The organism is Akkermansia sp. N21116 (assembly GCF_029854705.2).
Lineage (GTDB): Bacteria > Verrucomicrobiota > Verrucomicrobiia > Verrucomicrobiales > Akkermansiaceae > Akkermansia.
The window spans coordinates 2,536,628-2,651,970 of sequence record NZ_CP139035.1 but is presented as its reverse complement, the minus strand read 5'-3'; the positions used below and the strand labels follow the sequence as shown (position 1 = coordinate 2,651,970).

Annotated in this window: 93 protein-coding genes, 2 tRNA genes and 2 rRNA genes (2 of these 97 running past the window's edge); 44 read left to right on the top strand and 53 right to left on the bottom strand. The window is 50.1% G+C overall.

Translation table 11 applies throughout. From position 1 onward, the window contains the following. From QET93_RS10125 to QET93_RS10105, 5 genes are all read left to right on the top strand, one after another. A 23S ribosomal RNA gene (locus tag QET93_RS10125) occupies positions 1–1,279 on the top strand (it extends 1,559 nt beyond the left edge of the window). Positions 1,280–1,544: 265 nt separating this feature from the next. Next, positions 1,545–1,660, top strand: a 5S ribosomal RNA gene (rrf, locus tag QET93_RS10120). Positions 1,661–1,768: 108 nt separating this feature from the next. After that, the gene (locus tag QET93_RS10115) at positions 1,769–2,851 is read left to right on the top strand and encodes an SPFH domain-containing protein (RefSeq protein ID WP_280132308.1); all 1,083 of its coding nucleotides are present in this window, start codon (positions 1,769–1,771) and stop codon (positions 2,849–2,851) included. 15 nt (positions 2,852–2,866) lie between these two features. Continuing rightward, entirely contained in the window at positions 2,867–3,604 is a 738-nt protein-coding gene (locus QET93_RS10110; RefSeq protein WP_280132307.1) for a hypothetical protein, read from the top strand. A 21-nt stretch (positions 3,605–3,625) separates the two neighbouring features. Beyond that, a complete protein-coding gene (locus QET93_RS10105; protein WP_280132306.1) occupies positions 3,626–4,024 on the top strand; it encodes a TM2 domain-containing protein in 399 nt (132 codons plus the stop codon). A gap of 157 nt (positions 4,025–4,181) precedes the next feature. Here QET93_RS10105 and QET93_RS10100 read toward each other — a convergent pair whose 3' ends face one another. The 7 genes from QET93_RS10100 to QET93_RS10070 form a co-directional block, all read right to left on the bottom strand. Then, complete coding sequence (locus QET93_RS10100; protein ID WP_280125977.1) at positions 4,182–6,857, bottom strand: ATP-dependent Clp protease ATP-binding subunit; 2,676 nt, start codon at positions 6,855–6,857, stop codon at positions 4,182–4,184. An 18-nt stretch (positions 6,858–6,875) separates the two neighbouring features. Further along, positions 6,876–8,006, bottom strand: coding sequence for an ATP--guanido phosphotransferase (locus tag QET93_RS10095; protein ID WP_280125976.1), 1,131 nt, complete (start codon positions 8,004–8,006; stop codon positions 6,876–6,878). Next, positions 7,999–8,472, bottom strand: coding sequence for a UvrB/UvrC motif-containing protein (locus tag QET93_RS10090; protein ID WP_280132305.1), 474 nt, complete (start codon positions 8,470–8,472; stop codon positions 7,999–8,001). Before QET93_RS10090 ends, QET93_RS10095 begins: the two co-directional genes overlap by 8 nt. Positions 8,473–8,605: 133 nt before the next feature. Beyond that, positions 8,606–9,463, bottom strand: a complete 858-nt coding sequence (locus QET93_RS10085) for a metal ABC transporter permease (protein ID WP_280132304.1) — start codon at positions 9,461–9,463, stop codon at positions 8,606–8,608. A gap of 29 nt (positions 9,464–9,492) precedes the next feature. After that, positions 9,493–10,257, bottom strand: a complete 765-nt coding sequence (locus tag QET93_RS10080; protein ID WP_280132303.1) for a metal ABC transporter ATP-binding protein — start codon at positions 10,255–10,257, stop codon at positions 9,493–9,495. Then, positions 10,254–10,616, bottom strand: coding sequence for a hypothetical protein (locus QET93_RS10075; protein WP_280132302.1), 363 nt, complete (start codon positions 10,614–10,616; stop codon positions 10,254–10,256). The genes QET93_RS10080 and QET93_RS10075 overlap by 4 nt, the downstream gene beginning before the upstream one ends. Before the next feature lie 99 nt (positions 10,617–10,715). Beyond that, positions 10,716–11,639 carry a metal ABC transporter substrate-binding protein gene (locus QET93_RS10070; protein WP_280125971.1) on the bottom strand — a complete coding sequence of 308 codons (924 nt, stop codon included), beginning with the start codon at positions 11,637–11,639 and terminating at the stop codon, positions 10,716–10,718. A 228-nt stretch (positions 11,640–11,867) separates the two neighbouring features. On the opposite strand from QET93_RS10070, the gene QET93_RS10065 reads away from it, so the two are divergent. Continuing rightward, positions 11,868–12,761, top strand: coding sequence for a glycosyltransferase family 25 protein (locus tag QET93_RS10065; RefSeq protein WP_280125970.1), 894 nt, complete (start codon positions 11,868–11,870; stop codon positions 12,759–12,761). 114 nt (positions 12,762–12,875) lie between these two features. Next, a complete protein-coding gene (murJ, locus tag QET93_RS10060) occupies positions 12,876–14,498 on the top strand; it encodes a murein biosynthesis integral membrane protein MurJ (protein WP_280132301.1) in 1,623 nt (540 codons plus the stop codon). Positions 14,499–14,583: 85 nt separating this feature from the next. Here the strand turns inward: murJ and QET93_RS10055 are convergent, their stop codons facing one another. The 5 genes from QET93_RS10055 to rpsT all read right to left on the bottom strand — a co-directional run bounded on the left by QET93_RS10055 (position 14,584) and on the right by rpsT (position 17,180). Next, entirely contained in the window at positions 14,584–15,003 is a 420-nt protein-coding gene (locus QET93_RS10055; RefSeq protein WP_280132300.1) for a SufE family protein, read from the bottom strand. Between the two features lie 19 nt (positions 15,004–15,022). After that, positions 15,023–15,943 (bottom strand): ornithine carbamoyltransferase, encoded by a 921-nt coding sequence (gene argF / locus QET93_RS10050; protein WP_280125967.1) that lies wholly within the window; start codon positions 15,941–15,943, stop codon positions 15,023–15,025. An 86-nt stretch (positions 15,944–16,029) separates the two neighbouring features. Next, positions 16,030–16,593 carry an NUDIX hydrolase gene (locus QET93_RS10045; protein WP_280125966.1) on the bottom strand — a complete coding sequence of 188 codons (564 nt, stop codon included), beginning with the start codon at positions 16,591–16,593 and terminating at the stop codon, positions 16,030–16,032. A gap of 21 nt (positions 16,594–16,614) precedes the next feature. Next, positions 16,615–16,836: a hypothetical protein gene (locus QET93_RS10040; RefSeq protein WP_280125965.1), complete on the bottom strand. Its 222-nt coding sequence runs from the start codon at positions 16,834–16,836 to the stop codon at positions 16,615–16,617. Positions 16,837–16,916: 80 nt separating this feature from the next. Beyond that, positions 16,917–17,180, bottom strand: coding sequence for a 30S ribosomal protein S20 (rpsT, locus tag QET93_RS10035; protein WP_280125964.1), 264 nt, complete (start codon positions 17,178–17,180; stop codon positions 16,917–16,919). A gap of 228 nt (positions 17,181–17,408) precedes the next feature. Between rpsT and QET93_RS10030 the strand changes: the two genes are divergently transcribed. After that, the gene (locus tag QET93_RS10030; RefSeq protein WP_280132299.1) at positions 17,409–18,029 is read left to right on the top strand and encodes a beta-phosphoglucomutase family hydrolase; all 621 of its coding nucleotides are present in this window, start codon (positions 17,409–17,411) and stop codon (positions 18,027–18,029) included. A gap of 75 nt (positions 18,030–18,104) precedes the next feature. On the opposite strand, the gene QET93_RS10025 is transcribed toward QET93_RS10030, so the two are convergent. From QET93_RS10025 to QET93_RS10015, 3 genes are all read right to left on the bottom strand, one after another. After that, the gene (locus tag QET93_RS10025; protein WP_280132298.1) at positions 18,105–20,225 is read right to left on the bottom strand and encodes a TIM-barrel domain-containing protein; all 2,121 of its coding nucleotides are present in this window, start codon (positions 20,223–20,225) and stop codon (positions 18,105–18,107) included. A 259-nt stretch (positions 20,226–20,484) separates the two neighbouring features. After that, positions 20,485–22,665, bottom strand: a complete 2,181-nt coding sequence (locus tag QET93_RS10020) for a hypothetical protein (RefSeq protein WP_280132297.1) — start codon at positions 22,663–22,665, stop codon at positions 20,485–20,487. A gap of 95 nt (positions 22,666–22,760) precedes the next feature. Next, entirely contained in the window at positions 22,761–24,233 is a 1,473-nt protein-coding gene (locus QET93_RS10015) for a hypothetical protein (RefSeq protein ID WP_322189970.1), read from the bottom strand. A 306-nt stretch (positions 24,234–24,539) separates the two neighbouring features. Between QET93_RS10015 and QET93_RS10010 the strand changes: the two genes are divergently transcribed. From QET93_RS10010 to QET93_RS09990, 5 genes are all read left to right on the top strand, one after another. Beyond that, entirely contained in the window at positions 24,540–28,085 is a 3,546-nt protein-coding gene (locus tag QET93_RS10010; RefSeq protein ID WP_280132295.1) for an adenosylcobalamin-dependent ribonucleoside-diphosphate reductase, read from the top strand. Between the two features lie 196 nt (positions 28,086–28,281). After that, positions 28,282–29,241: a hypothetical protein gene (locus QET93_RS10005; RefSeq protein ID WP_280125959.1), complete on the top strand. Its 960-nt coding sequence runs from the start codon at positions 28,282–28,284 to the stop codon at positions 29,239–29,241. Positions 29,242–29,268: 27 nt separating this feature from the next. Continuing rightward, on the top strand, positions 29,269–30,495 hold the full coding sequence (locus QET93_RS10000) for a hypothetical protein (RefSeq protein WP_280132294.1): 1,227 nt from the start codon (positions 29,269–29,271) through the stop codon (positions 30,493–30,495). Positions 30,496–30,531: 36 nt separating this feature from the next. Further along, a complete protein-coding gene (gene ybaK, locus QET93_RS09995) occupies positions 30,532–31,065 on the top strand; it encodes a Cys-tRNA(Pro) deacylase (RefSeq protein ID WP_280132293.1) in 534 nt (177 codons plus the stop codon). Between the two features lie 204 nt (positions 31,066–31,269). Further along, on the top strand, positions 31,270–32,535 hold the full coding sequence (locus QET93_RS09990) for an ankyrin repeat domain-containing protein (protein WP_280125956.1): 1,266 nt from the start codon (positions 31,270–31,272) through the stop codon (positions 32,533–32,535). A gap of 415 nt (positions 32,536–32,950) precedes the next feature. Here QET93_RS09990 and htpG read toward each other — a convergent pair whose 3' ends face one another. Next, positions 32,951–34,798 carry a molecular chaperone HtpG gene (gene htpG / locus QET93_RS09985; RefSeq protein WP_280132291.1) on the bottom strand — a complete coding sequence of 616 codons (1,848 nt, stop codon included), beginning with the start codon at positions 34,796–34,798 and terminating at the stop codon, positions 32,951–32,953. 182 nt (positions 34,799–34,980) lie between these two features. Between htpG and QET93_RS09980 the strand changes: the two genes are divergently transcribed. The 5 genes from QET93_RS09980 (at position 34,981) to QET93_RS09960 (ending at position 37,902) form a co-directional block, all read left to right on the top strand. Continuing rightward, positions 34,981–35,454: a universal stress protein gene (locus QET93_RS09980; RefSeq protein ID WP_280125954.1), complete on the top strand. Its 474-nt coding sequence runs from the start codon at positions 34,981–34,983 to the stop codon at positions 35,452–35,454. Positions 35,455–35,461: 7 nt separating this feature from the next. Then, the gene (locus QET93_RS09975) at positions 35,462–36,277 is read left to right on the top strand and encodes a TIGR00282 family metallophosphoesterase (RefSeq protein ID WP_280132290.1); all 816 of its coding nucleotides are present in this window, start codon (positions 35,462–35,464) and stop codon (positions 36,275–36,277) included. Beyond that, positions 36,274–37,167, top strand: coding sequence for a tRNA threonylcarbamoyladenosine dehydratase (locus QET93_RS09970; RefSeq protein ID WP_280132289.1), 894 nt, complete (start codon positions 36,274–36,276; stop codon positions 37,165–37,167). The genes QET93_RS09975 and QET93_RS09970 overlap by 4 nt, the downstream gene beginning before the upstream one ends. After that, on the top strand, positions 37,164–37,742 hold the full coding sequence (locus tag QET93_RS09965; protein ID WP_322189969.1) for a hypothetical protein: 579 nt from the start codon (positions 37,164–37,166) through the stop codon (positions 37,740–37,742). The genes QET93_RS09970 and QET93_RS09965 overlap by 4 nt, the downstream gene beginning before the upstream one ends. A gap of 74 nt (positions 37,743–37,816) precedes the next feature. Beyond that, a tRNA-Leu gene (locus tag QET93_RS09960) sits at positions 37,817–37,902 on the top strand. A gap of 985 nt (positions 37,903–38,887) precedes the next feature. Here QET93_RS09960 and QET93_RS13250 read toward each other — a convergent pair. From QET93_RS13250 to QET93_RS09945, 4 genes are all read right to left on the bottom strand, one after another. Continuing rightward, positions 38,888–39,112 carry a GtrA family protein gene (locus QET93_RS13250; RefSeq protein WP_345786082.1) on the bottom strand — a complete coding sequence of 75 codons (225 nt, stop codon included), beginning with the start codon at positions 39,110–39,112 and terminating at the stop codon, positions 38,888–38,890. Between the two features lie 131 nt (positions 39,113–39,243). Beyond that, positions 39,244–42,648, bottom strand: a complete 3,405-nt coding sequence (locus tag QET93_RS09955) for a glycosyltransferase (RefSeq protein ID WP_322189968.1) — start codon at positions 42,646–42,648, stop codon at positions 39,244–39,246. Positions 42,649–42,732: 84 nt separating this feature from the next. Continuing rightward, entirely contained in the window at positions 42,733–43,674 is a 942-nt protein-coding gene (locus QET93_RS09950; RefSeq protein WP_280132286.1) for a glycosyltransferase, read from the bottom strand. Positions 43,675–43,702: 28 nt separating this feature from the next. Continuing rightward, a complete protein-coding gene (locus tag QET93_RS09945; protein ID WP_280132285.1) occupies positions 43,703–45,940 on the bottom strand; it encodes a glycosyltransferase in 2,238 nt (745 codons plus the stop codon). 817 nt (positions 45,941–46,757) lie between these two features. Here QET93_RS09945 and QET93_RS09940 point away from each other — a divergent pair. Genes QET93_RS09940 through QET93_RS09915 form a run of 6 tightly spaced genes read left to right on the top strand, consistent with a single transcriptional unit; the run spans position 46,758 to position 54,154 of the window. After that, the gene (locus QET93_RS09940) at positions 46,758–47,726 is read left to right on the top strand and encodes a glycosyltransferase family 8 protein (protein WP_280132284.1); all 969 of its coding nucleotides are present in this window, start codon (positions 46,758–46,760) and stop codon (positions 47,724–47,726) included. After that, the gene (locus QET93_RS09935) at positions 47,701–48,714 is read left to right on the top strand and encodes a glycosyltransferase (protein WP_322189967.1); all 1,014 of its coding nucleotides are present in this window, start codon (positions 47,701–47,703) and stop codon (positions 48,712–48,714) included. Before QET93_RS09940 ends, QET93_RS09935 begins: the two co-directional genes overlap by 26 nt. A gap of 11 nt (positions 48,715–48,725) precedes the next feature. Beyond that, a complete protein-coding gene (locus tag QET93_RS09930) occupies positions 48,726–49,832 on the top strand; it encodes a glycosyltransferase (RefSeq protein WP_280132282.1) in 1,107 nt (368 codons plus the stop codon). Continuing rightward, positions 49,819–51,969 carry a glycosyltransferase gene (locus QET93_RS09925; protein WP_280132281.1) on the top strand — a complete coding sequence of 717 codons (2,151 nt, stop codon included), beginning with the start codon at positions 49,819–49,821 and terminating at the stop codon, positions 51,967–51,969. The genes QET93_RS09930 and QET93_RS09925 overlap by 14 nt, the downstream gene beginning before the upstream one ends. Further along, positions 51,966–52,925, top strand: a complete 960-nt coding sequence (locus QET93_RS09920; protein ID WP_280132280.1) for a glycosyltransferase family 2 protein — start codon at positions 51,966–51,968, stop codon at positions 52,923–52,925. The genes QET93_RS09925 and QET93_RS09920 overlap by 4 nt, the downstream gene beginning before the upstream one ends. Beyond that, positions 52,922–54,154 carry a polysaccharide pyruvyl transferase family protein gene (locus QET93_RS09915; RefSeq protein WP_280132279.1) on the top strand — a complete coding sequence of 411 codons (1,233 nt, stop codon included), beginning with the start codon at positions 52,922–52,924 and terminating at the stop codon, positions 54,152–54,154. The genes QET93_RS09920 and QET93_RS09915 overlap by 4 nt, the downstream gene beginning before the upstream one ends. A gap of 403 nt (positions 54,155–54,557) precedes the next feature. Here the strand turns inward: QET93_RS09915 and QET93_RS09910 are convergent, their stop codons facing one another. After that, positions 54,558–55,892, bottom strand: a complete 1,335-nt coding sequence (locus QET93_RS09910) for an AAA family ATPase (protein ID WP_280132278.1) — start codon at positions 55,890–55,892, stop codon at positions 54,558–54,560. A gap of 309 nt (positions 55,893–56,201) precedes the next feature. Here QET93_RS09910 and nrfD point away from each other — a divergent pair, with 309 nt between their 5' ends. Beyond that, the gene (nrfD, locus tag QET93_RS09905) at positions 56,202–58,229 is read left to right on the top strand and encodes an NrfD/PsrC family molybdoenzyme membrane anchor subunit (protein ID WP_280132277.1); all 2,028 of its coding nucleotides are present in this window, start codon (positions 56,202–56,204) and stop codon (positions 58,227–58,229) included. Further along, a complete protein-coding gene (locus tag QET93_RS09900) occupies positions 58,226–58,915 on the top strand; it encodes a cytochrome c (RefSeq protein WP_322189966.1) in 690 nt (229 codons plus the stop codon). The genes nrfD and QET93_RS09900 overlap by 4 nt, the downstream gene beginning before the upstream one ends. A 118-nt stretch (positions 58,916–59,033) precedes the next feature. On the opposite strand, the gene QET93_RS09895 is transcribed toward QET93_RS09900, so the two are convergent. After that, positions 59,034–59,642, bottom strand: a complete 609-nt coding sequence (locus QET93_RS09895) for a hypothetical protein (RefSeq protein ID WP_280132275.1) — start codon at positions 59,640–59,642, stop codon at positions 59,034–59,036. Here QET93_RS09895 and QET93_RS09890 point away from each other — a divergent pair. Both QET93_RS09890 and QET93_RS09885 read left to right on the top strand, forming a co-directional pair. Continuing rightward, complete coding sequence (locus QET93_RS09890; RefSeq protein ID WP_280132274.1) at positions 59,641–60,189, top strand: hypothetical protein; 549 nt, start codon at positions 59,641–59,643, stop codon at positions 60,187–60,189. The genes QET93_RS09895 and QET93_RS09890 overlap by 2 nt on opposite strands. Beyond that, complete coding sequence (locus QET93_RS09885) at positions 60,186–62,627, top strand: c-type cytochrome (RefSeq protein WP_280132273.1); 2,442 nt, start codon at positions 60,186–60,188, stop codon at positions 62,625–62,627. The genes QET93_RS09890 and QET93_RS09885 overlap by 4 nt, the downstream gene beginning before the upstream one ends. Positions 62,628–62,670: 43 nt before the next feature. On the opposite strand, the gene QET93_RS09880 is transcribed toward QET93_RS09885, so the two are convergent. Then, positions 62,671–63,843 (bottom strand): serpin family protein, encoded by a 1,173-nt coding sequence (locus tag QET93_RS09880; RefSeq protein ID WP_280125935.1) that lies wholly within the window; start codon positions 63,841–63,843, stop codon positions 62,671–62,673. Positions 63,844–63,923: 80 nt separating this feature from the next. After that, positions 63,924–65,306: a serpin family protein gene (locus QET93_RS09875; RefSeq protein WP_280132272.1), complete on the bottom strand. Its 1,383-nt coding sequence runs from the start codon at positions 65,304–65,306 to the stop codon at positions 63,924–63,926. Positions 65,307–65,515: 209 nt separating this feature from the next. On the opposite strand from QET93_RS09875, the gene QET93_RS09870 reads away from it, so the two are divergent. Further along, on the top strand, positions 65,516–66,421 hold the full coding sequence (locus QET93_RS09870) for a metallophosphoesterase (protein WP_280132271.1): 906 nt from the start codon (positions 65,516–65,518) through the stop codon (positions 66,419–66,421). Between the two features lie 33 nt (positions 66,422–66,454). Here the strand turns inward: QET93_RS09870 and QET93_RS09865 are convergent, their stop codons facing one another. Together QET93_RS09865 and QET93_RS09860 are read right to left on the bottom strand one after the other, a co-directional pair. Further along, entirely contained in the window at positions 66,455–67,831 is a 1,377-nt protein-coding gene (locus QET93_RS09865; protein WP_280132270.1) for a hypothetical protein, read from the bottom strand. A gap of 175 nt (positions 67,832–68,006) precedes the next feature. Continuing rightward, positions 68,007–69,314 carry a hypothetical protein gene (locus QET93_RS09860; protein ID WP_280132269.1) on the bottom strand — a complete coding sequence of 436 codons (1,308 nt, stop codon included), beginning with the start codon at positions 69,312–69,314 and terminating at the stop codon, positions 68,007–68,009. 160 nt (positions 69,315–69,474) lie between these two features. Between QET93_RS09860 and QET93_RS09855 the strand changes: the two genes are divergently transcribed. After that, complete coding sequence (locus tag QET93_RS09855; protein WP_280132268.1) at positions 69,475–69,957, top strand: pyridoxamine 5'-phosphate oxidase family protein; 483 nt, start codon at positions 69,475–69,477, stop codon at positions 69,955–69,957. Between the two features lie 69 nt (positions 69,958–70,026). Here QET93_RS09855 and gdhA read toward each other — a convergent pair whose 3' ends face one another. Both gdhA and QET93_RS09845 read right to left on the bottom strand, forming a co-directional pair. Further along, on the bottom strand, positions 70,027–71,382 hold the full coding sequence (gene gdhA / locus QET93_RS09850) for an NADP-specific glutamate dehydrogenase (RefSeq protein ID WP_280132267.1): 1,356 nt from the start codon (positions 71,380–71,382) through the stop codon (positions 70,027–70,029). 308 nt (positions 71,383–71,690) lie between these two features. After that, complete coding sequence (locus QET93_RS09845) at positions 71,691–72,716, bottom strand: transposase (protein ID WP_322189965.1); 1,026 nt, start codon at positions 72,714–72,716, stop codon at positions 71,691–71,693. Between the two features lie 423 nt (positions 72,717–73,139). On the opposite strand from QET93_RS09845, the gene QET93_RS09840 reads away from it, so the two are divergent. Beyond that, a complete protein-coding gene (locus tag QET93_RS09840) occupies positions 73,140–74,381 on the top strand; it encodes a 6-phosphofructokinase (protein WP_280125927.1) in 1,242 nt (413 codons plus the stop codon). 95 nt (positions 74,382–74,476) lie between these two features. Here the strand turns inward: QET93_RS09840 and QET93_RS09835 are convergent, their stop codons facing one another. Further along, positions 74,477–74,983 (bottom strand): hypothetical protein, encoded by a 507-nt coding sequence (locus tag QET93_RS09835; RefSeq protein WP_280125926.1) that lies wholly within the window; start codon positions 74,981–74,983, stop codon positions 74,477–74,479. Positions 74,984–75,368: 385 nt separating this feature from the next. Here QET93_RS09835 and QET93_RS09830 point away from each other — a divergent pair, with 385 nt between their 5' ends. Further along, positions 75,369–75,917: an MmcQ/YjbR family DNA-binding protein gene (locus QET93_RS09830; protein WP_280132265.1), complete on the top strand. Its 549-nt coding sequence runs from the start codon at positions 75,369–75,371 to the stop codon at positions 75,915–75,917. Between the two features lie 97 nt (positions 75,918–76,014). Here the strand turns inward: QET93_RS09830 and QET93_RS09825 are convergent, their stop codons facing one another. From QET93_RS09825 to QET93_RS09785, 9 genes are all read right to left on the bottom strand, one after another. Further along, positions 76,015–76,494 (bottom strand): hypothetical protein, encoded by a 480-nt coding sequence (locus QET93_RS09825; RefSeq protein ID WP_280132264.1) that lies wholly within the window; start codon positions 76,492–76,494, stop codon positions 76,015–76,017. A gap of 169 nt (positions 76,495–76,663) precedes the next feature. Then, a complete protein-coding gene (locus QET93_RS09820; protein ID WP_280132263.1) occupies positions 76,664–80,452 on the bottom strand; it encodes a glycoside hydrolase family 2 TIM barrel-domain containing protein in 3,789 nt (1,262 codons plus the stop codon). Positions 80,453–80,706: 254 nt separating this feature from the next. Further along, positions 80,707–81,732, bottom strand: a complete 1,026-nt coding sequence (locus tag QET93_RS09815; protein ID WP_280132262.1) for a hypothetical protein — start codon at positions 81,730–81,732, stop codon at positions 80,707–80,709. Between the two features lie 235 nt (positions 81,733–81,967). Further along, positions 81,968–82,042: transfer RNA gene (locus tag QET93_RS09810), tRNA-Gly, on the bottom strand. Positions 82,043–82,114: 72 nt separating this feature from the next. Continuing rightward, entirely contained in the window at positions 82,115–84,100 is a 1,986-nt protein-coding gene (locus tag QET93_RS09805) for a heavy metal translocating P-type ATPase (RefSeq protein WP_280132261.1), read from the bottom strand. Positions 84,101–84,127: 27 nt separating this feature from the next. Next, the gene (locus QET93_RS09800; protein ID WP_280132260.1) at positions 84,128–84,478 is read right to left on the bottom strand and encodes a metalloregulator ArsR/SmtB family transcription factor; all 351 of its coding nucleotides are present in this window, start codon (positions 84,476–84,478) and stop codon (positions 84,128–84,130) included. 341 nt (positions 84,479–84,819) lie between these two features. Next, positions 84,820–85,956 (bottom strand): DNA-processing protein DprA, encoded by a 1,137-nt coding sequence (gene dprA / locus QET93_RS09795; protein ID WP_280132259.1) that lies wholly within the window; start codon positions 85,954–85,956, stop codon positions 84,820–84,822. Positions 85,957–85,973: 17 nt separating this feature from the next. Beyond that, positions 85,974–87,074, bottom strand: a complete 1,101-nt coding sequence (locus tag QET93_RS09790; protein ID WP_280132258.1) for a glycosyltransferase — start codon at positions 87,072–87,074, stop codon at positions 85,974–85,976. Next, a complete protein-coding gene (locus QET93_RS09785; protein ID WP_280132257.1) occupies positions 87,071–87,991 on the bottom strand; it encodes a mitochondrial fission ELM1 family protein in 921 nt (306 codons plus the stop codon). The genes QET93_RS09790 and QET93_RS09785 overlap by 4 nt, the downstream gene beginning before the upstream one ends. A gap of 216 nt (positions 87,992–88,207) precedes the next feature. Here QET93_RS09785 and ffh point away from each other — a divergent pair, with 216 nt between their 5' ends. Further along, complete coding sequence (gene ffh / locus QET93_RS09780; RefSeq protein WP_280126001.1) at positions 88,208–89,662, top strand: signal recognition particle protein; 1,455 nt, start codon at positions 88,208–88,210, stop codon at positions 89,660–89,662. A gap of 73 nt (positions 89,663–89,735) precedes the next feature. Here ffh and QET93_RS09775 read toward each other — a convergent pair whose 3' ends face one another. Genes QET93_RS09775 through cobT form a run of 4 tightly spaced genes read right to left on the bottom strand, consistent with a single transcriptional unit; the run spans position 89,736 to position 92,908 of the window. Continuing rightward, positions 89,736–90,323, bottom strand: a complete 588-nt coding sequence (locus QET93_RS09775; protein ID WP_280126002.1) for a bifunctional adenosylcobinamide kinase/adenosylcobinamide-phosphate guanylyltransferase — start codon at positions 90,321–90,323, stop codon at positions 89,736–89,738. Beyond that, a complete protein-coding gene (gene cbiR / locus QET93_RS09770; RefSeq protein WP_280132256.1) occupies positions 90,256–91,152 on the bottom strand; it encodes a cobamide remodeling phosphodiesterase CbiR in 897 nt (298 codons plus the stop codon). Before cbiR ends, QET93_RS09775 begins: the two co-directional genes overlap by 68 nt. After that, entirely contained in the window at positions 91,116–91,850 is a 735-nt protein-coding gene (gene cobS / locus QET93_RS09765) for an adenosylcobinamide-GDP ribazoletransferase (protein WP_280126004.1), read from the bottom strand. The genes cbiR and cobS overlap by 37 nt, the downstream gene beginning before the upstream one ends. 23 nt (positions 91,851–91,873) lie before the next feature. Next, entirely contained in the window at positions 91,874–92,908 is a 1,035-nt protein-coding gene (gene cobT, locus QET93_RS09760) for a nicotinate-nucleotide--dimethylbenzimidazole phosphoribosyltransferase (RefSeq protein WP_322189964.1), read from the bottom strand. 122 nt (positions 92,909–93,030) lie between these two features. Between cobT and zupT the strand changes: the two genes are divergently transcribed. Next, the gene (gene zupT / locus QET93_RS09755) at positions 93,031–93,864 is read left to right on the top strand and encodes a zinc transporter ZupT (RefSeq protein WP_280126006.1); all 834 of its coding nucleotides are present in this window, start codon (positions 93,031–93,033) and stop codon (positions 93,862–93,864) included. 16 nt (positions 93,865–93,880) lie between these two features. On the opposite strand, the gene QET93_RS09750 is transcribed toward zupT, so the two are convergent. Continuing rightward, on the bottom strand, positions 93,881–95,878 hold the full coding sequence (locus QET93_RS09750) for an ABC-F family ATP-binding cassette domain-containing protein (protein ID WP_280126007.1): 1,998 nt from the start codon (positions 95,876–95,878) through the stop codon (positions 93,881–93,883). 122 nt (positions 95,879–96,000) lie between these two features. Here QET93_RS09750 and QET93_RS09745 point away from each other — a divergent pair, with 122 nt between their 5' ends. Beyond that, entirely contained in the window at positions 96,001–96,663 is a 663-nt protein-coding gene (locus QET93_RS09745; protein ID WP_280132253.1) for a hypothetical protein, read from the top strand. Between the two features lie 109 nt (positions 96,664–96,772). Here the strand turns inward: QET93_RS09745 and QET93_RS09740 are convergent, their stop codons facing one another. Beyond that, positions 96,773–97,276 carry a peptidylprolyl isomerase gene (locus QET93_RS09740; RefSeq protein ID WP_280132252.1) on the bottom strand — a complete coding sequence of 168 codons (504 nt, stop codon included), beginning with the start codon at positions 97,274–97,276 and terminating at the stop codon, positions 96,773–96,775. 105 nt (positions 97,277–97,381) lie between these two features. Between QET93_RS09740 and QET93_RS09735 the strand changes: the two genes are divergently transcribed. From QET93_RS09735 to QET93_RS09715, 5 genes are all read left to right on the top strand, one after another. Beyond that, a complete protein-coding gene (locus QET93_RS09735) occupies positions 97,382–98,167 on the top strand; it encodes an Hsp33 family molecular chaperone HslO (RefSeq protein WP_280132251.1) in 786 nt (261 codons plus the stop codon). 503 nt (positions 98,168–98,670) lie between these two features. Next, a complete protein-coding gene (locus QET93_RS09730) occupies positions 98,671–99,078 on the top strand; it encodes a hypothetical protein (protein ID WP_280126011.1) in 408 nt (135 codons plus the stop codon). Further along, entirely contained in the window at positions 99,066–100,181 is a 1,116-nt protein-coding gene (locus tag QET93_RS09725) for a hypothetical protein (RefSeq protein ID WP_280132250.1), read from the top strand. Before QET93_RS09730 ends, QET93_RS09725 begins: the two co-directional genes overlap by 13 nt. A 38-nt stretch (positions 100,182–100,219) precedes the next feature. Further along, complete coding sequence (locus QET93_RS09720; protein ID WP_280126013.1) at positions 100,220–101,188, top strand: GDSL-type esterase/lipase family protein; 969 nt, start codon at positions 100,220–100,222, stop codon at positions 101,186–101,188. Positions 101,189–101,241: 53 nt separating this feature from the next. Further along, entirely contained in the window at positions 101,242–102,282 is a 1,041-nt protein-coding gene (locus QET93_RS09715; RefSeq protein WP_280126014.1) for a nucleoid-associated protein, read from the top strand. Between the two features lie 120 nt (positions 102,283–102,402). On the opposite strand, the gene QET93_RS09710 is transcribed toward QET93_RS09715, so the two are convergent. The 4 genes from QET93_RS09710 to QET93_RS09695 form a co-directional block, all read right to left on the bottom strand. Further along, positions 102,403–103,239, bottom strand: coding sequence for an NAD(P)-dependent oxidoreductase (locus QET93_RS09710; protein ID WP_280126015.1), 837 nt, complete (start codon positions 103,237–103,239; stop codon positions 102,403–102,405). A gap of 65 nt (positions 103,240–103,304) precedes the next feature. Then, complete coding sequence (locus QET93_RS09705; RefSeq protein ID WP_280126016.1) at positions 103,305–105,995, bottom strand: tetratricopeptide repeat protein; 2,691 nt, start codon at positions 105,993–105,995, stop codon at positions 103,305–103,307. A 98-nt stretch (positions 105,996–106,093) separates the two neighbouring features. Beyond that, positions 106,094–106,522 (bottom strand): DciA family protein, encoded by a 429-nt coding sequence (locus QET93_RS09700; protein ID WP_280126017.1) that lies wholly within the window; start codon positions 106,520–106,522, stop codon positions 106,094–106,096. Positions 106,523–106,602: 80 nt separating this feature from the next. Continuing rightward, positions 106,603–106,836 (bottom strand): ferredoxin, encoded by a 234-nt coding sequence (locus tag QET93_RS09695; protein WP_280126018.1) that lies wholly within the window; start codon positions 106,834–106,836, stop codon positions 106,603–106,605. A 147-nt stretch (positions 106,837–106,983) separates the two neighbouring features. On the opposite strand from QET93_RS09695, the gene lnt reads away from it, so the two are divergent. Next, positions 106,984–108,906, top strand: a complete 1,923-nt coding sequence (gene lnt, locus QET93_RS09690; RefSeq protein ID WP_280132249.1) for an apolipoprotein N-acyltransferase — start codon at positions 106,984–106,986, stop codon at positions 108,904–108,906. A gap of 214 nt (positions 108,907–109,120) precedes the next feature. Here lnt and rplT read toward each other — a convergent pair whose 3' ends face one another. The 3 genes from rplT to QET93_RS09675 all read right to left on the bottom strand — a co-directional run bounded on the left by rplT (position 109,121) and on the right by QET93_RS09675 (position 112,105). Continuing rightward, positions 109,121–109,504, bottom strand: a complete 384-nt coding sequence (gene rplT / locus QET93_RS09685; protein ID WP_280126020.1) for a 50S ribosomal protein L20 — start codon at positions 109,502–109,504, stop codon at positions 109,121–109,123. A gap of 154 nt (positions 109,505–109,658) precedes the next feature. Further along, a complete protein-coding gene (rpmI, locus tag QET93_RS09680; RefSeq protein WP_280126021.1) occupies positions 109,659–109,868 on the bottom strand; it encodes a 50S ribosomal protein L35 in 210 nt (69 codons plus the stop codon). Positions 109,869–109,966: 98 nt separating this feature from the next. After that, on the bottom strand, positions 109,967–112,105 hold the full coding sequence (locus QET93_RS09675) for an excinuclease ABC subunit UvrB (RefSeq protein ID WP_280126022.1): 2,139 nt from the start codon (positions 112,103–112,105) through the stop codon (positions 109,967–109,969). A 96-nt stretch (positions 112,106–112,201) separates the two neighbouring features. On the opposite strand from QET93_RS09675, the gene QET93_RS09670 reads away from it, so the two are divergent. The 3 genes from QET93_RS09670 (at position 112,202) to QET93_RS09660 (ending at position 113,468) form a co-directional block, all read left to right on the top strand. Beyond that, entirely contained in the window at positions 112,202–112,579 is a 378-nt protein-coding gene (locus QET93_RS09670) for a hypothetical protein (protein WP_280126023.1), read from the top strand. 145 nt (positions 112,580–112,724) lie between these two features. Further along, positions 112,725–112,982 carry a hypothetical protein gene (locus QET93_RS09665; protein WP_280126024.1) on the top strand — a complete coding sequence of 86 codons (258 nt, stop codon included), beginning with the start codon at positions 112,725–112,727 and terminating at the stop codon, positions 112,980–112,982. 87 nt (positions 112,983–113,069) lie between these two features. Continuing rightward, entirely contained in the window at positions 113,070–113,468 is a 399-nt protein-coding gene (locus tag QET93_RS09660; RefSeq protein WP_280126025.1) for a hypothetical protein, read from the top strand. A gap of 48 nt (positions 113,469–113,516) precedes the next feature. Here QET93_RS09660 and QET93_RS09655 read toward each other — a convergent pair whose 3' ends face one another. Further along, complete coding sequence (locus QET93_RS09655; protein WP_280126026.1) at positions 113,517–115,022, bottom strand: MATE family efflux transporter; 1,506 nt, start codon at positions 115,020–115,022, stop codon at positions 113,517–113,519. Continuing rightward, positions 115,019–115,343 carry the 3' end of a ubiquinone/menaquinone biosynthesis methyltransferase gene (locus QET93_RS09650; RefSeq protein ID WP_280132247.1) on the bottom strand. It continues 347 nt past the right edge of the window, so only the last 325 of its 672 coding nucleotides appear in the window; its start codon lies beyond the right edge, outside the window; it ends in the stop codon at positions 115,019–115,021. The genes QET93_RS09655 and QET93_RS09650 overlap by 4 nt, the downstream gene beginning before the upstream one ends.

The following is a 115,343-nucleotide window of genomic DNA, read 5'->3' as shown; positions in this document are numbered from 1 at the left end:
TATGCTAAGGAACCCGTACCGCAAACCGACACAGGTGGGTGGGTAGAATATACCAAGGCGCAAGAGTGAACTCTGGTTAAGGAACTCGGCAAATTAGCCCCGTAACTTCGGAAGAAGGGGTGCCTGCAGAGATGCAGGCCGCAGAGAAATGGCCCAACCGACTGTTTATCAAAAACACAGCACTCTGCAAAGACGCAAGTCGAAGTATAGGGTGTGACACGTGACCAATGCCGAAAGATTAAGGCAAGGTGTTAGCCGCAAGGCGAAGCTCTGAACCCAAGTCCCGGTGAATGTCGGCCGTAACTATAACGGTCCTAAGGTAGCGAAATTCCTTGTCGGGTAAGTTCCGACCTGCACGAATCGTGAAACGAGTTGGGCACTGTCTCAACCAGACGCTCAGTGAAATTGTAGTGGCGGTGAAGATGCCGCCTACCCGCAGAAGGACGGAAAGACCCTATAGACCTTAACTGTAAGCTGTCATTGTTTCTTCGGTCTCAATGCTCAGAGTAAGTGGGAGACGTTGAAGCCGGCCTTTAGGGGCCGGAAGAGTCATCAATGAGACACCACCCTTTGAGACTGGAGAATCTAACGCTGAGCCGTGAAACCGGCCAGGGGACCGTGTCAGCCGGTCAGTTTTACTGGGGCGGTATCCTCCCAAAGAGTAACGGAGGAGCGCGAAGGTTGGTTCAGCGCGGTTGGCAACCGCGTGACGAGTGCATGGGCATAAACCAGCCTAACTGTGAGACCGACAAGTCGATCAGATGCGAAAGCAGGCCCAAGTGATCCGGCGGTAGAAAGTGGAATTGCCGTCGCTCAACGGATAAAAGGTACCTTAGGGATAACAGGCTGATCACGCCCAAGAGTTCATATCGACGGCGTGGTTTGGCACCTCGATGTCGGCTCGTCGCATCCTGGGGCTGGAGAAGGTCCCAAGGGTCCGGCTGTTCGCCGGTTAAAGCGGCACGCGAGCTGGGTTCAGAACGTCGCGAGACAGTTCGGTCCTCTATCCTCTGTGGGCGTTGGAAAATTGAGGGGTTCAGACCTTAGTACGAGAGGACCGGGTCTGACGCACCACTGGTGCACCGGTTGTATTGTCAAATGCACGGCCGGGTAGCTAAGTGCGGAAGGAATAAGCGCTGAAAGCATCTAAGCGCCAAGTCCCTCCCAAGATGAATTTTTCCCCATAGGAACGTGGAAGACGACCACGTCGATAGGTCGCAGGTGGAAGCGCAGCAATGTGTTGAGCCGAGCGATACTAAACTCCGAAAGACTTGATTCCTCCCTTTTAGGAAAGGGAGCAATCCTCATGTGAAGGTATTGTGAAGAAGCCTTGCATGGTATGAAAGAGTGGAAAGTAAGACCCATAACAGCAGAAACACCCCGCCACGCGGATGTCAGGCTTCGAGCCCGGCTTCCTCCCCTTTTTCCCTTGCCTCCGCGTCCAAAACAGAAGAAGATCAATCCCCATCATCCCCCCCGAGAGACCCCCGGGCAGGCAGAACGGACACCCCCCTCCCCAGAAAACGGGAGCCTCCGCCCTGAAGCCCGGTGATCTTAGCCCAGTGGTCCCACCCGGTCCCGTTCCGAACCCGGCAGTGAAACGCTGGCGCGCCGATGGTAGTGAGAGTATAGCTCTTGTGAGAGTAGGTCGTCGCCGGGATTGATTATGAAGCCCCGCCTTGTCACCATGCAAGGCGGGGCTTCTCTGTTTATACTCAAACCCCGATTTCTGGAAAGAATGTATGCTTCTTCTTGACTCTGGAAGGAAATGATGGAAGATCATATTAATCGTATGTCCATAATTGATGTTGTTAAATGGGACGCTTCTCCAAATGTATTAGCTTGGAAGTATCCATCCTCTGAATTGAGTACGTGGACGCAATTGATTGTGTCAGAATCCCAAGAAGCGATTTTGTTGAAGGAGGGGCAGTTTGTAGGGCCTTTTGCTCCGGGACGTCATACGCTGAGTTCCGAGAATTATCCGATCCTTGCGACAATTTATAAGATTCCTTTTGGGCGCTCTCCTTTTACGGCTGAGGTGTGGTTTGTCCAAAAGGTGTATACGCTTGACGTGAAGTGGGGAACGGTAACTCCTATTCAGATTGAAGATCCCAAATACAATCTCATGCTGCCTGTTTCGGCTTTTGGGCAATATGGATTGCAAATTGAGAATAGCAGGATGTTTTTGTCTAAGTTGGTGGGAACGTTACCTGCTTTTACGGTGAAGACGATACAGTCCCATTTTAAGGGAATTATCATGACTTTGGTGAAGGATACGATTGCAAAGTATCTTTTGGAGAAGCATGTGTCGATTCTGCAGATATCCGCACGACTGAGTGAGTTGTCGGATTATATCGAAGGTGTTCTGGTTGAGATGCTCGCTGAATACGGGGTTAAGGTATGCAATTTCTGTGTGGAATCTGTTTCGACGGATGACAGCGATCCTGCCGTGGCGAGGTTGAAACGCGCTTTGGCTGAACGTGCCGAGATGAATATTATCGGTTTTAACTATCACGAAAAACGTTCGTTTGATGTGATGGAGACTGCTGTTGGCAATGAAGGGGCTGGTGGTGTTCAGTCCAGTGTTCTCGGCGCAGGAATGGGTATGGCTTTGGGGATGGGATTAGGACAGACGGTAGGGGATCAGGCATCTAGACTTTCTCCCCGGATTGATACTGGTGCCGGGATGCGAGTCTGTTCCAAATGTGGAGCGACCAATCAATCCGATGCCAGATTTTGTTGCAATTGCGGTCAGATGCTGGTCTTGCCGAAACAGTTTTGTCCCGGTTGCGGGATGGAAGTGCCACCCGATGCCAGGTTTTGTACACATTGTGGTAATTCTATTGTTTAATTTTCTTCCTTTTTTATGATTACGACAATTATACTTGCTGTGCTGGCATTGGCCCTGACTTGGTTTGTAGGGTCTTTTCTTATTATGCCGGCTGTGATGGTATCAACGATGGTGCCTGTTGTCTGGTTATCCATTGTTTTTCTCATGGTGGCGGAAGCCGTTTTTTTTATGCTGGCCGGGATTTACGTGAGTAATCGTAAGAGGGCGGAAAATCCGGTTTCCATGGCGCTATTGGCGGCTCCTATGGTTTATCTTCTGGTGAGTTTGGGGCTGGTTCCCTTGGCGTTTATTATGCCGGGGACGACCCTTCTACTTTCCATTCACCTTGTGTGCCTGTTTTTCTTGATTGCCGTGACGCTGTTGTTAATGCGGGCTTTTACCCGGAGTGCTGCCGATGCGGCTACTCGGGGAGTGGGCAGATCCAGGATCAGTAGCATGGCGGGTGAATTGATGGATTGTGCTGTCAATTTGAAGCGAGCCGGGACCCCGGATGTGAGTCTTTTAGTAGGAAAGTTGGAAAAGCTTTCCGATCAGATGAAATATGCCATGGAGAGTTCCGGTTCTCCGGAATGTAATGAATGTGATCGCGATCTTGACATTTTAATACGCGATATGCATACTATTATTAACGTGTTAGCAGAATCTCCATCTCGTCCGGATTTATCGGAAGAAACGGTTGGATTGTCTGATCTGGCATTACGTTTTGAGAGAATTCTTTTGAAACGGGAACGAATTATTAAAGAAAAACTTTAATCCAACACTACCTGTAATCATATGAAATGCGAATATTGTAATAATGCTATTCCGGCCGGTGTGGCCAAGTGCCCATCCTGCGGAGCTCCTGCTCCCGAGCAGGTAGTTGCCGAATCGGCTCCTACTCCAACTCAAATGCCAGCTTCCGGGCAACCTCAGATTGTCATCCAAGTTCAGCAACCTCAGCAGGTGATGCCTACGACGTTACCCAAAAGCCGGACGGCTTATGTGGTGCTTGCCATTTTCCTGGGATGTTTCGGTATCCATAATTTTTATGCGGGTTATACGGGGCGCGCCATTACGCAGTTGGTGATTACTCTGTTGATCGGCTGGTTTGGCTTTGCATTCTTCATCTGGATATGGGCTATTATTGAGGCCATTGTCGTGAAGCAGGATGCCAAGGGGGTTCCTTTCTCCTGATTTGATTTAAAAAAATGTTTTTTGAGCTTCGGAGTCGGGAAATACCCGCTTCCGAAGCTTTTGTTTTATGTAGGAAAAGAAAAATCCCCTCTCTGCCAAAAGGACGACAGAGAGGGGATGTAAGTGGAGAGGGTGGGATCACGTCCCGGCAGGCGGGTTATTGATCGTCCTGTTTTTTGCGTTTGGGGGATTTCCGGGGAGTGGGAACATCCTGTGCGCTATCATCGGTATGTTCCGATTGTTTTTTCCGGCTTTTTTTAGTTTTAACGGGTTGCTCCGTGGAGGATGGCAGGGAGAGCTGGAGTTCGTCCAATGGGATGTCGGGAACGAATTTTACAGTTTTCCCATCCTCATTGACGATGGCTTTGACTCTCATGCCCGGGGCAACCTCATTGCGGAGAAGTGCTTCTGCGAGCGGATCTTCCAGCAGGCGTTCAATGGCGCGGCGCATGGGGCGTGCCCCATACTGGGGATCGTACCCCTGCTTGATGATGAGGGACATGGCATCCGGCGAAAGGCTCAGGGATATGTTTTTTTGATGGAGGCGTTCGATTAGTTTGTTGGCTTCCAGCCCTACGATGCGTTCCAGATCCTTTTGTTCCAGCATGCGGAAGATGATGAGCTCATCGAACCGGTTGAGAAATTCAGGGCGGAAGTGCTTACGGGATTCTTCCAGAATTTTCTCCTTCATAGACTCGTAGTCTGCTTCTTCGGAAGCTATGGCTCCGAAGCCCATCGTACCCTGTCGCTTGATGGAGGAAGCTCCGACGTTTGACGTAAGGATGATGATGGTATTACGGAAGTTGACTTTACGTCCCAAAGAGTCGGTGACCATGCCTTCTTCCAGAATCTGGAGGAGGAGGTTCATGACGTCGGGGTGGGCTTTTTCCACTTCGTCGAAAAGGATGACGGAGTAGGGACGGCGGCGCACGGATTCCGTGAGCTGGCCCCCTTCTTCATGACCGACGTAGCCGGGAGGCGAGCCGATGAGGCGGGAGGTGGTGTGTTTTTCCATGTACTCGCTCATGTCTACCTGGATCAGCGCATCGGCGGTTCCGAACATGATTTCGGCAAGGTTGCGGGCGAGGTAGGTTTTACCGACGCCGGTCGGGCCAAGGAAGAGGAAGGAACCGATGGGGCGACGCGGATCTTTGATGTCTGCACGGCTTCGCCGCAAAGCGCGGGAAACGGCAGAAGCGGCTTCGTCCTGACCGATAACTTTGCTTTTGAGTTCTTCTTCCATGCGGAGGAGCTTTTCGGTTTCCTTTTCTTCCATGCGGGAGAGGGGGATGCCGGTCCACTTGGAGAGGACGATCATGATGTCTTCTTCTGTGACGGGGACGTATTTCGTGTCGTAATCGTTTCTCCATTGAACGAGAGTTTCTTCCAGAAGACGCTGGCTCTTTTTCTCGTTGTCCCGGAGTTGGGCGGCGAGTTCGAAGTTTTGCTCGATGATGGCATTCTGTTTGTCTTCCCTGAGTTTGTTGATTTTCTCTTCAAGAGTGGTGAATTCAGGGGGACGAGTCATTTGAGAGACGCGTTTGCGGGCTCCGGCTTCGTCCAGGATGTCGATAGCTTTGTCGGGCAGGAATCTCCCAGTCAGATACCGATGGGAGAGCTTGGCTGCTGTGCTGATGGCATCGTCTGTGTATCGGACTTTGTGGTGGTCTTCGTATTTGCTCTGGATGCCATGGAGGATCTTGATGGTATCTTCGACGGAAGGCTCGCCGACCTGGACTTGCTGGAACCGACGTTCGAGTGCCGCATCTTTTTCGATGTGTTTGCGGTATTCGTTCAGGGTTGTTGCGCCGATTGCCTGGAGTTCTCCTCGGGATAATGCGGGTTTGATGATGTTGGATGCGTCCATGGCGCCTTCTGCGGATCCGGCACCGACGATGGTGTGGAGTTCATCAATGAAGAGGATGATGTTGCCGTCCCGGCGGATTTCGTCCATGATGGCCTTGATCCTTTCTTCGAATTGTCCGCGATATTTGGTGCCGGCTACCATGAGGGCCAGGTCAAGTGTGATGACCTTTTTTTGCATGAGTAATTCGGGGACTTTGCCGGCGGCTATTTCCTGGGCGAGTCCTTCGACGATGGCCGTTTTGCCAACGCCGGCTTCTCCGAGGAGAACGGGGTTGTTTTTGTTGCGGCGGCAGAGGATTTGGATGACGCGTTCAATTTCCGCCGAACGACCGATGACCGGGTCGAGCAAGCCATCTCTTGCCAGTTGGGTCATATCTCTTCCGAATGCTTGCAAGGCGGTCATTTTACCACGCATCCCTTTCGGAGAAGGAGGCAGTCCTCCGCCGTCCGCCTCTGCTTGGCGGGATTCGTCCTCATCTTCATAGAGGGATTCGTCATCATCGGGAGGGTTGACTTCATCCATATCCCGGAATTTGGGGGAGAGTTCTTCGAGGATTTCCCGCCGTGCCTGGTCGAGGTCCAATCCCGTGTTGCGGAGGATTTGTGCCGCCAGTCCTCCTCCGTCCCGGAGAAGTCCGAGGAGGAGGTGTTCCGTACCGACATAGGAGTGGTTGAGTTCCTGGGCCTCTTTGTTGGCTAGGCTGAGGACTCTTTTGACTCTCGGAGTGTAGGGGATGTTTCCTTCGGTGCGCGGTTCCGTTCCGGTGGTGATTTGGGCTTCGATTTGGCCGATGATGCTGGTGATGTCCATCCCCATACGTTCAAGAACGGAGACAGCAACGCCCTGGCCTATTTTGAGGATGCCGAGGAGGAGGTGTTCTGTTCCGATGTAGTTGTGGTTGAAACGATCGGATTCACGCCTTGCCAGTGCAAGGACTTGCTGGGCACGAGGTGTAAAATTGTTCATGGGTCTTGAAGAAAATATTTAGTGGTTGAAATTGGGTTCCGGTATGTTTTTGAAGTGTTCCCGGATGGTGTCTGCCCGTTCTTTTCCGGCCAGGAAGGCGAGTTGTTCTTTATCCATTTCCGGAGGTAGCTGGCCGCCGAGGGCTTGTTGGATATGTGCTGCCTGGATGCGGAGAACGAGCAAGTAAAGGGATTTTGGATCATCGTTGGCAATGACGCCCAGAGAGATCCCCATGCGTATCATGGAGATGTGTTCCAGAGCTTCTCGTGTGGAAATCAGACGGGCGAATTTGAGGATTCCGTAGGATTTACCGATACGGTCTTTGATGGCGATGGGGTTGTCCCGGTAAACTTTTTCGCGGGCATTGGTTTCCTGGACGGAAAGAGCCGAGATGACGTTCTTGATTTTGTCGAGGATGGTGTTTTCGTTATCTTTGACGTTGCTGATGTTGGAAAATTGGAAGATATTGCCTGTGGTGTCGGTACCTTCTCCGTAGATGCCGCGGACGGTGATATTGAGTTTCTCCGCCGCTTTGAAAACCTGATCCATGTAGCCGGAGAGAACCATGCCGGGCAGGTGAACCATAACGGAAGCTCGCATGCCGGTACCGAGATTGGTGGGACAGGCCGTGAGGTAGCCTAGTCCGGCAAGGCTGGCGTAAGGTAGTTGTTCTCCGAGGAGGTGATCGATTTGGCGGATATGCTCCCATGCCTTGCGGATTTGGAGCCCGGGCATGATGCATTGGAGGCGGAGATGGTCTTCTTCGTTGAGGAGGATGCTGACGGATTGATTGCGCGAGATGGAGATTCCGCACCCTTCCGAGCGGGCGGCGAGTTCGCGCGAAATGAGGTGGCGTTCGACGAGGAGTTGTTTTTGCAGTTGGTCGAGATCTGAAAGTTCGGCGTTGAATCCAGTTTGTTGTTCATCCAATCTGGAGACGATCGGCATAATTTGGGAAAGGATTTCGATACGCTGTTTTTTCCTGGCCCATCCGGGGAAGGGAAGGTCTTTGAGGTTGCGGGCTAAACGGATGCGGGATGTCAGGACGATATCCTGATTTTTATGGGATGATACCATCCAGGAGGCGGGGCGTTTGATCAGCTGGTCAAAGGTCATTGTGGAACCCAGGGGGCGGCGTTGCTTAGTCATTGGATGATTTGAGGGCGTTGATAGCGTCTCTCAATTTAGCGGCTTCTTCGTAGTTTTCTTCTTTGATGGCTTTCTGCATTTGTTCTTTGAGCATGGATAGATCCATGTGTTCCTGGGCTGCTTTACTGGCATGTATGGGGGTGTTGCCCGACTGTGACGTAGATACCGTGTCCAGAGGCGAAATGTCGAGGAGGGGCAGGATTTCTTCCATGAATACATTGTAGCAATTGCTGCAGCCGAGACGTCCGATGCGTTTGAAATCGTCTAGGCTGAAGTCGCAAACGGGACATCTTGTCAAGGGTTGCCCGGACAAGGTTGCCGTGACGGCTGCTTGCAGTTGTTGTGCCAGGTTCTGCTGGACTGACGAGGTTTTTGGGGAAAGTGCCGGAAAGAGTTTTTCTGCCAGGTCAAATGCGGAAGGATCCAGGATTCCGCGGTCTTTGGCACAATTCTTGCATAGAGCCATTTCCGTGGTTAGACCATTCAGGATCCGTGTCACAAATACCGAAGCAGGAGCTGAACATATTTCGCACTTTTTCACGCTTTTTAGAATACGCCCGAGGGTCAGTTCTCGCTAGATGGGTGCGTGTCATCGATTGTCATGCAGAGGGAATTTTGCGGTGTCGGAAGAGAAGACCGGCTTTTGGTGAAAAAAGGTAGGCACCTAGGAAGAAAACCCCAAGGACGAGGATGATTGTGGCACCCAGGTGCCACCCTAGTGGGAATGAAAGGAGAAAGGCCAGAAGGGAGCCGGAGGCTCCGATGATGCCTCCTCCCCAGAAAAGCAGGGCCGGCTTGTCGGTAAACAGTCTCATAGTGGCAGCCGGTCCGACGAGGAGTCCTAACGTCAGGAAGGCGCCGACAGCCTGAAGGGAGGATACGAGGACAAGGATGATTAAGGCGAAGACGCCGTAACTGAACAGGCGGGTCGGTATGCCTAGTGTGGCCGCCATGCCTGGATCGAACAGGTAAATGAGCAGTGGTCGCTTGAAGGCAACGATGAGCAGGACGCAGAGAGCGCTGATGGCATAGGCTATCCAGAGATCGGTGTTGGAAAGGCTCATGATGGAGCCGAAGAGCCAGTCATCTATCTTTTGTTGAAGACCGAGGCGGACGAGGATGATGTAGCCGGCGGCAAAGGCAGTGGTGTGGATGATGGAGAGGGCGGTGTCATGACTGATTCTGGATGTACGGGAGACGAAGAGAGAACCCAGTCCGACGAGCAGGGCCGCGATGACGGCTCCGGCCAGGATGCTCCAGCGCAGGAGCCCGAAAATGAGGATGGCAACGGCAATTCCCGGCAATAGGGCGCAGGAAAGAGTCCCAATTTGCAGAGCGGATTTTCTCAGGACGACCAGGCCGCTGGCGAAGCCGTTGGCAAAACCGATCATGATGCACGCGACGAGCGAGCGTTGAGCAAGCGGTTCCTGAATGAATTGGAAGAAGGAATTGTCCATGTGGAAGGCGAGGCGGTGCGGGGGGCTTATTACGTCTGGTTGCGGTAGACGGATTGGATGTGTTCCTCTGTGAGGACATCGTCGGCGGGACCGTAGAAACGCACGGTTTGGTTGAGGAGCAGGATGGCGTCGAAGAGGGCTGCTGCGGTATTGAGGTCGTGGTGGGAGGCGAGGATGAGACGACCTTCCCTGGCCAGAGTATGCAGGAGTTTACCCAGAGAATGACTGGCGGGGGAGTCCAGTCCGGTGAAGGGTTCGTCCAGAAGGAGGACGTGGGCTTCCTGGGCGAGGGCGCGTGCGAGAAAGACTCGTTGTTGCTGGCCTCCGGAAAGTTCTCCGATTTGCCTGTCGGCTAGTTCGGTCAGTTCCATGGCGGCGAGCGATTTTTCCACGATATCCTGGTCGTGCCGCTGGAATTTCTTCCAGAATCCGAGTGCGGGGTAACGCCCCATCTCGACAAGTGCGCGAACAGTCAGGGGAAAACTCCAGTCAACTTCCGAGCGTTGGGGTAGGTAGGCGATTTCCCCCCGGGTGGCATGAAGAGGGGTATTGTTCCAAAGAATTTCCCCTTGCGTTGGACGGAGGAGGCCGGCAATGGCCTTGAGGAGGGTTGATTTGCCGGCACCGTTGGGACCCATGAAGGCGATGGTATGACCGCATGTGGCGGAGAAGGAAACATCGTCAAGAGCCAGAACGGCGCCGTAGGAGGCGCTGATGTGCCGGACATCAAGCTTATGAGAACAGGGATGTGATTGTCCGGCACCCCAACAGACATGGTCGTGCGAATGGGTCATGATGAGGGCCAGGAGAAGGTGTAGAGGTCATTAAGGTGCTGCCCGACTGACCAACGTGTTTCCGTCCGGGAATCGCGTCGTTCGGGTTCTAGAATCAGGGTGATCGGAGTGTCGGGCGTATTTTCCGGCCAAGAGGCTTCTACTTTGAGACGCACTGTTCCGGAAGCCGGAATGGGAAGGCTGACGTCGTGTTCGCTGACTAGTTGGACAGGTGATTTTCGTTCCAGCAGGATCCTGTCTCCGGAACGGATAACGATGGATGACGGGGTATGGGCGCAACGGACTGTGAGGTAGGCGGGGATACCGGGGAATGATGGGACGGACTCGTGCAATTCCTGTTGGTTGGGGGTGGCAGGCATGGTTAGGATGTAAAGTGGTACGCCGGCTAGGAGGACTCCTGCCAAGGTAAGGAATAATTGTCGTAGGGGGGATCCTCGCATATCGGATACTTGGGCGTACTAGCGGCTCAGAGCCTGTTTGATGGTCGAGACATTTTTCCGGAACATATCTTCGAAGGTGGGTGTTTCCGGAGAAAGTCCGTCCGTGATCAGTGGTTGTGCCAACGGGATGTTGAGACTCTGGGCGATATTTATCAGGGATTTGGGGTTGGAACCATATTCGGGGAAGATGGCTTTGGCATGGCGGTTTCTCAGTTCTTGAAGGATTTTACCGAACCTGGCAGGGTTGCCTTCATCCTCGCGGCTGATACCTTGGATAGGCAGTTCGGTAAAACAGTATTCCTTACAGAAATGCCCCATGGCGGAATGCCCGGTAACAAGCAGACGCTGAGTGTCCGGGATATCAGCCAATTCGACGCGGGCCCAGGCATCAAGGGTATCCAATTCCTTGTTCCATTGTTCGAGAGCTGCTTTGTAGGCTCCGGCATTATCCGGATCTTCCCGGGAGAAGAGTGAGCAGAGTGCGCGCGCGGCTCGCTTTATGTTGGACGGTGTGTGCCACCAGTGCGGATCGACCGAGCCGTGGGAGTGGTGGTCATCCACTCCTTCGGCATGGGTATGTTCTCCGTCGGCGGATGGTACGTCGGGAATATAGGCTCCCATATCGATGATGACAACTTTGCCGCGAGGGGATGAAACGGAGTCTGCCAGTCCACTGAGATAGGGTTCCATGTTTTTACCGGAAGCGAGGATGAATTTTGCACCGGCAGCCTGTGCGATCACATCCGGAGTGGGTTCGAATGCGTGCAGATTGCCATTGGCTTTCAAAAGATTGACAACTTTAACATGTTCTCCTCCAATTTTTTCCGCCATTTCGCCAAGAAACGGGTGGAGTGCCGCTACCTGGAGGGGTGGGACGGCACCAGATTCCATCAGGATGCCTGTGACAAGAAAGAGGACGACTATGGACAGAAAGCTCTTCATTGCCTTATTATTGAGCGTTGCTCATGGTCTCTTGCAAGCGGAATTACGTGCATGCCGAGATAAAGGGGGAAGGCTCCATTTTTCGACTTCCTTTCGATGGAAGTAGCTCGGATCCGATAATCTTGCCCTAATGTGGATACAGCAGGGAAAAAGACTTGCTTGCAACAATCCGCCTCACATATACTCTCAGCGAGTAAGTCCTTTCGTCACGCGACTGGATTCTTGTGCATGAAAAAATTCCTCAATTCATTTTCCGCCATTTATGTGATCAATCTGGATCACAGGGTGGATCGTTGGTTGAGTTTTAAGGAAAATTGGAGGGATATTCTTGATTTCTCCAAAGTAAAGCGCATGTCTGCCGTCTATGGCATTGAACTGCCTGGTTATGGCGAAGGTCCGTGGTTTTCCGAATATACGGAAGGACGCGAGCGCGACTGGGCCGGTGTGGCGGGGTGCCTTATGTCCCACAAGCGCGTGATCGAAGATGCATCCGCGCATGGGTATGAACGCATCTTGGTGCTAGAGGACGATGCCATTCCGAGCAAGTATTTTGAGGCGACGGAAAAGGCTTCAGACGATGTCTTATCCAGATATTTGAGGATGAATACGAGCTGGGGGCTTTGCTACCTGGGGTACAATGCCAAGCTGGAACGTGGGGTGAGAAAGCTGAATATGGGGTCCGACCTGCTCTATCCGGAGAATAATGTAGAACTCTGGAAAGTACCGGGAGCCTTGACTCTGCATGCGGTTATTGTAAGCCGCAGGGCTTTCGGGACGATTCTGGAGGCTTTGCCCGATGAATCGGAGGTGTGGTCGTGGATTGCCCGTTACCGTGCCGTCGATACGTGGATTAAGAATTTCTTTACGTTGAAGAGCGGTTTGGATGTTTTGGTAATGGCTCCCCAAATCGTGATTCAGACAGAGTCCATGTCCGATATCCTCAACCGCATGTCAACCAACTTCGTCAAGGATTTGACGGCACGCCCGAAGGAGGTGTCACCCGTGATGTACTGGCTGGCTGAGTGGGGACCGGGATTGTTTAGACGGTTGCTGAGTGATCTTGGGCGGTTTGGCAAGTTCATCCGATACAGTCGCAGGGGGTTCCCCGGGAAAAAGAAGTGAATCCGGACTGATTGATGCGGTGGTCTGTCTATTACCGATACACAGGAGGGATTCTGTTTTTTCAATGTGATTGACGGAAATGTTGTGAGGCTTCGGAGTTGACGTCCCGGCGGCATGCGTGGCAGTATCTGCGCAACTTCCGCCCGCTTCATGTCTCTTGCCCGTAATTCGCTGATTGCTTCCGCTTGTATTTTTCTGTGCCGCATGACGGGGATGGCTCGCGAGGCCGTTTATAACGGACTGTTCGGGTTGGGTGGGCCGCTGGATGCTTTTAATACTGCTTTTCGGCTTCCCAATTTGTTGAGAGACCTGTTTGCCGAAGGAGCCTTGTCCCAGGCATATACGAGTGTTGCCTCCAAGGTGAAGAAAGCGGATGGAGACTCCGTGCTCTGGGAATTGACGTCCAAGGTGGCTACCCAGCTTTCTTCCATGATGGTAGCCATTGTGACGCTGGGGATTGTGTTTGCAGGGCCTTTGATGGGATCCCTGTACCATGGAAGTACGGAAGGTTCCGATATGGATATGGCGATCGGATTGTGTCGGTTGATGTGGCCGTTCATTGCGTTTGCCTCTCTGTCTGCTCTGGTGATGGGGGCTTTGAATGTTGTGGGTGTGTTTGGATTGCCGATGCTGGCCTCGGCGGCATTCAATGTGGTGTCTATTATGGTGGGGTTTGCAATCGGTTATTGGATTGATCCTACCTTCGGCCTTGATGGGAAGGCTTTGTACGGGTTTGCGATCGGCGTGACGTTGGGCGGTGTAGCCCAATGGCTGGTACAAGTACCGCGCCTGAGACGCGAAGGATTCCGTTGGAAATTGAATTTCAATTGGAAAGATAAGAATCTGTACAAGATTTGGGGATTGATGCTTCCATCGGTCATGGCGTCCGGCGTGACCCAGTTCAATGTGTACATCAATACTGGATTTGCTTTGGAATTGAAGGCTGGATCGGTGTCGGCACTGTCGACGGCTTTCAAGTTGTGGCAGCTACCGGTGGGGTTGTTTGGTGTAGCGACCGGGATGGTTGTCCTTCCGGCGGTGTCCCGGTTGATCGGTGATGAAGATGGGAAGGGAAAGGTGGCGGAACATGTGGCGACAGCTCTCCGCTTGGTTGCACTGTTTGCCGTTCCCAGCGTAGTTGTTCTCGCGATTCTTGGTGAAAATGCCGTTTCCGTGGTTTACCAGTGGGCATGGGGTCACTTTGGGGAGGCAGATGTCATACGAACTGGAGATGTCCTGGTTGCCTATGCCTGGGGATTGCTTGGCTATGCAGGGACCAAGGTGGTGCAACCGGTGTTTCTGGCTCTGGAAAAACGCTGGGTTCCCCTTATGGCGGCTCTGGTAGCTTTGTCATTGAGCTATAGTTGCAACTACACGTTTGTCCGTATCTTGCACAAGGATGCTTCGTGGTTGGCTTTGACGACATCGGTGATCACGACGTTCAACTTTCTGTTTTATTTCTTGTACCTCCGCAGGCAATTGGGGGGGATATGCGGTGGCGTGTTGTTCTCGGGACTGATTAGGATTGTTTTTGCCGGTGTTTTGCTGGCTGTGTGGTGTTGGGCGGCAAAAACGTTCTTCATGCAGGACTTTTTGGAATGGGGGCATATATTCCGTATCTTCACGTTGTCCCTTGTTTGCGGCGGGGGAGCTCTCCTTTATCTTGCGGCGGTCTGGGTGTTGAAATTGCCGGAGTTTGAGCAATTCCGCGACAAGTTCATGAAGAATAAATCATAACAGGCGGTTGTTGGTAGCAAATAAATACCCCGGCTTCCCTTGTTGGGGGAACCGGGGCGGGTGTGGAATCAATGATTGTGGTGTCTCAGGAGCCGGAGGCGATGCGTGCCGCTGCCTGTTTGATTTGACCGGCCATGGAGTTGAGAGCGTTTGCTCGCGTGGGGGCGAGGTGGTCTTTAAGACCTGTTTGGTCGAGTTTGCTCATGTCGGCCTTGATAACTTCTTCTGCAGGGAGACCGGATAAGAGGCGTACGAACAGGGCAATGAGGCCTTTGGTGATGAGGGAGTCGCTGTCAGCTGCCAGAATGAGCTTGCCGTCCCGGCTTTCCGTGTGGAGCCATACGCGCGATTGGCATCCCTTGATGAGAATGTCGTCGGTTTTAAGGGCTTCCGGAAGGGGAGGGAGTTGTTTTCCCAGGCCGATGATGTATTCGTAACGTTCGGTCCAGTCCTGGAAAAGATCCAGTTCGTCAAGGAGTTCCTGTAATCGTTCTTCGTATCCCATGGCTAATGGTATTTGAGGATTATTGACCGTAGCAGTTGCGTGCCAGGGTGGACAGGACAGCCTTTTGGGCATGAAGTCTGTTTTCCGCTTCTCGGAAGATGGCGTCGGCGTTATGTTCCAGTACTTCCTCTGTGATTTCCATACCTCGGTAGGCAGGGAGGCAGTGAAGGACGGTAGCATCCGGGGCCGCGGCGTTCAGGAGAGTATCGTTGACCTGGTAGGGAAGGAAATGTTTTTCCTTGGTACCGTGTTCGGATTCCTGTCCCATAGAGATCCAAGTGTCAGTGTTGATGACGGTAGCGCCGCGGACGGCTTCTTCGGCATCGGTGGTGTAAATGATGTTGTCGCAGTTCAGCCTTGCCCGGTATTCTGCGGAGGGCAGATAGGCTTCCGGGCCACCGAGGGCGAGAGTGAAGCCGAGTCTTTTGGCTGCCCACATCCAGGAGCGTCCCATGTTGTTGTCGGCATCGCCCATGAACGCGATTTTCATGTTCTTCCAGGAAGCTTTGCCGTAGATTTCTTCGATGGTTAGAAGGTCGGCTAGAATCTGGCAGGGGTGTTCGTCGTCCGTCAAGGCATTAATGGTCGGGATACCGGAGTATTTGGCGAATTCGACCACTTCGTTTTGTCCGTAGGTACGGATAGCTACGCCGTGGATCATGCGACCGAGGACGCGGGCGGTGTCTTTGACGGGTTCTCCGCGGCCTAGTTGGATGTCGTGAACGGAAAGGAACATCGGCCTGCCTCCGAGTTCGCTGATGCCGACTTCGAAGGAGACACGGGTGCGCGTGGAGGATTTAGAGAAAATCAATCCCCAGCTCTGTCCCTTGAGTGGATGTTCCGCATGGTGGCCGCGTTCGGCTTTGAGCTTGTGTCCCAGAGCCAGGAGATCCGTGATTTCTTCAGCCTGGAGTTGTTCGATGGAAAGGAGGTTGTTCATAACGGGAAAATTTGTTGGAGAAAAGGGAAAACTAGGCTTTGGAACCCATGATGAAAAGGATTTATTAGGACATGGAAAGACCTGCCTCAGGCTTTTCCGGGAAACAGGGCCATGTATTTCCACAGAGGGGCGATATGGAGAGCCTGGATGATGCCGCCTCTTGTCATGATGTCGAGAAGCTCGGTTTTTGTCAGAATCTGGACAGAGATGTCCTCTGTATCCTCCAGGCATGGTTCTCCAAGTCGTTCTACATCGCGTGCAATGAAGCAGTGCGTGTAATTGGTATGGGTACCGGGGTTGGCGGAGAGTGTCATGAAGTGTTCCCATGTTCCGCCTCCGTAACCGGTTTCTTCAAGCAGTTCCCTTCGGGCGGACTCCATGGGGGAACCGTCCTCCGGTTCCGTGACGCCAGCGCAAAGTTCGTAGTCGACGCGGGCGAGTGCGTGGCGGTATTGCTTTTCCATGACAAAGCGTCTGTCGCGTGTGATAGCGATCACGTTGACCCAGTCGGGATATTCCAGGATATGGTAGGATGGGATTTCTTTGCCGTTGGGGAGGAGTACATCTTCTTCCCGGACGGTAAACCATGGTTCCCGGTGGATGTAGGCACTCCGCAGAACCTTCCATTTTTTAAGATTATCCTGCTTCATGGGGAACTTGGTAGGGGAAGCTTAAAAATCAATGTCGTCCGGAGTGACGGAACGTTGCTCCCGCGAAGCGAGAAGGATGGCCTGTTCGACGACATATTCGTCTTGTGTCTCGAACCGGTAAGCATTGCAATTCGGACAGAGAGCCGTTTGTTGAGAAACGATGGAACCACAACCTTCACATACTTTGAAGGAGGAGGGATCATTGATGATGAGCGTCGCCATCTCTTTCCTAGATTGCTGCATGGGATCAGGGTAACAAAACAAGCCGACCTGCGTAAACAGGCCGGCTTGTCATGAAAAGGACGGAAAACCGAATGAAGAACTTAGGCGATTTTGGCGATTGCCTTGGCTGCCTTACTCTTGTAGTTTGCAGCGCGATTGGCCGGAACCTTGCCGGTCTTGGCGGCTTTGTCGACGGCAGAGGAGAATTCGCTGTAGGCAACGGCTGCAGCGGCCTTGTCAGCTTGTTCGATGGCAGAGGCAATCTTCTTGCGGAGGGTCTTCAGACGTGAATGAGCAGCACGGTTTCTGGCGGTGCGGGTCTTCGTCTGACGGATGCGTTTCAGTGCGGATTTAATATTAGCCATGTGAAAAAAAGGATGTGTCGGTTTTCGTTCCGAGTGCGGTCGATTCTAGTGAGGGGATTCTCAATGTCAAGTATCGGATGAGTAAAATATTTGGGAAAAAACATTTTTCTCTCCTTCTCTTCGTTTTATATTGTTCGGATAGATGAGGCGTGGTTTACTGGCGGTAGGTTGGGAATAAGTCTGTTTCCGGGCTTTACGATCAGGGTTGAGTCCTTATGATGCCTTCCCATGAAGCGAGTCCACTTGCCTGAAAAGCAGTATGCAGGATATATTTTTGATCTGGATGGAACCCTTGTTGACAGTATGCCCCTGCATTACAAGGCATGGAGGATGGCTCTCCACAAGGCTGGCGCTCCTTACGAAGCATTCCTGCCGAGGGAGTTTTACGCCTGCGGCGGCAAGTCTGCCTGCGATGTTGTGAAATTCATCAATAGCAAGTATGGCGTCGAGATGGATGCTGAGGCGGTGTCGGAAGACAAGAGGGCGATTTATTTGGATCTGTTGGCGAACGAAGGTGTGGTGCCTATTGTGGAGACGGTTGATTTCGTCCGTTCTCTGGGAGCCAATGCTCCGGTTGCTATTGCGACGGGGAGTATGATGGCTGGTGCCAGTATGACGTTGAAGAGTGCGGGAATTGATGATTTGTTTTCCCTGGTGGTGACGCCTGAAGATGTGGAGCATGGAAAGCCAGCGCCGGACATGTTCCTTCTTGCGGCTGAGAAATTGGGGGTCAAATCTGCCGATTGTGTGGTTTTTGAGGATGCGGAACCGGGAATTCTAGCGGCTAATGCAGCCGGGATGGATTGCATCGTGGTGGAGACGCCAGAGGAGTATTTCGAGCAGGTGTGATACATTTTTGCTCTGCGTACGGAAGACTGGTCGTGTCTCCGTACGCATCATTTTCCAATGACGGATGGGAATGTCTTATTTCTCTTGGCTCATGGTGGAGAATTGTTTGACTGTGCCGAAGAGTGATGGACCATCAGCCTTGATGACTTTTTCTTCCAAGATCGGGGCTTGTCCCTCTTTGTTTGTGACGGTGAACCGCCTGATTTTGAATTGCCCCTGTTCGTAGTCGAAACTGGTGCCATCGTCTTCGTAAAGTTCGGCGGAACCGTCCGTTCTTCCGTAGTAACGGATTTCCAGGGGAGCATTCAGTGCTTCCCGGGCGTTAGCGACGGGATGTGCGAGCATGGGGATGACGGCACCTTCCTTGACAAAGAGCGGCACTTTGCCATCATTGTCAACAGTGATGCTTGTATTGCCTTGCCAGGCTTTGCCTGTGTAGAAGTCATACCAGGTACCAGCGGGGAGGTAAACGGTGCGCCTCTGGGATTGTTTTTCGTAGAATGGGGCAACCATGATGTCGGGCCCCATCATGTATTGATCGTTTCTTTCAACGATTTGGGATGTGGCATACGGGTTGTCCCGTGCATCCAGCTTTCCTGCGACGATCTTTTCCTGGGATTTGAAGCCGGCTTCCAGTAACATGGCGCGGAAGGGCGGGATCCCCTTGCGATTGTATTCCGAGAACGCGGTGTAAAGGTAGGGCAGCAGGCGCATTCTGAGTTCGATCAGTTCCCGAATCTGGTTTTCTACTTCTGGATAAGACCATGGTTTGGTACCATCAGCCCAGGCATTGAGCTGTGCCAGCGGAGAGAAGATGGCAGTCTGCATGCGGCAGAGCCATTCTTGCGAGTTGGCGGCGGAGCGGATTTCCGGGCACCAGAGGACACCGCACAAGCTGGCGGATGAGATACCATTGATGAATTGTCCGTGGGAGTAGGCATCGCTATAGATGGTATTGGAATATCCAGAGGCACCACCGTTGGATGAGCGAATTTGTCCGTAGGATCTTGTGTTGTTTTTACGGAACAGATCCTGCTGGTAGGTTTTCTGGAGGGTGAGTCCGTAGATTTGCCTCATGACGCTGCCTCCTAGCCCGGATGGAAATTGGGCATGGTCTGGCCACAGCCATTGGTCGAAACCGTCCACTTCATCCGTTTTGTACCCGGAGACACCGATGTCGAGATGAGCTTTTTTATGTTGATCGGTAATGATTTTGCGTGACTCTGGCAGGGTGTAATCCGGGACGATGCCCAGCCATACCGTATGTGTGCCCGACAGGGGAAGCATGGAGGAGTAGAGCTTGGCTTCCGGTGAAATGTAGGGGTTTTCCCACAGGTTGATGTGGATGCCCTGGTTGAGCATGTTTTCCGTGAAACGGGCGGGGTTGGGGAAGCGTTTGGGTTGCCATTCGAAGGTACAGGGGTAGGACTTGGTCATCCAGCCTGGTTCCAGTCCAATGACATCAAGAGGGATGTTCTTGTCGTGGAATTGTGCGACTTCCTTTTCTGTTTCTTCTGCGGTGAACTGGGCGGGGACACGGTGCCAGAAACCAAGCCCCCAGAGGGGGGGCAAGGCTCCTCCTCCGTTGAAGAGGTTGTATTTTGCGACGATGTCCTGAAGTGTTTCACCTGCAAAGACGATGATTTCCACTCCTTGGGCGTAGGTTTGTATCTCGACGGCATCTCCGATGGGCTGGGCATCCCATCCGTGGGCTGGTTTTTCATCCGGGGGGGGGTTGCGGTCAACTGGTGTTGGGATGAATGGCGCATCTTTGCGATTGCCGACCTGTGAATAGACTTTGAGAGGTCGAGCGGTGTTGATGTAGATGCCATATCCACGGCTGGAGAGGTAGAACGGAACGGGCGCGTGGGTCTGTCCTTTGCCATTTCCCCAGTGATCTACACGCAGATCCATGACGCGGTTCTTTTTTTTGATACCGTCAAGCTGGAGGCCAAAACCGAAGATGTCTTCGTGTGGTGGGGCCGGGATGCGAATGCCGATACTGTGGTCGGCTCCGATGGTGTAACGGATGTCTCCTGGGGCGAAGGGAAATTCCTGCCTGGGATAGGCTTCCAGCTCCTTTATTCGTGGAGCACGGTCGGCGAGTCTGCTGTAGCTGATTTCCTTTTCCGGGGTTCCAATGCGTATTCTCCAGACTCCCGGGGCAATGTTAACGGCTTCTGGTGCTTCCGTCATTGTAGCAAGTGATTGGGGGAGGGAAGGTGGCTGGGGTGGTTCTTCTGCAGAAACTGTGTGATTGTTTATGATTCCGCTGGTGAGGAGCACAGCCAGGAAAGGGGAAATACCGGAGAGATGAACCATAGTTTTTTATACGATGAAAGAGGGATGGGGCTTTCAAGAAGTCTTGATTATTTCAACGATCAAAGAAAAAACTCCGGCAGAACGAGGTGCTCTGCCGGAGTTTTTGATGAGATGTGAGGAGGAAGAAAGTCGTTTACTGGTTCAGTTTGTTTTGCCAGTAGGCGGCTTTTTCTTCTTCGCTCATGCCTTTGCGTTCCTTTTGGAGGTTTTTACGGTTGGCAATCAGCTTACGGATGTTTTTGGCCCGTTCGGAGACTTTGGGATCGGTATCTTTTATGAATTGGTCCAGAATGTCTTTGACATAAGGATATTCTTCAATGGCGATTGACACGGTGGCGAGAATCATCATTTTTGCATCCTGGGCTGCCTGGGCAAGTTTTTTGTCGTCGGGGGCGGCGGCGGCTTGGGCTGAGAGGTCGTTAATGCGGTCTATTTCCGGTTGGAAGAGCGCTTTACCTTCTTCGTTGCTGCGTTGTCCGAGCCTGTTTCCAAGGACGCTGGATATGGAATTCCTGATTTCGCGCACAGTGGATTCCCGTTCCAGATCCGGATCTTTCCATGTCATGAATTCACGGAGGAGAGGGATGGCATCGTCGCTGACACAACTCTTCATGGCGCGGATCGCCGTGATTTTGTTGATGAGGGGACTGTTCTTGACGGTGTCCCTGAAGAATGAAATAGCCATAGGTTTGCCGGTTAGGGCGAGGGCCTGGTAGGCAATGTTTAATCGTTTGGCTTCTGTATCTTTGGGGGCAGAATTGGCTGCTTTGACGATTTCTTCAGCGATGAGGGATTTACCGGCATCGTCAGCTTTGTCCGCCATGGAAGGGATGGCAGTGGCAAGAGCATCGACGATATGTGAATCGGTAACTTTGGTGTCGGGATTGAACAGAAGTTTTAACAGAGGGGTAATACTGTTGGGGTCAAGGCCAAGACGCATTTCACGCAGTACGGTGGCTTCCAGTTCCTTCTGATTGGCAGCGGCGAGTTTGCGCTGAAGGAGCCAGAGATGCTGCAAGACTTTGGGGTTTTTCGACGAGGCCAGGATGGAGGTAAACATCGAAATCTGTGTCTTGGTATACTTCTTCGGGTTATTGGTGATATCCGTAATCGTTTTTAAAGCAATCTTGGGATCCAGCTGGCCCATGACGGAGAGCAGATGGATGGCAGCCTTGGCTCCTGTCGGGTCTTTTGTTCCGCGTATGTGGTCAAGAAGGAAGTCCGCATCCTTGGCATTGGGGGTGACTTTTGTTTTGAATGTTGCCGCATCGTATTTCAGGATATCTCCTCCTTTGTCTGCGCCAAGGGAAGAGGATTCCTTCCCGAGTTCGACACCAATTTTTTGCAATTCGGTATATCTGGCGTTGGCCTTCCGTATTGCTTCGTCTCTTCCGGAAACATAGTAATAGGCGGCTCCGCAACCGATGGCGGCGATGCAGACGGCTATGATGCCGAATTTGATCGGCTTTTTGCTCATGATGGATTCCGGTTGGGGGGCGGAAGAAGAGGCGTCCGGAGATTGCGGGATGCCTGCAGTTGGCGGGATGGAACCACCGCTAAGAGATGGACTGGCAGGGGTGCCGGGAAGCGGAGAAGAAGTCGCTACTGGTTTTGGCGTGATGGCCGGCGATGGTGAAGGTGCGGCAGAAACGAGCGAAGCTGGAGTAGCCAGTTTCAAGCGTGGTGCTGTGCCAGGTGAGGACTCCGGTGCTGGTGCGGGGGCTGCAGACACAGAGGGAGACAGACTGGTAGCCGTGGCCTGGGCTGCAATAAGAGCTTCCTGGGCGGCTTTCAATTGTTCCAGTGCATGTTTGACTTTGGCATCCAGTTCTTCAGCTTGGGGGGCTTCCCCTTGATAGTACGGAGGCTGAGCTTCTTCTGCAGTTTGTGCCGCGGCGAGTTTTTCCTGTTCGTCACGTATAGCCTGTTCGTAGGCGGTGCGTTCAGCAGCCGCCCGTTCAATTTCCAGACGCTCTTCTTCAGCTTGTGCTGCGGCGATTTGTTCTGCTTCCAGGCGTTTTTGTGCCGCCTGTTCTGCGTCGAGACGTTCGCGTTCTGCCTGTTCGGCGGCCTGGCGGGCGAGTTCTTCCTGTTGGAGACGGAGTTGTTCTTCTGCCAGCAAGGCTTGTTCTTCGGTTATCTGGGCTTGTCCTCCCGGGGTGAGTAACTTGCCTTGCGATGCTGCCTGTGCCGCTGTAGCGGGGGAAAACAATTTGGGGCGTACTTCGGATTGGCCTCCTGCTGGAACTCCGGTGATGAGGGTTCGTTTTTTCAAAAGAGGAGGATTGGGCTGTGAGTCGGGCTGGTCACTCATAGGAAAAATTGTCTGCTAAGAATAAAAAAAGTTTATGAAAAAGAGGGCTTGTCGGCAATCAAAGAATGTGGAGATATGGGAAATACAATGGGATATTATTTGACGAGGGGGATGGCTCCTGTGAGGAAGGTATCCTCGGAATTGGCTCCCTGGGTTATTTTTTCCAGAATAATTTTGACGGATTTAACCGATCCCTTGAAGTAGGGCGGGATGACGAGTTGTTCATTCCAATCGTCGCGCAGAGTTGCTTTGAATTCGTATTGCCCGTCGTTGAGAATGACTCTAATACTATGGGGCCTGTTATACAGGGAATAGGCGATGGCGGGGTGGCGTCTTGCTTCAGTATCGCCGTTGCGACCAAGGCGGACGGGAGAGATCCCCGGTTGGATGAGCAGTCCTTCCAATTTTTGCGGAGTAGGGAATGTGATGAGAATGAACTGTGATTCTCCATCGCCTTCCGCTCCTTCAGCCCAGAATCCTTGACTACCCTCCCGCAGGTTGTCTGGGGAACAGGCATTGCCGAACGGATCGGCCCCAGCTGAGGATGATGTTTCAATTTTGTAATCTCCAGGGATGCGAATCGGGGTGTTGTTCAGTTTCAGTGAAGTACGTTTTTCATTTGCATTTTCGCGAAAACTCAGACGAGGTCCGAATTCCAGGGCAAGGGTATCGGTCGGGGGCTGTCCGGCCTGCGGAGTGAAATCCCATTTCATGACGCCTTTTTCGGAGCGTGTAACAGCATTTTTGTCCTGCGGAGAGATGAGATTCAGGGAATCGGGGAGCATTTCCTCCGAAAAGATAAGGATTTCTCCGTGCTGGATGGGGGCGGACCAGGTACGGATGGCATTGAGATCCATCTGGAAGAGCAGAGGATTCTGAATGATTTGTGCGCCATCTTGATGAGGCAGATACTGGCGTGTTTGGCGATAGGGAACGGTGAAATGGATCGTGAGGGTATTAGGCCCTTGTTTCAGTTTGGGGGAAAACGTCAGCCAATGCGTGATATCGCTGACTTGTTGCAGAGATGGTGCCTGGTATTGAGGATGCCTACCTTCGACCTGCTTCCATTCTTCGGCCAGCTGATTGACTCCGACACTGATGTCTCCCAGCGATTTGGAGAAAGGAACGCGGTGGATGGGCAACGGGGACGATGCATTGGCTTCGGCATCGGGCAGTTTGTACTGGAAGGGAATGCCCATAGGCAGTTTCTTGCCGGCTTGTTGAGCGTCACAGGTGAGAGTACATGTATAGATGACGAGCACTTCGTGCTGGCGGACGGCCAGATCGATATGGACGGAGTCGAGGCTGACTCCGTCCATGGCACTGAGGTTCATGGGCATGGGAATTCCGGGAATGGGTGCCGGGAAAGTTGCCGTGTATTCCGCCTTCGCCTGGTTCTGCTGGGGCGCTTCTTGCGTTTGAGATGGCTTGTCTGTGGGAATGGGGGCTTCTCCGCAGACGGGAAACGAGCCGGACAGTAAAAGCCCGGCGGTCAACATGCAATGAAGGGAGAACGGCAATTTCATGGATTCCCATGATGATGAACTGGCATTTTTCTTCAAGCTCATTTCCCGCCTTAACTCCTTCCGGCTTTCTCTTGGATGTGATGAAAAAAATTCATCCCATGGATTGATCTCCCTCGTCGGAAAACGTTGAGACTTCTTGATAATATACTATATATTGTGGTGCGACAAAAGGAGTCACGCAATATTTTTCTTTTCCTCTCCATGAAGATTCGATAGAAGAAGCCACTACTGCAATCCGGAAACCGGTTGCCATCCCCCCCTTCGGCCATGAAAGATTCTGATAACGAACAGCTATCCTTTTTGCCTAATCAATCTCAACCTTCACCTACTCCAAAAGAGCCTACAGAAATGAGTACCCCTCCTTCCGCACCAACGACAACTGTGCTGAAATTGCGCAATGGGCAGGAAATCGTCCTTCCTCCACGTAAAGATCTACTGGGCGGCCTGAAATTTACCAGGAGATTTTCCTCTCCTTCGGTGTTCCCCTACGATGAAGTGATTTGGGAACGTCGCGATGTCCGTATCATGGACTGGAAAACGGGCAAGCCTATTTATGAACGCCTGGGGGTGGAAGCTCCTGCCCATTGGGATGACAACGCCGTCAAAATTACGGCTGACAAATACTTGTTCGGCAGTGTTCCCGGTACTCCCGAGTATGAGGAAAGTTTCCGCAACGTGTTTGACCGTGTGGCCAATACTTATACGGTGTGGGGGTGGGAAGAAGGCTATTTTGCCGATCTGGAAGACGCCGAAGTGTTTAATGAAGAACTGAAAGCTATGCTTATCAAGCAGATTTGGGCTCCGAACTCTCCGGTCTGGTTTAATATCGGGCATTGGGAACAGTGGCGCTGGGGACGTCCGGATCTTCGCGACTCTTACTCCGGTCATGGCAATAAGTCTTATCATACCAAGGGATCGAAGGAAAACCTTCAGACCTATACCCTGCAGTCGACTTACGAATATCCGCAATGTTCCGCATGCTTCCTGACGGAAGTGGGAGACAGTATGGAGGATATTCTGGAACACCTGACGACGGAAGGCCGTATTTTTGCGTCCGGTTCCGGTGTCGGCATCAATATTTCGTCTCTGCGTTCTTCCCGCGAGCCTATCAGCGGCAAGGGGCGTTCGTCCGGTCCTATTTCCTTTGATCGTGGATGGGACAGAATGGCCGGAGCTATCAAGTCCGGGGGGAAAACGCGCCGTGCCGCCCGCATGGTGCTGATGTTCAGCGATCATCCTGATATCTTCGATTTCATCAATGTGAAGAACCGTCAGGAAGATGTCGCCAAGGTTATTCTTCGTGAACACAATGTCCATGTGGAACTCAAGCGCCTGGCTGAAACCAAGCTTATTGCCGGTACCCCTGCGGAAAAGACGGCTGCCCGCGTGATTCTATCTTTGCCGTTGACGACGGATGAGAGTTTCGATCCGCACATGGACGCCTTGTTGTATGGGGAAACCCTCTCCAACCAGAATGCCAACCATTCCGTTTCCCTGAAGGGCGACTTCTGGCAGGCTCATGCCAGTAACGGCAATACCTATACCCGTTGGGTGACGAATCCCTCCCGCATCGAACAAACCTTTCGTGCCCAGGAACTTCTGGAATCCATGGCTAAGTCTATTTGGGAAAACGGTGAACCCGGCGTACATAACAATGACGTGATCAATCTTTGGAATCCCGTCAAATCCATTGGAGACATCACAACCTCCAATCCCTGTTCCGAGTACGTTTTCCTCAACAATACGAGTTGCAACCTCTCATCGTTCAATGCCTACCGCTTCCTTCGCAAGGAACATGGCTCCGTTTCTTTTGATGCGGACTCTCTCGTGCATGCTGCCCGTCTGGCTATGGTCTGTGCCGACTTGAATGTAGAGCGCGGCGGATTCCCGATTCCAGAAATCGCGCAGGGTACTTACCGTTTCCGCACGACTGGTATCGGATATGCCAATGTGGGAGGAGCCCTGATGGCTATCGGTGTACCTTACGATTCCGACGAAGGCCGCTGGATTGCTTCCCAATTGTGTAGTCTGTTGACCGCAGCCTGCTGGACTGCCTCCGCGGAAATGGGAGCCGAGTTGGGTTCTTATATCGAATACCCGGAAAGCAAGAATGACCTGAAGGCTGTTCTCCGCCTGCACCGCGCTACCCAGCAGCTTGCTTCTTCCATCACCGGGATCAAAACGGACAAGGATGCAGAAAAGATTATCTCCGGCATTATGGATAAGGCAGACGGTCCGTTGCCTGAAGCACAAGGACTGAATGCCGCTTACGCCCTCAATGCCTATTTACGCAGTTTCAAGGCTCCTTCCCGCATGAATGCAGACCGTGTGGCTTGTGCCCGGGAACTGCAGGAAAAGGCTTCCGAACTTTGGGATAAGGTCGTTAAGGCCAAGGTCTACCGCAATTCCTTCGTGTCTGTGATGGCTCCTACCGGGACGATTTCAGCTCCGCTGGGGTGTTACGATGAAGGAACGACATCCATTGAGCCGGACTACACTCTCGTCAAATGGAAGCAGCTTGCAGGAGGCGGTTCCCTCAAAATGTTCAATCGCCTTGCTTTGGAAGGTCTCCGGACATTGGGATATGACGAAAGTTATGTTGTTGAAGCCTCTTTTGAAGTTGCCGGTATCGATGGCCTGCTCAGTGCCTGCGGCGGTCGTATGGACGATGTCGTTTCCCAGCTGATCCTGGATCCCTGTGGCGATGAAGCCGGTCCGGTACGTGCCGCATGGCGTCGTCTGTTGAAGGGTTCCGAAACCCGTACCGAAATTTTGGAGAAGGTGACCTACATCACCAATCCTTCCAACATGCCCGTGTTGTCAGCCGATGAGCTTATCATTGTCAACGGCGCTGCGCACATTGAATCCATCCCGTGGCTCCAAAAGTCGGATCTGGCCGTATTTGACTGTGCTGCGACCAATGGAAACGGCGTGCGCGCCATAGCCCCCTCCGGTCATGTCTTGATGCTCGGGGCTTTGCAGCCGTTTATTTCGGGGGCTTGCTCCAAGACGGTCAATATGCCTGTGAGCGCTACGGAAAAGGACATTTACGATTCCCTCGTCTTGTCTCACGACCTGGGAGTCAAGTGCATCGCCATTTTCCGAGCCGGTTCCAAGGCTAATGCCGTTTATGTGGTGGATACCCCGGAAACGCGCCGCTTTAAAGCCGACCACATTTGGAAGCAGCTGGTCGACGGAGGCCAGGAAGCTATTGATGAAATTATTGCCGAAGCCTCCAAGCCACGCCAGAGGAAACTTCCCGGTCGTCGCTTGGGACAGACCGTCAAGTTCTCTGTGGGAGGACAGTTGACCGGTTACCTTACGGTCGGAGTTTACACCGACGGTACTTGCGGTGAAGTATTCGGACGTTTGGGGCAGGTTGGTTCCTTTGCCTCCGGGATGTTTGAAGCTTACTGCAAACTTCTTTCTACTGCTCTTCAATTCGGAGTACCGTTGAAGGAAGTGGTCAAGGGGTTCCGCAATTATTCGTTTGAACCGTCCGGTTTTTGCCGCGTCGGGGATGATACGGATGGGGATACCTGTACGGAGATCCGTTCCTGTGCTTCTGTCGTGGACTTGATTGCCAAGATCCTCGCATGGCTCTTCCCGGAAAGCCATGGATATCGGTTACGCGACGTTTTTGCCATTTCCAGTGAAAGCATTCTGATGCATACGCTGGATGCCGCTCAGGTGACTGCTCTGCCTCCGCGTATGATATCAGCCCCGGCTTCCACGGCTCCTGCTCCGGAGGAAGAAAACCGGAATGCTGCCATTGACTCCGGTCTGAACGGTGCCGCCATCTGCCCGCAGTGCCACTCGCTTTCCTATGTGCAGGATGGCAAATGCAAGGTGTGCCGCTCTTGTGGATACAAGGATGGCGGTTGTGGGGAATAACCCTTGCATGTTGGTTTTTTACCATTCAGGGAGGCCGTTTGAGGACGGTCTCCTTTTTTATTATCAAGTATGGTCCGTTCTTTGGAAGACAACGCCTTGAGGCTCCGAGACACAAATGATGGGCTTCTTTTTTCTTGAACTGAACCGAACGATTCATGTACGTTAAAACCATCATATACTACCTTTCAGACAAATTGTGAAACCTGCAATCGATATACGCAACGATGATTGGCCGGAGGCCATTTGGGATGTGTCCGGTATCTTCGCCAATGACCGGGAGCTGATCTATTTCCACGACTACTTTCTCAATCATTTCGGATTAAAACCCTTTTCCCTGGTTCATGGATCTCCGTTGTCAACATGGAACAGCGGTCGCGTCCTGCCGCATTTGCTCCGTTCCGGGGAAGAACTGGAACTCTGTATCAAATCGTGGCAGGAACGTAAGGTTGCCATGGATTTGACATTTTCCAATCCGTTCCTGACCGAGGAGAATTTGAAAGAGGCATTGGGTAACTCCCTTCTGGAAGTAGCCGAACGCGTCAATCCGACAGGGGAGAACGGAGTGATCATGTCATCTGATCTCCTTTATCAGTACATCAAAAAGCGTTATCCCAAAGTCAAAACCGTTTCTTCCATTCTGAAGGTAACTATGGAAAAAGGTGGGGGAAATCTCGACTATTACAAGCGCTTGGCCGACCTCTACGACAAGGTGATGCTGCACCCCAATGATAACGACAACTACGAGTTGCTTGAAAAATTGGAGGACAAAAACAAATACGAGATAATCGTCAACGAGAACTGTGCCCGCCAGTGCGCCATCAGGCATAAGCACTATGAATCTCTTTCCAAAATGGCACTGAACTTTTTGGGGCATACGGATAATTTCGATGACTTGCGCAATAAGAACGCATGCGCCAAAATCGATGTCCTTCTGGGAACCTCTTCCCAATGCACGACCCAGTTAAGCCGCGAAGAGATGAAAACGTTGTACGACATGGGATTCCGCCGCTTCAAAATACAGGGACGCGGCCTTGGCAATGCCGGTGGGGAGATCATGGATCTGCTGCGGTTGATCTTGAAAAAGGATGACGGTTCCCCCGTATCGACAGATGCTATCATCATCCGGTTTCTGGAATCCATGCGCGAAATCATTTAATCATCATATCGAGAGGAAGCAATAAACATGAAGGAAACATCTCTTCCCTCCGAAGAAGGCAAAGGCAAATCCGCCCCTAAGGGCAAAGCGAAGATGGCCCGTTCATCTCAAACCGGCAAACAGGCAAGTGCTGCCCAGGTAAATCCGGCAACTCAAAACACGAAGAAAGGCCCTGGCAAAAAAACGGTGGCGCCTTCTGTTGACAAACCCCAGAACAGGCCTGTCAGAAAGCCGTCTGTGAAAGCCAAACCGGAATCCCTGCAATATCTGTTCCGTTCGGACATGCCGCTGGCTGACTGGAACATCGGCGGTGTATTCCGGTGGGACAAGCTTTGTATGGGGGTACTGGGCACTCTCATGCTCTTGAAAACGCCGGAAGTAAAATTACCGGAATTCAGCGGATGCCCTCCCTGTTTATGGGCACTTAACTGGTTTACCCCGGAGCCTCTTATGGCTCCCAACAAAATCAGAGCTACCATCGAAGCCTACGTGAAGGAAAAAGTGGGTGTCTTCCTGTACTTCGACAATCCGTTCCTGACGCCGGCGGATATGCGCGATACCTTGTGCAACGGCATGATCAATCTTCTTGCCGAATGTAATCCCCATCGCCTCAATGGCGTTTATGTGGCTTCCCCGCTTTTGGCAAAACACGTACGGGCCAATTTCCCGGGACTCCGCATTCGCCTGGCCGCGAATTTCCATATTAAGGAAAAGTTCCGTACGGCCCAATGGTACAATAACCTCTCCATGCGTTATGACCGTGTTGCTTTGGATCCCCGGGATGGAATCAATACGGAATTGCTTTCCAAATTGCGCGATAAAAAGAAATTCGAAATCACGGTCAACGATACATGGTTGGATTCAAGCCAGGTACGCCGGAAGCATCTGGAGCTTCTTGGAAAAATTCTCCGAGAACCTTTGAATGTTGACTATAAGCTTGAACGACAGAAATACTTGCAGGATGCCGGCATCCTGGATCCGAAAGTCCCGTTAGGTTCGCGACCTCTGACCTTGACCGTAGGGGAGGTGAAAGCCATGTACGACCAAGGATTTCGTCATTTCCGCCTTCAGGCGGAAAGTTTGAGCTGCGAACTGACATTGGCTCATTTTGCCGTCAAACACTTTTTGACGGACGAACCGGGAACGGAACACAAAAAAGCCGTTTTGTTGACAACTCTTCTTATTCAGCGTGATCCTACTGTTCCCTCGCTTCCGACAAGCATGAAAAACTACGTGATCCGCCATTATGAATAAATAAGGCGGTAAGCGTTGGAATGGGTGATTGACACCATGCCTAAAAACAAGGATAAGGAGATCAAAACCAATGTGATGCGCATCCTGGACGGATGGAGTGTCGACTATCGGTATTACACGTATGAATGCGGAGAATTCATTGATGCTCTTCATACGGCACGTTCTCTCAATCAACCTCCGGAAAAACTCTACAAGACTCTCGTAACGGAAGGTGCTCCCCGACAATACTATGTTTTTGTCATCCCGATTGCCATGGAACTGGATCTGAAGAAAGCAGCCCGAGTTGTCGGTACCAAATCGCTTGCCATGATTCCCGTCAAAGACATCAACTTCGTGACTGGGTATATCCGGGGAGGTTGTACGTCAATCGGAATGAAAAAGAAGTATCCCACAGTGATCGATTCTTCGGCAAATCATCGTAAGTCGATTATTGTTAGCGGTGGACGGATCGGTTTGCAGATTGAACTTGCTCCGGAAGATTTGCTCCGTGTTACCAGTGCTCAATTTGCCGACGTTGTCGCTGGAACAATCAGTGTGGGAGAGATGGAAAAATCGCAATCCGGGGAGTGACGATTTTTTTTACAGCATGACAAATCATCTGCAATTGTGTATAATGATTTGAAAATTAGGTGTTAATAAATTGTTTTTCTAAAGGTTTTTGGAAAAAAGTTAAGTGCTGTAATGGAAAAAGCTGGAAAAATTCAAAAGAAGTTGGGATATTGCTGACCTCAGCAAGGAAACATACCCGACGATACGCCGATGAAAAAAGACGATATGCCCCAAGAAGAGAATGATTCTATCTTCATGTTCGATCCCGATAAAGATTGGACGGATGAACCGACCCAGGAGGACGAAGGAGAAATGACGGAGCTGGGTGCCGCATGCCTTTTCTATTCCATAGATGAGATCCGGCAGTTGCTTGACCAAGGAGAAGATGTCGATGGACGAGATCCCGAGGGATTCACTCCTTTGATGCTTATGTGCGAAGAAGGAGATGAAGAGAACTGTGAAGAAGTTGTACGCCTCTTACTCGAGCGCGGCGCCAAGGTTAATGTCCGCAGTAAAGAAGGCACTACACCTTTGATGTTGGCTTGTCGGAGTGCTCGGAGGGGTATCGTTCGTCTTCTTCTGGATCAAGGAGCCATTTTCGAGGCTCGTGACGATAGCGGTTTTACTGCGCTGATGTATGCCTGTATAGGCGGAGACGTCGAGATTGTTCGCATGCTTCTCAAGCAGGGGGCAGATCTGAATGATCGTGAAGACGAAGGTGTTACTCCTCTGATGTGCGCCAGCATTTCTGAAAACATGGAAATGATCGATTTTCTCCTCGACCTGGATGCCGATGTGAATGAAACGGAACAGGAAGGCGGTAGAGTTTTGTTGACTGCCTGCAGGCTGGGCAATGTGGAGCTTATCCAAAGATTTTTGGATGCGGGGGCGGATATTGATATTCGGAATGTTGATGGATTGACTCCTTTGATGATGGCCTGCAAGAGCAAGAATATAGACGCCGTCCGCCTGGTCCTCGGTTTGGGAGTAGACGTAGATGCTGCCGATAACAATGGCGTCACTTCCTTAATGATGGCTTGTTCTCTGAGCGCCGCGAATATTGTGCATGCCCTTTGCGATTGTGGCGCAGACTGGAAGATCCGTGACAAACGCAAACGATCTGTCCTGATGTATGCCAGTGAAGGCGGTAGCCATGCCATCGTGAAATACTTGGTTGATCAAGGGGCGGAAGTCAATGATTCCGATGTCGATGGGGACACCGCCTTAATGTATTCCTGTAATCAGGGTTTCGTTGGAGTAACCCGTGTTTTGGTTTCCCGAGGTGCCGAATTGAACGTCAAGAACATTGAAGGAATGACTCCTTTGATGTTTGCTTGTGAAGAAGGCAACCGTGAAACGGTCCAATTGCTTATTTCCCATGGTGCTGATGCCGCTGCACAGGATATTGCTGGTGATACCGCAGCTGTCTATGCTGAAAGATTCGGTCACCCCGAACTTATCAAACTCCTTTCTCCCAAAAAGAAAAAGTAAACGGCTTCCTCTTCTCTTAAGGAAATTTGTTTTCTTTTTCCATACTTCCTTACAAATAGAATAGACATTCCGCCCCTGTTTTTCAATTTTCCTTCGCCGGAAGTTGAGAAACAGGGGTTGTTTTTATAAGGTGGAGTTTAATTTAAGCGAACTATTTTCTACTTCGAAAGATATCACAATTTCTCGATTTGAAAGAATCCAATTGGCTTCGAGTTAGCTCTTACCAATTATCTATTATGTTTTCCGAGCCTGCCTAGGTTTCTACGTTTCCCTTTATTTCGTCGTCGTATGTAGAGCCTCCAATCCAAGAACGGAATGAAGTTTTCAAGTAATCCGAATTAAAAATAGGCTGCATCCAAAAATGGATGCAGCCTGTGTATGATAAATGAATGGAACTCTTTGTTATGAGGAGGATTTAGTCCTTCTTGTTCAAAAGGAGTTTCTCGAGGAGTGCTTGGGAAGACTGCGCCATGTCTGCAGGATTGGTGAGCATACCGGCGCGGAGCAGGGCTGTGTTGGTGATTTGGTCTGCAACAAGCTTGGCCAGATCGGGATCTTCCGTACGGAGGGTTGCGAGACGGTGGACAAGGTCGTTTTTCGGGTTGAGCTCAATCTGCGGATGGGATTCCGGAACCTCCTGTCCCATGGCTTTCATGTATTCCCGCAGTTCATTGTTCATATCGTCGGCGCCATGGAGAGCGACGGCGGCACCGGAGACGAGGCGTTTGCCGAACGTGATTTTACCGAATTTACCCTCGTAGAGTTTTTCCAGCCATTCCTGAAGGGAACTTGCTTCGTTTTCAGGCAGATCTCCTTCCGTCGAGGTTGTGCCACTGTCAGGAAGAGTAACATCGGAACGGTCAATGGCTTTGAGGGGTTTGCCGTCGATGCTGGACAGGGAATCCAGAACGAATTGGTCGCCGTGGTCGGTGAAGAAAGCGACTTCGAACCCGTGAGCCTTGAAAGCTTCGAGATAGGGGCTGGCTTCGATCATTCCACGGGATTCTCCGGTGAGGACGTAAATATCCTTCTGGTCCTCCTTCATGCGGGAGACGTATTCTTCAAACGAGGTTGTTTTTCCGGGTTCGGTGAAAGTGGATTCGAAACGCAGGAGTTTCCCGAGAGTTTCTTTGTAAGCCCAGGCAGTGACTACTCCTTCCTTCATGAACCGGGAGAATTTGGAGTAGAAGTCGCTATAGGTATCGGGGTGGTCTTTGGCAAGTTTTTCCAGGTGTTTGAGGAAACGCTTGGTGAGGATGTCGTTGATTTTGCGAATCAGGGAATTATCCTGGAGCATTTCGCGAGAAATGTTCAAGGGGAGGTCTTCGCTGTCCACGACACCGTGGAGGAAGCGGAGCCACTCGGGCAGCAACCCCTCCGGCTTGGAGTCGATAAGTACGCGTCGGCAATACAAGGCGACATTGGGCTCAACGCGTCCGAAACCGAAGCTTTCCGGATTTTCCTTGGGAATGAAGAGCAAGGCATTCAGGGCGATGGGGGCATCGGCGCTGAAATGCATGTAGGAGAGGGGTTTCTCATCGGTGTGGGCAATGAATTGGAAGAATTCGTCGTACTCCTCGGGTTTGATGTCGGACTTGGACTTGGTCCAGATGGCCTGGACGGTGTTAAGACGTTCCCCTTTGAACTCGATGGGGAAGGGGACAAAGTTGGAATATCGGGTGAGGATTTCGCGGACTCGGTATTCTTTAGCGAAATCGGCATATTCCTCTTTGAGGTGGATGACGATCCGAGTGCCGCGGTCGACATTTTCAGCGGTGTCGATGGTATATCCTTCGCGTCCGTCGCTGGTCCAGACGAGGCCTTCTCCCTGGGGATGCCAGGTACGCGTGTAGACTTCCACCTTGTCGGCAACCATGAAAGAACTGTAGAACCCGACACCGAACTGGCCGATAAGGTCGGCATTGCCTTCGGCGTTCTTCAGGGCTTCGAGGAATTTTTTGGTACCGGAGTGGGCGATGGTGCCGAGATTTTCGACAAGGTCGTCGCGAGTCATGCCAATCCCGGTGTCGGCGATAGTGATGGTACGTTTTTCTTCATCAGTAGTGACGGAGATATCCAGAGCTTTGTCCGGTTGGTAGATTTCCTCGTTCTTGAGCTGGACGAGACGAAGTTTTTCCAGTGCATCGGATGAGTTGGATACCAGCTCGCGGATGAAGATTTCACGGTCGCTGTAAAGAGCATGGATGACGATGTCCAGCAACTGCCGGACTTCTGCCTGGAATGTATGTGTTGAAGTACTCATGTGTGTCTGGAGAAATATGAATGGTAATTGAGACATTAATGCCAGGGAAAAGTCTCAAAAGTGAAGACCTATATTGCGTCATAAGCAGGTAGGAGACGGGAAATGATGAAAAATAACGTTTTCTTCTGAATTGAGAACATTTTCTTGATGCAAAGTATGGATCGTGATGATAATGTGGTGACATGAAAAAAGTACTTGTTGCCATTGATTTTTCGGATGCCTCTGACCAGGTGGTGGAAAAACTCGCCCATTTGGTTTGCTCGCAGGAAAACACGATCGTATATTTGCTCCATATCCTGGAACCCAGTATTTGCTATGAAGTGACGGGAGTGCTGCCGGACGATATCCCGTATCCTGTTCTTGATACGGAGGAACGTACCGTGATTCGTTTGAGTGCTTCGAAATACCTTCACACCTATGCGGAAAAACTTCATCAGCTCTCCGGTGTCCAGGTGGAAGAAATTATCAGTGACGAATTTGAGGTGGGTGAATCCATCATCCATTACGCCCAGGAACATGAGATGGATCTAATCGTCCTCGGTAAACATGGTCGTGGTTTCTTGGAAAGCGTTCTGGTGGGCAGCGTCGCCACATCCGTTGTCAGGAATTCCCCCTTGCCCGTGCTGGTGATTCCCGTCGCCAAAAAGAAGAAATAATCCGTTCATGCTTACAATCCTGTTTGTTGGGGATATCGTCGGGGAACCCGGACGCAAGGCCTTCATGCATATGTTGCCGGAACTTAAGCATGAATTTGGCGTGGATGTAACGATTGCCAACGCTGAAAACGCTGCTGCCGGTCGTGGACTGACTCCCAAGCTGGCTCAAGAACTTTTGTCGGCCGGTGCCGATGTATTGACTACCGGGGACCATGTTTGGGATCAGCCCGAATTAGCTCCTTGGCTCCAGTTGGGGGATGCGAAAGTTCTACGTCCTCTCAACTATCCTGAAGGTACGCCCGGAAACGGTAGCATCGTTCTGGATACGCCGAAGGGCAGGGTAGCCGTCATGCAACTTCAAGGGAGGTCTTTCATCCAGCCTCCACTGGAGAATCCTTTCCAACTGGGGGAATCGGAAGCCATTCGCCTGCGTGAGGAAGAAAAAGCGAACATTATCTTCGTAGATATACACGCGGAAACAACTAGTGAAAAAGTCTCTACCGGTTACAACCTGGACGGACTGGTCTCTGCCGTCATAGGAACCCATACCCATGTCCAGACAGCAGACGAAATCATTTTGGAACAGGGGACGGCTTACCTGACGGATGCCGGCATGTGCGGCCCTTCCATCGGTGTCTTAGGGAGGGAAAGGGAATCCATTATCAAGAGATTCCGCACTTCCATGCCGGCCAAGTTTCCCGTCGCCGGATGGCCTGTGCGCCTTTGCGGAGCAGTCATTCGCGTAGATGAACAGACAGGAAAAGCCTTGGATATCGTACGCATCCAGAGAATGGTAGAAAAATCCGACCTGCATGCCTCATGACAACACCAGTGGATTGTTTCGGCGGGATCGGCCGTCTGTATGGCACCCCTGCCTATGATTACTTTCGTCAAGCCAGAGTTGCCGTTATCGGGATTGGCGGGGTAGGTTCCTGGGTAGCAGAAGCATTGGCACGCAGTGCCGTGGGTACCATCATCCTGATGGATATGGACGATATCTGCGTGACCAACACCAATCGCCAACTGCATGCTCTGCATTCCACCTACGGCACAATGAAAGTAGATGCCATGGCTGACCGTATTCTTGATATCTGCCCACAGACCGAAGTTGTGCGGATGGCTTGTTTTTACACGGAAAAGAATGCAAAACTTCTTTGGGAGGAACACCCTGACATTGTCGTAGATGCCATTGATTCCATGGCATCCAAATCTCACCTTATTGCTTCCTGCTATCGTCAAGGCATACCTGTCGTCACATGTGGTGGAGCCGGAGGGCGCCGGGATGTTTCCATGATCCGTGTCGATGATATCGCTCGGACGGAAGGGGACCCGCTGCTGTCCCGCCTTCGCAGAATTCTCAAACATGAATACGGAATGCCATTTCATGAAAAGAAACGCAAGCTGGGCATTCCCTGTGTTTTTTCAGTGGAAAAGCCTGTTTATCCCACCTGCGATGGAGGTACCTCCTGCCAGAGAGACCCCGGATTCCATAGTCGTATGGCTTGCGATGCAGGTTTCGGCTCCGTTTCCCACATTACGGGGACATTCGGACTTATGGCGGCCGGGGAAGCCTTGCGACTGTTAGAAAAGCAATCCAGGAAACACGGATCATCGGTAGAAGAGGCATCTCCATCGCATGGCGATCCGGATTCCTCTGACATTGAAGTTCCCGGGAACTCCAATTATTGTAGCAAAACTTCCGACGGAGAATGAAAGACTTAGGACATCTTCTTCCCTTGACTCCGTCTGCAACACGTATCATACCCGTCCCGTCCATGAAAAAACTGCTCCTCTTTACCCTCTCCTTGGCCTGCTTCCCTTTGACGCAGTGTAATACCATGTTGAAAGACCAGCAAGCTATTGCCTTGCGAGAACAAGCCATTTCCGCCGAACCTAAAGGCAATTATTACATTGGCCGTCGCTATCATGTTCCGGCAACTCGTTTTTGGGGTTATTTACGTAAGCCCGGTTCTTCTTGGCGAGATGCCCAACTCGTCATCATGGACGAAAGTGTCAAACTGGTTCCCGACCGTTATCCGGAAGTCGGTTCCTCTCCCTCCTTTGCCTTCGACGACAACTACGAATACCGCATTTATGGCCGTTACACCGGAAAAACAGCCTACGAACCTAATTCCAATCTCAAACTCCCTGTTTTCAGACTGACCGGCTACGAACTGATCGACAAAAATCCCGGCTGGCTTTTCAAACCATCAGAACGTCGTTCTGATGAAGCAGTTAGCCTCCGTCCCATCATCATGCCACCTCCTCTCTCCTCAGAAACTCGCTAATTTTTTTCAAAAAGAGCTTGCAAAAATAGGCTAGAGAAGATATAAATCTTTCCGCCGACTGGCGACACCCAAGTGCTCGGGTGGCGGAATTGGTAGACGCGCTAGACTAAGGATCTAGTGGTGATAAACCGTAGGGGTTCGAGCCCCCTCTCGAGTACCAACTGATAAGCCCCTTAATTCGAAAGAATTAAGGGGCTTTCCTTTATCAAAATATCGAGCTCTCCAATTTAGAGTCATTATCAAAAATCGGCACGAATTCGCAAAATTCGGAACACGTTTGGTAGCCATTGGTAGCCGAAATCGCTTTCCAAAAGACTCGTTTACAGCGGTATGTGAAGCTTTGAATTTTGAAGAAACATTTTTGCAGGGCATTTCACATACATTTCCGTTATTTTCCTGTTTTTGAAGACTTCTTTCCGGGATTGACGAGATTCAGGACATGACCTGTCGTCGAAATGTGCTACAAAGGGGCGATGCCCAAACCTTCCGTCATACGATGCGTGCTTGACGAACAACGCAAGGCCCAAAAGAGGAAAACGATCTACCGTGTTTCCATACCGGCTGAGTTGTCGGAAACAGGCAAGAGACAAAATCGTTATTTCACGACACAGAGGGAAGGCAATGCCTTTGCTGCTCAACTGAGGACAAGAAGAAATGCGGGAAGGCAACAGCGTATTTCAGATTTCTGCATCTGAAGCGCAGTTGTTAAGGGAAGCACAGCATATTCTGGAACCTTATGGCCTTGATGTCTTTGTGGTTATCAAGGAGCTCGCACCGCTTTTGGAACAGATCGGAAATCAGACGTCTTGTTCGGATGGGGATGGAGCAGGAAAAGAGAGACAGTAAATCCATTCCTTTTTGTGACGCTGTATCAAAGTTGCTGGAAGTAAAACAACACGTCCAAAAACGCAGGGAAAGCACGCTTTTCCAAATACGCTACATAACGGGACGCATCGGCAAATGCTATCCGGATTTTACTGTGTCGCTCCTTTTCCTGCTGACGATGGAAGACTGCCGGAAGATATTTGGCAGGACCTTCTGTACAAGTTAATCTTCATACCGTCGTGCAACAACCTGTGATAGGGAAGGAGAGGGGAATTTCTTTGCGGCTTATTCTGTACATTTCCCCTTCAGAGCGATGCGAACTAGAATAAAGTTGACCGGACATACATAAACAGCGGGGCCAGTGACTGACTGACTCCAATCCAGAGAAATACATTGAGCAACACTATGTGCAGACCATAGTTCACCAAATGGCTTCCGATAACCCCGATTCCCTTCTTGACGTCTGGTTTTGTTTTGAATGTGAAGTAATTTGACAGGTAATAATTCATCACAAAACTTAGCTCATACGCTACATTCACATTCATCCACAGGGCCAGCAACAAATACAACCCATAGTGGACGCCCGTAGCTAGAACGCCTACCAAAAAAACGTACGCCCTCTCCTCCGAAACACTGTTTGAGTTGCTCCAGAGTCGTTGGTAAATTGGCCCTAGACTTAGAATTTAAACAAGTACGAGTTCCTGAATTTGCGCCTGGCTTTCGGAAAGATGATGAATTTGGAAAGGAGGCGGACAATTTTGTTAAGCTTTCTGACTCGCTTCGAATTTTTCCATTCTAAAAATAATTCATTCTCCTCAAGGAACTCTTGCAAGTAGTCCGTCCATTCCTGAGGATTGTTCACAGACAATTTTTTATGGTTCAAGAATCGCAGGACAAGTTCTTGTTGCAAGGTTTCATTACTATCGAGGATTTTTTTGAGAATATCCTGAAATTGATCGATCTGCAATACTATGTCTTGGTGTTCGTTCAACCATTCCACACAGATTTGATCTTTTTCACGATTGACGCTCTCTTCCAGGAGCCGTTCCAGATGACTTACCCACCAAAGTTTTCCTCGGCCATGTGCATGCGCATAATCGATGATGTCCTTATAATGGTGTTTTATTTTTATAATCTGCCCGGCTACAGAATCGATCATCTCCGGAGTGAGTGCAGGCATGCAGGGTAGGGTAAAACCGCATGCAAGGAAGTTCAGATTCGTTCTCAGGCACTTTTCACATTTGCCGCAATTGCGCTGGATATGGGATTCTTGAGATAAAACATTTTCCCAACATACGCGGAGATGGTGGGTTGCCAATTCCCATTTCGATACAAGAGCCGCTTTTTCTGTTCTTCCATATTCCAACCCATCCAGGTGGACATTGAAAGTATCCGATGAAAATAGAGGATCGGTAATTGGATTACTTCCCCAGATATTGACGAATGAGTCGATATAATTTCTGGAACCGCCAACTAACAAGTTGGGATACAACGGTGCAAGGAAGGAGCCCAAACCGGCAATACAGGCAATGTGTGTGAATGCCCCCCATTCCTGCCCAGAGACGACATGCTGTATTGGAAAATTACGGAAATTGCTCTTAATTGAATGCAATTGATCAATTCCAAGATCTTTGAGCATCATCAAGGAATTTTGCCATGATTCCTGTAAAAAATCCTGTTTGTTCAAGGGGATGTCAGCACCTTCGATCATCAGCCCCGCTTGAATGGATAGATTATTGTTTCCAACCATTCCCTTCCGGTGGCGGTAACAGGAAAAACAGGCATCCAAACCACCGGAAAAACAGACTAACGCTTTCTTTGAAGATTGAATGACAGCATCGTCATTGTAAATATTTTCGGGAATTATGGTGATTGGAGAACAGATCCCAGGAGAAGTATTGCACCAGAATCCGACCATTTTCTCGATATTTTTCAGGAGAGATTTGCTAACGGTTCCCTTGATATGAAATTTTCCTCCATAGGACATCATGTGGAAAACCAGCATGCGAATCCATGGATCGCTTTTTGGCTCAATCTGGTCGATGTGTTCGACGCCGGATATTTCTGCATGCACAAGGAAATTCCCCTGCGGAGAAATAAACCGCGCTCCAACCATGAAATGGTTGCTATCGGTTTGCAAAGGTTTGAGAGGGACAATGGCCCGGTCATAGTCAAATGCCGTAGGATTCATATCCTGCCAGAAAGGGAAGTCGTCCGGATCTTTCAGGAAGTGAACATGAGGATATTTTGAGAAGGAAAGCTCAAAGGTATTGGAAAGTTTGCCATAGCTGTTGTCCAACATGTAGACTTCCTTATTCATTAAGAATGATCCGATGGCACCATGCAAGCGATCGGATAAAACAATATCTGCCTGGTTAATAAGAGAAAGAAATAGTTTTACATACTTTCTATTGATTTCCGGATTTTCACAATCATCGCTATGCAAGGCGGATAGGTCAAAGGTATTGAATCCCTTGTAAATTTCTTTGTCGGCCCCCAATGTTCCTTCGCGATCACTGCGGAGCAGGAGAAGTATTTTTTTCCCATTGGGAAGAGTAATGAGAGAATCTTCTAATCGTTGTCTGAAACATAATTCCTCAAATGTGGGATCCGATGGATTTTTATCGAGAAATTCTTTTGCATTCATCGATAGAGCGATATCGTCGGAAACCAGGAAGCGGGCTCGATAATTCCTTGATTTGCAATAAGAAAAGCTCGTCCAATCTCTGCAGAAGACGGTAAATCGTTCATCAAAGACCGCAAGGAGTTGCTCGCAATTATGTACACTTTGTGGAAGAACAAGGCAGTTTTTGATCCTGGGGTCAGAAAAGATTTCAATGAACCATGGCTGGCAATTCCAGTCCGGAATGAATGCTCCCCCTCCTCCATAAACCATATTGTAGGAGGTAACACCATGATCTAAAGATTTGTATTCCTTTGGAGAGAGTCCCGAACGGGAAAATAATTCCTGTGTGGCTACGGCAATAAGGGCATCACCGACGTTGCCAGGATTTGGTTTGTAATAAAAAGAATCCCATTCGGCAAGTAGATCCGTGATCTCGGATGCTGTTCGATAATAGGACTGCATCAACTCATGGGCACTATCGGAACATTTCATGAGATCAATGAATTCCCGGATACCGGGATTCAGTGCGCTAAAGAAATCGTTGTCCTTGCAATAGGATAGGAGTTCAAGAAATGTTTTCTTCACAATAGTAAAAGATCGTTTCTTATTTTCCAGAGGGGTATCCCAAAAAACCCAGTATAACTGTTCAATCAGGCAATGGGAAAGACAACTGCGTTTCAGAGATTCATCCTGGATTGTCCGGAAAATAAATTCTGCCTGGAGTAGAATAATCTGGCAGAGAGAATCAAAATGCATTGCTCTTGCCCGAGTAATCGATGCTTTGTGCTGCCTGTAATAATAAAAACTTTCTTTCCGTAATCCGATTCGTTGGGCTTGAAACAATGCTTTTCGGAAAAAGAGATTGTCTTCAAAATATAAATCGATCGGGAAACGCAGGTGACAACGTTCTATGAATTCCCGATTCCATAGTGTCGTACATGCCATGACCGGAAGTTTCCACAAAGCATTCCAATCTGATGAAAAATCGTTGTAAGTGAAGCATTTGTCGTTGAGATGCCCAGGAATAATTGCAGAGTAATCCGTATAGGTATAAAATTGTGTGTCCTGAGTTTCTTCAAAGTACAGGTTTGCCTGGAACATGAGCATATCGACTTGATCGGCATTCGCTTGTTCCCATAAACATTCAAATGCATTTAATTTCAGCCAGTCGTCCGAATCGACAAATACCACATATTTTCCCTGGGCAATGTCCAGGGCATTGTTGCGGGAAGCGCTTAATCCCTGGTTCGATTGATTAATGATGGTGATCCGCGAATCTTGCGAAGCATATTCCTGAAGAATAACTGCACTTTTGTCTGAAGAACCGTCATTGATACAAATGATCTCCAGATCGTGTAATGTCTGATTGACTATACTATCCAGACACTGACGTAGATATCGTTCCGTATTATAGACGGGAACAATGACCGATATTTTTGGAGATGATTGATTCATAAATTGAAAAGGGAAAAGATGAATTTGATAGATGGTAAAAATTAAACTGGTCTGTGAATTGTCTATTGAGAAAATTTGAATATATTACTTGGCATTTTTTATTAATTTTCTATACATTATGTAGCGCCGCAATTTGTTTCCAATAAGACGAATACATTTCTTTCTATTCAAATCCACAAGTTCGTTTTGGAAAGATTCCCACAGCACTTTCTTGTCTCTTTCCTCGGATCGTAGAATCAGATTGAATTGTTGTTTAAGGATATTGGGAAAAATATTCCGAAGAATGAATTTGAATTCTTTCGATCCGAAACATTCGTTGTAAATATAATTCAATCCAATATGGTAATCTTGAATTTTCCGAGGAGTAACATTTGTTTGTGTAATTGATGAGGGATTATAGGTATAATTATATAGTTTTGTTTGCAGAATGATGGTTGTGGGCTGGCTTTTCAATAGACAGACAATATATGGATAATCTTCAAAGTATATACCTGGAATAAATTTCCTGTTCTTAATTATTGAACTTCGGAATAGTTTTCCCCATGCCGTAAAAGAGATACTCCATTTCCCTTTTTTATTACAAAAAAAGAGTGGTTTATTCGTTAGTTTATAGGGAGTGTCTTTCGAATTGTCAATTTGTGAAATATCTTTATAAAGGTGATCAATTCGGACATATGAGAACGATACTACATCGGCGGTATGCCGCTCTGCCAATGCGTGCGTAATTTCAAGTGTTCGAGTATGAATAGAATCGTCTGAATCAACAAAAAGGACATATTTTCCGGATGCGGCTTCCAATCCGTTATTTCTTGCTTCTGAAAGTCCTGCATTGTTCTGTGCAATGATTTTAACCCTGTTGTCGTTTTTAGCATATTTTGCAAGAATGTCAGCGCTTTCGTCGGTAGAACCATCGTCTACACAAATTACTTCGAAGCCGGAAAATGTTTGTCCAAGAATAGAATCAAGACAATTTGAAAGATATTTTCCAGTGTTGAAAACTGGGACAATGATAGAAATTTCGGGCATGAATATAATGTTGTAGGTATCGTCCTTGTTACAATTTTCCGCTGTTGGATAAGGCTATGATTTCCGTAAGGTTGGCATATGTTTTTCCATCGATTTCATTTTTAAAGCGATCAATTCCAATATTCCTTAAAATAGATGCTGTAATATGGCTGAGAGCTAATTTATTGTCGCTTGATGACAAATCATCTACAAGGGATATGATATTATAGGATAATTTGAAGAATTCATCGGCATATTCATGAATTATGTGATATTTTTCCAGATGGTTGTATATATCAATAATAATAAATAATCTGTCGTGGATATATGATTGTTGAGAAACCATGGAATTTCCGGTTATAGAGCCTGTTCTTCTGTAATAATTATAAAATTTTTCATTTATGAAATAAACACTTTTGGCGAGCGTAAAATATTTCCAGAAAAATGAATTGTCTTCGAAGGCCAGACCTTCTGGAAAGCGAAGATGATATTGGTCAATGATGGATTTTTTGAATATCTTGTTCCAGGCGACTACATTGCAGGAGGCTAGTACTGATTTATCGATCTTCTGAAATTTAGTCTTATCAATAGCAAAGAATTGATCATCACTATTTTTGATAAAGAGGAAATCTGGATCGTATTTGACATCAACTCCACAGACGGAAACGTCTGCACCGCTTTCTTGCATGAACTTCATCATGGTTTCATACATGTTAGATGCGACAGTGTCGTCTGAATCGACAAAAGCGACATACGGAGCTCTGGCTGCCAGGATTCCAGTGTTTCTTGCCGCAGACAGACCTTTGTTCTTGTCATGATAGATGATTTTGATGTTCGGATGCGTAAGTGCGTATTCTTCAAGAATCTTCCGGGAATTATCCGTAGATACATCTTCAACACAAATGATTTCTATGGAGCCAAGAGTTTGATCAGCAAGGCTTTCAAGGCATGGAACAAGGTAGTTTTCAACGTTGTAGACAGGGACGATTACTGAAAGAATGGGAGGAGGTTCTTCTGTCGTGGAGTCGGGAATATGCTGGGAAGGAATATCGTCTGGAATAATAGAAGCGATAAAAGTATCAAGCATGGCCAGGAATTGCGATTTGTACTCTTCTTTGAAGGAAGAGGAAAGCAGTCCGAGCTTCTGTAAATTGATATGAATTGTATCCTTTAAAAGAATGAATAATGTTTTTTGTGAAAAACATTGATCTTTTGCATAGTATAGCAGTTTCTTCGAAATATCAATTTGGTCTAAAATTTTCTTTTTATACATGGCATCTTCCTTTCTGGGAGATGCTGAAATACCGGCAAATGTATTGTAGTAATACTTGGGGGAATCTTCGTCCAAAAGAACAATCTTGTTTGCATGATAAAATGCGCACAGATTGAAAAACTGATCCTCTCCAACAAGACCTTCGGCAAAGGATATGTCATTGTGATGGAGCAGCAGTTCTCTTTTATACAAATGTTTGCATGCTCCGGTGTTTGAATTTTTGTAGAGAAGGTTAATCTTTTCGCTTTCTCCTATGTATTCGCTTTTTTCTATTTTGCAATATTCGTACCATGTTGCAAGGCGTATCATTCCTGTTTTATCCCGAACAAAAACTTTTGCCGATGTAATGTCGGCATTCGTTGTTGTGGCGGATAGATAAAGTTTTTCTATATAGTTGAAATCGATAAAGTCGTCTGAATCAATGAAAATGAGATAGTCTCCATGCGATTCACGGATACCAAGATTTCTGGCGATTCCCTGTCCTTGATTTTTCTCCTGTCTGAGTATTTTTACACGGGAATCAATTTCAGCAATTTCCGATATAATCTGAAATGAACGGTCGGAAGAACAGTCGTCGATACATATGACTTCGATGTTTTTAAATGTTTGATTGAGAACTGTAGCGAGGCAATAACCAATATATTGCTCGACATTGTAGACAGGGATGATGATGGATACTTGCTTCTGATATTCATCAGGTAAATAGGAAACGAGATGATCCTTTATTCTTCTGAGAAGATCGGCATGGCTCCTTTTCAGTTCTTCTTCAAATACGTTGTTATCTTGCAGTTCATAAAAATCGTAGTAATTCGACGTTTTTTCTTCGTCTGAATCTGGAGAAGTACAGGGTGAAATCTGTATATATAATGGCTTATTGAGATTCCTCCTCCATTTGCGTCGATATTTTGCGATTGGAATTAAAAACAGTAATGACTTTAAAATTTTTCTTCCTGTCGGGAGTTTTTGTTTCTCTTTGAAAAATATTTGATTATTTTTGTCCGATTCTTGTTTCATTATGATCTAAATAACTTTAGAAGGAGATAATATACTTTCCCAATTTATGAAAATAAGTTGTTGGCAATCGTAGAACTGAGCAGGCGTTTTTGTCGACAAATTCTAGTTTCAAATAAAGGAAATCGCAACAGACTGTGGAATGGGGTGAATTCATGCCGAACGGTAATTGTCCACCAGATAGAGAACTCTCGAAAAGACACTCTCTTGCTCAAAGATATCTCAATGTCCATCATTTTACGCCACCTGTCCAATAATGAGCATAATATTGTTTCATGACTCGTGATGTACTCTTCATCACGAATAGTGCATATGTGAAACAAGTAAGTCATTCAATTCGAAAAGGTAACAACAATACATAGCTTCTCTGGATGAGTATCAGAGAAGAGATGGTGTGAATCTAACGAATAAAAAAACCGCCAGCAAGCCTAAAATCAGCATGATTTCTCATTCGTATAATTTTCTTATTATCTACGAATTATGAAAAAATCATAGGGGATACCTGGCGGAGTAAGGATTCTCTCACATGGAATTTTGTCACCAAATTGCCCTGGTTGCTTTCTCCGACTACCCTAAATTTTTCTTGCATGATTTTTTCAGAATGCCTGATTCTCTTTTCCCTCTTCTTTATGAAAACTTTGCAAAGTTTATGAGAAAAAGCATACTAAAAATTTAGCAACTAGATAAATACTGAGTATAATTGTATTAATATTAACATATTAGAGATATTAATGGCGGTTTTTTTATCCGCTAAATTCAGACTAACCCTCCGCAACGGGAATTTCCGAGGAGGTGGATTTCTACTCTATTTTCTGTTTGAATGACGAATTGTTTACCCATATGCGTCTTGTGTGACGAAGGATATGCCATGCATCTTGGTGCCATGTTGTGTTCCCTGATGTGTAATTGCCGTGAGACCACCGAGATTGAGGTACACATTCTAGGGGATGGAATTTCGAATAACACACGCTCAAGAATCGAGGGAATTCCGCATTTACATCCCTCATTTCAAATTGTCTGGCACGATATAACACATTTATTAACAACGATAGTTCACGGTAATCAAGATTGGCCTGCTTCATTATACAAGCGTCTCATGGTTGCTTCCATCCTCAAGGAACTCGACCGTGTCCTTCTCCTTGATGCAGACACGATTATTCTGAAAGACCCAATCGACTTGTTTCAACAGGATCTTGGGGAAGGATGGCTGGGTGGGATTCTTGATCCCTTGGGCAGGAGAAACAATATCCGCCTTGGGATTTCCCCAGAGATGCCGTATGTCAATTTCGGTGTTTTGCTCTTGGATCTCAATGCTTGGAGAAAACATAATGTCGAAGCACTTTTGCTGGAAACCTTACACAATGGACCAAGTTTCAAGTACATGGATCAGGATGTGTTAAATCTGACCCTGCATCGCCACATCGTAACCTTTGCTCCTCATTGGAATTCGCAGTTCCTGAATGATCGCTACACTCCCAAATCCAGGGATGACTTCAAGAACCCTTCAATCATCCACTATGTCACCAAGGAAAAGCCTTGGATAACTCTATCAGCAATCCCCCGAAAAGAATACTACATTCGCTACGTCCTCATGTCCCCTTGGGGGCATGAATGGAAAGAGAAGGTCAAGCGCGAAAGAAGAACCCTTTCTCCTTGGCTGTATCGCCTTCGTCATTTTTTCAAAGAAGGCTTCCAAATCCACATAAAACATGGCGAATACTATGTGAAATTTGCTGGGATTAAATTGATGAGAAGTGTGAGTAATGAAAATTATGGACAATATGAATGATATCCCCTGCGTATCTGTTATAATACCCATTTTTAATTCTGATAAATATCTTAATAGATGTTTACAGAGTATTGTTAATCAGACAATTATAAATATAGAAATAATCTGTATAGATGATGGATCAACAGATCAATCATCTATAATTTTAAAAGAATGGGCGGAAAGAGATTCTAGGATAATGTCTCTAAAAAATGAAAATTACGGGCAATCAAGGGCAAGGAATGCTGGTATAAATCTTGCAAGAGGAAAATATATAGCATTTATAGACTCAGATGATTATATAAATACAAATATGCTTGAAGAGATGTATAATAATGCAGAAAAATATAATAGTGATTGTGTTGTATGCGGTTTTAATTTAATATATGAAGATAAGAAAAAAATTAATAGGAAAGCAATTCGGTGGGGTAAATCTAAAGAATTCTCGGTAGAAACAATTTCATGCAAAACGATTGCAAAACTGAGAACAAATGTATTAGATAAAATTTATAAGAGAAGTGTTATTGTTGATAATTTAATACGATTCAATGAAGATATAATGTTTAATGAGGATGGTATTTTTGTTTGGGAATTTGTTACAAATATTAAAAATATAGTATTTCTCGACAAAGATCTCTATAATTATGTGCAAAGGGAAGGTTCTATTATGGATACTATATATTCTTCAAATGGAAGATTAATTCTTCAACTTATAGATTCGTGGTATGAAATTGATAAAATAATTCGTAAGAAAAGAGAAAATTCTATATTCATTCGAAGCTTCATGGAATCGGTATCTTATTCTGCAAAACATTTTGGGCGATTTATTTGCCCTGAACTACAAGATGAATGGAATTTTCGTGTAATGAATTTTATAAATGACATGAAGAATGAGCATGGAAATTTATTTTTAAATATATCAAATGATTATGAAGTCTCTAAGAAGGTATCAGAATTAAAGCGATTTTCAATAGGAAGTATTTTCCGCTATATTTTCAAACATAAATAATTATTATTGATGTGACTCCAAAAGTTTCTATTATTGTGCCTGTATACAATTCTCAAAATTATATTGAGAATTGTATTAATAGCATCACTAAACAGAACTGGCCTAATTTAGAAATAATATGTATCAATGATGGCTCTAATGATTTGTCAGGTTTTATTCTAGACGATATGGCATTAAGAGATAGTAGAATTATTATTGTTTCACAAGAGAATCAAGGGTTAAGTGTTGCTCGAAATGTAGGATTGTCATATTCAAGTGGAAAATATGTATTATTTGTAGATTCTGATGATTGGTTGAGTGATGATGCACTTAGTAATTTAATTCATCAAATCGATGATGATAATTTGGATATGTTATTGTTTTCATCAAATTTATATGACGATGATTCAAAAATAATGAGAAAATATGATTATACAGATTATGATTATTTCTTCCCGAAAGATATTCCGTATAAATTATTCAATTTTGATGATATTATTCTTCATAAAAATCTTTTATGGCGTTTACCAGTTGTTGTTTGGGCATGTGTGTGGAAACGAAAATTTATTGTAGATAATAATTTAAGATTTCACAATGGTGTATTTTTTGAAGACAATTTATTTTTCAGAATGGGCGTTTTGAATGCTTCTAGGATAGGAATTAATAATAATTGTTATTATTGTTATCGAAGTCACAAATCTTCTTTTAGTAAAAAAGTAAATTCTAACTTTAAGGATCAGTGTATGATAAGAAAATTGGAATGCGATTACATAAGCAAATTTAAAAATTCTGATTTACTTATCGACTATATTGCGCACGAAGGTCTTCCTAGAGTTATTGAACATTTTTTCCTTATGGATATTCCATCTAGACAGAATGAATATAGATATTTTAAAAGAACATTAGAATATTTTTTTGATAGACATATTTCTTTTTATAAGATTAAAATGTATTTATCAGAGTATACGAAAATAATTGTTCTATCTGTATTTTGTGAGAATTGTTTTTTCCTTTTTGCGAGGAGATTTTTTTATATATACGTTTCAAAATTAAAAGGTACTGAAAAGGCATTGAAGAAAGCCGGAAATATAGAATATATGAACTTATTATCTAAGTGTAAAAATAATGAATCAAACTAATTTGGAAATAATAAATATTGCATTTACTATAAGCGATGATTATATTAAGCATTGTTGTAATTGCATTCTTTCAATATTGGAAAACAATAAAAATAATTTTTTTAAATTTTATGTAATTTCGGACGATCTTACGGATTGTTCGAAAAATATGGTTGATTTAAGTCTTTGTAATTACAATAATTTCGAAATAGAATATTTAAAATTTGAAAAAAATATTAATGAATTTCCAATTACGTTGAGTCACATAAGCATACATACCTATTATAGACTTTTTTTGGCATCGTTATTAGAAGATATTGATCGTGTTTTATATTTAGACAGTGATATTATTGTTAATGGACCATTATTGGAACTTTGGAAGATAGATTTAAATTTATTCTATTGCGCCGGCAGTGAAGATTTATTCATCAAAAAAATAAATTACAAAAAAGAAATTGGTTTTGAGGATGATGATATTTATATTAATGCTGGTGTATTGTTATTAAATTTAAGAAAAATTAGAAATGAAGATGTCGAGTGTCTGTTTTTTAAGAACATTTCAAATTTTGGATCTAAAATTAAATTTCAAGATCAGGATATATTAAATATAACATTTAGAGGTAAGGTTCATATTGTTTCGGAAAAATATAATTTTTGTAACGAAAATGCACAGAAAACAAGTATCGATTTTTCTCCTATCATTATTCATTATACGAGTTACTACAAGCCTTGGAAATATAGAGAAGGTGATTTTAATTCGTTGAATTTTCTGTACTATAAATATTTAAATAAGACGTATTGGAAAAAAGAAGTTTTTCAATATAAAAAACATAGAATTATACACTGTATGAAATCGATTAGAAAAAATGTGTCTAAAAAGTTTCGTAAAATTTGGCTTTCCGCTTTTAGAATCAAGTTTGAAAAAAGAAACTCTCGTGTGAGAATGTTTTTTGTACCATTCTATTCTAGAAAGCGAGAAAATAATAATGTAATAACAAGAATTCTAGGAGTTAAAGTAAATGTTGAAAACAGAGAGAAAATAAGAGTTGCTTTAATTGTTGATGAATTTTTTGGAGCTGCAGGGACTGCGTTTGGTGGTTATGGATTTCTCGCAAGAAATTTAATTGCAAAATATCTTCCATGTGAAGAAATAGAATTGGAAGTTGTTTTGAATGAAAATAAAAAAATTAGAAAAGTAAAGAAATTTGTTATTGATAATGGAATAAATGTTTATATTCTTCCTTCAGGTAAAAAAGCAAAAGACTTTTTCTTTAAAAAAGATTATGATATATATTTATCTATTGAAATGACAACTGATATTCTCAAATATGATGACGATCCCAAAAATCATCTTATTTGTTGGATTCAAGATCCTCGTCCTTGGTCTGATTGGCAGGAACTTCAAACAGTTCAAATATTTCCTGAACCATGCTATTGGAATTCTAGTATCTATGATCTTGTTAGCTATTGGTATTATACCAATCGAGTTACATTTGTATCTCAAGGATATTTCCTTAATGATAAAGCGAAAATATTATATAGATTGCCAAAGGATGCGATAATTAAATATATGCCAAATCCAATTGATGCGAATAATGTATGGCAAGAAAAAGAGGATAGTGTTATTTTTGTCGGTAGAATTGAGTCTGTCAAAAGAGGATGGTTGTTTTGTGAAATCGCAAAACTAATTCCGGATCTTAAATTTTATATGGTCGGTCAAGCCTTTCGTGATAAAGAAAAGAACCAAAATATTATGGATAAGTATAGTTCTATTCCAAATTTACATTTTCTTGGACATTTGGAAGGGGGGGATAAATATAAATATTTAAGCAAGTCTAAAATACTTGTTAATACATCAATTCATGAAGCTCTTCCAATTACTTTTTTGGAGGCATTAAGTTGTGGGACTTTGCTTGTTAGTTGTCAGAATCCTGAAGATTTGACACAGAAATTTGGAAATTATATTGGACCAGTAATGGGAGATGGGTTTGATAGTGTCCCACTATTTGTTAATGCTATTCGTGATCTATTGTCTGATTCTGTTAGATATAATAGAATGTCAATGGATGCAGTGAATTATATTAATAACGTGCATTCTGTTGACGAATTTCAGAAAAATATGCGAAATTTAATTATTGAATCTGTGAAAAATGTATGAATAATTATTTGATTTCTGTTATTGTTCCTGTCTATAATGTTGAGTTATATATAAGAGAATGTCTTGATTCAATTATTAATCAAGAATTGTATGATATTGAGATAATAATTGTAAATGATTGCTCGGAGGATTCCTCAGCTGTCATTGCCGAGGAGTATGCTGCAAAAGACTCTAGAATTAAGGTGATTCATCACGATGTAAGAAAAGGACTTGGAGCAGCCCGTAATACTGGTATTGCAAACGCATCTGGTGAATATTTGGGATTTGTCGATAGTGATGATTTTATTGATAAACGTTGCTATAAATTGCTGTATACTAGAGCAAAAGAGCTAAATGCAGATGTTGTAAGTGGACAGTTACAGGCATTTGATGATACGGGGAAAAAGGATGTCTGGCCAAATTATGTAAAACATTTTAATTCATTGTTTTCATGTGATGAATATATGGATGAAATATTTGGCTTATTTTATGTTTGTGCTTGGTGTCGAATATATAGGAGATTATATTTTTTAAAATATATTGTTTGTTATGATGAATCTGTGTTGTATGAAGATGTTTTTCCTTATTTTAAGTGCTATTTGAATTCTGATCGATTGACGGCAATTCCAGATACTATTTATTTTTGGAGACAACGCAGTTCTTCCTTATCAAAAAGGACACCATCAGTAACTTCTATAGAATCGTATTGTGATAATATTTTTCATTATATAAATGATAATTTTAGTAATATTGATAAAATATTTTTCATTAAATTTTTTATTCGCCAATTCTATTGGTATCCTGTTGATTACTCGTTGAAAATTTTATTTAGAAAAAAAATAAAGGAGTATGGGATTAATGATGATGATTTTCTTTCGTTGGATTCATATTTATTATCTAGAGCAATTAATTTAAGTAAAATTAGTATTTGTGATTTATTTCGCGTTGTTGCAAAAAAAATATTTAGTAAGATATGATTTTTTTTAAAGTTGAAAAACATGGTGTGTTTGATGTTTATAATATTTTTGGCATTAGATTTTTCCATATAAATAAAGTAAGATTTAATAAATATATAAATATAATTGACGGATTTTCTAGTGATATTTGTTTATTGAAACGCAGTATGCTGTATTATAAATCGAATTATAAAAATAATATTTCAAATATTTATGATAAATGTGACGCATTTAGAAAAGATTTAGATAGTTTGTCTTTGAATAATGATTTTGTTATTGATTATATTAATGGTTTTAATGTTTTCAATATAAATAAATATCCAATCAATTGTGACTATAGTGTAATAAAGAATGGATTGTTAGTTTATGATTACAGAGGTGATGATTCATATTATAATCCGGGGGGGAGAGTAAATTTGGGGGATTATATACAGTCAATTGCAACACGACAGTTTTTACCTAAGGTAGATAAATTTATTTCAAGGGATGAAATTTCTACATATAATGATGAACCTATAAAATTAATTATGAATTCTTGGTGGTGGTGTTGTTCCGGGATAAATGATATCCCGGAACAAATTACTCCATTATTTATATCATATCATCTCGATAATCCTGAAAATATATCTCCATCTATTATTTCTTATTTGAAAAAATATGAACCCATCGGGTGCAGAGATATGTTTACGGTCAGGGCTCTTACATCCTATGGCATAATTGCATATTTTTCTGCTTGTATGACACTTACGTTAGGCAACAAGTATAAAAAAAATAATTCCGATGAATCTAAAATACTTGTTTGTGATTACGATGTTACTGAAAATAATTGTTTAAATGATTTTTTAAAAAAACATCTTAAAGATGCATATAATTTAGATGAATTTGAAACTTGTACAAATGTTTGTCTAAGTGATACGACAACACATAATGATCGCTTTTATTTAGCAAATGAACTTCTTGAACGATATTCATCTGCTAAACTTGTTATAACATCAAGATTACATTGTGCGTTGCCATGTTTAAGTATTGGCATACCAGTTATACTTATGATCTCAAAGTATGATGCAAAAAGATATGATGGTTTAATTGATTTTATTAACTATGTAACTACTAATGAACAAGGTAATATTCTTTCTGTAATTAAACGCCAAAATGTGACAGGGGAAGTTGTAAATGATGAAAAATATACAAAATATAAATATTTTTTAAGTAATGCTGCTTCTAAATTTATGAATGATGATTTTAGTTAAATTGTATTGATTTATTTACATATTCTTGTTATATTTAGGTGCTAAATTGAGGTGTGATTGCTACTGAGTAGTATCCCCCGTAAAGATTATTTTGGGCTTAGCTGAGGTGGGGGAATTCGGTAGGTTACGAAAGCTTCTATGGAGACGAATAGTTCGGATCGTACTTTTGGCACGGGCAGAACTGGTTTTATCGGGGCTGCTCTGGTGAGGATGATTGTCCGGAAGTCTTCCGTATGAGGTACTGAATTTCGACAAGTTGACGTATGCGGGGAATTTGTCTTCTCTTCGCGAGGTGGAGGGTGATGGACCTTATCGTTTTGTGCAGGGGAATGACTTGATGCTGCGATATAGATGACTGAATATCAGTAGATTTATCCAATATTGATTCCGTAAGTGAAGACGTTTAATTTTCCTCGTTCGGAGTAAGTCCGGCTATATACCCTGGCATGTTCCAGAGAAGTGGGAGGGGGATGTTGAGGAGTCCTTCGTCGTGTTGAAGATTGGTGAGGGCTGTTCTGATGGCAAGAGGTGGGGCGTATTGATCACGGTAGATTTTCAGGCTTTTGGCACGGATATTTCCACCTGCTTTGACTTCCAGAGGGATGATGTGACTATCCAGCGAGATGACGAAGTCCACTTCTGCCGTGTTTCCGGATGTCCAGTAGTCCGGAGGGCTGTTCAGGGGAAGTGTTGAGAGTTGCTGGAGAACGTATTGCTCCGTCAGTGAACCTTTGAATTCTTCAAACATGGAACTGCCCTGAATGAGGATATCGGCGGGAAGACCACTCATGATCCTGAGGAGGCCGATGTCGAGAAGGAAGATTTTGAAGGCTTTAGGGTCTTCGTAGAATTTGAGGGGAAATGCCGGTTTGGTGAGCCGCCGAACGATGCGGATCAGGCCACTGTCTTTCAACCACAGCAAAGCATCTTCATATTCCCGGGCACGAGCTCCTTGCCGGATGGCTCCGTAGATGAATTTTGTGTTTTCCCGTGCCAGTTGCATCGGAATGCTGTCCCAAAGCATACGGATTTTCGGGACTGTGCTGGCGGGGGCATGTTTGGAGAAATCTTGTACGTAGGAGTTGAGAATGTTGTTGAGGATGGTATTTACCTCGGCTATGTCTTTTTCCCGCACCCAGGAGTCGACGGCGGCGGGCATGCCGCCTATGAGCATGTATTGCTTCAAGTAGTCTATGAGAGGCTCCAGCAGGACTTGGGGAAGGGGAGCTATCTGAGGCTGTTGGCGCAGGGAATTCAGCCAGTTTTCCTTGCCCATGGCCATGAGGAATTCTTCAAAATCTAGGGGTTCCATGTTGAGGAAGTCCACTTTCCCCACAGGGAAGGATGTCGCCCGATTCAGGGCTATGTCCAGAAATGAACCGGCGCAGCATATGGAGTATTCCGGGGCGTTTTCGGCAAAGTATTTGAGTGAGGTGATGGCGCGGGGGATTTCTTGAATTTCGTCGAAGATGATCAATGTTGTTTCCGGATCAATTTTCATCCCGTAGAGGATGGATAGGGTGTCCAGAATACGTTGGGGGTCAATGCTCCCTTCGAAGAGTTCCTGGAGATTGGGGGTATTCTCGAAATTGACGTAGAGGGTGTTCCGGTAGCACTCCCTCCCAAATTCTTTGAGAAGCCATGTTTTGCCGGTCTGGCGGGCTCCGGTGAGAATCAGAGGAAGGCGTCTGGACTTGGTTTTCCAACGTTTGAGATCATCGAACAACTTTCTTTTCATGGCGGAAAAACGGATTGATTCTCTTTATTTCTATGAAAAATGTGGGTGATTGTCACGTTTTATCTATGAAAAATGTGATGTATTATCACAATATTCCTATGAAAAACGTTGTTTTGAGGTTTGGATAAGTGGGGGAGGAGAGATTGAGGTTGGTGGGAAGGGGCTTCAATTTTGGATTCTGCTGGAGTTGATGGCTGGGTTTGTGTGTGAATTGGAGGGGAATGACGGAGATGAGGCACGGGGGGGAGGCTTTTGCTGATTGACGGGCGAGGTGTGGCATGTACTCTTTGATTCATTATTGTCACCGTGATGATGAACGAGCACTCTGACGACCCAGTTGTCCCCACAAACGATCATGCGGCCGTGCGCCGGATGGTCGAGGCCGTCGTGGCATCGGTGGAAGCACGGACGGGGCTTTTGTGGCGGTGTTTGTTTGCTTTGGCTGTGGTGGCGGCAGTCTGGGGACTGGGCTGGAGCGCCTGGCGCATCGGTGCGGAAGGTGTCGGGGTGCTTGGGGTGACGAATGATGTGCCGTGGGGGCTGGATATCGTGCATTTTGTGTTTTGGATCGGCCTGGGGCATGCCGGGACGTTGATTTCCGCGGTGCTTTTGCTGACGGGGCAGCATTGGCGGAGTCCGATTGCACGGGGGGCGGAGTTGATGACTTTGTGCGCTGTGGTGTGCGCGGCGATTTTCCCGGTGGTGCATGTGGGGCGTATCTGGATGGCGTGGATGGTGTCTCCCTTGCCGGAGGTGTCGGGTGTGTGGCCGGATTTGTCGTCGCCTCTGGTGTGGGATGTGCTGGCGGTGAGTACGTATTTTTCCTTGTCGGTTTTGTATTGGGGGATGGGGCTGGTGCCCGATTGTGCGGTCTTGAGGGATCGTTGTTCGTCGCCATGGAGGCGGAGGCTCTACGGTGTGCTGTCGCTGGGGTGGAACGGTTCCGGGAGGCAATGGGCTGTTTATGAACGGTGCAGTGTGCTGCTGGCCGTGGTGTTGACTCCTCTCGTGGTGTCGGTGCATTCGGTGGTGAGTTTTGATTTTGCGGTGACGCAGGTGCATGGATGGCATGAGACGATGTTTCCTCCGTATTTTGTGGCGGGTGCGATTTTGAGCGGTATGGCGATGGTTCAGTTGATTTTGCTGACGGTGCGCAAGTTGTCTCCGGCAGCTGTGGGGGGGCATATTACGCCGCGTGTGGTGGGGATGACGTCGCGGTTTGTGCTGGGATTGAGCCTGGTGATGGCTGTGATGTATTTCTGGGAGGCAGGGACGGCTTTGTTGTCGGGAGGAAATGCGTGGGGGATGATGGCGGCGAGGTGCGGCGATCCGGTGTTCTGGATGATGGCGGCGTGCAATGTGGTGGTTCCGCAGTTGTTCTGGGTGAAGCGCTGGCGTCGTTCTCCGTGGGTAGTTGTTCCGGTGGCATGCTGTGTGCTGGTCGGGATGTGGTCGGAGCGTTGGCTGATTGTCGTTCGTTCTCTGGAACATGGTCTTTGGAAGGCGATGGATTCACAGTATGTGCCGACTTCGGTCGATGTGGCGATGGCGGTGGGTGCGCTGGGGCTTTTTGTGGCGATGTATATGGGGATGATGAAGGTGGCTCCGTTTTTTTCCCTGTGTGAAATGAGGTCGCATTTGCAGTCTGGTGTGAAGGAGCCTGTCGGTGGGGGCGATGTCGGTGCAGAGAGGGCGATGGTGAAAAATCCGGGGGAAGTACCTGAGGAATCAGGGGGAGGGACTTTCTTTGCTTTTGGAGATGAAGATGGCTTGCTCCGGGCGGTGAAGTCTGTGACTGCCGCGAATGGGATGCATGTAATCGCCGTGTCGGCTCCGTATCCTTGTGAGGCGGTGCGTCTGGATGAGGCGTGGCATGGCGGAGTAACGCGTGGACGCAGGTTGTCGGTTTGGGGCGTGTGCGGCGGGGGGATCGGTGTGGCTGTCGTGGTCGGGTGGTTGTATGTGACGCAGGTACTGGCGGATCCTCTGGTGGTTCAAGGGCGTGTCCAGGGATGGGGGATGTGGCCGGGGTATGTACCGGGGATTTTTGAGGGGATGTTGCTGGGTGCCGGCCTTGCTCTTGTTTTCGGTTTTTTGGTGGAGGGTGGTTTTCTGAGTCGGAGGCGGGGGATGTTCGGGGAGGTGGAGGAAGGTGTTATCCGTACTGAAGAAGGATGTGATTTTGTGATGCAGGTGCCGGGTTGTTCCCGGAGCCTGGTGACTGCTTTGCTGGAAGCGGAGGGAATGCCCTATACGGTGTTGTGCCGTGATGCCGGTGAAGGTGAAGAGAGCGCGGGGGGAGACCGTGTAGATGGAAGGGAGGCTGAGGGACGATGAGGAGGGACTGGATTGTTGCGGCTGTGGCTTTGGCCCTTGTTGCGGGATGGGTGGTGTTCCGGAATGATTCCGGACACGGATCTGCGGATTATTTGTTTGATAACCATGTGACACAGGTGCGACTTGATTCCCAACGCCGGGTTGAGGAGCAGGGACGGACGGTGATGACAGTACCTCCTCATGTGCAGCCTGTCGGTATTCCTGCTCCGGGGATGACGGGGGAGCTTGTGTTCTCGAGATCCGGCGGAGGGTATTTGGAAACGGGGAAGCGGGCCGGAAGTTTTGGGGATACGGTTCCTGTCGAGTTAACGTCTGTGATGCCGGTTCGCGAGTTGACGCAGCGTGGGAAGATTATTTATGACCGGCATTGTGCCTGTTGCCACGGGGAGGATGGTCAGGGGAAGGGACCGGTGGCTTCGTATCAGGGGTATCCGGCGATTTTGCCTTTTGATGACCGAAAGTTTGAGCGTTATCCTCTTGGCAAGATTTTTGCAAGTGCGGCGTTCGGGCAGGGGAACATGCCTGCGTTCGGGACAGCGCTGACGGTGGATGAAATGTGGCAGGCGGCTCTATGGGTAAGGTATTTGTACGGCGCTTCCTCTTCCGTATTTCCCGACGGGGGGGACGGACGGAGCACAAAGGCGGATGGGATTGTGCAAGATGAGGAAGGAGGACTTTCACGATGAGTGAGTTGGAGAAGAAGTCAGAATCCGGAAGGGTACGATTTCGCGGAATTCCCCGTTCCCTGGTTTTGTGCGTTTTTGTCGGGGTTGCTGTTTTGTTATGCTCGCTGTTTCGCCAGTGTTATGTGGCGATGCCGTGGGATGATGTCTCGTTGGCTGGGATTCGTCTGGCATGGTTGAGAAAACCGTTGGGGGCGGCGTTCATGTCGGTCGGGATGTGGGGGGTATGCTTGTCGGCGGGAGCCTTGTTCTGGTTTGCCGTGGCACAGGTGGCAGGAGCCCGTTGGAGTGTGCCTGTAAGGGATGTTTGGACTCGGCTGGGGCTGGCCGGGTCGGGGGCGTGGCTTGGAATGCTGTGCGTGGTGTTTTGTTTGCTGCCGGTACTTTTCCCATGGGCAGGTACGGCTCGCGATGTGTTGAAGGAAGCGTGGCTGTCAGGGGATTCCCCTTGGCGTAGAATGGCCTTGGAGGCGGCAGGAGAGGGTCGGTTGGCGGAGTTGTCCTGGTGGTTGAATGTGCCATTTTTCATGGGACGCCAGTTGGCGTACTTTGCATTGTTGACGGGGCTTGCTTTTGTGTGGCGGCGGGCTGGAACCGGTTCGATTGCTTTGGGAGCCGAGAGGAGGTTGAGGACGGGGGCTGCAATTGCTTTGCCGTTTTTGGTTGTAGTGATTGGATTGATGGGGGTGGATTGGGTTCTGATGTTGCCCTCCGGCTGGATTTCTTCCATGGGGCCGCTGTATATGGTGGCTTATGCAGGCGTAGCCGGGTTGGCTGCATCCATGCTTTTTGTGGGGAAGGGAGCATGGTCCCGTACGGGGATGAATGCCGGGGGAATAAGCCGAAGTCCCGGCAATGCGATGGCGTCCCTGTTGTTGGCGGCTTTGTTGTTCAAGGCGTATTTTGCCTATTCCCAGTATATGTTGGTCTGGTATGCACAGCTTCCGGCGGAGCAGGGGTGGATGGCCCCGAGGTTGGCTGATGGATGGAGTGTATGTGGTGTGTGGGCAATGGCGGGAGGGATATTGGTACCGGCTGTCTGTTTGATGTTGCCTGGCGTTCGCCGAAGTGCTCCGGGTTGTCGGGCGTTGTCGGTTCTTATTGTTGCATTTTCGTTATTGGAGGCGTGTTGGCTGGTAGCTCCGGCAGAGGGGATTTCTTCCTCGGACGGGATGTTTGCCTGTCTGGCCGGGGTGGCAACCGTGATGATTGCCGGATTGATGGTGCTGGGGGCACTGGCCCGGAGCCGGAGTGAAGAGAAGGGGGGGGCGCAATGAATGATCGTTCTTGTGTGATGCATGACAATGGGAAGGATTCTTCAGGACGCATGTGGTGGCTATGCTGCCTGGCCTGGCTTGCCGTGGCATGTTTGCTGGGGATGGCACAGTCAGCCACCGTGGTAGATGTGTTGGCGGGACTGGCCGGCGGTGATATTGCCAATATCGGGTTGCTTGTTTTGGCGAGGGAAGGGGTGATGTTGTATGGTTTTGGCTGGTCGTGCCTGATGGGGATGTCCCGGGCCGTGGCCGGAAGTGGGGTGGGCGGGCCGATGTCCGGAGGGGAACGGTTGTTGACTGTTTTGTGGTCTTTTTGTGTCGCCCTGGGGACACTGAGCGTTCTTGTCGGATCCGGCAGCGGCGTTCCCGTAATGCCGTTTGCTCCGTGGGTGATGCCCGCGTTGCTCGTGATTGGGGTATTGCAGGTTGTTCTGCTTGTCCGGAAGGGAGAATGCGGAACAGGCATGGTGCCTTGTGTGGTTGCCTTGGGGCTGGTATGGGGGTGCATGGCGGCGGGATACTGGAGTTTGTCGGACGGTGTGACGGGGGCGGACGGTCAATTCGTTGTTTTCGGGTGGTTGAAGCAGGCGTGGTGTATTGGAGCTGCGATGTGCGGCAGTGCCTTGTTTTTAAAGTGGTCCGGTGAGCAAGGCTGGCACGTGTGGGTGCCGATGCTCCTGTTGGCGGCGTATGCCGGGGATTCCGGATCATGGTATATGCCTGTTGCGCATGGTGTATGGAGTTCCCCCGGTTCATCCGTGTGGCTGGGGGGAGGTGCTTTGCTGGTGGTGATTCTGACTGCCCTGATGAGGGGCAGGGGAGGGGCTCGGCGCCTGTCGGGTTTCTGGCTGGCGAGTTTGTGCCTGTGGGGGGCTGCCCTGATTGTAGTGCCTGACGGAGCCGGAGTGTTCCAACTTTCGCCGATGAATTGGTACGTTGTGGATGCGACGCTTGTGTTGGCTGTAGCTGTTCCCTTGATGACGGGGTGTTCCGCAAAGTGGACCCGCTGGTGTCTGGGGATTGGTGTTGTCGTGTTTTTGCTGGTGTTTGTGTTTTCGGCTACAGCTTTACTGCCGGGCGAGTACGCGAGAGGGGACAAGCAGACGACGCTGCTGGATCTGGGGCTTGTGATCGTTTCGTCCGGCTATGCCGTTGCCTGGCTTTTGTGGATGGCTTTTGCCATGGGAGAAGTCCGACTTGCATACCGGGGGAAAACTTCCGGTGGGATGGAGCCGGCAGCTGGTGACCGGGGAAGGAGGGATTGCTCCGAAAGGAATGGGGGAGGAAGATGGCTGCCCGGATGGGTTCTGCCGGTTGTGTTGGCGGCAGGGTGTGTCGTGCCTGTGATGTCCTTTGTTGGGAAGCTTTCCCCGGTTACTGGGGGTGGAGGCTTGGTTTCCAAACGCCCGGGTGCTGACCGACAGGGCGCTGCTCTTTATGCTTCATCCGGATGTGGCGTTTGCCATACTCAAATTGTCCGGCGTCTTCCCGACGGGAAAGATCTTCAGGAATCCGTGTACCAGAACGGGAATGGGGACGGTGTTGCCCGTGTCAGCGAACCGGAGGACTGGTCTCGTCCAGCCGGGGAAGGGCTTCCTCACTTGGGCTGGGTACGCCTGGGACCGGACTTGTTCCAGTTGGGGGCTTGGGCGGAACAACGCGTCCGCTTTACCAATCAGGATGGTCAGGGAGAACCTGTCGCCCGTCCCGAGGAATGGTTGATGCTACACCTGTATAACCCGCGCGACCGTCGTTTTGGACGTACCGGTTCGTTGTGTCCTTCGCTGGCCGAATGGTTCGATGTGGTGGAGGAACAAGCCGGACAATCGCATGCGGATTCTCTGCCTATTCAGAGTCCTCCCGGAACGATCGTTGTACCCGGAGAGAAAATCCGTCATCTTGTTGCCTACCTGCGTACTTTGAAACGCGGAAACGTGACGCGGGCGGAGATGTTGCAAGGCATTGCCCAGGTTGTGCCTGATGCTGAACTTCATGCCCGTCCCTTTGTCGAGGCCTCCTACGCACGCAATCTTCCTGCAATTGATACCAGCCGGAAGGAACAAGCCCTCGATGTCCTCGTGATGCAAAAAGGTAAACAGCTTTACTCGACGAAGTGTACTCTTTGCCATGGTGCCGATGGACGAGGCGACGGTGTTAATTACCCGCCGCTTGAACAATCCGAATGGATCGCGAAAGAACCGTCGATCATGGCGCGCATCGTTCGCAATGGCGTTACGGGAAAAATCCCGGTGGCCGGAAAAACGTGGGATACTACCATGCTGCCCCCCGGAATCTCCTCCCCGGAAGAAGCTGCTGCCGTGATGACCTATGTGCGCCGTCGTTTCGGGACATCTGAATCCCCCCGAATTTCAGTTGACCAGGTTCGGGACTGGTGGCGGCAGTATGGTGATGAACCTTACCGGGTTTCGGAACCGTAAGCTTTTCTTTTCTACCTGTTCCCGGCCGGAGGTGGCTTGGAACTTAATTCTTTGTCGGTTGAGGGGAAAATACGCCCATGAAGAGCATGAGCGGTTCCGTCGTATCATGGATGACCCACATGAAGGGACGGTTAAAGATATAGGTTTGCGTTCCGCCTCCGAATGGATCCGTCGATTCATCTATGGCGCGAGCCCTTACTCCCTCTTCACTGACACGGATGATACAGCTCTGTTTCCAGATGCCTCTTTCTTCGGGCAATGTGGTGAAACATCCCTCCAAGGCCGGAAAGCTTGACACTGGACTGATCATATCCATCGCTTTCGATTTGTTACCGAAACGGGGTAAGTACAGGACAATGTAAGCTTGTATATTCTGATCTGACTTCGGAGTTGCCAGGATCTTCTTCAGCTGTTCCTGAGTGAGCCGGGCAATGAAATCCTGGAGTGACTGACGGGTCGTCGGCATAATGCAAGTCATGGCAATCTGATGACCATCCGGATTGGGTTTGCAGGGAATGGATACAAAGGAATATCCTTCTTCCTTCCCATGGGCACAGGGAAGTAAATCGTGTTTCATCATGGGGACGATTAGGGAATGTCCGGGTGCAATATAGAATTTTGAATTTTTAGTTTTATTGCGATAGAAGGGGAATTCCCACGTCAGGCGAACATCAAGGATACTTGTGAGGATGAAACGCAATTGAGGATGTATTTGTTCCGGGGTGAACGATGAAGTAAAACCGCCTTCCGATTTATACTGAACCCATTGATTTATTTCCTCAACGAGCTTGTCTCCATGCGTGAAATCCTTTCGGACGGCAAGTTTCGTATAGGGATAGCCTTTCGGCATTTTGAACTTGTTGTTGATGAAGAGGAAAAAATTCGTTGTCGCTGTATGAGACCGTGAATTTTGCCGGGGAAGGCATTGGGTAAGGGTATCGTAATTTTTACCGCTTCCCAGTATCGTTTCAATTTGTTGTCGGGAGGACTCCGGAGACAATCCCTTGATGAGTTCCAGAGAGGAGACCATATTCAAAGGTGAGAACGTGAACGATTTGTAGGATTCTTTCTGCTGTTGTGAGAAATACTTGAAGACATGGAACCCAAGTTGGTTGACTGCCGGTAGAGAGGGGGCTTCCTCTCCGTGGAGCAAGGGAAGGGCAAGGAGACTCAGGCAAAGCGTTGTATGGAGGATGAAGCGAGGAATCGTATTCATTCAGTACCATCTATGAATACAGTTCATGACATGAGCAAGCAGAAAATAAAATTCACGGGTCCTGGGGTAGTGCTCCGGACTTAGGACTTCGTTGGTGCGGTCTGGAGTTTTTCCAGAGCATGATCCCTTTCCTGACGATGGAGCCGATTGAGAGGGGAGAGAGAATCAGGTTCCGAAAGATTGTTTTGATTCTCTTCCACATCGTAGGGATTGGGAATCAAGCGGCTGGGATCTTCTTCCGTTCCCATGAAAATGATATTGCCGGTGTTCGGGTCATAAATGCACCAGAAAAACGAACGGTCGATACGGATAGCAGGAATGACTGTGGAGGATGCTTCTTCCGGGGATGATGTTCCGGAGAGGGGCTCTGGAGGATTTTGAGCATCATTTACCGCTGTTACCGTCACCATGCATTGCTGATAGAAATCTCCCAGGAAAAGCGGGGTTGCCGGAGGCGTTGCAACCAACCCCGAAAAATCGGCTTGAGACGGAGAAAACAAAACCCCCAGTCCCGCGAACTCCAGAAACGGTTTCAACGAAGGGGAATAGGCCGTGACGGTTTTGAATGCGGGTATTGTGGCTCGGACTTTGCAGGGAGGGGAGGAGGGAAGAATGCCCTGGAGTTTCTCCGGTGTCAGGTCGCGCAGGAAATTCCGCAATGTCGATGATTCGGAGGGCATGATCATTACCATCAAGAGCGGAGTTGAAGATGGCGTTTTGCCGTCCGTTGTTCGAGGGGCATAGGGAAGGGCCAGCATTGTGTAATCCGGGGTTGTTGCATAGGTTGCCCGGACTTCATGAGTCATCATGCTTGTCTCGACATTTTGCGAACCGACCCGGAAGTTGCCTTTCGTGACGGAACTTGCCGGAAAAGGAGTTTCCCAAATGCCCGAGAATGTAAAAGCTCCAACGGCAACCATGGGAGTTTGTTCACCAACGGAGCCATCCGTTAGAGTAAGCTGGAACGCACCATTCGTTTGCTGGGCAACCCATTGATTGATAGATTGGGTGGATTGTTCCGGATTTTGTGCAAGGTCAAGCCGGGTAACCATCGCCTGGGATGGGTAAAAGTCATCAATTGCAAACTTGTTGGAAAGAAACACCCGTTCCGCCTGCCGAAAGGCAATCCGGCTGTGTTGCCGGATATTTTGCCATACCTGAAAAGCTTGTACTCCATCCGTAGATTGCCCAAGCACCTGATCCAGGGCATCTTTCGTATCACCGCGGGAACCCGGCTGGAGAATTGCCAGAGTGGATGCTATTCCAGCCGGTGACAGCACGATATTGCCATCCGGCGACACCTTCTGATCGAACATGCGCTTGAGAACCAGAAGACCTAGGGCATTGCTCCGGGTTGTATCCTTCTCTATCAGGGCTTGCTCCGGACTAGCACTGTTACCCGGCAGCATGGTGAGAGTTAGCACTGTTCCCATCGAAAGCGCCAATAAACGGGACTTCTTCATATGCCTGTGAGACAATCCGGAAACCAGCCATGTTCACTTCTGTATGCAAAAGGGGGGAGCTGAGTGACGGCTTGATACGAGCTTCTCTTATTATATATTCACAAAAATTGGTCTCCTGATTTAATTATGTGAATAAGTCTGTCTGTTTCTCCTTGCCAAGGAAACGTAATTTCCCATGATATCAGGAGATGATGGGAGTTGTAAAAACAATGTGTTACTGTTGCCTGGGTATATTGGGGTTGGCTTCTTCGGGGGCTAGTGGAGGAGACGGAGGCAATTCATTTTGCTTCGGTTTGGTGGCCGATATCCAGTATGGGGATTGTGATGCCAACCGGGCTCGGTTTTACCGTAATTCTTTATCGAAGCTGGAGGAATGTATTACTGCCTTTAATGAGGCGGAGGTTGCTTTTACGGTGAACTTGGGGGACTCTGTGGACCGGAGTCAGAATGATCTGGCTCCTGTTTTGGAACGGTTTGCCAAGCTTCGGGCACCTTTGTATCATATAACGGGCAATCATGATTACAAGGGACTGAAGAATAATGAAACTTTATACCGTCAGTTGGGCATGCCCGGGGAATATTATTCGGTTTTACGGAATGGGTGGCGTCTGATTATGTTGAATACGAATGAGATAGCTTCTTATTCCAATTGCGGTGGTACATGGAAGGAAGCTGAGCTCAAGCAGATGGAGAAGATCATTGCCTTGGAGAAGAGGAATAATGGGCAGACATATAATGGAGGGGTCAGTTCCAAACAATTGCAGTGGCTTGATACCCAATTGCGTGAAGCTCGGGACAAAGGAGAACAAGTCCTTGTGTTTTCCCATCATCCCCTCTATCCCCCCATTGGGTTGACGGCATTGAACGACAAGGAGATCCTGAACATCCTTTCCTCTTATCCATGCGTCAAAGCCGTGATCAGCGGCCATCACCATGCTGGGGCTTATGGCGAGTACAGGGGGATTTCCTGTATAACACTGGAAGGGATGATCGAAACAGAAAAGACTACTGCCTATGCCGTGGTGAAAGTTACGCCCGAAGCCATTTCCATCAAGGGCCAGGGAAGGGCCAAGTCCCGTGTAATCCCCCTGTCATCCCTGGGCAAGAAGGATTAATCCTCCTTGCTGCATTCCTGATACCTTCTTCTCTTATTGGCATCCGGTGGGCGCAATTGCAGCACATTTGGCGTAGAGTGCGTCTAGGGATTTCCGGCTGTAATAGGAATTCAATACATTATGAAGCCTGGACGTGGTTCGTGAACGGTGTTGACTCATTAGTTCCAGGAAGGGGATGTAGCCGACATCAAGGAGGCGACGGGAAAAGACGGAAATATTTTCCCATTCTTCCCGGGTGAATGAGTCGAGGCTATTGAGTCCGAATCGCAGCCAGAGGTACATTGCCGTGAGATCGCCTTGTTGGGCGCTTTTGTAGGCAAAGCGGGATGCTTCGCAATAGTCCTTCCATCCAGCGCAGTCGTTAGGTGTGAAGATCCCCCATTTGACGAGATAGCTCTTCACAATATCTTGATGTTTCAACGAGCATTTGGATACCAGGGGAATCCGTGAGACCAGGCTATCCAGCCTCTTCCTGGTTTCCTTCTCATTGATGTGGGCATATAAACTTTTCTGTTGAAATTGGGCGAATAAAATCCTGGCAAGTTTACCTGGAGCTCGGGAATCGCCTTGTTTTTCCTGCTGGAGGAGTATTTGGCAGAGTTGTTCTTTTTCAGGGGCATGGATATTGCCGGGTGTCAGGTATTCCAACATGATATAGCTTAAAATATCTCCTTGAAACAGTTGCTGACGGAAGTCTTCATAACCTGCGACGGAATCAAGAGATGGATAGAGTATTTCAGAAAGTAAATTTTTCCCCGGAGGTTTGTGGGCAGGAGCGAGTTGCCGATTTTTTTCAAACATTATCTTGTTTATTTCCTGAATATAGCGAAGTAAAAAAACAGAGGCTGCATGATTCGTTCGGGCAGCAAGTGCAAGATAATAAATGACAAGGGACTGTTCTTCCCTGGACATTTGAATAAAGTGTTTTTCACGGTTTGAATCTACCTCGGACTCCTGACGGAGAAGATAATAATAACAGGCCTCCCAGTTTCCTTCGTCGGCTAGTTTTTTGAGAGTAGGGAGGGGAAGACCTTCTGTCGGAACTCCTCCTCCCTGGGAGGAAGGAGGATGAACTGCAAAATCACAATCGGGTGCTAACCGGTCACGCAAATTGGTCTGTTGTTGTTTGAGTACATGATCATGGTCGATTTTATTCCTGATGTATTCATTGATGTGATCACTAGTTTGACCTGAGAATATCTGAAACAAATTGGCGTTTGTTTGCAAAGTAAACGCTCCCTGTTGATCGGGATTCAATCTGGGTTGGCAAATAGCAGGGAAAATCTTTAATCGTTCATTCCAAAGTTCGCGTTGTTCCTCGGAATACCCGGAGCCGTATTCCGGGCAGAAGAACCAGAATCCGAGAGTCGTCAGGAGGGTACCAGTGATGATGATAGTGATTTTTTTCATGGTGGACTGGTCAGGAAAAAGGAAATCTGACGGAATCATGTAATGGAGATGGTGGAAAAATTGAAGATAATCTGGAAAATGAAGGTCGTTTTATCATCATTCAGCACATGCCATCTGGATTGTCAATCTGTTCCTGATTGGAACAGTTGTTTTTTTGTTCGATTATTTAGAATTTTTACGGGAGAACGCATTCAATTTGTTGCGAGAGTTTTTCCAGATAAGAAGTCATGTTTCTTCTTCCAAGACGGCTCGTGATATTGTCGAGAAGCAGTTCGGGAGTGTTCTTATACTGGTTTTGTTGTTCCGGAGGGATGGCTGGAATTAGACCGGGAATGGATTCCGGGTTGCGTTCAAAGTCCATGAATGCGCCCATGGCACGAGGCTGAAGAGTAAACGTGATGCTTTGATGGGAGGGCCTTTGCTCGAAGTAACTCGAATAAAATTGAGGCATCCCGGTATGGAAGGCGTTGATAAAACTCAGAATGTCGATGTGGTAGTTTTCGGAGGGATTGAGACGGACGAATAGCTCGTATCCGGAAATGTCCATATTCCGAACGGTATTGGCAAAAGCGGTTGCCTGGTTGCTGTCCGGGAAAAGACGTAATGTCAGGAGCTCTTCGTTTATCCCATGGAAAACATGGGGGATAACGTACCTGTGGAAATACTCCTCCGTGATACCGCTGACGGCAACGAAGATATGGAAGGATCTGTAGGACTGATGCATGAACGATTCGATTTGCCGATACAGATTTTCGATCTGTTCTTTCCTTGTAATAGCAAGGCACAGTGCTATTTTACGTTCCCGGCAAGCGTAGGAAACTGTCTTGTCGTATAGGAAAGTACGTGGCTTTTGGTAAAAGTGATTATGTCCGGCTATTCTCATGATGAGTTCCTTCCGGTAGCAGGCTGCCTCCAGGGCATTGTCGGTAGGGAGGCGGTAGTTCAGGAAAATGTCGGCTATCTTCCGGCGTTTAGCACTGGGAATAACGAGGGCATGGGTTCCCCAGACACTGGTGTTAAGTTTACTGCGAGTTCCTGGCGGTAACGGTGTGAACTGGTAGGCCTCCGGTTTACTCGGTTCTGCCGGACATGTCACCTGCTTGTCGTGGAACAATCGGAAAATATCCGTTTCCGGGTAGCATGACATATGCCAGGCGAGACTGTTATAGAGCTTTTCCGCTTCAGTGACGGGTGTAGCATCGCTCTCGCCGAAGATGATAAAATCGTCGTCTGCGAATCTCGGATCCAGAATCATGCGGACGAACGAGCTACGGAGGGAACGTGCATACGGGGTATCCAAATCGTACTTCCAGGGGAAGATGGAGGATAGTTCGGTATCTACGGTATCCCGGAGGCAGGAGATGTCCTGAGTCGTAGGGTAGGTTTCAACATCGTATCCGAGACGGTTGAGTTCCTGACTGCCTTCGACTATTTCTCCGCGTGTTATCAGAAAGATACAGTGTAACTTGGTTTTTTTATTCATTGTCATTGAGTATGTTATGTTTTCTCCTCTCAGGTCAATGGGGTTGAAACGACACCATCGGAATATTATTGATAACAAAGGTATGGAAGGGAAACATGTGTGCGCTTTTAGGGACAGGACAGTATTGACTGAGGTAGCGGCTCTGATACGCTTACTCTCTATGAGACGCCGGGACAGGGAAGTTACGGATCCGATCCGGATACGGGAAATCATCGGACAGATCAAGGTCTGTCGCCTTGGTTTGTGCGATAAGAATGAAGCTTACATTGTTCCGCTTAATTTCGGAGTGGAATGGAAGGATGAAACATTGCGTTTGTATTTCCACTCCTCGCGACACGGACGGAAGATTGACTTGTTGAAAGTTTCTCTCCGGGCGTCTTTTGAGATGGATGGCTTCCATCAGTTGGATCCAGCTCCTTCCGGCGTTTCCCTATGCAATTACGGTTACGGTTATGCCTGTGTGATGGGGCGGGGGAACGTTCGTTTCATGGAAGGCGAGGAGAAAGCGAAGGGACTTGCTTTGTTAATGCTCCATCAGGCCGGACTGGTTTGTTCGTTCAGTGAAAAGGAGGCGTCTGCCGTGGAAGTATTCTGCCTGACGACCGAGACGTATTCCGTCAAGGAAAGAGTTGTGAACGCATAGACGGAAAAAGCCGCCCTGCAATACGACGCAGGACGGCCTTCGAGTGAGATTGTAACCCGGAACGGACGCTTAGCAAACGCCTTGTTCGATCATTGAGTCGGCCACCTTGACGAAGCCGGCGATGTTGGCGCCGATGACGTAGTTGGTGAAAGACTGGTCGGAAGCGAATTCCTTGGCGTGGCTGAACGCATTGTCATGAATGTTCTTCATGATGCTGTTGAGCTTGTGGTCTACTTCTTCACGCGTCCAGGAGAGGCGCATGCTGTTTTGGGACATTTCCAGACCGGAGGTGGCAACGCCGCCGGCGTTGGCGGCCTTGGCCGGACCGTACAGGATCTTGGCTGCGAGGTAGGTGTTGATACCTTCCAGGTCGGTCGGCATGTTGGCTCCTTCGGCAACGAGCTTGCAACCGTTTTTGATGAGCGTGCGGGCTTCTTCACCATTGATTTCGTTTTGTGTGGCGGACGGGAAAGCGCAATCGCAGGGAACGCTCCAGGGGCGCTGGCCTTCGAAGTACTGAGCCTTCGTGAACTGTTTCACGTATTCGGAGATACGACCGCGACGGTTGTTCTTCAGGTCCATGACCCAGGCGAGTTTTTCAGCGTCGATGCCATCGGGATCGTAGATGAAGCCGTTGGAGTCGGACATGGTTACGGGCTTGGCTCCGAGTTGGTTGAGCTTTTCAACCGTGTACTGGGCGACATTTCCGGAACCGGACACAAGGCAAACCTTGCCCTGCAGGTCGTCGTTGCGGGTAGCAAGCATGTTCTGGGCGAAGTACACGCAGCCGTAGCCCGTAGCTTCCGGACGAATCAGGGAACCGCCCCAGTTCAGGCTCTTGCCGGTCAATACGCCTGTGAACTCGTTGCGGAGGCGCTTGTACTGGCCGAACATGTAGCCGATTTCGCGACCACCGACACCGATGTCACCAGCGGGAACATCCGTGTTGGCTCCGATGTGGCGGGAGAGCTCGGTCATGAAGCTTTGGCAGAAACGCATGACTTCGTTATCACTCTTGCCCTTTGGATCGAAGTCGGAGCCGCCTTTGCCTCCGCCCATGGGAAGGGTGGTGAGGGAGTTTTTGAAAACCTGTTCGAAACCGAGGAACTTCAGGATGCCCAGGTTGACACTCGGGTGGAAGCGGAGACCTCCCTTGTACGGCCCAATGGCGCTGTTGAACTCGACGCGATAACCGCGGTTGACTTGGACGTTGCCCTTGTCATCAATCCACGGAACGCGGAAAAGGATGGTGCGTTCCGGTTCAACAATGCGTTCCAAAATCGCATTGGCTTCATATTTCGGAGATGAAGCGAGCACGGGATCGATCGTGTTAAGGACTTCCTGTACTGCCTGAAGGAATTCCGGTTCGTGCGAGTTTTTCGCACGGACGTTTTCCAAAACGCGCTGAGAATAGGTCTGGGCCATGGATTTGATAAAGGATGGTGGATTCTGTAGCGGTCACTTGATGAACCGCTGGTGCGGGACGACTCTTTATCAAGTTTGTTTCACTCAGCAAGAAATTTTATTCTATTTTGTAATTGGGGTCAGGTCAAAAATAGAAAATATATTTTTTTGTTTCATTTTTTCATCTGACCCCAAATTGATTGGTATGGATACTTTGGGCTCTGAATGGAGAACAGGGAGCAGGGCGAAAACAGGCTTTTGAACAAATAGGTATGTTCGGGAGCGTTCTTGATGGGGGAGAGAGGTTCCGGAGGAAGTAGGGGAGGGGGTTATTGACTGGAGTAGTCTTCAGTGATTTTTTCAATCCATGCATGGATTTTGCGGTCATTTTCCTCCATTTGCTTGGCTCGGAACAAAAGAGTGCCCAATGACCGAGGGAGTCCCATGTGCAACCGGTTGGCAATCCAGGCATAGGGAACCATGGTTGACTTGCGGACAGCCAGGGCGATGATGAGTTTGGAGGAATGGCTATAGGGAGTTGTCAGGAGCTCTTCCTCCGTCAACCCGAAGGCGCGGAGCCCTCGAACGACGATACGCTCGGCAACGAGTTCTCCAATTTCCCCGCTCATGCTTCCGGGAGCTCCCGAGAGGCGTTTGGTCAACCCGTGCATAGCATCGACGATACGTTTTCGGAAAGTGCTGGAGCCATAGCACCAGCCTCGCTGTACGGTACCGGGGCCGACGTGTCCGACCGGGAGCAGGGCTCGCTCGTCCATGAGTTCCGCCTCGTACCTCCCTAGAAGATGATCCAGGTATTTTTCCCGTCCCTGGGAGGTATCCGTACAGCCGAAGACTCCCAGGCCGCGTTCCGGATGGATCCACGGTGCGCGTTTTTCCGGTGCCGCCAGCCATTCGTGCAGGCTGGTCCAGCGACTTCCGGAAAAGAAGGTCTGGCGGCGTACCAAGCCGGATCGTGCAGGATTCAGGTGGATGTAATCGATGATCGTCGAGAAGTAGTGGGCATTGTCCGCTTCGACCAGCATGGATTTGTATCGCCCGGCAAAAACATGTCCCTGGAAACCGTGCTTTTTATTAAAACGTACCGTATAGGTTGTCTGAAGCCATTTCATGCCGTCGACCAAGTTGGCCTGCTCCGTGCGGAATAGGATGTGATAGTGGTTATTCATCAAGGCGTAGGCATAAACCGTCCAGTTGCATCTTTCTGAGGCTTCGCGAAAGGTTTTCAGAAACAGCTCTCTATCCTCGTCGTCCAGAAAGATATCACTGTTCCTGTTCCCCTGGCATTGCACATGATAAACTGCTCCGGGATATTCGATTCTCAACGGCCTGCTCATGCTGGCTATCATGGAGGTGCCAGTTGAAAACTCAAGATTTTATTTTTGATTTTTGATCTGACCCCAATGGAAGACGAATTTGTTATTTTTTTCTGACAGTTATTTCATCTGCCTTTGTTTGACAGGTTTGGAATCGGGGGAGATTTTTGTCTGTTGCGCTGTTGCCCGGGAGGATGCTCTTGCCGGTAGGAAATATTGCTTACCTCCTGGTTTTGTGGGGAGAAGATGTCGTCTGTACCGGAAGTTCCTATGTTCAAATTGTTTCGGGTGATATGAAAATTCAAAGGGTCTTTACAAAGTAGAACGATGATCGCCGGCGGGATTCCTTGAAGGAAGAGCGGACAATAATATTGAAATAGCAGCAGCGATCAGGTAATAACGGGTAGGCCTTGTTTTCTTATTCCCAATCCATACAACATTTCCATGAACGAATTGAAAGGCACATGCATCATCGGACAGTCGGGTGGTCCCACTGCTGTTATCAACGCCAGTGCTCTGGGCGTTATTCAGGCTGGCCTTGCCAATGACCGGATTACCCGGGTGCTCGGGGCTGCCAACGGTATTGAGGGCGTGCTTGACGAACGGCTGTACGACATGTCTTATGAGGATCCTTCGGAGTTGGAGCACATGAAGTATACGCCCGCGTCCGCGCTGGGTTCCTGCCGGTACAAGATGAGCCATTTCCTGGATGATGATACGGATTATAAGCGTCTGTTAGAAGTGTTCCGCAAGTACGATGTCCGGTATTTCTTCTACAATGGGGGAAATGATTCCATGGATACCTGCAACAAGGTGTCAAAGTTTCTTCAGAAGTCGGGGTACGAATGCCGAGTGATCGGTATTCCCAAGACGATTGACAATGATTTATTCGGCACGGACCACTGTCCCGGCTTCGGATCTGCGGCTAAATTTATTGCGACGTCCTGCATGGAGATTCATCAGGATTTGCAAGTGTACGACAAGGGGCGTGTGACGATTGTGGAAATCATGGGGAGGCACGCCGGCTGGCTGGCCGGTTCCGCAGCGTTGGCAACATATGCCGGAGCGGGCCCCGATCTGGTGTATTTGCCCGAGGTGGATTTCCATCTAGACAGGTTCCTGGCAGATGTCTCTGAAGTTTACGGGCGCAAGGGAAAGTGTATGGTGGCTGTTTCGGAAGGGATCCATGATTCCTCTGGGCGTTTCATTGCTGACGCCGGCGTGGGTGGTACGGATGTGTTCGGGCATACGCAGTTGGGCGGCTTGAGTGCCATGCTTGCGGAGATCGTCAGACGGGAATTGGGGTTCAAAGTACGTGGGATTGAGCTTTCCCTTCTCCAGAGGTGCGCCTCTCATGTTGCTTCGAAGACTGATATTGAAGAAGCTTACATGGCTGGCAGGACTGCCGTCGAAATGGCTGTGCTGGGACATACCGACAAGATGATAGCCTTTGAGAGAGAGATGATGGATGGTATGTATCATTGCCGTATCAAATTGGTGGATCTGGGCGATGTGGCTAACGTGGAAAAATTGGTGCCGCGCGAGTGGATCAATTCGGAAGGTAACGGGGTGGAGGCACCGTTCATCGATTATGTTCTTCCTCTGATTCAGGGTGAAACCTTGATGGAAAAGGAGAACTCATTGCCAAGGTTCGTGCGTCTGAAGAAGGTTCAGGCTTCATGTTGAACCGCGGATAATTTGCAAGGAAAAACGGGCTGTCTTTTCCCTTTCGGGAAATAGGACGGCCCGTTTCGTTTTTTAATTAAAACAACTTGTTTGTTTTATCTGCCGTGATAATGCCCCCGGTTGTAACCGGGGGAGAATCCCGGGCGAATAGCCGGACCATGCGGACGTGGCGGGAAGGGACGATAGCTTGGGGGAGGCGGAGGAGGACATGGACGGTGGACAGGAGGAGGTGGTGGACCATGGCGATGGACTGGAGGCGGGCAATAGGGACGCCTGTAAACTCCGGCAGGCCAGAAGTAACGACCGCGATAGCAGGGGGCTGGTCCCCAGGTAGGAACATAGCAACCACTGTAAATACCATTCATGACAATAATGGGAACACCGGCGGGAGAATAGGCATAGATGGGGAAACCGGAAGGAGTGTAGCCCCATATAGGAAAACCGGCGGGGTCGTATTGGAAGGAAACGGCGGCTCCTCTCCCGAAGGTGCCTCCGACGGCGATGCTGAATGCCCCCTGGGCTTCTTGGGAAACGTAAAGGCTGCCCAGTGTGCAGATGCAGGCTAGGGTGCTCAGCGACATTAATTTAAATTGCTTCTTCATGCCTGATGTCGTTTGATATAATGTTGTGGGGAGGAATTGAATTTCTATTCCCGTCATTTGAGGAAGCGGCATCGACGATTGTTTTTGTGTAAGATGAATGGATTTATGTCACCGATTTCGGATGGGAGGAATGATTTATTTTCACTTGATCCGTTTCCGGGGGGATTTATCATAAAGCGGTTGTAAGTTATGGATCAAGAAAGGCTCTAAGTTTATTTTTCTCATGTTTTTTCGTTTCTCTCCTCAAAAAAGTTGGCAGGAAAAGGTTCTCGAACGCGTTTTTAAGAACAGAAAAATTTGTGAGGAACGCTTGCTTCCTTTCGGCTGTGTCCGGGGAAAAAGGGGGTTCCTGTATCGGGCGGGATTGTTGAACGGTGCTCTATCCATGGAATTTGAAATCTGTACGGACGGTTCTGTTCATGTGACGGTGCATAGCGTTCATGGAGAAGAGTATGAGCGAATGCTTGATTCTCAAGGAACGCCAAGATCGTATCTGGGCAGGAAACTCCGCCAGGAATATGAGGAAGAGTTGTGGCATGTAGCTGAGTGCTGCTTCGTGCCGGATGCTTTTAAAGAAGACATGACTCTGCGCATCATTGATCATATACGGAATACATATGGGGACGAGCTTGAGTTCTTATGGAGAAAGTTCCCGGAAAATGCCATTGTGCGCCGCCGTGACAAGAAGAAATGGTATGCCGCTTTGCTGGTTGTTCCTCGTTTCAAGTTGACCGGGGACTCTGAGGAGCGAGTCGAGATTCTCAATTTGCGAGTTTGTCCTGATGATCTTGAGCATCTTGTGGATAATCGCAGCCGTTTTCCTGGTTATCACATGAACAAGAAAAACTGGGCCACTTTCTGTCTTGATGGGTCCATTCCTTTCGATGAACTAACGACACGTCTCGAAACCAGTTACCGGCTTGTCCGGAAATGAGTGCTCGGTAATTTACTGTATATAAAAAGAAGAAGCTGTCTTACTCCGGTTATAAAACCGTGGCAAGACAGCTCCTGGAAAAATGAAACAGGGTAATTTAGTTGACGTAGTTGATTGTACCCTTGGTCCCGCGGAATTGATGGTCTGAGTCAGAGCTATTCCAATAATCGAATGTTCCGTTGATCTGACCTCTTTTCAAATGGATTCCGAACATCTGGACGCTACGTGGGAACCCGGTGGCTGTGTACCATCTGCAGCTAAGATCAAATAAGCCTTCCTGAAGATTGCCGTTAATCATATACACGGCTCCTTGGGTAGCTTCGCCATCAATGGTAATGGTAGAAGTCATCCCTTCGCCAGCCATAAGAATAATAGAACGGGCAGCAGTTCCTAAAAGGTATTCAAGATCATTGGAGTCCATGGGATCCACGGTGTCGGCGGCTCCGAGGACAATAGACAGTGTCGTCCCTGCGGGAAGGGCGTTGTCCGTGGATCTGTCGCTACCGTTGCCTCCGCAACCGGTCACAAGGAAGAGCGGGGCACAGACAGCAGTCAATAGAGAGAGAATCTTGATCATACGTGGAGTGAGCTAAAAGTGATTTGTCGTTACAATCTACCATGCATCATGGAGACGTCAATGATTTTTGAAAGGGAGGGGAGTGAATTTGCAGCCTTTCTTATGGATAAGTTGGGAGACTGGTATCAAGACCCCGCCGGCAGGGACATGCCGGCGGGGTGAAACGGGATTATTTTTTGACGGGAATGACGTCCAGTTCGGCCATGGAGGCATAGTCGTTTCCTCCAACCTCGCTGAGAGCGGTGAAGCGGAAGTAGCGTGCCTTGACAGGCTTGTCGAAGTTGACGATTTGCAATTCGTCCGAGTTCGGGAACTTGCCCTTGGCGGCCTGCTGCCATGTTTTACCGTCGGCACTGGTCTCAATGCTGTAGTCGGCGACGCGGCCGTTGGCACTGCCGTCCTGACGGGGAAGGCAGGTGATACCGCTGAATTCACGTTCCTTGCCGAGGTCGATTTCGAGGACGTGGGGATGTTTTGTCACCGTCTTGTTGTATTCCGAATGCCAGAAGGTGGAGGGATCTCCGTCGATGGCGAATTCGGCGTCGGCTTCTCCCAGTTCCTGGCTGGATACGCTCTTGATCGCGTACTTGTCAGTCCGTGTATTCATGCTCATATCCAGATTCGCGGCAGGGATACGGATGGTTTCCAGAGTACTTTGAGCCGTGATGGGACGGATGGAGAAGTCCAGCTTATAGGGCTTGTTGGCCTTGATGATATCGCGCTCCATCGGACCCGGACCGCATGAGGCACCTCCAAGTCCGCGGGTAGCTGCCGAAAGGACGAGAACGGTTTTGTCCGTATTCTTAGGCAGTTGGACGGGATGGTTGGCCAGGATGAGATCCGTGGTAGTGTAGGGAATGGCCGAGAAGGCGAATGGCGCGTCAAGGGATCCGAAGAGCAGACCTTCTCCCTTGTCGTTGGTCAGGGCAACCCAGCGCGTGTCTTCATGGTTGCCCGTATCCTGTGGACGGCCATAGGGGAAGAACGAAGCTTGAGCGGTCGTTTTGTACTGTCCAAGGGGCATGCCGGTTTTGCGGTCTGCGTAGTTTTCTTCCGGGCCTCGTCCATAGTAGGTGATGTTGGACAGGTTGGAGGGAAGCTGGATTTCATACCCCAGGCGCAGAAGGTCCAGCATGGCGCCGCGAGGCAGCAGGACGGACTGGCAGGTGACTGTACCGTCTGCGTACACGGTCCATTCCAGATTGTTGATGAAATGGGTGTTGGCATCGTTGAGCTTCTTCTTGTTCGGGGTGATGGTCGTATTGTTTCCTCCGAAGTCGTTGAGGCTTTCGGACTGTTTGCCGCTGACCTTGATGGACTGCTTGATGGTAATGCTCTTGCCGTTGCTGGTGATTTCGCTGCTGATGAGTTCGTGTTTCAGATCGCGGAGGCCGTGATCCATGCTCTTGGCGAGGACACCGGGTTCATTGCTGGAGGCGCAACGGACGGCGTTGACGACCATCGGCTGTTTCAGCAGGGGCTGTCCGTTGACGGTGTACTGGGCCAGTTCTCCCGTTTTAGGATCAAAGCTGACGGAGAAGTTGCTGCCGGAAATGACCTGCTTGTCGGCACTGAGGCTCAATGGACCCTCCGGAGCCTTGAACATGGCTTTTTCTCCAACCGTGGGGAGGTCGATCTGGTCGAAGGCCAGTTCGTAACCTTTCTTCGCCCACGGCATGTCCTTGTTGAGATGGAAGCCGATGCGGAGGCTGTATTCGGCTCCGTTTTCCTGTTCCGGAAGGAAATCGGCCGGGATTTCCACCGTCTGGCGTGGGCCGACTTTGGGTAGGTGGAGCATGCCTTTGGCGATTTCCTTGCCGTCGCGGTTGAGCGTCCAGATAACATCGTAATCGGAGAGGTCTTTGAAGAAGTTCTTGTTGAAGATCGTTACCTTGCCGTCTTTGAGGCCGGCTTTGATGTTCTGGTAAACGTGCTTGACTTCAAAATAACCGGGTTCCGGAGTCAGGTCTGCCAGGATGGTACCGTTAAAGACGAACTGACCGCTGTTGGGGTGATCGTTGAAGTCGCCTCCGTAGCACAGCATTTTTTCGCCGTTCGGCAGGGTCTTGTAGATTCCCTGGTCGATCCAGTCCCAGATGGCGCCGCCCATAATGCGGTCGGAGGACTCGATGGCTTCCCAATAGTCTGCGAGATCCCCCATGGCATTCATCATGTTGTGGGCATATTCGGAAATGTAGAAGGGCTTGGGATAATTCTTGTTGGCTGCCATGCCTTGCGTCCATCCGACGGAGGGATACTGGTTGGAACCGAGATCAACGATTTCGTTGTTACGTTCGTAATGGGTGGGACGGGACAGATCACGGGCTTTGATTGTTTTTTCGGCGACCTGGAAGTTACGACCCGGACCGGCCTCGTTGCCGAGGGACCACATGACAACGCTGGGGTTGTTCTTGTTGCGTTCCACCATGGCCATGACTCGTTCGACATGAGCGGGCATCCATTCCAGCGGATGGGAGAGGGATTCCTTGCCGTAATAGTAGCCGTGCGATTCGATGTTGGCTTCATCCTGAACGTAGATGCCGTACTTGTTGCAGAGGTAATAGAAGTACGGATCGACAGGGTAGTGGGAACAGCGAACATGGTTGATGTTGGCCCTCTTCATCATGGCAACTTCTTGTTCCATTTGTTCACGGGAGACGAAGTGGCCGGTAGAAGGATTATTTTCGTGGCGGTTGACGCCTTTGACCTTCACGGGCTGTCCGTTGACGAGGAAGACGCTGTCTTTGATAGTTACGTTGCGGAAACCAACCTGGGAGGAAACCATTTCTACAGTCTTGCCGGCCTTGTCTTTCAGTTCGATGACGAGCGTGTAAAGATTGGGCGTTTCGGCAGACCAAAGTTTGGGCTTGGAGTAGATGCCCATGAGAGAAGTCTTGAAGTCTTTCATGCCGGTGAGGCGGAGAGGTTTCTGCATGACTCCGTCGTAGGGCGCATCTTTAGGCTTGACGGGATCGACAAGTTTACCGTCTTCCGTGTAAAGGTTCATGGCGACGGAGTAGCCTTCCAGATTCTTGTGGCGGGGGAAGAGATTGCGGACATCAATGTCGGCAAGGAGACGCCAATCGCCATCTACCTTTCCGGGGTTGACGGGATCCACGGGGAGAAGAGCCCAGCTGTTCGGTTCCACGGGGTTGGTGTGGATGAAGAAATCGCGAATGTGGACTTTGGGCAGGGAGAAGATGGACACTGTGCGGAAAATCCCCGAAAGACGGAACATGTCCTGGCATTCCAGATAGGCTCCGTCGGAATGGCGATATACTTCCACGGCCACTGTGTTTTCGCCTTCCTGCAGGTAGGGGCTGATATCGAAACGGGCCGGGTTGCGGGAGTCCTTGGAGAATCCGACGTATTTACCGTTGATCCACAGATAGAAGAAGGAATCGACTCCGTCGAACTGTATGTAAACTTCCCGTCCATCCCAGCCGGCGGGAACTTCGAAGGTGCGGCGGTAGGATCCGACGGGGTTGCGTGCCTCGAAGGATGTGTATTTTTTATTGCGGGGTTCTTTGGTTACGTAGGGCCAATCCCGCTCAAAGGGATAGGGCTGGTTGGAGTAAATCGGAGTGCCGTAACCCTGGGTTTGCCAGGATGCAGGAACTTTGATTTCCTTCCAGTTGCTGACGTCGTAGTCGGGCAGGAAGAAACCGACAGGACGGCTTTGCGGGTCTTTGGACCAGTTGAACTTCCATTGACCGTTCAGGGATTTCCACCATTTACTGTTTTCGGGGAGGATTTTCAGTGCCGAATTCAGATCGCTGAAACTGGAGAAGGTAGCTGTGGGAGCCTCTTTGTTCAGGTGAAGATTTTGTTCTTGTTCCCATTCAAGACCGGTGGGAGCGCTGTCGTCACCGGGGACGACCGGGGTTGCCCATGCAGGCGCCAGAGAACAGGCGGCAAAAACGGTGCAGGACAGAAGCCAGTTTTTTGTCGTAGTCATAATTATCAGATTTGGAAATGCAGCTATTGGCGGCATCAGCTAGATATACGGAGCCGGATAGCCTGTTCTTTCTATCAGAACTCAATCGGCAGGGCAAGACGCCTCTTTGTACAATTCTTGGAGAAGAAATTTATTTCTGTCCCAACTCCGTTTGTGGCAGTTCATAAACGGAGAGGAATGACTGGTGAAACCGGCATGAATTGGATAAAAAATGTCCGAAAGATATCGGTTTGAGGAAAAGGATACGAAGGCTCTTACAGGAGCCATGTACCGTATTGGGGCAGTTGGCTTTGCCGTTTCATACTGTAGGCGAGGATGTATTTCAGCACATCCGCCTGGGTTCGTCCGTGTTGGGCGGCAGCGAGGCAGATGGAGCCGGTTTTTCCCAAGTGGCAACAGATATTCATTTCCAGAATGCGGCGTTTCCCTGATTCAAAATCGATGCGGTAATCGACTCGGAAGTAGTCCATGGGGCCGAGATTGTCCCAGATCGTGTTAATGTCACGGATGATATCCTCCTGCATGTTGTCGACAGGCACAAGCTGGTAACCCAGGTGGTCGTGGAGTTTCAAATCTTCCGTAATGATGTTTCCCGGTTTGTCTGATTTGGGTTGTACGAATCCCAGGATGACAGGGCGTTTCCCTCCCAGGACGGGAACGGTGACGTCAATGCCGGGACAGTATTGCTCAGCAAGGACTTCATGCCCTTCGGAAAGGAGTCGTTCTGCACAGGAAACGGCTGTCTGCCATGTCTCGCAAATACTGTCGGAGCGGATCCCTCCCGAGGCGGCACCGAATCTCTTTTTGATGAAATAGGGACCGGGGAACGGTTCATGATCCGGAATGGGTTTGTTGGACGAAAGACCGATTCCCTGAGGCATATGCAGCCCCAGAGAGTGGAATACGTATTTGGTAAGCAACTTGTCCTCTGCAATGGCCCGGATGTTGGGAGGGGCTCCGAGATAGGGCATTTGGATGAATTCGCAGTAGGAAGAAATGAAAATTTCCGGATTAGCCATGGGAAATCTGTTCATTAGTGAAAAGACATAGTCAACATTGCCTTTGGCACATTGGACGGAGTACGGTTTGGAAGAGGATGTAACATCGTAACCGATCTCCTGGAGTGCTTTGTAAATATTGTAGTGGTAACGGGGGTATCCCCCGTTGCCCGTATAGGGTTTCTCAGAAAAGTCCGGAGCATCGGGGGCGTAAGGAGCCAGAAATAGGATACGGGCCGGTTTGCCGTAGGTGTTCAGTTGGATTTCTGCTGGTTCAAACATATTTTACTGTAATTGGATACAGATTGGAGGAAGAAAGTCGCACTCCTGTTCAAGAATAGTTCGAAAGCATAATATTTCGTCTGTTTTTAGGCTCTACGTCAGAATCGAAATCTAAAACCTACAGCCGTGCCGGCGGCCTCTTCATATAGTCTTCTCCCGATTTTTTGAATGACATCATCCAGAAACGGAAAATACCTTATAAAATCAAGGTGTTACAAAGAACCCAAAAGAAAAATGGAGCGGATGATGGGATTCGAACCCACGACATCAACCTTGGCAAGGTTGCGCTCTACCCCTGAGCTACATCCGCACTGATTAGGCAAGTGTGCGGGAAGGTTTATACGTATTTTTTCATGGGATGCAAGAGATTTTTGAAGTTTTTTCAGGAATGATCGTTTGTCCCCGTTTGAACGGGACGGATGGCATTGAGGATAGCTAGCAATGAAATGCCGACATCGGCGAAGATGGCTTCCCACATGTTGGCTTCCCCGGCGGCGGCCATCATGAGGATGATGCCTTTGATGCCGAGGATGAAAACGATGTTTTGGAGGATGATTCTGCGGGTACCGTGGGCAAGGCGCAGAGCCAGGGGGAGCCGGGAAGGTTCTCCGTTCATGAGAACAATGTCGGAGGCTTCCATGGCGGCGTCGGATCCCATGCTTCCCATGGAGATGCCGATATCGGCGCGGGTGAGTGCGGGGGCGTCGTTAATTCCGTCTCCGACAAATGCGAGAAGTTTACCGGGGGTGGTTTCCTCCTGGAGCCGTTCGACAATGCGAACTTTATCTTCCGGGAGGAGCTGGGAGTAGCAGTCTTTGATGTGGAGGTATTTGCTGACAGCCTGGGCGTGTTCGTCACTGTCTCCGGTGAGCATGGCTATTTTGGCGATCCCTTGGGATTTGAGGTTTCGGATTGTTTGGAGGCTATCCGGCTTGATACTGTCGGCTAGCAGGATATTGCCGGCGTATCGATTGTTGACGGCGATGTGGACGATGGTGCCGGTGAGGGATGGATGAGGTGGTACGTCGATGCCGTTCTCTTGCATCCAGGCGGCGTTGCCGGCGAGGATGTGGTTAGCTCCCAGAGTAGCGGCTGTGCCGCGCCCGGCTATTTCCCGGAAGGAGGCATTCTCCATGGAGGGAATGGGTTTGTCGTAGGCGGCAAGGATGGATTGGGCGATGGGGTGGTTAGAGGTGCTTTCGGCGAGAGCTGCAAGCCGGAGGAGTTGTTTATCCGTAAACCCGTTGGCGGGTTCCGTGCGGGTGATGGTAAATTTACCTCCGGTGAGAGTCCCTGTTTTGTCGAAGACGACTGTACCGATCCTTGTAAGAGCATCAAGGTAGTTGCTGCCTTTGAGTAGAATGCCGTGTCGGGCAAAGCGTCCGATACCGGCAAAGTAGCTGAGAGGGATGGATATGACGAGAGCGCAAGGGCAGGAAATGACGAGAAGGATGAGGGCGCGCCGGATGCCCTCCGTCCACCCGATGGGAAGAAGGAGTGGGGTAAGCACGGCAATAAGGAGGGCCAGGATGAGGACGGACGGGGTGTACCAGCGGGCGAAGCGTCGGATGAAAGTTTCCGTTTTCGTTTTACGCTCGGCTGATTCCTGGACGAGTTTGAGGATGCGGGAGACTGTGGATTGGTCCCAGGTTTTGGTGACTTGGATGGTGAGGGCTTCTTCCTGGTTGACGCTGCCGGAGAGTACCTGGGTACCGGGTTCGGCTTTTAGGGGAATGAATTCTCCGGTGAGTGCGGAGGCGTCGAGGTGGGAGTGGCCTTCGGTTACGACCCCGTCAAGAGGGACTTTCTCTCCGGGACGGACGAGGATTTTTTGCCCGGGAGTGATTTGAGCCGGGGGGACGGTTTGGATACCTTTCTCTTGGATGAGGTGGGCATAGTCCTGCTTGAGATCCATAAGTCCGGTAACGGATTCCCGCGTTTTATAGACGGCGCGTTCCTGAAGGATTTCTCCGATTTGGAAGAAAATAAGGACGGAAACTGCTTCCGCATATTCTCCGAGGGCCAAGGCTCCCAAAGTAGCAACTCCCATGAGGAAATTTTCATCGAAAACTTTTCCCTTCAGGAGGTTGGAGGCGGCATCGGCGAGGATGTTCCACCCGATGACGAAATAGGAAACGATGGCGAGAACAATACCGGCAGGTGTCCGGGTACCCACAGCAAGGGCGATAGCGAAAAGGATGAGACCTGCGAGCGGGCGTTTCCAGTGCGAAGATGTGTCGGAAGTCTGGTGTCCACATGTTGTATTGCATGCTGTGCAGGAAAAGCTTGTACAGCATGAGCACGAAGAGGAACAGGCCTGGCTGTGACGATGTTTATTTTCCGGCTGTCGGGAATGTGAATTGTCCATGGCGGAAAGGAGATTGGACGGGAGTTTTTATTCGCAGATATGTTCCAATCCCATGGCAAGGATGGTACGGACATGGCTGTCGGCAAGGCTGTAGAAAACGTGTTTGCCTTGTTTGCGGGTTTTGACGAGTTTGCTGTGACGTAGTAAGCGCAACTGGTGCGAGACGGCCGAAGTGGTCATGTCGAGAGCGGAGGAGAGATCGCAAACACATAGTTCGTGGTCAATGAGCGCCCAGAGAAGGCGGATACGTGTGGAATCTCCGAAAAGTTTGAAAAAGTCGGACAGGTCGGTGAGGGTATTGATGTCAGGGGTATCCAGATCAATACCGGTTTCCGTACAGTGGCTGTCAAGGTGGATCGTGGTGTGCTGGCGTGACATGGCTAGGGATAATTCGATTGAATGATTGAATATTTGTTCAATCGTTTTTTTGTTAACCTGGTTTCACTATTACGTCAAGAGAAAAGTGGAAAATGACGATGGAAACGAAGAATGAGGGAAGGATTTCGTGAATCGAATCCTTGTGATTGAATATAATTTCGCCTAAAAGGCGATCATATGAGAATAAAACCTGTTTTAACGTTTTTCTTATGTGCGGGGATGAGTGCGATGTCGATTATCCCGGTTTGGGCCGCTATCAAGTATGAGGGGGAGTGACTATTTTGATATTTCCGGGGGGGTTTCCCTTCCCGGGAAGGCAATCAAAAGTAGGGTCTCTTTTCTCAGGAGTCTGCCGGACGGAAAAGTCCTCCCGGTTCCGGGAGGATGAGGCGTTGCATTTGTAATCGGACAAGGGCGGTTGTGAGTTCTCCGTTCGTGAGCCCGGTGGATGAACACAGGGTATTGAGATCGCGGAACCCCATATTGATCGAGTGCAGAACCTGTTGTTCCTGTTCGGAAAGAGAGTGGGCACGGGAAGAGACGGAGGGAGTGGGTTCTTCGGAGGGAAAGAGGGCCAGTTCCTGCTGTGCGGGGGATGTATCCGCCCAGTGGAAATCGTCAATGATGTGTCGGGCACAGGTGGCAAGGATGGCTCCTTCTCGGATAAGAGAGTGGCAACCGTCGGATGAAGTGCGGTCTACAGGGCCGGGGACGGCGTAAACGAGTCGGCCCTGTTCGTTGGCGGTATGGGCGGTAATCAGGGCGCCGCTGCGGGCAGGTGCCTCCACGACAAGGGTGGCTTTGCTCCATCCGCTGACGATTCTGTTGCGCATGGGGAAGGTGGTGCGGCTGGGTCCCATATTCATGGGGAATTCGGATACGACAGCTCCTCTTCCGTCGGATATTCTAGCGGCGAGCGGAGCGTTTTCCACGGGGTAGAGGCGGTTGAGGCCGGAACCGATTATAGCAATGGTACGGCCTCCTGTGACAAGGGCCGCGTTATGAGCCTCGGTGTCGATGCCTTTGGCGAGCCCGGAGATGACGGTAACTCTGCATTCGGCAAGTTCGCTGGCGAATTTTCTCGTCGTGAGGCGACCGTACGGTGTTGCCTGCCGTGAACCGACGATGGCAACGGAACGTTCTCCGTCGGAGGGGAACCACTGGCCGTGGTGGTAGAGTACGATGGGCGGGTCGGGGAGTTCCCGAAGCGGGGCGGGATAGGTATCGTCAAAGATGGTTGTGACGGATGCCCCGGCTTTGTCGGCGAGTTCGAGTTCTTTTTCCGCATTGACGGTGGTTTTCCAGGAGCGGATGGCGGCGGCGAGTTCAGGACCGATACCCCGGACTTGGCGGAGCATGGTTTCGTCGGCATGGAGAATGAGTTCCGGGCTGCCGAAAAAGTCCAGCAAACGGCAGATGCGGATGGAGCCGAGCGTTGGGATCAGATTCAGCGTGATGGCGGCGAGACGGGGCGTCATGGGGAACTGTGGGAAAATCAGAGTTCCCGGTAAACGTTCAGATGAGACTGGATCATATCGTCCATGCGGTAGGGGGAGGGAATGTCTGCCGGCGGGGCAATGGGCGTTTTGTACCAGTCGGCGAGGAGTTCCGCCATGGAGAGGGTGTCTCCGACGGGGACGAGCCCTTGGGGGAAGAAGACTTCGAGTTGTTCCCTGACTCCGCCATGGGCATACCCGGCGACGGGGCGGCCGATAGCGAGGGCCTCAAGTGTGGTTTTGCCGAAAGATTCCGGCATGGAAGTGAGGGAGAGAGTGACTGAGCATGCTGCCTGGACGTCGCGAAGATCCCGTCGATGACCGACCCATGTTGTGTGCGGAGTAAGACCCGCATTGTCATAGGCATTGAGGACTTCGTTCTTGTATTCTTCCTTGCCCTTCTTGGCTTCTCCGACGATGACGGCATGGGCCGGGATACCTTGGTCGAGGAGAGTTCTCATGATGGGAATCATGTCCAGATGTCCTTTGACCCGGGTGATGCGTCCAGGCAGGCAAAGGGTAAATTTGCCGGCGAGTTCCGGATAGTTTGCATGCCATGTATGGAGCCACGCGCTGGTGGGAGTATATCCGGAATAATGCGTTTCCGGAGTGATGGCATTGGGGATGACCCGGATGTTTCGAGCCTGTGCCTTGGGGTATTTTTCCGTGATGTAGTCGCGGATGCACCGGGAGACGGCGATGATGCGTTCCCCTTTGGTCATGATGGCGGAGTAGGCATTGACGGAGTAGAATCCGTGGACACTGGTGACGAGTCCGGGACGGAATTCCTCCGGGATGCCTTTCCAGGCCAGGTATCCGATCCATGCCGGCATGCGGGAGTGGAGGTGGAGGATATCCGGTTTTTCCTCAAGAAGGAGCTTGCGGAGGCGGCCTGTTTTCAGGAGGGAAGAGATGCTTTTTTTACCGATATCCATTCTGATGTGGCGGGAACCTTCGTGCTTTAGCTGGGAGACGAGGCGTCCTCCGGAGGATATGACGACATTATCGATACCCCGATTGGAGAATCCCTTGCCGAGTTCCAGAACGACTTGTTCGACTCCTCCGGATTCCATGGAGGGAAGTAAGTGGATAATTTTCATGTGGAAGGAGTAGAGGGAAAAAAGTGTTGGATGATATAGTCGGCTGCGCGATCGGTTTCGACAAGGGGAAGGGAAGACGGGAGGTGGCCGGTTGTTTTCCATGTAGCCCAGGGAGTGACGCGCCCTTCTTCAAGAAGCATGTCGAGACCGCGGGCAACGCGGGATGGCTTGGAGGAACGCACGGGCATGCAGAGGACGCCGACGGCTGCACCCGATCCTAGGGCTTCGTACACCATGGAGACGCTGTCCTGTGTGACCCAGGCGGTATGGGCGTGTTCCAAATGGGCGGCAACCCAGCCGGGGCGGGTCTCTTCCACCGGAACAACCTTGATGTGGGGGCATTCCCGGACAATGGACGGGGCGAAGTCCGGGGGAGTTCTTCGCGAGGTCGTCAGAACGGCTTGTCCGCCGGTGGCGGAGACATGGGCGTCAATGGCTTGGAGCTGCCCCAGAAGGGAATCTGGAGCCCAACCGTAGGCCTTGCTGGGACCTCCGATGAGGATGAGTGTTGTGTTTTTATCTGCTTCCGGGTTGGGGCGGATGGAGTGGAGGGCTCCTGTAGTGGGGAAGATGTGCTTTCCGGGATACTCCTTGTTCCCGAGGTCGTGCCGGGGGACGAGGCACAGGTCGAAGAGACAACAGGGAAGGCTGGGTTTCATGCAGAGAATGGAAACGGCGTTAAAATGCCGTGCTGCCCGGATCAAGGGAATGTGGGTGCTGTGACCGGCGGCGATGATGAGATCGGGGCGGGCATGACCATTGTTCCGGGAAACGGTGCGGAGCTTTTGGAAAAAGCCTTGCCCTGCCAGGTCGATGATATCAACGTTTCCGGGCTTTCGTGCGGAAAGCGCAGCCGCCAGTCCCTTGGTTTGGTTCAGGTGGCCTGGTTTGGAATCGCTGAGTATCCAGATGTTCATGGGCTTGTATCATGAAGAGTCGGCGGCTGTTTTTCAAGTTAAAGACACGGCACCTTGAACTTCTTGCCGGACAAAGTGAAGAGGTTAAACATAATTGCATCGAACTTTCCTGCAGTAGCAATCGAAAGGGTATCAAAAGAAGGGATACGGATGGGGTGGCGGATGATTGACGATGGGGAATCTTTGTGGCAGTCTTGGCGGCACAAGCAGCCGATTATGTTTTCTCTATTAGCCGATAAACTTGACGATACGTTCCGCAAATTGCGCGGATTGGGCAAAATTTCCGAAAAGAATATTGCCGATGCCCTGCGAGATATCCGACTTTCCCTGTTGGAGGCTGATGTCGAATTTGGAGTGGCCCGCGATTTTATCGCCCGGGTCAAGGAACGGGCTATGGGGCAGGAAGTGCTCAAGTCGGTCAAGCCCGGGGAGCAAATCGTCAAGATTTTCCATGATGAAATTGCCGAATTGCTGGGAGGGGATGCGAGCCCTCTGGATTTAACGGATCCCGCCCGGATTATGATGGTAGGACTCAATGGCGCCGGTAAAACGACTTCGAGTGCGAAGCTGGCCTTGCGACTGAAGAATGAGGGGAGACGCCCCGTGCTGATTGCGTGCGACTTGATCCGTCCCGCCGCCGTGGAGCAGCTGGCTACCTTGGGCAAGCAGATTGATGTGCCCGTGTTTTGCCCCGAACCCGGAGAAAGCGATGTGGTGGATGTGGCCCGGCGCGGCATGCAATGGGCACGGGACATAATGGCGACGGTGACGATTTTCGATACGGCGGGCCGGCAGGAGGTGGACGAAGCGCTGATTGACGAACTGAAGCGTCTTCATGCCTGCGTGTCTCCTCGTGAGACGCTTCTTGTGGTGGATGCCGCTACCGGCCAGCAGGCGGTAAAGGTGGCGGAAACGTTCAATGCCGCTGTCGGCTTGAGCGGGATTGTGCTGACGAAGCTGGACGGAGATGCCCGTGGCGGCGCCGCCCTGTCGATGCGTTCCGTGACGGGACAGCCGATCAAGTTCTCCGGCGAAGGGGAAAAACTGGATCAATTCGGCCCGTTTGTGCCGGACCGCATGGCGGACCGCATTCTAGGCATGGGGGATATCGTTGGCCTGGTAGAGCACGCCGCCGCAAAAATCGACGAAAAGCAGGCAATGAAATCTGCCGAGCGGATGATGTCCGGCAAGTTCGATTTCAACGACTTTTTGGATCAGATGAATATGATCCGCAATCTGGGACCGCTGGACGGTCTTCTGGGTATGTTACCCGGCTTTAACAAGATCAAGAAACAACTTCCGGCCGATGCTCTGAATCCTGACCGCATGAAGCACATGGAGGCTATTATCCTTTCGATGACGGCGAAGGAACGGAACAATCCCGACTTGATGAATCCGTCCCGCCGCCGCCGTATCGCAGCTGGTTCCGGTCGTTCCGTACTGGAAGTCAATAAGCTGATCAAGAATTTCATGGATATGCGCAAGATGATGTCCGGCAAAGGCAAAATGGGCGCTCTCATGAAACAGATGGGCGGCATGGGAGGTGGCAAGGGGGGGATGAAAATGCCGTCGATGCCCAAGGGGCTTCCCGGTGGTTTTCCCGGCATGGGAGGCGGCATGGGCGGTTTTCCCGGTATGGGTGGCCTGTTTGGCAAAAAAAAGAAGAAGTAGGAATCTCTTTCTGCCGTTGCTGGGAAACGATTAAGCGAATGAAAGTTCGCGGGAGATGTCGATGCTCGTTGCTTTAAAATGGCGGAGGAAGTGGGATTGGCCGGGAGGCGACGACGAGGTAGGCTTTTCCGGCAGCTTGGGAGATGAGTTGGTTGGCCAAGCCGAGGCCATCGCAGAACTGGCGTTCCAGCGGGGTAGCGTGAGTGCCTCCTAAGCCGGTTTCTCCCGAGACGATTGTCCATTGTGCCGTACTATGGGAGATGAGACGCAGGAGGTCGTGAATTTCCTGACGGATGAGAGATTCGAATTCGCCGGGAGTGATTTCCTGTTCACCCCGGGAGAAAAGCATGTTGGTGACCCAAAGAGTGACGCAGTCCAGAAGGACGGAGTCTGCCGGTTGGAATCGCAGGAGGTTTTCCGCATCTTGCGCCGGATGAAGAGGCGTTTCCAGAGTACTCCATGAGGACGGACGCCGTTTTCGGTGAAGGCGGATGCGTCGTTCCATGGATGCGTCGTTCAGGCTGGCATCGGCCGTGGCTATGTAGAGGATATTTCCTCCGTGGCGTGAAACGAGTTGTTCCGCAAAAGCGCTTTTACCGCTTTTGGTACCCCCGAGGACGAAGGTCAGGTTGGGAAGCGTTGTTGGCGAGGTAGCGTTCATAGGATTGCAGGAGTATGGCGTGCGAGGTGGCAATATCATCCGTGGTGAAAACTTCGAGGGTGATGGCGCCGGGGAAACCGAGTTTCCATAATGGATGCATGACGGAGTCTATGGATTCGCCCGACATGAGTTTGAGTGATTTATGGTCGCGGCCGACGATGCCGTGAAGGTGGAACATACGGATGCGGGGGTACCATTCCCGGAGAAGCGGTGCGGGGTCGAGTCCGTCTTTCCAGACATGTCCTATATCCATGCAGCGTGAATAGGGTGTGTCATCCAGCAAAGGATTCAGAATATCGGTACGGAATGTTTCCAGGTTTTCCAAGCAAAGCATGTCCGGGGAGGGGAGGTGGGCGGCAATTTCCTCCAGGCATTCCCGCGTCCATACGTTGCAGTCGTCGGTGGGCATTTGCCCGTTGCCGGAACAGGCCATGACGGGAATGTGGAGTACCCAGGAATGAGGATTCAGGGGGAGAGCGCGTTTAATGGCCTGGCAAATGCGCCGGGTGAAGAGCCGGGCGTTTTCCCGGGTGTCGAAGTTTCCGTCGGATGGGAGGTGAATATTGATACCGGTGCCTTCGCCGGCTGCGATGATGCCGATTTCACGGACTTCTTCCTCGGTGATGAGGAACTCGTTGTCTTGTCCGGGTTCATTGAGGAGGAGAGAGACGTCCCGGCAGACTGATGCGGAATATCGGAATGCGGAAATGTACGGCTCGTACACCAGAAAGGAAGTACAACCGAGCGTTAAACCGGGCAGTGTGAAGGAAACTGGCGGGGATGTCATGGGAGTCAGAACCGGAGGCAGAAGGTAAGCAGGACGATCCATTCGATTGTTTCAATCATGCAACCGAAAACATCGCCTGTAACACCGCCAAGACGCTTGGAAGCAATGGATAATAGGCATTCTGCCACCAGAATGGCAGCGACGAGAGCCACAAGGCCGTGAAGGCCGGAGAGGGCGCATCCCACTGTGACGAGGAAGATAGCGGGGAGAGCGTGAGAAGGAGTGACTCCTTGGCGGATGGCTTCTCCCAAGCCTCCCGGTCGTGCGGTACTGTAGCGCAGAGAGAGGAACATGCAGCTGCGGGAAAGCAGGCCGGCCATGGCGAATGCCGGCAGGAGGATGAAAGGGTTGCCGGTTTGTACGAGGGAGGCAATGGCGGCGATTTTCATCATCAGTGTCAGGAAGAGGACGGCTCCTCCGAAGGTGCCGAGACGGGAATCCTTCATAATTTCAAGTCGTCGTTCCGGAGGAGCTTCGACGATGAGTCCGTCACCGCAGTCGGCTACTCCATCAAGGTGCAGACCTCCGGTGATGGCTTCCCACGCAAGACAGCCGATGACTCCGCAGAGGAGGGAAGGCAGGATTAGCGATGCTGCCCAGACAATTCCGCCTGCCAGACAACCGACGACGAGCCCAACGAGGGGAATCCAGGCAAGGACGCCCCGGAAATTATCCGGCAGAGGCCGTGATCCGACGGGAATGCGGGTGAAAAATCCGAAGGCAGCGCGGATGGTTTGCATGGCAGTCAGGGAGAAATAGCGGGTTAGAAGTCCATGTCGCGGAAAAGGATCATCTCTGTCAGAATCCTGACGGAGGCATCGATGATGGGGAAGAGAAGGGCGGCTCCCGTACCTTCGCCCAGGCGCAAGCCGAAATCGAAAAAGGGTTCCACCCCGATGTAATCCATCAGCATTTGATGACCGGGCTCGACGGAAACATGGGAGCCGACCAGGTAGTGTGACACTTCCGGGTTGATACCTCGTGCAATGGCGGCGGCGGCTCCAGCGATGAAACCGTCTACGACGACAGGTATGCGAAGCGAGGCTCCTCCCAGCATCAGACCGGCCATGGCACCTATTTCCGCTCCGCCGACTTTGGCAAGCACATCCAGGGTGTCGCCGGGATCGGGCTGGTTTAACCGGATACCCTGTTCGATCAGGGAGATTTTTTTACGGACGGTTTCAGTATTGATTCCGGAACCGATTCCCGTCACGGAGGAGACGGGAATGCCCATCAGGACGGCGGCGATGGCAGAGGACGGGGACGTATTGCCGATTCCCATTTCCCCGGCAGCCAACAGGGTGATACCCCGGGAGGACGCGTCGTGAGCCATGTCGATACCTGTCTGGACGGACTGTTCCGCCTGTACCCGCGTCATGGCCGGACCTTTGCTGAAATCATGGACAGCGTTCATGATCTTGCGGTTGACGAGTCCCGGCAAGTTGTTGATGTCATCCTTGACGGCGACATCGACAACGGTAACGGTGGCTCCCGCGTTGCGTGAAAAGGCATTGATGGTTCCTCCGCCCCGGACGAAGTTGCGCACTTGCCCTGTGGTGATTTCCTGCCCGGTGGCACTGACTCCTTGCAGGGCAATGTCGTGGTCTCCTGCGAAGACGATTACTTCCTTGCGGGGAAAAACCGGGGCGGAATTTCCGGTCATGGCGGCCAAGCGGATAGCCAGAGTTTCCAGTTTTCCGAGACTTCCCGGTACTTTGGCCAATTGGTTGAGGCGTTCCCGGGTGCGTTCTGCGGCTTCCCGGTCAGGAGGGGGGATCGTGATCGTCATTTCGTCCATCAAGAACACCTGATCCGGCCTGCAAGTCAATGGAATTCCTGTCCGTAGGGCACATTAATTTCTCGGAAGTCCGGTATCTTGTTAGGCGTGCCGTACTTTTGCATCGACATGGGTTTGCGTGTATGTTTAAGAATCATTATCAAATGGATTACAACTCTTCCTATATTCTCCATGTTCTTCTGATGACGACTTTGGCCGGTCTGGCAACCGGGATCGGCGGATTCGTTATTTTTTTCATGAAACGGACGGACACAAAGTTGCTGACCTTTTCCCTGGGATTTTCCGGAGGTGTGATGGTGTACATATCGCTCGTAGAACTATTGGGCATAGCTCGGCAGGATTTGATGGGGATCTATGGTGACCGCATGGGGGCCGTCTGGGCATTGATTTCATTTTTCGGAGGGATCGGCATTGCCGCCTTGATTGACAAATGCGTTCCGGCGGACGAGAACCCCCACGAGTTTCCGGATGTGTCACAGTTGAACTCTCTGCCGTCCTCCGTGCCGCCTCCGGGGAGCATCAAGCGTTCGGGATTCCTGTTTGCGCTGGCCATCGGCATCCACAATTTTCCGGAAGGCATTGCGACGTTTGCCGCAGGGATGAATTCGATTTCCATGGGAGCTTCCATTGCTCTGGCTGTGGCCGTCCATAATATTCCGGAGGGCATGATTGTAGCGGTTCCCTTGTATTATGGTACCGGTAGCCGGAAGAAAGCCGTGGTTTATTCCTTTCTGTCGGGGCTTGCCGAACCGGTGGGGGCTATCCTGGCGATGCTGGTGATTTTCCCCTTCCTGTCGCCGACTCTTCTGGCAGTGCTTTTTGCGAGCGTGTCGGGGATTATGGTGTACATTTCGTTCGATGAACTCCTGCCAATGGCGGAGAAGTGGGGGCACCACCACTTGTCCATCTACGGCATCATCCTCGGCATGCTGGTAATGGCTCTGGTTTTGATCTAGCGGAGGGGACGGGGCGTCAGGATTGAACGGAGTTTTCTAATTCCCGTTCCTTGTGTTCTATTTGTTCGGAAACATCTGCCCATTGGGTGTAGGCGTTTTCCAGGGCGCGGTCGGCATCCTGAAATTGGCGTGTCAGTTCCAGAATCTTGTCGGAATCGGAAGCTATGTCCGGCTCGGACAATGCGGCGGCAATTTCTTCCTTACTCTGTTCGTGCCGGGCGATGGCCTCTTCCAACTCTTCGAGTTTTTGCTGAAGGGGGCGCAGGTAGCGCGCTTTCAACTGGCGCAGTTCAGCCTCTATCCGCTTTTGAACCTTGCGATCGGCAACCGGTGGAACGATAGTACCACGAGTTGCGGAAGAGGCGGAGTCGGGCAGGATTGTCAAGCGAGCTTTGATGGTGTTTTCTTCTTCGGTTTTGGCGATATAGTCCGAGACATTGCCGATAAACGTTCTGGGCGGGCATCCCGGACGGAATTCGATGACCTTTGTCACGATGGGATCCAGAAAGCTTCTGTTGTGGGAGACGATGCAGTAGGAACCGGGGTATTCCAGCAGTGCCCGTTGAAGGACCTGCTGGGATTGAAAGTCGAGGTGATTGGTCGGTTCGTCGAGGATCAGGAAGTTGGCGGGATGTAACAACATGCGCACAAGAGCTACTCGCGAACGTTCGCCCCCGGAGAGGATTCCTACTTTTTTGAACACGTCGTCGCCTCGGAACAGGAAGCATCCCAGAAGATTGCGGACGATGGGGGCAGTTTCTCTGGAGGCGGCGGCTTCAACGCTTTCGAGAACCGTCTGGTCGGGATCCAGGTCATCGGCGTGTGTCTGGGAGAAGAATGCGATGTGCGTGTGGTATCCCATCACAACTTTGCCGTCGGAGGGTTCCTCTGTGCCGGAAATAAGGCGGGAGAAGGTCGATTTGCCGGCACCGTTGACACCGACGATGGCAATGCGGTCTCCTTTGGTAATTTCCAGGTTGTAGTGGTCGAGGATGGAAATAGGACCGTAGTTTTTCGAGACATTCTCCAGCTTGACGACGGAATGTGCGCCTTGGGGAGGTTCCGGGAAGCGGAAATTCATGATGGCGTCATCGTCTTCAATTTCGATGAGTTCCACCTTATCCAGCATCTTGATACGCGATTGGACGAGTGTTGCCTTGGATGATTTGGAACGGAAGCGGTCGATGAATTGTTTGGTTTTGGCGATTTCGCGTTCCTGGTTTTTTTTCTGGCGCAGGAGGATTTCCTTGCGGGCGGCGCTTTCCTTGAGGAAGAAAGAGAAATTGCCGGAATATTCTTCAGCGCGGCCATGGTAGAAAGCGATCGTGCGTGTGACAAGGGCATCAAGCAGGGAGATATCGTGGGAGATAATGATGATCGCCCCCCTGTAATTGTGAAGATACTGTTCCATCCATCGCTGGGACTGGATATCCAGATGGTTGGTCGGTTCGTCCAGCATCAGGATTTCCGGCTCGCGCAGCAGAAGCTTTGCCAGAGCGATGCGCATTTGCCAGCCTCCTGAAAATTCTCCGCAATCGCGAGTGAAATCGGAGTCCTTGAAGCCGAGGCCGCGCAGGATGGATTCTGTCTTGGGTTTCAGGCGTGCAAGGTCGTGGTTGTGGAGGACGAGCTCGCGGGCGCCGATCTTGTCGAGCAGGTCGGAGTAGGTTGAGGAGCGCGGATCCAATTCTTGGAGGGCTTCCGTCATTTCGTCGATTTCCCTCTGCAGTTCCCAGAGGTCGGAGAATGCGGAAAGAGCTTCGTCTATCAGGGAGATACCGGAGATGTGGATGCCTTCCTGCGGCAGATAGCCGACTTGGAAATGCTTCGGCAGGATGATTTCTCCTTCGTCTTGTTCCTGAATTCCGGCGATGCACTTCATCAACGTCGATTTGCCGGCGCCATTGTGACCGGCGAGGGCAATTCTTTCCCCGGCTTCGACGGTAAACGAGAGTTCCTTGAAGAGAACCCGGGCGGCGAATTGGACTTTCAGGTTTTGGACGGACAGAACCATGGGCGCGCGAGGATAGGGGATGTTTCTCTGGATTTCAAGGGTGGCTTTTGTCTCAAAAGATGAATTTACAAACGGATAGATCTTGATATCGTTAGAATTTTGGAGTACGGGGCATAGTAGTTATGAAGGACAAGACTCTTTACTATCTTTTCTTTTTCCTGGGTATTCCCTTCGGCATTCTTGGTTCCGTCATGCAATTCTGGCAGGCGCTTGAGCAATTACAGGGGAAGAGCGATATCATATTCGTATTGATGGTAGCCTTGGTGTCGATTTTGGTTTCCTTCGTAGGGTTTGTTGGCTGTATTTTTGCATGGATGCTCCAATACCGTGTTTGGAAGCGTCTTCAGGTATTGAAGAAAGAAGATCCGTCTAGGTGCATGGATATGCCCGATGCAGGCGTGGCCGTGTGGTTTCAGTTTATTCCTTTATTCAACTGGTATTGGAATTTTGTATCGTACTGTTCGTTATGGAAATATGCTCGGATATTTCTGTCGAGACGGGGGATTGAGGATGATTTTCGTATAGCCCGGTGGATGGGTGCAGGGTTTGCCTCCATTACGATCCTGTCCCAGTTATGCTTTTTACTCATGTCGATCGTATCCTCTGTTGTAGGGATCGGTGCACAAGGGATTTCTTCACAACAATTGAATGAGAAAGTCTTGCATGTCGTGGTTCCTTATATGTGGGGAGCTGCAGGATTGAGTCTCCTGAGTATCGTTTTGTTTGCCTGTCTGGTAACATTCATGTACCGCTTCCGGAAGATTACGGATGTAGTTGCCTCCTGATGGAAATATCCCGTCGAACGGGGGCAGAAAAAAGGAGGATGTTGTCGTCCGGATTGTACGATCCGGAGAAACATCCTCCAAGGATTGTTGAGAAGTACCTGGTTGGGAATTACTTCGCCAGAGCCTTGTTCCACACGGCGATTCTGTCGGCCTGTTCGGCGAACAGGTCGGCGGTGTCGTCATGGATTTCGATGCTGTTGATCGTGTCGCCCTTGGCGATGGCATCGACAACATCCTGTCCTTCCGTCACTTTGCCGAACACGGTGTGTTTACCGTTCAGCCAGGGAGTGGCGGTATGGGTAATAAAGAACTGGGATCCGTTGGTGCCGGCTCCGGCATTAGCCATGGAAAGGATGCCGGCTCCGTCGTGGAGGAGGTCTCTGCGGAATTCGTCTTCAAACTTGTAGCCGGGGCCACCCATGCCTGTACCGGTCGGGTCGCCGCCCTGAATCATGAAGTCGGGGATGACGCGGTGGAAGGTAATACCGTCATAGAAGCCTTGGGAGGCCAGGTTCAGGAAGGATGCCGCCGTGACGGGAGTCTGGGAGGCGAATACGGTCAGTTTGATATCGCCCTTGGAGGTTTTGATGGTGATGTTTTTATCTGTAGCCATGCGGGGATCATAGATAGGGAGCGATGACGGGTAAAGTTCGGATTGCGGAATGCCGATGACGGGGGAAGGTATTGTCTTTGGCTCGCCTGGATGGAAACTGTCACCATGAGCGAAGAATTTGTTGACGAATTCGTAAAGGTGGAATCCATCTTCGTGAGGCATCGCAACTGCCATCTGCTCCGTGCGCATTTTTCCCCCATGTACACGGATTATTACCTGCACCTGATGCAGTACGGCCTGAGGAACGAGGAACCGTGCGACAGCATGCTGAAGGATTTGCTGGCGTATTTCACGCTGTATCTGGTGGCCCGGCCATGGGCGGAACAACATGCCTGGACGGTGAACCTCAAATCGCCCGGTCCCGCCAATCTATTCGTCACGGGATCATCCCTGACGGAATCCGTGGTCGGACGGGCTTTCGTCAATGATATCCGCATTCCGGAAAATAATCTGTTTTATGCCCAGATGTACAAGGACGGCAGGGAAATCCGTTCATCGGTCATCGATATCAAAGGAGATACTCCCGCAGAGTGGGTGGAGGAATTCTACCAGCAGAGCGAGCAGAGGCTGGCTCGCTGCCTGGAACTGCCCGATGAGTGCTTTACCATGGTGACTGCCCAGCCGGACGCCGATGAGGAGTGGCTTGGCTCGCTGACGGTGGACATGATGAAGGAAATTGATTCCGTCGAAGAAACCAAGCTTTTGGAAACGCGGAAGTTCAAATTCAATTGCGGCTGTAATATAGGGCGTATTCTGCCGACGCTGAAGGCGATGGAAGACAAACTTGACGAGTTGTTTGCCGGGGAGAAATCTCTTGAAGTCACCTGCCCGAGATGCGGGGCCGTTTATCCTGTCACCCGCGACATGATTGAGAAGAAAGACGGGGAATAAACCTCTGCTGAAATCCTGTTTTCCGATTGACGTCTGCAATCTTTTTTACAGATGGGTACCGTTGGTGGACAGAGTGCGGATCCTTTTCTTTTTGAGTAGCTGTCCATTCCGAAAATCTGATTCCGGAATGGACGGATAACTTGTGACGGAACTGCAATATATGTTTTAATAAATACTTTCCAGAATGGCTTGGAAAGTCTATCATAAAGCACGTGCCGACGTGTCCTAAATGTCTTCAAGCGTTTCACCGTGGGGCGGACTCTATTTGTCCGCGTTGCGGGTTTTCTTTGGACACTGTCAACCAGCAGTATGGGAAGTCTAAGGTGCCCTTTCGTCGCATTTGCGATCATGCAGGGGCGCTGAGGCATCATGACCGCATTCGGCTGGCGCGGGATCTTGAAAAATATGAACGGCGTATTCTTCCGGCGGCACTGGCTGTTTATTTTCCGAATATTACGGAGCCGTTCAGCTTGATGCGTCATACGTTTTGGATGTTTAATCACATGGATATCCAAGTGGCCGGGTTTGGAGAACGTGGGGAAAAACTCGGGGTGGATCCCCAGTGGCTTCTGGTATTGGTGATTGATGTGAGGACGGCCACGGCCTGTTTCATCTGGGGTTACCAGCTTGATCCCTATATTCATATCGAACGGATTAATGCCAGTATCGTGAAGTCGCGGCTTCTTCTGCGCGACGGGCTGTTGATGGCCGGCATCAGGAAAGTGATGAAAGATGCAGTTCGTCATGTGGTCTCACAAGCGGGGCCTGTGTTGCGCCATCCCGGCAAGTACAATGTGGTTTTCAAAAAAGAAGAAATGCCTTTCATCGAAGGGAAGGAAACGAAAATCTCTTTCAGGAATGAGGGGAAAATTCCGGATAAGGAGGCGGGAAAGAGAAAATGGGAATTGTAAGATCCTATGGTCGGTGGCTGCCCGGCATGTTAGCCGCCGTATTGTTGATGGGGGCGGCTGTTACTCCGGGGGAACCGGAACCTTCCGATCCTCAAGATCGGCCGGAAGGGGGTTCGATGCCGGAATGGACGGAGAAGGATCAAAAATCTGTTCTTCTGGGTAAATGGTGGGATTCTGTCTCTTCCTTGTTGCCGGGTGTTCCTTCGGATGATGAGAAAGATGCTCCCATTCCCGCCGTATCGGCATCCGAGACAAGTCCCGTGGATCCTTTCCCGGAAAATTTCGAGAGAGTGGACGAACAGTTCCTGCCGCAGTATATCCGTCCATCCGGTATCGGATTAATTGATCCGCAAAAACTGTTGACGGAGGTTGAACGCGATGACGTCCTGCTCCTGATGGCCAGGCTTCAGGAGCAGTTTGGCATTCATGTGTATGTAAGCATCTTTGCCAAGGGGCAGTCAGTGCCGCCGGAAGTCAATGCTCCAACGCTTGCTCGCCAGGTGTTTCAACCGGGGGAACGCAGCATGTTGCTTCACGTACATCTGGGCGATGTCCAGTCCATGCAGATTGCGGCCGATCAGGAAATGAACGATGCGATGGGGGATCGTCGCAGGCGCATTGTCCTTCACCACATCAAGGAAAATGCTTCCGTGTTTACCGATCCCATGGATCAATTGCTGGAAGCGATGGCGGCTATGGCCCATTATGCGCGGGAGGAAAGCCGGGAGGCCATGACGCAGACCAAACCTGGTATCTCCTTGTCCGGAACCAATATTCCTTCTGTCAATGTAGAAATTACGGAACCTGAGGGCGTCAAAAAGAATTCCATTGGGGCTCTGGTGAAGGTATGGGAGGAGGAAATGCTGGCGTACCGGGATTTGCTGCTCATCGGACTGGTGGGGGTGATCCTTTTTGCAACGGGATATTTCTGGTTTAGGAGCAAGCGCCCTGTTCACTTGCTGCCGAGCGAAGCGGATGTGCGCCTCGGAGCACCCCACGGCGCCGGTATCAGTCGGGGTATCAATTATGGAGATCGTGAGGGAACTCAGCCTGATTCCGTATCGCGCCAGCAGATGCGCGATCATATGAGGGATATCTCTTAAACTCTGAATCCTGTTGGACGAACGAAGGAATGCCGGCGATGAGAGAACATCATGCAACGATACATGGGCTTTGGACGGAAACCGGAGAATTGGAGCTTTCGCTTGCCGGCAATGTACCCGAAGGGGCGGTGATCCGCTACTGTTTCCCTTGGGACGGTCCCCGTTTATTGTTTTTGCAGGGGCAGTACCTGGCTCCCGTCGCATGCGATCCGGGGACGGAAATCCGGGCCAGAATCTTTCTGGGACGCAAGGGAATTTCAGAGGTCCAGGCCTTCACCCGTCCGGGGATGCCTCCGTCATTGCCGACTCCGGAAATCCTGGTGAGGAGGACGCAGAACAGGGACTTTATGGCCTACGACTGGGCTATACGCCATGGGGCGGTGTGCCGTGCCGTGCGGAAGCTCTCTCCCCGTCTCCTGATGTTGGGGGATTCCATTACTCATTTCTGGGGAGGGGAACCCTATGACGATTCTCCCTTGGATTATGTAGCGACGGCTCCTGCCTTGTGGACGGAGTACTTGGAGGGGTTTAAGCCCGTCAATCTCGGATTCGGCAATGACAGGGTGGAGAATGCCTTGTGGCGAGTGGAACACGGAGAACTGGACGGAGCCGCACCGGACTCCCTTTGCGTCGTCCTTCTGGGAACGAACAATCTGCCTGCTTCGTCGCCGGAGGATATCTCTGCCGGTCTCATGGCCTTGTGTGCTTCTGTCAGGGAATGTCTGCCCGCTTGTTCCATTCTGCTACAGGGAATCTATCCTCGAGATGACCAAGGGGAACAGATGCATGGAAAATTGATCGCAACCAACAATTTAATCCGTTATGCCGTAGAATCTTCCGCGATGTCCCGCTTGTATTATGCAGACATCGGTTCTGTGCTGGCGGATGCATCGGGTCACTTGAAACCGGGACTGACGCGCGACGGACTCCATCCTACCCGGGACGGATATCGGGAAATTGCCCGGGTGCTTGTTCCAGAGATAGAACGCCTGTCATGCCGGACATGACGGATACGATTCCTCCTTGCCTCCGGAGATGATCTCGGCATAATCCCGCCAACATGATGATAGATGTATCTGAAGCCAGGATCGAATCTTTGGTGATTCACCGCGTGGTTAACCAAGCCAGTGACCAAAGCAATAAATTTGCCAATGAAGAGGTGACTCTGTCCTCGGAGATGAAGGAGTTACTGATGCGTTTCTTCTTTTCATCCCTGAATCCGGGAGAAATTTACAATTTTTATGCCGGTGCCATGGAGGAGCCGGAATCCGTATGTTCATGTGCCCGGGCTCTTTTCGACGGCGAAGCCGAATTCATGCAAACATCCGTTTCTATAGCGGAGATTCTGCATGACGTCGCGAAGCATCCCCAGGTGAAGGACGGAGACCTCTATGTCGTTCGTTTTTCCGGGTGCCGAGTCGATGGTACGGAAGTGGATTCCCTGGGGCTCTTCAAGTCCGAGGTGAAAGAGACCTTCATCCATTTGGTGGAGGACGACAGAGGTTTCCATATCGAACGCGGAGAAGGATTTAGTGTCAACAAGATGGACAAGGGATGCCTGATCTGTAACGCGGAACGAGACAAAGGGTTCATCTTGAGTGTGTTCGATACAACGGGCAAGGGACGCAAGGCCGCTTTCTGGATCGAAGACTTTCTGGATGCCAGGCTTCAGCGCGACAGCAAGTTCTATACGGAAAACACGGTGAAAAGCGTTAAGGAATTCATCACCAAGGAACTGCCCAAAAAGAAGGAGGTTTCCAAAGATGAAGAATTATCCGTGATGGACAAGACGATGGAATATTTCCGCGACAAGGAACGATTCGACCGTCGTGAATATGAAGAAACCGTTTTTGCCGATGACGAAACACGCCGGGAATTTTCGGAGTTCCTTTCCTGCCGCAATGATGGGCTGGACGATTGGAATCAATTCCCTATTTCCGAAGAAGGAGTGAAGAAGTCCACAAAGTTTCTCAAGAAGGTTATCAAGCTGGACAAGGACTTCAGCATCTACGTCCACGGCAGCGGAAACTTCATGCAGAAGGGTTTTGACAAGGAATACGGACTGAAATACTACAAATTCTTTTACACGGAAGAGAAGTAGGACAGAGGCTTTTTCCTTCCCCTTGTTCCGAATCCTTATAGATCATACAACAGACGGTTCCGGAGTTGATCTCTTGGAACCGTCTGTCATTTGCTCATGGGCGAGCAAGGGGACCTCTGATTATTGGTTGAATTGAGAGGCCAGGACACAGAAATCCTCCTCGGCATGTCCTTCCTCACAGAGGCGCGCCATGATGGAGGAAACCAAGCCGATCTGTGGCGGATCAATGCCTTTTTCCCGTGCCAGTTCGATGGCGTAGGTACTGTCCTTCCGCATGTTGTCCAGGGAGAAATGGGTGGAGAAATCCGCTGCATCCATATAGGGTACCTTGAAGGAGGCGAGGGGGGATGCGACGACGTTCTGGGTCATGGCTTCCAGCAGGTTTTCTGCCGTCATGCCGTGTGCTTTCGTAATGGCGAGAGCCTCTGAAAGTCCCTGCACCATGGTGGCGGAAAGGAGATTGGTGACGAGTTTGAGGACTGTGCCGTTGCCCATTTTCCCCGTATAGATGATGGCCTTGGAGGATTTTTCCAGCAGGGGACGTACCTGTTCCAATACCTTTTTGTCGCCGGACACGTAATAGGCCAGAGTACCGTTGGTGGCCGGTATGCGCGAGCCGGTGAAAGGACAGTCTAGATAGCTGCAACCTATTTGTTTGCAACGTTCTGCAAGAATATGGACTGTTTCCAGGTCAATGGTGGAGTGGTTGAGGATGATATGGTCGTGCGTCAATGCCGGAGCCAGTGCTTCAAAAACTTCCATGCATGCCTGACGGTCTTTGAGATACAGGCTGATGATACGTGTCTGTCCGGCGGCTTCCGCTGGGGACGAAACGGCTCCGATGTGGGTACTTTTGGGAGTACGGTTCCAGACGGTGACGTCAAGACCGAGTGAAGCAAGCCTTCCGGCTACGCCGGAGCCGATGATTCCGAGTCCGAGAATTGCAATGTCGCTCATGTAATGATTCTAGCCGTTTCACGCTAGAGTTTCACGCTTTTTTACTCGGAACGGGATAGGGAAGATCAAAAGAATCTGCCACGGCGTTTTCTGTTGACAAAAGGGTCGTTATTCTTTGTCGCGGGGGCGGGTTGAGGAACCGCTTTTTCTGTCGAGGGTGAGGACTTTTTGCCGGAGGTGCCGGAGTGGCCTGAAGTTTTGCTGCCGGTGGATGTTGAACTTGAAGAGGAATTTTTGGACTCAGTCGATTTACCGGAGTTCTTCGGAGATGACGATGAGGTGGTTTTGGGTTTAACCGGTTGTTCTTCTTTTTTACCGGAAGATTCACGGGAAGCAGGTTTGGCTTCTTGTTTTTGTTCTTCTTGCTTGGATTCCGGTTTGGGTTTGGCTTCCTGCTTGGATTCCGGTTGGGGGACATCTGGCGTGGCGTCCTCTTTTTTATCGTCTTGATTCTTGGAAGGATCCGGTTCCTGCGGGGCGACTGCCTGTGCCGCAGGCTGAGGAGACTGGATGGCTGCAACGGGCTGATTGTGGGTAACAGGGTTGGTTACCTGGAGACCATCTCCGCTCGGTTGAGAAGAACCGTCTGCCTCCGGTTCCGGAGTATTGGCGATGACTGGTTGGATAACCGGCAGAGCTGTTCCTTCTGCCAGAGCTTTCTGCAGTTCGGGATCAGGCAGGGCCCCTGCATTGATGGCTTTGTCGTAGGAAACTCGCGCTTCTTTGAATTTGCCGCCTTTGGCAAGTGTCGCAGCCATGTTGAAATAGGCATCCGCAAAGGCCGGGTTGACCTTGACAGCCTGTTCGTAGTAGGAGACGGCTTTGTCGGTGTTGTTGTAGAGACTTTCGATATTACCGAGATAGAGTAGGGCCGTTGCGTTGTCCGGTTCGATCCGAACGGTTTCCGTAAAGGATTCCGTCGCTTCCTTGTAGCGGCCGGAACTGTACCGGGCGATGCCTAGCAGGAACTGGGCCGGAGCGGAATCCTTGTCGATTTCCACAGCGCGTTTGAGGTGGATGATCGCTTCATCGACAAGACGGCGTTTCAGCAGGATGGCTCCCAGGTTGACACGCCCGGCAAAGTGATCAGGCTTGCTGTCGAGCAGTGTTTTGTAAAGTTGTTCGGCCGCTGCGTAACGGCCTTTGTTAAAGGCTTTTTCCGCGGCTTGTCCCATGGCTTCCATTTCGTACTGGCGCTTGATTGCTAGTTCGGTTTCCTGGCGCAATCTGTCTTGGTCTGAGGCGAGTTTGAGAGCTTCTGCCTCTTCTTCCCGACGCTGTTCCTTGTTGCGTTTGTCAATAGTGGCGAGGAGCTCTTCTTCTTCGGGCGTCAGTTTCAACTTGCTCTCGTCATTGAGCATAGTGAGAGCTTCCGCCATCTTGGGATCTTTGAGTTTGAGACGAGTATAGGATTCGATGAGAAGTTCCCGGCTCTTGACCTGGGTGGCAAGCAGGCGCATTTGTTTGTTGACGGCGGAACGCAGGATCCGGTTTTCTTCGATGTCGAGAGGGTCCGCTTTGGGAGAGGCTGCCAGTTTTTCCAGTTCGGCTTCCGTGTTGACAAGTTTAGTGTTCAACTCCGAGATGCGTCTGCGATAGCCGATGTTCTCGTCAAACATAGCTGCGAGGCGTACTTTCAGCTGTGCCACTTCGGCACGCGTCGCTTCCAGTTCTTTGAGATTGACGGCTCGCATATCTTCGCTTTGTTGTTTTTCGTTTTCCAACTGGGCGATTTTGGCTTCGGCTTCTTTGAGACGTGCGGCGAGGGAAAGGTTGGTATCAAGGAGATTCTTTGTTTTTTCCGGGCTATTGAGTTCAATAATGGCCGCGAGCTGGTCCCTTTCCTTGCGCAGGGCATCTCGATCCTGAGTGACTTCCGCCAGCATTTCCTGGCTTTGTTCAAGCTGCTGGGTGAGATGGGCGACCTGGTCTTCCGCCTTTTGGCGAGCTGTTTTGGATTCTTCGAGTTCCTTTTTGGTCGAGTCCAGTTGCTTGGTCAGAGAACGCACGAGTTCATTGTTAAAATTGCGTTCCTGTTTGAGTTGGGCTTCCAGTTCGTTGTAGCGTTCCTGCAGCGCCTTTTCTCCGGCTTCGGCTAGGACTTTCTGCTTGGTGGCGATCAGGAGTTCCTGCTTCGTTTCCTTGAGAGCATTAATAAGGGCTTCATTTTCAAGCTTGAGACGCATGTTCTCATGTTCCAGCCTTTCATAGCTTGATCCTGCGACTTCGGCTGAGGCAGGAGAAATGGGAACGTAAGGTTGTCTGTTGCTTTCGGAATTCAGCCGGCGTTGGGCACCGCTTTGGGCCCGGCGTTGGGCTTCCAGTTCCTCGAATGAAGGGATGCCTCTTACTCTTTGGGCTCCACCTTGTTCCGCAGCATGCTGCTCGGCTTCTTTTCCTTGTTTGGCTGCTTGCTCTTTGGCAAGAGCCGTCCAGCTGCTGAGATTGTCCTGAAGGAGTTTTTGACGGCGTGCTACCATGGAAGTCCTCCATTGAGGATGGTCGCGTGCAATAGCCGATATGATCGTGGAGGCATCCTTGATTTTGTGGATGGCCTCGACGTATTGCTGTTTTTTTGCAAGACGTTCGCCTTCATCGCACATTTTCCATGCATGGTAGTACAGTTCACTTGGGTCGCTGCCGACTGCACTGAAAGACGATGAAACGGGAGCTCCGTCTTGTGCCCGGACAATCACCGGGACCGAACAAGCCAGAAGAATAAGGCAGACGGCTAATCCGGACAGTCGAGGTTTCATGGAAGTGGAAGAGAGATGGGGCGGAATGGAATGTGGCAGTTCAGCCAATTCAACCGCAATCTTGCAATCAGGCAAGGATTTTCCACGTCTTGCTGCGTTTATCCGATGCGGAAACGAACGGTTTGGACGGTATTGTGTCCGAATTCAGCTCTGAGCTTTTCCAGAAGGGCTCCCTGCCATTGCATCATGTGGTAGCGCATGGCCGGTTGGAGAACATGAATCGTGGCTATTCCCCTGGCGATGGAGACGAGTTCCGCCTGGCTGCCGATAAAGTCGCCGGCCGCCCGTTTCCAGCCTTCGCGGAGGGTTTCGGGATCTACAGACGGACCGTCCAGTGGGAGTTTGGAAAGCACTTCGGCCAGGATGTGTTCCATACTGCGCGGTTTCCGCATGTCTTCGGCGGATGTAACGCCGAACCAGTCGGCCATTGCCTGGTCCTGGTTGCGAAGTCCCGTGGAGCGGTAACGCCTCCTTACAGGGGAGGAGTCCGGATCGGAGGGGGATTTCTCTTGTGGATTTTCCGGCATGCGGGCGGTGACGAAAGAAGCCCGGTGGTTGTAGGCAACCTGCCGGGCTCCGGAATGAAACAGATCGAAATGCCGGTTTTTTATTCGCCGTCGTCGCCGATAGCTTCCACGGGGCAACCTTCCATGGCTTCCTCGCAGGCATTTTGTTCTTCTGCGCCGGTAGGTTGCTTGATGACGATGGAGTAGCCTTCGTCGTCGTTTCTGCCAAAGTTATTGGGGGCGGTTTCGCGGCACAGGTCGCAATCGATGCAGGAAGAATCTACATAGAACTTACCGGGAACATTGCCTTCGTTTTTGTCGTTTATATCAGCCATATTGATGATGAGTTAAGTGGTGAACGTTTTTACAAATTCAGTATTTGTTCGACTTTGGCAATCTTTTTTTGTTGCAGGGGGGGCAAGTATGAAAGAATGTTTGTGCCGGGACATCCGTTTCCGGACGTCTGCACGCGTTTGCCGCCTATGAAATCATCATTTCCATCCAGCCAGGATTCCGACCAGAATCATCAAAAAACAGGATTTTTCCCCGTCTGGGGAGGTCTTCTTCTGAGTCTCGTTTCCGGAGCTTTGATGTTTGCTTCATTCCCTCCGCTGGATCAGGGTGTTCTCATCTGGGTTTCCCTGATCCCTCTGCTAATTCCCCTTTGGTCAGGTCGCCCCAGGAAAGCTTGGAACGGACTGATTGTTTACGCTTTGTATGGATGGATCTTCGGCCTTGCCTTTTTTGGAGGAAGCCTCTGGTGGATCAACGAAGTAAGTACTCTTGGGTACGTGTTCCTAGTAATATTCCTCTCATTATATCCGGCTCTTTGGACGGCATTGATGGGGACGATTCTGCGCCCGGCATTCCGGCAGGAACCGCCTGCTGTCGCCGTGTCCTGGAAGGAACGCAAAGCAAAATGGGCGCAGTGGTGCGGGATTGACATGAAAGTGACCGTCAAGGCGGCTATGACGGGCGCCGCTCTCTGGGTCTGTACGGAATGGCTTCGGGGATGGGTGTTCACCGGATTCGGCTGGAACGGCATGGGCGTGGCGCTGTACAACGGACTTTCTTTTGCTCAGATGGCGGAATATGTCGGTGTGACGGCTTTATCCTTCATTCCGGCGATGGTGAATATCTGGCTGTGGTGTATTGGGCGTCGACTGGGCATCATGGTGCTGCGCGAAGGGCGGCGTACCGTGCCGTGGGATTTCTTTGCCATGACTCTATTCCTTGTCATCGTTTTCCTGTGGGGGATGATGCTTGCCAATGCGTATGCTCCTGGACAAAAGAATGAACGAGTGCTTCCTGTTCTTGCCGTTCAGCGTAATTTGACGCAGCAGTACAAATGGAATCCCAAGAACCGGGAGGCTATTTATTTGGAAATGGCCGAAGCTACGCGCGACGCTTGTTTGGAACTTCAGGAGAATTCCCTTCGCAAAGCCGATATTTGCGAAACTGTCCAGCTTGAACAGCCCACCTGGATCATTTGGCCGGAGAGTTCTCTGCCGACTTCATCCAATTTTTCCAGGGAAACGGGAGATTTGGTTGTTCCCGGCCAATACAATGAATGGTTTTTCAATTCCGACAGTCTGATGGGGCAGGTCCGCAAGGAAGTGCCGATGGATTTTATCCTGCTGACCGGCGCCGATGAGGCCTATTGGGATAAGAATCTGGAAAAAGCCGAGATGTATAACACCTTGATGGCTCTGGAAAGTGACTTTGATTCCCGGAAAACCTATCGCAAAATTCATCTCGTGCCCTTTGGAGAATACATTCCTTTTAGGAAGGAACTCCCAGTTCTGGAAAAGGCATTCGAGTTTTCAGCCGGGACACCCATGGGTAGCAATTTTACGTCTGGGGAATCTACCGATCCTCTTTCCCTGCCGATAGTACCGGGGAGCCTGGTTCATGTACAGGCCATTCCGACTATCTGCTTTGAAGATACGGTCGGCAGGCTTGTGAGGTTGTTTGCCCGCCCGGAAAGCCAGGTGATTGTCAATGTTACCAACGACGGATGGTTCAACCATTCCTGGGCTAACGAACAGCATTGGAGGAATGCCGCCTTCCGCAGTATCGAATTGAGGCGTTCCATGGTACGTGCCGCCAATACGGGGGTGAGCGTTGCTCTGGCTCCCAATGGCGCCGTGATAGCCGACATTCGCGATGCTGATGGCAGTCCCTTCCTGAAAGGCTACATGTATGCCCGTCTGCCCATTACATTCACCGGCATGACTCTCTATGCGTTGCTGGGAGATTGGGCGGTGGTTCTCTGTGGCCTCTCCATCCTGATTCTTCTCCTGCGCTACTGGAGGCACGGGAATAGACCTAATTCTGAAAACCGTGAAAAACCCGTCATTAAGGATGGAAAATTCGTCCGGTCTCCGGCGGCATCCGGGAAATAAAAGGGTTGTTTTTCAGGTCTCAAGCCAGGGGAGATGTCTTCCTTTGCCTTATCGAGGTTAAGGAGGGGAGGAAAATCACTTCTTTTGGGCTGGACTTTATTGCTGCTTGAGAATATCCGGCCTAAAAGGAAACGGGATATGGAACAAAGAAGTAGGGGGTCCCGTACATTACGTACGAAACCCCCTACTGTTAATTTTTTTCGTAGCAGTGTGATTAAGCGCGGAGGGATGCACCTTCCTTGGCTTCGATGGCGCTCTTCGCCTGGGCGAAGATAGCGTCAAAGGAGGCTTCGTCGGCGACGGCCAAGTCGGCAAGAACCTTGCGGTCAAGCTCGATGTTGGCAGCCTTGAGGCCTTCCATGAAGCGGGAATAGGTCAAACCGCGATCACGAACGGCAGCGGAGATACGAGCGATCCAGAGACGGCGGAACTGGCCCTTCCTTCTCTTGCGGTCACGGTATTCATACTGCCATGCTTTGTAGACGGCATCCTTGGCGTAGCGGAAGAGTTTGCTGCGGAATCCGCGGAAACCCTTGGCGCGCAAAAGAATACGCTTGCGGCGCTTACGGGAGGCCGGTCCATTTGTGGCACGTGGCATAGTTTATCTCTATTTCTATCTTGAACAGACTGTTCTTCCTCACCTCCTTGCAGTCTCGCCTGTTCTTATCTTCCTGACTTGGGAAGAAGGCTGCACGAAGGCCCCCCGTTCAGCGGGAGGAATGCCCGGTTGTTGCGAGCGTTTCTATGGTTCTTCAGTTGAAGGGCAGATTCTGCTTGATTGCCCAGACTTGCGTTTCATCCACGAGGGCAGCCTTGCCAAGCTGGCGCTTGCGCTTGCTGGATTTCTTCTGAAGGATGTGGCGCTTGCCTTGTTTGCGGCGCAGAACCTTGCCCGATCCGGTTACCTTGAAACGCTTGGCGACAGCCTTGCGTGTTTTGTTGATACCACCTTTGCGGGTCATGGTGGAAAAATTATACGCCTAAATTAGGTCTTGGCAAGACTAAAACGGTTAAGAAAAGATAAAGAAAAGAACTTTTTTTGTCCGGAAGGTGGGAAAAATCACGTCCGGGAAGTTCCTTGTTCCTTAAGTTGTCTGATTTGGTCGCGAATGATGGCGGCGCGTTCGAATTCAAGGTGGGCGGCAGCCTGGCGCATTTCTTTTTCCAGTTCTTCGATGGTAGGTGTGTCTCCGTATCCCGTTTCATCTTCGGCGACGCGGGAGGAACCTTCATCATCGTCCGCATAGAGTCTGAGCGGTCCTTGGACCGGACGGATGACGCCTTGCGGGACAATGCCGTGTTCAGTGTTGTAGGCTTGCTGGATAGAGCGGCGGTAATCGGTGAGCTCCAGCAGGCGGTGGATAGAGTCTGTGACGACATCGCAGAACAGGACGCATTCTCCGTGGATGTGGCGGGCTGCGCGTCCGGCTGTCTGGACGAGGGATGTTTCATTGCGCAGGAAGCCTTCCTTGTCGGCGTCGAGGATGCAGACGAGGGATACTTCCGGCAGGTCGAGTCCTTCCCGCAGGAGATTGATGCCGACGAGAATGTCGATTTTGTGCGCGCGGAGTTCCCGGAGGATTTCCACGCGTTCGACGGCATCGACGTCGGCGTGGATGTAGGAGACTCGCAACCCGATGCCTTTGAGATATTCCGTGAGGTCTTCCGCCGTTTTTTTAGTAAGGGTGGTGACGAGCACGCGTTCGTTTTTGGAGGCGCGGTCGTGGCAGAGTTCGATAGTAGCGTCGATTTGTCCTTTGAGGGGCTTGAGGGTAATGGTGGGCTCCAGCAGTCCGGTTGGCCGGATGATTTGTTCGACGATCAGAGGTGTCGATCGTTTGGTGGGGTCGAATTCTTCGATTGGCTGGCTCGTAGGGCTGGGGTTGACGCGGATGTCCTTGGGGGAATCGAACACGACGCCGCGGAAGTTTTCCGGGATGTCCGCTCCGCGTCTGTTGCGTTTGACGGGGATGAAGGTTTTGTTGTCCGGTCGGCAGTTGATGAGTTCGAACGGACCGGGGGTAGCCGAAGCATAGACGATCTGTTTTTGCCTCTCCATGAATTCCTCAAAACGCAGGGGACGGTTGTCCATGGCACTGGGGAGGCGGAATCCATGCTCAACGAGGACGGATTTGCGGCTGCGGTCTCCTTCGTACATGCCTCCGATTTGCGGGACACCGGCATGGCTTTCATCGATGAGCGTCAGGAAATCGTTGCCGAAAAAGTTGAGCAGGGTTGATGGAGCACTGCCGGGTAGACGTCCGGAGAGGTGGCGGGAGTAGTTTTCGATGCCTTTGCAGAAGCCGAGTTCCTGAATGAGTTCCAGATCGTATTCCGTACGCATTTTCAGTCGTTGTGCTTCGAGCAATTTATTCTGTTTTTCGAAGAAGGCGACCTGTTCGTCGAGTTCTTCGCGAATGTTGCGGATGGCGACGGCTCGTTTGTCGGGCGGAGAGACGTATTGCTTGGCAGGAAAGAAAGCGTAGGTGGGCAGGTGTTCTCGCACGCGTCCGGTTTCGGCGTCAATGAGGGAAATCCGGTCAATTTCATCACCGAAGAATTCTATGCGGACGGCTGTACCGTCGGATTCCGCCGGATAGACTTCCACGACTTCTCCGCGGACGCGGAACGTGCCCCGGTGGAATTCGAAGTCCTTACGTTCGTAAAGGCAGACGACCAGCTGCCTGAGGAAGTCGTCCCTGTCCATGATCTGGCCCTGTTTGATGGAGACGATGAGGTGGGCGTAGTCCTCCGGAGCACCCAGGCCGTAGATGCAGGAGACGGAGGCGACGACGATGACGTCCCGTCGCGTGATGAGCGATGTCATGGCACTGATGCTGAGACGGTCGATTTCGTCATTGATGGCGGAGTCTTTTTCAATGTAGGTATCCGTGCGCGGAATGTAGGCTTCCGGCTGGTAGAAATCGAAGTAGGAGACGAAGTACTCGACGGCATTGTCGGGGAAAAACCCCTTCATTTCCGAATGAAGCTGGGCTGCCAGCGTTTTGTTATGTGAAATAATGAGGGTCGGCTTGTCGACATGGGCAATGAGATTGGCCATTGTAAACGTCTTGCCACTCCCCGTAACTCCCAGCAGGCATTGGTGTTTGTTACCCGCATCCAGGGATTTGCACAGTTTGCCGATGGCCTGGGCCTGGTCTCCGGACGGGCGGTAGGAGGTGTCGAGGTGGAAGGACATGGCTTGAATGTCGGAAGGAGGCGGAGAGTGGTTAAGTGCATGCGGACACCCTTACCGTTTGACAAGAAAGTGCCGTCGGAGGCATACATAATGCCCATGTACATACCTACGCAGACGGAAAGGTACTCCAAACGATCGCTTCTGACGCTCATCCTTTGTGTCATGTCTCCGTCAGGCGTGTATGCCTATTTACTGGCCGACAAGATGCCGATGCCGGTGGACAGTATTCTGGGTTTGCTAAACATCTTCCTGTTTTTTACATATCCCCTGGCGTTTGTTTTTGCCAAAATCAGTCTTCCCTGGGTTGGAAGTGTGATTGCTTCCCTCTTGGTTCATGGCGGAGCCATCGCCCTGATTTATACGCGGAAGGAATGGACGGCTAAGAGAATGATCAGTCTGGCTATTTCTATAGGCATGGCAGACCTTCTTGTTCTTAAAGCCATTAACTCTATCGGAACTGTTGCCGGGAGCTGATCCGGGGTGAGCGATTGGTCTCTCCTTTTTTACGGGCACATATGGTTCTGCCGCTTGTTCTTCCGGAATGACCGGGAAACGAGATCGTTGATTTTTTCAGCAATGCATTGACACCTACCGGCCTCTGAGTAGTATCTCCGCAGCCGTGAACGAAAAGAAGGTACCATCCATCACATTGCCGACGCATGATTACGATATGATGTATAAGATGAGTAACCATGCCGTTGTCGGGGTCTTTCGTCAAAATGTCCTCCTGGTCAGGAACAGCAGTTTGACTACTTCCATCCCTCAGGAACACGATGCCTACGATGTCAAGCGCACGCCGGAACGTGTGATCGTGCGCGTGCTTCATAACGGTCAGGAAGTGTTCCAGTGTATTTTTACTCCTCCTTTTGACTATTGACCTCGCATTGCATTGAAGCGGGTTATGAATGATCCATTCAGAAAGTGCATCGGAATACTGACCGCGGGAATGTTGATGTCCTGCAGCATGGGAAGTTCCGATGGCGGAAGGTGGGAACCCGTAGCCGATGGCAAGCGCAGAGATCCTATTGATGCCGAGGAAGTGCTTTTGATGGATGAATTCCCATCCTGCCCCTATGTCCATGTCGGATCGTTTACTCCGGCGCCCGGTACGAATCCGCGTCTCAACATGGATTATAGCGATGCGGAGCGCGTCCGGTACTTTAAGAGCCGGGCGGCGGCTATGGGCGGCAATACGGTTGTCATCCTGGAACCCAGAGTCAATTACAAGTCTTCGTCCCGTGATGCGGGTACCCGAGTAGAGGTCATTTACGTTCGCGAAGAAGAAGGGACTCACGGCGGAGACGATATCGGTTCGTCATCAGATGTTGTGCCGATGAATGAAGAATTGATGCAAATCTACTGATTGCCCGCCATTCCCCTCTTTCTTCTCTTCGGGGGAAGGAGATATTCCTTACACCTTGAGATTAGTCCAGCTTTTCCCGCGGACAATCTTGTAGAAAATGAAACACTGCAGGGCAGATTCAGCCGCGAAGAGCAGCCAAATTCCCCACAAGGTCATGGTAGAGGGGAAGAAGGTGAACCAGAGCCATGTGACGAAGACGCGGAAGAATCCCATGACTCCGTAGGAAATGAGCATTACCCGCTTGGTGTCCCCGGCTCCGCGGAGCGACGACTTCATCACGATGCAGGCCGCGAAAAAAGGTTCCACCAGAATCATTGTCCGAAGAACGGGAATTCCCAAATCGATCATCTCGGGATTTCCCTTGGCGAAGATTTCGATGAATGGTCCGGGCAGGATAAAAAAGATCGCGCCAAGAACTCCCATGAATACGACGGCATACTTGATGCACTTCAGGATGGTGATGCGTGCCAGCAAGGCATTGCGGGCTCCCAGGTACTGGCCGACGAGGGTAGCGGCAGCCATGCCGATGGCAAAACCGGGCAGAAAGCTCATGGACTCGATGCGGATGGCGATGTTGTGTACGCCGAGGGCTCCCGGCATGGGGAGTTTGCTGATGATAGACAGGCAGAACATCTGAATGGCCCAGATGCCGAAGACCTCAATGGCCTGGGGAAGTCCGATGCGCAGGATGCGTCCCTGCATGTTCCAATCCGGCTTCAGGCTTTCTCCGTCCAAATGGATGGGCGGGACGAAGTTGTGTCCATGGGCGTGGGCCAGGGAGTCCAGGTCTGTCTCGGCCCTTCCTTCGTAGAGTCTGTTGCGGCGTTTGTAGAGGACGAGTATCAGGAAAATCAGGCTGGCGGCGAATCCGCACAAGGTTCCCGCCGCAATGCCTGCGATGCGCCATCCCCCCAGGGGAGCAGGGGCAAAAATGAAAATGAGGCCGAAGATGACGTTGAGCAATCCGGCCGAAAGCATGATGTTGAAGGGTAGACGCGTATCACCGGCTCCCCGGAGGGCGGCATTCAAGGCAAAGACAACTCCGCTGAATGGCGCCGTGAACGAGGCGATCGTCATGTACTGCATGGCATAGGCCTGGGCTTCCGGCGTCATGGTCAGGATGTACGTGACCATGATTTTGCTGGCGATGAGCATCAATCCGCAGGAAAGGACTCCGGCTATGGCTCCGAGGATACCGGCCTGGCAGGCGGCGTGGTTGGCCGTTCTGTATTCGCGGGCTCCCGTCATGCGCGACACGATAGCCGTCGATCCCATGCCGACGGCACCTTGCATGACGAAGCCAAGCCAGACGAGGAAAACGCTGGCTCCCATGCCATCGGCAATATACATGGTATCCTGCGCGTTTGTACCGATGGACGTAGCGATAAAAAGATCCCAGGAGGTGATAAAGAAGCTGATGACCTGTTCCAGGAACGGCCAGAAGGCAATCATCCAGATTTGCCGAGGAAGCGTGAGTCCCGCGAGTTTCCCCCCGAGACGTCCGCGGGTCATTTTACCGCGGATTACTCCTTCTCTTGCGTCGCCTGCACTCATGCTTCCCCCCTGTAAATGCTGGCTATTCCTCCGTTGAGCGGCTCAACGGAAACGTCGATGAATCCGGCTTGGCCGATCAGACGGCACATTGCCTCGCCGCAGGGAAAATCCTCAATGCTGCGGGCAAGATAATCGTAGGCTTCCCGGTGCCCTGTCATCCATCCGGCCACCATCGGCAGAATCCGGTGGAGGTACCAGCGGTACGGTGCGCGCAACAGCCCTGACGGCAGCGAAAAGTCGAGGATGAGCAGGTGGCCTCCCGGACGCAGCATCCGCTTCATTTCTTTCAGAGCGCCGGACCAGTCCGCCATGTTGCGGAGG

Bases quoted from the DNA above. Each gene is read 5' to 3' on its own strand.
- QET93_RS10115 (WP_280132308.1), top strand. From the start codon at position 1,769: ATGATGGAAGATCATATTAATCGTATGTCCATAATTGATGTTGTTAAA.
- QET93_RS10110 (WP_280132307.1), top strand. From the start codon at position 2,867: ATGATTACGACAATTATACTTGCTGTGCTGGCATTGGCCCTGACTTGG.
- QET93_RS10105 (WP_280132306.1), top strand. From the start codon at position 3,626: ATGAAATGCGAATATTGTAATAATGCTATTCCGGCCGGTGTGGCCAAG.
- QET93_RS10100 (WP_280125977.1), bottom strand. From the start codon at position 6,857: ATGAACAATTTTACACCTCGTGCCCAGCAAGTCCTTGCACTGGCAAGG.
- QET93_RS10095 (WP_280125976.1), bottom strand. From the start codon at position 8,006: ATGACTAAGCAACGCCGCCCCCTGGGTTCCACAATGACCTTTGACCAG.
- QET93_RS10090 (WP_280132305.1), bottom strand. From the start codon at position 8,472: ATGGCTCTATGCAAGAATTGTGCCAAAGACCGCGGAATCCTGGATCCT.
- QET93_RS10085 (WP_280132304.1), bottom strand. From the start codon at position 9,463: ATGGACAATTCCTTCTTCCAATTCATTCAGGAACCGCTTGCTCAACGC.
- QET93_RS10080 (WP_280132303.1), bottom strand. From the start codon at position 10,257: ATGACCCATTCGCACGACCATGTCTGTTGGGGTGCCGGACAATCACAT.
- QET93_RS10075 (WP_280132302.1), bottom strand. From the start codon at position 10,616: ATGCCTGCCACCCCCAACCAACAGGAATTGCACGAGTCCGTCCCATCA.
- QET93_RS10070 (WP_280125971.1), bottom strand. From the start codon at position 11,639: ATGAAGAGCTTTCTGTCCATAGTCGTCCTCTTTCTTGTCACAGGCATC.
- QET93_RS10065 (WP_280125970.1), top strand. From the start codon at position 11,868: ATGAAAAAATTCCTCAATTCATTTTCCGCCATTTATGTGATCAATCTG.
- murJ (WP_280132301.1), top strand. From the start codon at position 12,876: ATGCGTGGCAGTATCTGCGCAACTTCCGCCCGCTTCATGTCTCTTGCC.
- QET93_RS10055 (WP_280132300.1), bottom strand. From the start codon at position 15,003: ATGGGATACGAAGAACGATTACAGGAACTCCTTGACGAACTGGATCTT.
- argF (WP_280125967.1), bottom strand. From the start codon at position 15,943: ATGAACAACCTCCTTTCCATCGAACAACTCCAGGCTGAAGAAATCACG.
- QET93_RS10045 (WP_280125966.1), bottom strand. From the start codon at position 16,593: ATGAAGCAGGATAATCTTAAAAAATGGAAGGTTCTGCGGAGTGCCTAC.
- QET93_RS10040 (WP_280125965.1), bottom strand. From the start codon at position 16,836: ATGCAGCAATCTAGGAAAGAGATGGCGACGCTCATCATCAATGATCCC.
- rpsT (WP_280125964.1), bottom strand. From the start codon at position 17,180: ATGGCTAATATTAAATCCGCACTGAAACGCATCCGTCAGACGAAGACC.
- QET93_RS10030 (WP_280132299.1), top strand. From the start codon at position 17,409: ATGAAGCGAGTCCACTTGCCTGAAAAGCAGTATGCAGGATATATTTTT.
- QET93_RS10025 (WP_280132298.1), bottom strand. From the start codon at position 20,225: ATGACGGAAGCACCAGAAGCCGTTAACATTGCCCCGGGAGTCTGGAGA.
- QET93_RS10020 (WP_280132297.1), bottom strand. From the start codon at position 22,665: ATGAGTGACCAGCCCGACTCACAGCCCAATCCTCCTCTTTTGAAAAAA.
- QET93_RS10015 (WP_322189970.1), bottom strand. From the start codon at position 24,233: ATGAGCTTGAAGAAAAATGCCAGTTCATCATCATGGGAATCCATGAAA.
- QET93_RS10010 (WP_280132295.1), top strand. From the start codon at position 24,540: ATGAGTACCCCTCCTTCCGCACCAACGACAACTGTGCTGAAATTGCGC.
- QET93_RS10000 (WP_280132294.1), top strand. From the start codon at position 29,269: ATGAAGGAAACATCTCTTCCCTCCGAAGAAGGCAAAGGCAAATCCGCC.
- ybaK (WP_280132293.1), top strand. From the start codon at position 30,532: ATGCCTAAAAACAAGGATAAGGAGATCAAAACCAATGTGATGCGCATC.
- QET93_RS09990 (WP_280125956.1), top strand. From the start codon at position 31,270: ATGCCCCAAGAAGAGAATGATTCTATCTTCATGTTCGATCCCGATAAA.
- htpG (WP_280132291.1), bottom strand. From the start codon at position 34,798: ATGAGTACTTCAACACATACATTCCAGGCAGAAGTCCGGCAGTTGCTG.
- QET93_RS09980 (WP_280125954.1), top strand. From the start codon at position 34,981: ATGAAAAAAGTACTTGTTGCCATTGATTTTTCGGATGCCTCTGACCAG.
- QET93_RS09975 (WP_280132290.1), top strand. From the start codon at position 35,462: ATGCTTACAATCCTGTTTGTTGGGGATATCGTCGGGGAACCCGGACGC.
- QET93_RS09970 (WP_280132289.1), top strand. From the start codon at position 36,274: ATGACAACACCAGTGGATTGTTTCGGCGGGATCGGCCGTCTGTATGGC.
- QET93_RS09965 (WP_322189969.1), top strand. From the start codon at position 37,164: ATGAAAGACTTAGGACATCTTCTTCCCTTGACTCCGTCTGCAACACGT.
- QET93_RS13250 (WP_345786082.1), bottom strand. From the start codon at position 39,112: ATGAATGTGAATGTAGCGTATGAGCTAAGTTTTGTGATGAATTATTAC.
- QET93_RS09955 (WP_322189968.1), bottom strand. From the start codon at position 42,648: ATGAATCAATCATCTCCAAAAATATCGGTCATTGTTCCCGTCTATAAT.
- QET93_RS09950 (WP_280132286.1), bottom strand. From the start codon at position 43,674: ATGCCCGAAATTTCTATCATTGTCCCAGTTTTCAACACTGGAAAATAT.
- QET93_RS09945 (WP_280132285.1), bottom strand. From the start codon at position 45,940: ATGAAACAAGAATCGGACAAAAATAATCAAATATTTTTCAAAGAGAAA.
- QET93_RS09940 (WP_280132284.1), top strand. From the start codon at position 46,758: ATGACGAATTGTTTACCCATATGCGTCTTGTGTGACGAAGGATATGCC.
- QET93_RS09935 (WP_322189967.1), top strand. From the start codon at position 47,701: ATGAAAATTATGGACAATATGAATGATATCCCCTGCGTATCTGTTATA.
- QET93_RS09925 (WP_280132281.1), top strand. From the start codon at position 49,819: ATGAATCAAACTAATTTGGAAATAATAAATATTGCATTTACTATAAGC.
- QET93_RS09920 (WP_280132280.1), top strand. From the start codon at position 51,966: ATGAATAATTATTTGATTTCTGTTATTGTTCCTGTCTATAATGTTGAG.
- QET93_RS09915 (WP_280132279.1), top strand. From the start codon at position 52,922: ATGATTTTTTTTAAAGTTGAAAAACATGGTGTGTTTGATGTTTATAAT.
- QET93_RS09910 (WP_280132278.1), bottom strand. From the start codon at position 55,892: ATGAAAAGAAAGTTGTTCGATGATCTCAAACGTTGGAAAACCAAGTCC.
- nrfD (WP_280132277.1), top strand. From the start codon at position 56,202: ATGATGAACGAGCACTCTGACGACCCAGTTGTCCCCACAAACGATCAT.
- QET93_RS09900 (WP_322189966.1), top strand. From the start codon at position 58,226: ATGAGGAGGGACTGGATTGTTGCGGCTGTGGCTTTGGCCCTTGTTGCG.
- QET93_RS09890 (WP_280132274.1), top strand. From the start codon at position 59,641: ATGGGGCCGCTGTATATGGTGGCTTATGCAGGCGTAGCCGGGTTGGCT.
- QET93_RS09895 (WP_280132275.1), bottom strand. From the start codon at position 59,642: ATGGAAGAAATCCAGCCGGAGGGCAACATCAGAACCCAATCCACCCCC.
- QET93_RS09885 (WP_280132273.1), top strand. From the start codon at position 60,186: ATGAATGATCGTTCTTGTGTGATGCATGACAATGGGAAGGATTCTTCA.
- QET93_RS09880 (WP_280125935.1), bottom strand. From the start codon at position 63,843: ATGAATACGATTCCTCGCTTCATCCTCCATACAACGCTTTGCCTGAGT.
- QET93_RS09875 (WP_280132272.1), bottom strand. From the start codon at position 65,306: ATGAAGAAGTCCCGTTTATTGGCGCTTTCGATGGGAACAGTGCTAACT.
- QET93_RS09870 (WP_280132271.1), top strand. From the start codon at position 65,516: ATGTGTTACTGTTGCCTGGGTATATTGGGGTTGGCTTCTTCGGGGGCT.
- QET93_RS09865 (WP_280132270.1), bottom strand. From the start codon at position 67,831: ATGAAAAAAATCACTATCATCATCACTGGTACCCTCCTGACGACTCTC.
- QET93_RS09860 (WP_280132269.1), bottom strand. From the start codon at position 69,314: ATGAATAAAAAAACCAAGTTACACTGTATCTTTCTGATAACACGCGGA.
- QET93_RS09855 (WP_280132268.1), top strand. From the start codon at position 69,475: ATGAGACGCCGGGACAGGGAAGTTACGGATCCGATCCGGATACGGGAA.
- gdhA (WP_280132267.1), bottom strand. From the start codon at position 71,382: ATGGCCCAGACCTATTCTCAGCGCGTTTTGGAAAACGTCCGTGCGAAA.
- QET93_RS09845 (WP_322189965.1), bottom strand. From the start codon at position 72,716: ATGAGCAGGCCGTTGAGAATCGAATATCCCGGAGCAGTTTATCATGTG.
- QET93_RS09840 (WP_280125927.1), top strand. From the start codon at position 73,140: ATGAACGAATTGAAAGGCACATGCATCATCGGACAGTCGGGTGGTCCC.
- QET93_RS09835 (WP_280125926.1), bottom strand. From the start codon at position 74,983: ATGAAGAAGCAATTTAAATTAATGTCGCTGAGCACCCTAGCCTGCATC.
- QET93_RS09830 (WP_280132265.1), top strand. From the start codon at position 75,369: ATGGAATTTGAAATCTGTACGGACGGTTCTGTTCATGTGACGGTGCAT.
- QET93_RS09825 (WP_280132264.1), bottom strand. From the start codon at position 76,494: ATGATCAAGATTCTCTCTCTATTGACTGCTGTCTGTGCCCCGCTCTTC.
- QET93_RS09820 (WP_280132263.1), bottom strand. From the start codon at position 80,452: ATGACTACGACAAAAAACTGGCTTCTGTCCTGCACCGTTTTTGCCGCC.
- QET93_RS09815 (WP_280132262.1), bottom strand. From the start codon at position 81,732: ATGTTTGAACCAGCAGAAATCCAACTGAACACCTACGGCAAACCGGCC.
- QET93_RS09805 (WP_280132261.1), bottom strand. From the start codon at position 84,100: ATGGACAATTCACATTCCCGACAGCCGGAAAATAAACATCGTCACAGC.
- QET93_RS09800 (WP_280132260.1), bottom strand. From the start codon at position 84,478: ATGTCACGCCAGCACACCACGATCCACCTTGACAGCCACTGTACGGAA.
- dprA (WP_280132259.1), bottom strand. From the start codon at position 85,956: ATGACGCCCCGTCTCGCCGCCATCACGCTGAATCTGATCCCAACGCTC.
- QET93_RS09790 (WP_280132258.1), bottom strand. From the start codon at position 87,074: ATGAAAATTATCCACTTACTTCCCTCCATGGAATCCGGAGGAGTCGAA.
- QET93_RS09785 (WP_280132257.1), bottom strand. From the start codon at position 87,991: ATGAACATCTGGATACTCAGCGATTCCAAACCAGGCCACCTGAACCAA.
- ffh (WP_280126001.1), top strand. From the start codon at position 88,208: ATGTTTTCTCTATTAGCCGATAAACTTGACGATACGTTCCGCAAATTG.
- QET93_RS09775 (WP_280126002.1), bottom strand. From the start codon at position 90,323: ATGAACGCTACCTCGCCAACAACGCTTCCCAACCTGACCTTCGTCCTC.
- cbiR (WP_280132256.1), bottom strand. From the start codon at position 91,152: ATGGATCGTCCTGCTTACCTTCTGCCTCCGGTTCTGACTCCCATGACA.
- cobS (WP_280126004.1), bottom strand. From the start codon at position 91,850: ATGCAAACCATCCGCGCTGCCTTCGGATTTTTCACCCGCATTCCCGTC.
- cobT (WP_322189964.1), bottom strand. From the start codon at position 92,908: ATGGACGAAATGACGATCACGATCCCCCCTCCTGACCGGGAAGCCGCA.
- zupT (WP_280126006.1), top strand. From the start codon at position 93,031: ATGTTTAAGAATCATTATCAAATGGATTACAACTCTTCCTATATTCTC.
- QET93_RS09750 (WP_280126007.1), bottom strand. From the start codon at position 95,878: ATGGTTCTGTCCGTCCAAAACCTGAAAGTCCAATTCGCCGCCCGGGTT.
- QET93_RS09745 (WP_280132253.1), top strand. From the start codon at position 96,001: ATGAAGGACAAGACTCTTTACTATCTTTTCTTTTTCCTGGGTATTCCC.
- QET93_RS09740 (WP_280132252.1), bottom strand. From the start codon at position 97,276: ATGGCTACAGATAAAAACATCACCATCAAAACCTCCAAGGGCGATATC.
- QET93_RS09735 (WP_280132251.1), top strand. From the start codon at position 97,382: ATGAGCGAAGAATTTGTTGACGAATTCGTAAAGGTGGAATCCATCTTC.
- QET93_RS09730 (WP_280126011.1), top strand. From the start codon at position 98,671: ATGGATATCCAAGTGGCCGGGTTTGGAGAACGTGGGGAAAAACTCGGG.
- QET93_RS09725 (WP_280132250.1), top strand. From the start codon at position 99,066: ATGGGAATTGTAAGATCCTATGGTCGGTGGCTGCCCGGCATGTTAGCC.
- QET93_RS09720 (WP_280126013.1), top strand. From the start codon at position 100,220: ATGAGAGAACATCATGCAACGATACATGGGCTTTGGACGGAAACCGGA.
- QET93_RS09715 (WP_280126014.1), top strand. From the start codon at position 101,242: ATGATGATAGATGTATCTGAAGCCAGGATCGAATCTTTGGTGATTCAC.
- QET93_RS09710 (WP_280126015.1), bottom strand. From the start codon at position 103,239: ATGAGCGACATTGCAATTCTCGGACTCGGAATCATCGGCTCCGGCGTA.
- QET93_RS09705 (WP_280126016.1), bottom strand. From the start codon at position 105,995: ATGAAACCTCGACTGTCCGGATTAGCCGTCTGCCTTATTCTTCTGGCT.
- QET93_RS09700 (WP_280126017.1), bottom strand. From the start codon at position 106,522: ATGCCGGAAAATCCACAAGAGAAATCCCCCTCCGATCCGGACTCCTCC.
- QET93_RS09695 (WP_280126018.1), bottom strand. From the start codon at position 106,836: ATGGCTGATATAAACGACAAAAACGAAGGCAATGTTCCCGGTAAGTTC.
- lnt (WP_280132249.1), top strand. From the start codon at position 106,984: ATGAAATCATCATTTCCATCCAGCCAGGATTCCGACCAGAATCATCAA.
- rplT (WP_280126020.1), bottom strand. From the start codon at position 109,504: ATGCCACGTGCCACAAATGGACCGGCCTCCCGTAAGCGCCGCAAGCGT.
- rpmI (WP_280126021.1), bottom strand. From the start codon at position 109,868: ATGACCCGCAAAGGTGGTATCAACAAAACACGCAAGGCTGTCGCCAAG.
- QET93_RS09675 (WP_280126022.1), bottom strand. From the start codon at position 112,105: ATGTCCTTCCACCTCGACACCTCCTACCGCCCGTCCGGAGACCAGGCC.
- QET93_RS09670 (WP_280126023.1), top strand. From the start codon at position 112,202: ATGTACATACCTACGCAGACGGAAAGGTACTCCAAACGATCGCTTCTG.
- QET93_RS09660 (WP_280126025.1), top strand. From the start codon at position 113,070: ATGGGAAGTTCCGATGGCGGAAGGTGGGAACCCGTAGCCGATGGCAAG.
- QET93_RS09655 (WP_280126026.1), bottom strand. From the start codon at position 115,022: ATGAGTGCAGGCGACGCAAGAGAAGGAGTAATCCGCGGTAAAATGACC.